Below are 115,343 nucleotides of genomic sequence, written 5' to 3' on the forward strand. Positions count from 1 at the left end.
TTAAACGGTGAGAAAGTAGTTTTATTTAGAGGTAACAAAAGGATAGCGGTTTTTTGTTCCAGATCACTGCCGTACAGGCAGCTTAGAAAGCTCACGCAGTTGCGCCACGACTTCCCGTCTGGATCACTGCCGTACAGGCAGCTTAGAAAATTATGCGCCGTCAGTCATTAGCAGCCCGTATGATCACTGCCGTACAGGCAGCTTAGAAACCGATGTGCATCGCCCGCGACGGGCTGGAGTAGATCACTGCCGTACAGGCAGCTTAGAAATGTCAGGACGTTCACCAGTGCCTGGCGTTCGTGATCACTGCCGTACAGGCAGCTTAGAAAAGCGCCAGCTGTATGCGATGCAGCGCGTTTTTGATCACTGCCGTACAGGCAGCTTAGAAAACAAAGTATTTGGCGCCAGCGGCGCTGTAAGGGATCACTGCCGTACAGGCAGCTTAGAAACGATCATCGCGGCCGCGTTCCCGTCGCCAGGGGATCACTGCCGTACAGGCAGCTTAGAAAGCGTACCCGGCGTATTTTCGTGCTGATGACATGATCACTGCCGTACAGGCAGCTTAGAAATTCGCCAGATAGTCCGCGCTCATGCCGATCATGATCACTGCCGTACAGGCAGCTTAGAAATGCGGCGTAGTCGCTACCCTCCATCACCTCTTGATCACTGCCGTACAGGCAGCTTAGAAACAGTAGCAATTACGACATCCTGCAGGTGCCCTTGATCACTGCCGTACAGGCAGCTTAGAAACGGCTAACGGCCCGCTCACGGAAGAGCGCCTGGATCACTGCCGTACAGGCAGCTTAGAAAATCAGCGTTACACCTGGTCTGTGCCGCTTACCGATCACTGCCGTACAGGCAGCTTAGAAATGGAGAGTCGGCGTGATGACGCGCGGCGCGAGGATCACTGCCGTACAGGCAGCTTAGAAAAAATAACAAAGGGCGGGTTAACAGACACTTCAGATCACTGCCGTACAGGCAGCTTAGAAACTTAAGCAAATCCTCAAGACCAGACACCCACACGATCACTGCCGTACAGGCAGCTTAGAAAGATAGCGCCCTCGGCGGCATCAGCAATGACAAGATCACTGCCGTACAGGCAGCTTAGAAATGTAACGATGGATATATCCACCACCGCCGGGAGATCACTGCCGTACAGGCAGCTTAGAAAAAGCGGGTAAAGTGCGGAACGTGGTTCTATGCGATCACTGCCGTACAGGCAGCTTAGAAATATGCGCGGCGGCGTCTTGGCCTGAATGAACCGATCACTGCCGTACAGGCAGCTTAGAAATGGAGCGGCATTACCGCAACGCGCAAAAAACAGATCACTGCCGTACAGGCAGCTTAGAAATTTTGCCACGGACTAAAGAGCTTACCGGCCTGGTTCACTGCCGTACAGGCAGCCTAGAAAAAATAAAAAAACCAGTGCCCGGACCAGACGAAGTTCACTGCCGTACAGGCAGCTTAGAAAACACGCTCTAGCACGGCACCGACGAATGCGGCGTTCACTGCCGTACAGGCAGCTTAGAAAATCAAACCATCAAGCCCAGCCTCCCAGCCAAAGTTCACTGCCGTACAGGCAGCTTAGAAATTGCACTTGCGGCGGGCTGGCCTACGCATGATGTTCACTGCCGTACAGGCAGCTTAGAAAAGCGAGCGCCAGCGGTGCCAGTCGCTTTTGGAGTTCACTGCCGTACAGGCAGCTTAGAAACCAAGGGAGAGACCCGGAGGCGGACGGCGACGGTTCACTGCCGTACAGGCAGCTTAGAAAGTTTGTAAGATTTCCTAGTGCGCACCGCTTCTATTCACTGCCGTACAGGCAGCTTAGAAATGAACTGGTAAGGGCATGGACGGATGGATGGTAGTTCACTGCCGTACAGGCAGCTTAGAAATGCGGCAGCGTCAACGGCATTTCCGGCGTTTCGTTCACTGCCGTACAGGCAGCTTAGAAACGTAAGCGCAAGCCGGAACTCAGCCATCTGAGTTCACTGCCGTACAGGCAGCTTAGAAATGCTATAGGTTTTCACATGCCACACACATCTAGTTCACTGCCGTACAGGCAGCTTAGAAATATATAATTCAGTATGTTACGCACATAAACCCGTTCACTGCCGTACAGGCAGCTTAGAAACGCAGCGTAATTGCGCCGGAAATCAGCATTAAGTTCACTGCCGTACAGGCAGCTTAGAAATGCTCTACCACTGAGAGGGGCAGCTGATTGTTGTTCACTGCCGTACAGGCAGCTTAGAAATACGTCGATGACCTGACAGCCAGAATGCTCTTGTTCACTGCCGTACAGGCAGCTTAGAAATGTGATGGCCGCGTGCTGGAACGTCAGCACATGTTCACTGCCGTACAGGCAGCTTAGAAATAAATTAGCTATTTGTGCGGGAGGATGTCAGGTGTTCACTGCCGTACAGGCAGCTTAGAAATTATGGGTGGGGCGCTGGTTATTGTGCTGTTAGTTCACTGCCGTACAGGCAGCTTAGAAATCTGGCGTCAGGTGGTCGGCGTCGTCCCACGTGTTCACTGCCGTACAGGCAGCTTAGAAAGAATGATGGGCCGCGCAGCATGGGCTGGTGCAGCTCACTGCCGTACAGGCAGCTTAGAAATGGGACCATAAGAGCTACGGCTCAAGCAATACGTTCACTGCCGTACAGGCAGCTCAGAAATCGGCTATCAAATAGCCTTGCATAACTGGCGTACACGAATATCAATCCCCGCTTAATCCGTGCCGGTCTGGTACAGGCACCCGTTTTTTTGCCCCGTCTGGTGATAAGCCGGACGGGGCATTTTTATTGGCGTACCAGCGCAACGGCCTGCTGCCAGGCCTGCCAACGAGACTGCAACCGGGCGTGGCGCGCCATATCCGGCGTAAAGGTGATATGCTCCGGCAGATACTGGCGCAGCTGGGCGGTGGTCAGGTTAAACAGCGCCTTACGCGCCAGCAGTGCCGCCCCCATCGCTGAGAGTTCCGCCACGTCGCTGCGCATCACCGGGCAGCCGAGCAGGTCCGCCTGGTACTGCATCAGCCAGTCGTTTTTTGTCGGCCCGCCGTCAACCATCAGCGCATTCAGGGCAAAGCCCGGATGGGCACGCATCGCCTGCACCACGTCGGCAATCTGATAGGCGATCGACTCCAGCGCCGCGCGGATCAGGTGCGCCCGCTTCACGCCGCGGCTCAGGCCGTGGATCATCCCGCGGGCATTCTCATTCCACCAGGGCGCGCCAAGGCCGGTCAGCGCCGGCACAAAGTAGACGCCGAGCGTGGAGTCTACCGAGCGGGGGAGAGTGTTAAGCTCATGGATAAGCTCCGCCTGCGACAGCTCGCTTAGCCCGGTGCTGTCCGCCATCCACGCCACCGCGTCGCCGGTATGGGGGATATTCCCCTCCAGCCCGTAGACCAGCGTCTCGCCGTCGTGCCAGGCCACGGTGGTGGCCAGTGCGCTCACCTCGCTGCGGGCGGAGGCCACCGGCGCCATCACCGACGAGCCGGTGCCGTAGGTCGCCTTCACGCAGCCTTCGGCACCCAGACCGTGGGCAAAGAGCGCGGCGTGAGAGTCACCGATCATCGCCATTACAGGCAGTCTGTCCGGAATGGAGGGGCCGCCGCGGGTGTAACCAAACAGACCGCTGGAGGGTTTAATCTCCGGCAGCGCCGCGCGGGGGATGCCAAACAGCGCCAGCATCTGCGGGTCCCAGTCGGCGCTGTGCAGGTTCATCAGCTGAGTACGGGCGGCGTTGGCGTAGTCGCAGCTAAACGCCTGCCCCTGGGTCAGGTTCCACAGCAGCCAGCTGTCAACGGTGCCGAGGCAGATCTCACCCCGGGCGGCACGCGCTGCGCCGTCGGGGGTATTCTCCAGCAGCCAGCGCATTTTGGAGGCAGAAAACAGCGGCGCGATGGGCAGGCCCGTGGCCGCTCTAATCTCCGGGCCATGGCCCTGCTCACGCAGCTGGTGGCAAAAGGCCGCGGTGCGGGAACATTGCCAGCTCAGCGCCGGGGCAATAGGTTTGCCCGTTGCCCGCTCCCAGCCCACCACGGTTTCACGTTGATTGCTGATCGCCAGCGCCGCCACTCTCTCTACCCCGACGGTGGCCAATGCGCGGGCCACCACCTCCAGAGAGGCCTCCACCAGCAGGTTGGCGGATTGTTCAACCCAGCCTTCGTGGGGCGTCTGGATCGCCAGCGCCCGGGAGAAGCTCGCCACCACATGCCCGCTGGCATCCAGCGCCACCGCTTTGGCATTGGTGGTGCCCTCGTCGAGGGCGATGATAATGTCCTTGTTCACCGACATAGCGGCCTCCAGCCTTAACGATGAAGGTAAGTTGAGACGCCGAGGTAGCGGGTAAAGGCTTCATGCAGGATCTCCGCGCTGGCGGAGTGGTTCATCGCCACGTGATGCTCAAAGCCGTTGCGGCAGATCCAGTTCAGCAGGTTCTCCAGATGTGGCACCTGGATCACCGCCCGGCAGCCCACCGTGTCGAGCGGATCGTCCACCGACTGGCCCTGGCCCACGTAGGCTTTAATTTCCCCGGTCAGATCGTCGGTGCTCAGGCGGAAGTAGGTCAGCGGGCCACTTTTCAGGCGACCATGCACCGCGCCGCAGGTGTTCTCTTTCCCGACCGTGGTGCCGATGATGTCGGCGGTGCCCATGTGTGGGGATTCCAGGCTTTCGGCAGCAAAGTTGCCGCAGTGGAACAGCACGCACTTGTCGCGCTCGTCGCCGAAGTTGTTGTTCCAGTCGGCAATGGAGGCCGGGTTCATATTGCTGCTGGCCAGGGCGTACATGGAGAGTGCCCCCATCACGTCCACCTCGCAGGCGCTCGGCATCAGCTGGCCGGACATGACGCTCATGATCGAGCAGACGTTAATGCCCAGGTTCTCCTGCAGCGAAGTCCAGCACTGGATGGCGGTGGTGTCGATATCGTTGGCGGCCACCCACTCGCTGATGACCACAAACAGCTTCGCCATGGTCACCAGCTTGTCGGCCGGAATGCGGCTGGCGTCGGCGTTGTCGATCAGGATCCGCCGTTTTTCATCCACGCGGATGTCATCGTCGCGTAGGGTTTTGATCCGGGTAAAGACTTCGGACAGATCGAGCGTCTCCACGGCGATGCCCAGTCTCTCCAGCAATTTTTCGCTGTAGCGTACGGTGTTAAAGCCCGCCGGACGCGCACCAATGGCCCCCACGCGCACGCCGCGCATGCTGCTTACCACGCGGCAGACCTGCTCGAAACGCTTTAGATCCTGCTCAAACACCTCCCCGTTGAGGGCGCAGACGTGCTGCGTGGTAAGGGTGAAAGGAATGCCGTACTGACGCAGGTTGTTGCACAGGGAGATTTTGCCGCAGAAGCTGTCGCGGCGGGTTGCCAGCCCCATTTTATCGAGGTTGTCCTCCTCGGCCTGCACCAGCACCGGCACGTTCAGGCCGGAGAGACGCAGGGTCTCGGCGATGGCTTTTTCATCGCCAAAGTTAGGCAGCAGCACCACCACGCCGTGAATGCTGTCGCGGTGGGCGCGAAACAGTTCGGCGCAGGCTTTCGCATCCTGACGGGTCTCCACGCCGCCGAGTTCGGTCTGGCTGGGATCGAGCATAATGGTGTTGATACCCAGACGGCCAAAGAGGGCGATCGCCTGCTCGCGCGCTTCCGCCACCAGATAGCTTGGGAAGAACCCCCGGTTGCCGATGACCACGCCCATTGTCAGTTGTTGAGGAATTCGGGACATTGCTTTTCTCTCCAGTAAGATGTTGTTGTTATTTTCAGCAAACCTGTCGCGTCAGCATTTCCCGGGCGTGCTTCACCACCCCAGCGACATCTATCTCGTGGCGTGCCCGCGTTGACGCTCTGTCGGCAGCAATCGCGTATTGTCCATCCGGGATCCCCAGCCGTTTCAGCGGCACGGCGCATCCCGCTTCGGCCAGCACTTCCGCCACCAGGCTACCGACGCCGCCGTTGACGTTATGCTCTTCGACGCTCACCACCGCCTTGCACGGGGCGAGGGCGGCCAGCAGCTGTTGGGTATCACACGGACGAATAGATGGAATGCTGATAACAGTGGCGTCAATACCTTCTTCCGCGAGTTGTGCAGCAGCTTCCACAATTTCATGTACCGTCGAGCCCATTGCCACCAGCGCCACGTCCTGGCCGCTACGCAGGACGTCAATCTTGCCCGGCGCAAAACGGTAGCTGTCGTCATGCAGTTCCGGCAGATTTTTCCCGTCGAGACGGATATAGACCGGGCCCACATGATCGAGGGCGTAGTCGATGATCTGGCGGCACTCGTTCGGGCTCGACGGGGCGTAAATTTCGATATTGCCGAAGCCGCGCATAATGGCGATATCGTCGATGCTGTGGTGGGTGCTGGCGAGCGGCCCGTAGCTGGCCCCCGCGTTCAGGCCGAACAGCTTGACGTTGGTGTTGTTGTAGCAAATGTCGACTTTGATCTGCTCGTTAGCCCGCGAGATCAAAAATGGCGCGGCGTTGCAGGTGACGGCGATCTTGCCGCCGATTGCCAGACCGGCAGCGGCACCCACCAGCGTCTGCTCAGCGATGCCGACGTTGACCAGGCGGCCCGGGAAGCGCTGCATAAAGGGGGCAATTTTCGCCGTGGAGGTGGAGTCCGCCACCACCGGCACCAGGTCCACGCCGCGTTCAACGGCGTCAATAAAGGCATTCACCATCACCGTGGCGAGGTGTTCGCTATTACTCATCTTTCAGTTCCTCCAGCGCCAGTTCAATCTCTTCCCCTTTCGGCACCCGGTGGTGCCATTCAGGCCGTCCCTGAATAAACGAAATTCCCGCGCCCTTGGTAGTGTGGGCGATCACCACATGGGGTTTACCGTTGGGCTTCAGCCCTTCCAGGGTGGCGACCACGTCCGCCATGTCGTTGCCGTTGCAGGCGGTCACCTCCAGGCCGAACGCTTTCCATTTCTCATCCAGCGGGTCGGTATTGAGGATCTCTTTGGTGGAGCCCGCCAGCTGGAGGTTGTTTTTGTCGTTGATAATGAACAGGTTATCCAGCTGATAGTGGGCAGCGACCAGCGCGGCCTCCCAGTTGCTGCCTTCCGCCAGCTCCCCGTCACCGGTCACTACAAACACCCGGCGCTTGCTGTTGTTGCGTTTAGCGGCCAGGGCGATCCCGACCGCTACCGGCAGACCATGCCCCAGCGCGCCGGTATTCAGTTCAATGCCCGGTGTTTTATGTTTCACCGGATGGCCCGGCAGGTGAGAGTCGGCATGCTGATAGGTGGCGAGCCACTCAACGGGGATAAACCCGGCTTCGGCCAGCACACAGTAGTAACCGCCCACCGCATGGCCCTTCGACTGGATATAGATATCGCGTTCATCGCTATCCTTCAGCTGCGGGGAGCAGTTCAGAATGCGGAAATAGAGGGCGGTGAGCAGTTCGACCTGCGAAAGATCGGCCCCGGTGTGGCCGCCCGCCGGGCTTTCGGCATTCAGCACGATGATCCGGCGACGAATCGAGCGCGCCCGGGTTTCGAGCTCCGCGATGGAGAGCGAAAACGGATTCATAACATACCTCCTGAATTTATAATCTGATGTGAATAATTATTCCAGCCGGGTAAGCTATTTCCCTGTTCTCTCTGTCAGAGCAGGGATTTATGATCGCTTTGAATATATATTCAATGCTGATTTATTATTCATGTAATGTAAGATATGCCCAGTCAGGAGGTTTGTCTACGGTTTGCGCAGGCAAATTTCGAAGAAAGGAGAAAAGGATCACATTTGCCCAGCGGATCGAGCGGGCGCTTGCTTGTTAAATATTCAGTGATGAATAAAAATAACGACAGCCGATTAAGGGGAACGTTATGTCGAAACAGGATGAACAGCGATTGCTGGTGAAGATCGCCACACTTTACTACAGCGAGAATAAAAAGCAGTCCGAGATTGCCTCCCTGTTGCACCTCTCGCAATCCTTCGTGTCGCGGGCGCTGACGCGCTGCCAGAAAGAGGGGCTGGTGAAAATTACCGTCGTTCAGCCTACCAATATTTTTGTCTCGCTGGAAAAGGCGCTGGAGGAGCAGTACGGCATTCGACAGGCCATCGTGGTGGACGTGGGCGAGAACCCGTCCAACGCCCAGATCAAGCACGCCATCGGCAGCGCGGCGGCGCACTATGTCGAAACCCGCCTGCGTCCGGAAGACCTGGTGGGGATCTCCTCCTGGAGCAGCACCATCCGCTGCATGGTGGATGAGATGCACCCGCAGAATATCCGCGCCGCGGGGGTGATCCAGCTCCTGGGCGGCGTGGGTCCCAACGGCAACGTACAGGCGACCATTCTTACCCAGCAGCTGGCGGCGCATCTTGGCTGCCCGGCGTGGCTGTTGCCGTCGCAAAGTATTGAGCACTCGGTAGAGGAGCGCGCCCGGCTGGTGAGCAGCCCGGACGTGGCGGCGGTAGTTAGCAAATTTGCCGAAGTGGATGTGGCGATCGTCGGCATTGGCGAGCTGGAGCCGTCGCAGCTGCTGAAAAACTCCGGCAACTACTACAACGAAGAGATGCTCAAACTGCTGGCCGAACGCGGGGCGGTAGGGGATATCTGCCTGCATTACTACGATGCGAAAGGCGAGCCGGTGCTGAGTGCGGAAGAAGATCCGGTAATTGGTATGGAGCTGGCGCAGATCCGCGCCTGCCCGCAGGTGATCGCCCTGGCGGGCGGGGAAGAGAAACGCAACGCCATTCGCGGGGCGCTGGAAGGGAAGTATATCGATGTGCTAATCACCGATTACCCCACGGCGCGGAGTTTATTGAAGGCATCGTAAGCAGTGCATTTTGCCCGGCGGCGGCTTCGCCTTGCACGGGCCTACATGTTGTGCCGTTGTAGGCCGGGTAAGCGTAGCGCCACCCGGCATAAACCCCGCACAATGTCGCTACTTCCCTTCCATCACCGCCTTCTGCGCCACCACCGCCGCTTTCTGCTGCATCCGGTTTTGCATCTGGTCGATAATCACCGCCACGATAATCACAATCCCTTTGATCACCATCTGCCAGAACTCGCTCACCCCCATCATCACCAGGCCGTCGGCCAAAAAGCCGATGACGAAGGCGCCGATCAGGGTGCCGAGAATGGTGCCGCGGCCGCCGGCAAGCGAGGTGCCGCCCAGCACCACCGCGGCGATGGCGTTCATCTCAAAGGCGGTGCCGTTGGCCGGATGGCTCGCCAGCAATTGCGCAGAGACCACAATCCCGGCGATGGCAGCGCAGAACCCCGACAGGGTATAGACCAGCACTTTCACCTGCTTGACCCGCACCCCGGAGAGTTCTGCCGCGCGCTCGTTATCGCCGATGGCGTAGACGTGGCGACCAAAGGGCAGGCGGCGGGCGATGTAGGCGATGACCAGCGCCAGCATGATCATCATCCAGATGGCCCACGGAATGCCGAGGAACGTGCCTGCGCCAATCTCATCAAAGCCGGTATTCCCCAGTTGCGGATTGCCGGAGAGCCCCGGGAAGGTCTGGCCGTCGGAGGTCAGCATCGACGCGCCACGCAGCACGTACATGGTGCCCAGCGTGCAGATAAAGGGCGCGACGTTATAGCGGGTGATGATCCAGCCGTTCACCGCCCCTATCAGCGCACCAATCAGCAGCACCACGGGCACAATCACCCACACGCTCGGGAAGATGGCGATGCCAAACATCGGCAGCACAATCCCTTTGGTGATCATCCACCCGGCAATCATCCCGCACAGCCCCAGAGTGGCGCCGATGGAGAGGTCGATCCCGGCGGTGATGATCACAAAGGTGATCCCCAGCGCCAGGAAGGCGTTGATGGCGATATGCTTAATCATAATCACCAGGCTGCCGGTGGAGAGAAAGCCGGGCACGGTCATGGTGAAGAAGCCGACAATCAAAAACAGCGCAATGAAGGTGCGCATTTTCAGCAACAGCAGCAGAACATTTTCCCGGGAAAGCGCGGCCCCTTTATGCGGCGCCAGCGCGACAGACTGTGTCGTTTTCATCTTAGAACCCCTGAGCACTTGCGGTTACCAGTGCCGACTCTTCGGCCCGATCGCGAACAATATCGTCTGTCAGTTTGCCGCCGGACATCACCAGAATGCGGTCAGATACCGCCATAATCTCTTTCAAATCCGAGGTGGAGAAGACCACCGCAATCCCCTGCTCAGAGAGCTGCACCATCATGCGGAACACGTCCGCTTTGGCTCCCACGTCGATGCCGCGGGTCGGCTCATCAAGGAAGAGCACCTTCGGGTTGGTCAGCAGCGAGCGGCCAATCACCACCTTTTGCTGGTTGCCGCCGCTGAGCGCCTGGATCTCTACTTCCGGGGTGGAGACCTTGATCGACAGATTGCCGATGGTGCTGGCGACGACCTGCTGCTCCGCCTTTTGCGCGATGGCAAAGCCGCGCTGCAACCGACGCCAGAGGCTGGCGATGGTCAGGTTGCTGGCCACCGACGAGCCGGGAAAAATGCCGGTGCGCTTGCGGTCTTCCGGCACCAGGCTCATCCCCATGCGGATACGCTCGGCGGTGGTTAAGCGCTGGGGCACCGGCTTACTGTCGAGCCACAGCTTGCCCAGATAGTTGCGCTCGGTGCCGAGCATGCACTCGAACAGCTCCGTGCGTCCGGCCCCCATCAGGCCGTAGATGCCGACGATCTCCCCGGCTTTGACCTGGAAGCTGACGTCGTTGACCACCGTATTGCCGGCAGCGTTGACGCAGGTGATGTGCTCCGCCTCCAGCACCGGCGCGCCGAAGGTGCGGCCCGGCTCAAGGAAGTTACTCACCGGGTCGCTGCCGAGCATCTCGCGCACGATCCACGGCACGTCGATATCCTGCACCTTCGCTTCGGCCTGGAACTTGCCGTCGCGCAAAATGGTGATCACATCGCCTATCGCCATCAGCTCTTCCAGCCGGTGGGAGATATAGATGATGGAGACCCCCTGACGGGTCAGCTCGCGGATCACCCGAAACAGGATCTCCACCTCGGTTTTACTCAGCGCCGAGGTGGGCTCGTCGAGGATCAGGATGTCGGCATCCTCGGCCAGCGCCTTGGCGATCTCGATCAACTGCTGCTGTCCCACCTTCAGATTGCCCACCAGCTCCCGCGGGGAGATTGGCTGATCGAGGCGCTTCAGCAGCTCCGCGGTGCGGGCCTCCTGTTCCGCCTCGTTGATCGGCGTTATCCCTTTTTGCAGCTCGCGGCCAAGGAAGACGTTCTCCGCCACGTTGAGGTTCTCAAACAGGTTCAGCTCCTGGTGCACCATGCCAATGCCGTGGGCGGCGGCATCCCGGGTACTGGCGAACGAGACCTGTTTGCCGTTGAGCCACATCTCGCCGAGGCTGGGCTGCTGGACGCCTGCGAGGATCTTCATCAGCGTCGATTTCCCGGCGCCGTTCTCGCCGATAATCACGTTCACTTTGCCGCGCCAGACGCGGTAATCGACCTTATCCAGCGCCACGGTGCCGGGAAAGAGCATCGAGATGCCGCGGGTGCTGAGGATAATGTCGTCTGCCGGGGTATCGCTCATCACGGCGTCTCCTGTTTCAGTTCCAGCGCTGCCGCCTCATTCGCCTTGCCGCCCGTCAGGGTGGTGGCGAACAGCACGGTGGCATTTTTGCCGCTCCAGCTGTCGTCGATTTTCGGCAGATGTTTCGCCGCCTCGCGGTTGAGAGCGCGGGAGAGCTGGGCATACTGAACCTGGTTGGTAAATTCATCGAAGCGGAACCCGGCGGCGTCGCGGATGGCGTTGCCGCGCATCACCGGCCCGCTCTGGATCTCCACCGGCTGGCCGTTCACCATCATCACCAGCTTCTGCTCACGCGCGTTGCTGGCATCCACGCGCTCCACCTTGCCGGTGAGGCGCACGAAGACGCTCTGCGGTGTGGCTGCGGGCGTGTTCAGCTGGGTGGAGAGGGCGCTGGCGTCCAGGGCATGATTTTTCGCGGCGTCGAGGATCCGCGGCTGCCAGGTTTGTTGCGCGATCTGCTGTGGGGTCTGGTTGTCAAAGCTCGCTTTGGCGTTGGGATCGGCAGGCATAATCGGCTTGCCGTTCTCATCCAGATCCACCACGGTGCAGGCCGTCAGCAACAGGGCGGCTGCGCCTGTCAGCGCGGCGCCCCATTGTGTTAATCGCATACTGCCTCCGCTTATTTGCTGAGGTTAAACAGGTTCAGCTTGCTGGCGTTGGATTCGTCGATGAGCACGCAGTCCATCAGCTGCTTCTCATCTTTTTGCGCTTTGCCGTTTTTCAGGTAGTAGTCGGCCTGCTCAACGGCCATCTGCGCCTGCTGCCAGCCTGGCTGCAGCACCGTGGCTTTAATGTTGCCGTTCTTCAGGATCGAGTCGCGGGTGTAGTCGCTGCCGTCAAAGCCGACCACAATCACGTTGTTCTTCCCGGCGGCCTTCAGGGCGGCTTCGGCGCCCAGCGCCATGGTGTCGTTACCGGAGATCACGCCCACGATATCGGGGTTGGTCTGCAGAATGGCCTCCATACGGGTAAAGGCTTCGGTCTGGCTCCAGTTGGCGGTCTGCTGCGCCACCATCTTCATGTCCGGGTAGTCGTCGATGACGTCGTGATAGCCCTGGGAGCGCACGTGGGCGTTGGTGTCCGACGGACGGCCCAGCAGCTCAACGTATTTCCCTTTGCCGTCCAGCAGCTTGACGAATTTCTCCGCACCGAGCTGCGCCCCCTGATAGTTGTTCGAGACAATCTGCGCTACCGCCACGCCGGTTTTGTTGATTTCACGATCAATCAGGAAAGCAGGGACGCCTGCCGCTTTGGCCTTCTCCAGCGGACCGACGGTGGCATCCGCCCCGGCGTTATCCAGGATGATCGCTTTCGCCTTACGGGCGATGGCGGTCTCAATCAGCTGGTTTTGTTTGTTCACGTCATCGTCGTGCGAGGCGACAAGGGTGGTATAGCCCAGCTCCTTTGCCTTCGCCGCCGCGCCGTCGGCTTCAGCCTTGAAGAACGGGTTGTCGTGTGAGGGGGTAATAATCGCAATGAGTCCGTTATCGGCGGCAAACAGGGAACCGGAAGCGGCGATCATTGAGGCCAGTAAAGCGGATTTTACAAAGGTCGTGTTCATTCTTTTTCTCCACACTGAATATTTATTCAATAATGATTTATTATTCAATGTAACGATAAGACTGCCTGATAAAACTGTCTACGGTTCAGGCAGCTAATTTGTTTAAAAGGAGAAAAGGATCACGATCCTGAGCAATTATTCATCACAGATCAGTGTCACGACCGTCGCATCTTTACGCAGCCAGTGCGCGGTAAATACCTGATTTTGTGTGAAGGGAGGAAGCGGGCGGGTCAGCGTTAAGGTCAGAGCATCGGCGGTCAGGGAGGTGACGCGCGCGCATTCAAACCCCATCCACGCCTGTACCTGAGGGAAGAGCGCTTTGAACAGGCTCTCTTTGGCGCTAAACACCAGGGTGAAGGCGAGCGCGAAGGGAAGACCGCAGTCGGCCAGCACCTGGGCTTCAGCAGGATCAATCACGCCATCCTGAATCTCACGCGCTTCGTTTTCCGCGATAATCGCTTCGCAATCGATCCCCACCAGGCCATTATCGCGGCAAATCGCTACCGCCTGCATGCCGCTGTGGGAGAGGCTGCCCCGCACTCCGGCAGGCCACAGCGGTTCGCCGCTGCTGCCGATGCCGGGAATGGCCTGCCGGTTCAGGGCGTGGAAGGCGGCGATGCGCCCGGCCAGGTGGTCGGCTTTGCGTTTGCGTCCGGCGTCAGAGAGCTGGTGATGGTGCGGAAGCCAGAGCAGATCGGCCTCGGTGAAGGTGGCGGGCTCGAAGGTGACGCGGTGCACGGTCTGTCCGGCGAGAAGAAATGTGGCGTGGGTGATCTGCATGTTCTTCTCGCGGTGGACAAAAGGAGCGCTATCTTAACCTGTTTGCGGCCCGGTTGCTCAAAGGAGGGCGTTTTTGTCGATCCCCAGGCGCTTCATGCGCGACAGCAGGGTGGTGCGTTTCAGCCCCAGACGCTGGGCTGCGCCTCGCGGTCCGGCGATCACCCCGTTGGTCTCTTTCAGCACCCGCACGATGTGCTGATACTCCTCCTCGCCTTCGCGGATATCGCTTACCACGGTCTCCGGCGCGGCACTGCTGGCGCGATGAAAATCGATATCCGGCATCGAAAGCTGCAGGACATTGCCGCGGGTGAGCAACACGGCACGCTCAATCACGTTTTCCAGCTCGCGCACGTTGCCCGGCCACTCCATCCTGCTGAGCTGGCGCAGGGTCTCTGCCGGAATGCTGTCGATGTTGCGCCCCAGCCGGTGGGCAATCTTAAAGGTGAAAGATTTCACCAGCAGGGGAATATCTTCCGGGCGTTCGCGCAGCGGCGGCAGGAAGATGGGGAAGACGTTAAGACGATAGTAGAGATCGCTGCGGAATTCGCGGTCAGCCACCATCTGCGTCAGGTCGCGGTTGGTGGCGGCAATCAGCCGCACGTCGGTGTGGATGATGCGGTTGCTGCCGAGGCGTTCAAACTCCTGCTCCTGGAGCACGCGCAGCAGCTTGGGCTGGAGCTCAATGGGCATATCGCCCACTTCATCCAGAAACAGGGTGCTTTTGTCCGCCAGCTCAAAGCGGCCAATGCGCTGGGCGCTGGCGCCGGTAAAGGCCCCGCGTTCGTGACCAAACAGATCGCTCTCCAGCAGCCCGGCAGGCATCGCCGCGCAGTTCATCTTCACCATCCGCCGATCGCGGCGCCCGCTCAGGTTGTGAATGGCGCGGGCAATCAGCTCCTTGCCGGTGCCGGTCTCGCCGAGGATCAGCACGGTGCTGTTACTCTGGGCGACCATCTCCACCTGCTTCATTACCGTCATCATGGCGCTGCTGCGGCCAATGATTTCGCCAAAATCGGTGGCAACGTTGTTGATCTGCTCGGTCAGGGCCAAGTTTTCGTCGATCAACCGCTCCTTGAGATGGCTGATTTCCCGGTAGGAGAGGGCGTTATCCACGGCGATGGCGACACGTTCAGCAATCTGGTTCAGCAGCTTCAGATTGGACGGGGTAAACACCTGGGCTTTGCACTGCGCCAGCTTCAGGGTGCCCAGCACCCGATCGCGGAACATCAGCGGGAACAGGCACAGGGTCTGATCCTGCTCCCCCCACATATCAAACAGCATGCGTTCGTAGGGGGCGTGCTGATCCCGGTGATGCAGGTTAAGCATCAGCATCTGCTTGTTGCGCATCACTTTTTCAGACAGCGTGCCTTTTTCGTCCACCTCGCTCTGGTCGTGCAGGGGCGCCTCTTTATCGAGGTAGTGGGTGGAATAGACAAGGAGCTTCCCTTTGCGATCGCTGCGCAGCACCATGCTGATGGAGTCAATGCCGAAGTTGCGCTGGATCTCCTGCGCTACCTCCGACACCAGCTCATCAAGGTCGAGCTTCGACAGTACGGCGTTGGTGATCGCCACCAGCAGGCGAAAATCGTTACGCTCCCGCCAGAGCAGGTCATAGTTGTCGCTGTTGTGCAGCCGCGCCTGGATCTGCTCCACGGCCAGTCCGGCCGCCTGGGTCAGGGTTTGCAGGCGGGAAAAATCGCTGTCGCTCCAGGGCTTCTCCTGGGTGCGCAAAAACTCGCAGCCGCCGAAGATACGGCCATCGGCAGCGATGGGCGTCAGGCAATAGTGAGCAAACGAGGGATAACGATCGAGGGCGGCAAGCTGCGGCCAGGTCTCGTTAAAGGTCGCCGCCGTGCAGTGCAGCACGTCCGGGCGGGAAAGCATGCGGCGAAAAGGGCCGCTCGCCAGCAGGGGCTCATCTTCGTAGCGGATATCACAGCCCTGTTCATCGGTGCTGTAGAGATAAACCCGGCGCGATTCAGACTGCCAGAGCAGAATATGGACGCTATCGGCGAGGTTTATCTGCCGGACATGCTGGGTCAGCGCCTGCGCCAGGGCGCAAAGATCGGTCTGTTGCAGCAAAGTACGGGTAATGTCGAACAATCCGTGATCGACAGGATCGTTGGTGGGTGTATACGACATGCGTTTTATCCAGAGTATCCAGAAAAATGAGAGACGAATGCGCCGCCCGGATCAGCAAATTCGCGGCAGTGGTTCGCTGTGGGGCAAATTCAGCGACCGTTTTACGCCGTAGAGTCCGGTAAGTCGTACCCCTTTGTGCTCAACCACCTCACCAATAATAGCGGCGTTCACGCCCAAAGGGTGTTCCCGCAGCCGGGCCAGCACCCGTTCGGCCGCCTGGCGTTCCACCACGATAGCCAGCTTGCCTTCGTTGGCGAAGTTGAGCGGATCAAGCCCCAGCAGCTCGCACGCGCCGCGCACGGCGGGTTTCACCGGCAGGCGGCCTTCTTCTATTTCAATCCCGCAGCCGCTGCTGGCGGCAAACTCATGGGCCACGGCATTCACGCCGCCGCGGGTGGCGTCGCGCAGGGCTTTGATGCCGGGCTCGCCACGCAGGGCCTGGATCAGCGGCGTCAGTACCGCGCAATCGCTCTGCAGATCGCCCTCCAGACCTAACCCTTCGCGCAGGTTAAGGATGGTGGCGCCGTGATCGCCGAGCGTGCCGCTCACCAGCAGCACATCCCCGGCCTCAATCTGGCGCATACCCCAGTTTACCCCCTCGGGCACCGAACCGATACCGGCGGTATTGATAAACACTTTGTCCGCCGCGCCGCGCGGTACCACCTTGGTATCGCCGGTGACGATGGTCATGCCCGCCGCCGCGGCGGTGGCGGCCATGCTGGTGACGATGCGCTCAAGGGTGGCCATCTCCAGCCCCTCTTCAAGGATAAAGCCGCAGGAGAGCCAGCGCGGGATCGCCCCGCTTACCGCGACATCGTTGGCGGTGCCGCAGATGGCCAGCTTGCCGATATCACCCCCCGGAAAGAAGAGCGGGTCAATCACGTAGCTGTCGGTGGAAAAGGCCAGCCGGTCGCCGTGGGCGGTCAGCTCGTGCAGCGGGATCCGGGCCTGGTCTTCCTGTTCGTCCAGCAGCGGGTTGGCGAAGGCGCGCATAAAAAGCTCGCCGATCAGCTGCTGCATCGCTTGTCCGCCGCTGCCGTGGGCGAGGGTTATCTGTTTCAACTTTCACACTCCTGAGAACGGTACTGATACCAGGCGCTGCACGCCCCTTCTGACGAGACCATCAGCGCGCCAAAGGCGCTTTGTGGCGTACATTTGCCGCCAAACAGCGGACACTGCGCCGGTTTACAACGCCCGGTGAGCACCTCGCCGCAGCGCGCCTCGGGAGCGTCGCAAATCTGTTGCGCCCGGGGGCGAAAGTGACGCTCAGCGTCAAACTGACGATACGCTTCGGTGAGATGCACGCCGGAGTGCGAAATCACCCCCAGCCCGCGCCACTCGCTGTCGCCTTCAATGCCGAACACCTCGGCGATGGCTGCCTGGGCCACGGCGTTGCCCGCTTCCGGGACGATACGGCGATACTGATTTTCGACCTGGCTTATGCCGGCGATCTTCTGCTCCACCAGCATCAGCACCCCCTGCAGCAGATCCACCGGTTCAAAACCGGCCACCGCCAGCGGGCGCTGATGTTCGGCGGCGATAAAGTCGTAAGCATGGGTGCCAATCACCATGCTGACGTGCCCCGGCGCCAGGAAGGCGTCGATGCCATTTTCCGGCTGCGCCAGCAGGCTTTTCAGCACCGGGATCAGCGTGATGTGCTGGCAGAAAAAGAAGAAGTTCTGCACGTTAAGCGCTTTTGCCTGGCGCAGGGTCAGGGCGGTGGCGGGCATAGTGGTTTCAAACCCCAGCCCGAAGAAGACCACCTTGCGATCCGGGTTCTGCCGGGCCAGCTTGAGCGCGTCGGCGGGGGAGTAGATGATCCGCACATCCGCGCCGCGCATGCGGGCGTCCAGCAGCGAGCCATTTTGCCCCGGCACCCGCATCGCATCGCCGAAGGTGCAGAAGATCACCTCCGGATGACTGGCGATTTCGATACAGGTATCGATCCGCCCCATCGGCAGGACGCAGACCGGACAGCCGGGGCCGTGAATAAACTCGATATTGTCGGGCAGGAGCTGATCCAGCCCGAACTTAAAGATGGCGTGGGTGTGACCGCCGCACACCTCCATAATGCGTAGCGGACGGGCAGCGGTGTAGGCCAGCAGCCCGGCCCGGGCCTTCAGGGCCTCGATCAGCTGCATTACCTTTTGCGGGTCGCGGTATTCATCAACAAAGCGCATCAGCGGGGCTCCTCGCCAAACAGCAGCGGGCCAACGTCCGGCTCCACCTCAAACATGTTTTGCAGGGCGGCGAGGGTATCCAGCGCCTCCTCTTCGTTAATCACGCTCATGGCAAAGCCGACATGCACCAGCACCCACTGGCCGAGACGGCTCTGGCCCTTTTCGTCGCAATCGCCAACAAGGGTTAGATCCACATCGCGCAGTACGCCGCACACCTCCACGCTGGCCTGCATGCCGTCATGAATGGCGCTGATTTTTCCAGGAATGCCTATGCACATCGCTGCGCCTCCAGCCAGTCGAGCCAGGCGTCCATCCCGTCGCCGCGGGTGGCGGAGACCAGCAGAATCGCAATCTCCGGGTTCACTTCCCGGGCGGCGGCGAGGCATTTCTCCACGTCAAAATTCAGATAGGGCAGCAGGTCGACCTTGTTCAGCAGCATCAGCGAGGCGGCGGCGAACATGTGCGGGTACTTCAGTGGCTTATCCTCGCCTTCGGTAACGGAGAGCACCGCCACCTTATGGCGCTCGCCAAGGTCGAAGCTGGCCGGGCAGACCAGATTGCCGACATTCTCAATAAACATAATGCCGCCATCCTCCAGCGGCAGGCGCGCCATCGCATCCGCGATCATCTGCGCGTCGAGATGGCAGCCCTTGCCGGTGTTGACCTGGATGGCGGGGGTGCCGGTGGCGCGGATCCGCTCGGCGTCGTTCACCGTCTGCTGATCGCCCTCGATCACCGCGCAGGGTACGCGCTGCTGCAAACGTTTTAAGGTCTCGGTCAGCAGGGTGGTTTTACCGGAGCCGGGGCTGGAGACCAGGTTCAGCGCCAGCTGGTTGCGGGCGCTGAACTGCGCGCGGTTGCGCCGGGCCAGGTCGTTGTTTTTGCCCAGCACGTCCATCTCGATCTCCACCATTTTGCGCTGGCTGAGGCCGGGGGCATGGGTGCCCGCCTCGCCGTGGCCATAATCCAGCTGGCCCGCCAGAGGTTCTTTCGGGGTAAAAGCCTGAGCGTCCACGCGGGTGATGCGCAGCGCCGGACGGTGTGCCGGCGCAAAGGGGGCGCTGCGAAAAGCGGAGTGAGGATTATGCTCATCGCCTTCAATATAGAGGTTGCCCTGATCGCAACCGCAGGTGGTACACATGGTTTACTCCTGTTCAATTTCCAGACGCGTGATATGCAGCCCGTCGTCGGCGACGATATTCAGGTTCGCCCCGCCGCACTGCGGGCAGCGTCGTACGCGGTGGGTCAACAGCTCGACATACGCTTTGCAATCCTGACACCAGCATTCCGCCTGCTGCTCTTCGAGATGCAGGGCGCAGCCTTCGGCGACCGTCTCGCGGCACACCAGCTCAAAGCAAAATTGCAGGGCGCTGCTCTCCACGCAGGAGAAGGCGCCGACGCGCAGCCAGACGCCCGTCACGCGTTTCGCCTGATGCTGGTGAGCCTGTTTTTCGATCAATTCCAGCGCCTGCTGGCAGAGGGTGATTTCGTGCATTGTGCTGTTCCCGGTAAAGTCTGGCCGGGTTAAGCAATATTGATGCCATCTTTTAGCAGTAGGGTGGCGAGAGCGGACAGGCCGCACGGTCAAAGATGACGAAATGACATGTCATTTTTTGTGATCCCAACGGCTTTAAAAATTATTTTCTTTAAAATTCAATAAATTAAAAAATGGCACGAAACGTGCTTAAGGGAGCGAACTCTTTACACATTACGCATCAGGTACGTCACATGACACTTTCCGAATTAAGTGAGAAGGCCACCATCATTGCCGGACAGCAGCGGGTGCTGCGATCCCACTGGAACCACTACGGCAATTCGTTGATTCAGGCTATCACCCTCTCTAAAGCCAGCCTGCACCTTACCGTGGGCTGCCACACCGACAGCGGGCTCGGCTTCTGGCTGTTCGACCACTTCCTTATCCGCGTCACGCCGGAGCAGGCGTTCAACGGGCATATCTTCAATTACACCGTTGAAGAGCGCGATAACCCCGAAAGCGTGCTGATTGGCCGCGCCCGCCTCGGTGACGACGGCATGCTGGACGGCGAGATCAACATCGACCAGCGTGAGGCGGTGCTGAACCATTTCCTGAACAAAATCAGCGGAGTTTACGCTGCGATCTGGCAGGCAACGCAGCGCGGCGAATCCCTGACCCTCGCCGTCCTCGCGCAGCACCACGCTGCGGTCTGAGCCGGGTGTCGACAGGTGTCGAAAATGACACTTCCGCCCGTTTTTCGTCAAAAATGACTATCACCAGAGGAAACCAGGTGAATCGTTTTGTAATTGCTGATCCCTCGCTCTGTATCGGCTGCCACACCTGTGAGGCGGCCTGTTCAGAAAACCATCGCCAGCATGGCCTGCAAAGCCAGCCGCGGCTGAAAGTGATGCGTAACAGTAAAGACTCTGCGCCGCAGCTCTGTCATCACTGCGAAGACGCCCCCTGCGCCCAGGTCTGCCCGGTCAACGCCATTACCCGCGTTGACGGCGCTATCCAGCTCAATGAAAGCCTGTGCGTCAGCTGCAAGCTGTGCGGCATCGCCTGTCCGTTTGGCGCTATTGAGTTTGCCGGCAGTCGCCCGCTGGCGATCCCCGCCAACAGCAACACCCCGAAAGCGCCGATGGCGCCCCCGGCTCCGGCCCGCGTCAGCCCGTTCCTCGACTGGGTGCCGGGCGTGCGTGCCATCGCGGTGAAATGCGACCTGTGCCACTTCGATCCGGACGGCCCGGCGTGTGTGCGCACCTGTCCGACCAAATCCCTGCGTCTGGTGAATAACCAGGACATCGCCCGCGCCAGCAAGCGTAAACGCGAGCTCACTATCAATACGGATCTGGGCGATCTGTCGTTGTTCCAGTCGCAACAAGGAGAGCGCTGATGACTGTTTTTTCGTTAATTAACCAGGCGCTGGGCTGGTACCTCGTCAGCGCCGTGCTGGCGTTGGTGTTCAGCGCCAACCGCACCCTCAGCGGCGCCATTACCGGCTTTGGCGGGGCGATTGCCAGCGCCCTGGCGGTGACGGCAGGGGGAGTTGCGCTGCTGGCCGCGCCGCACCTCCCACAGACGGGGGAGATCGCCTGGCTTCACGTCAACATCCAGATGAACGGCATCCGGGCGGTGTGGCTTATCGCCATCGGCCTGCCGGCGCTCCTCATCAGCCTGTTTACCGTCGCCTGGCATCGCCACCCGCAGGCCAAAAGTAACGGCCTGCTGACCAACCTGCTGATGGCCGCCGCCGTGGCCGCCATCATGGTCGATAACCTCGGCTGGCTGGTGGTGATGGCGGAGATCATGGCCCTGTGCGGCGCGTTTCTTACCGGCTGCGCCCAGTCCGGCAAGCTCTGGTTTGTGCTGGGGCGTCTGGGGACGCTGCTGCTGGCCTTCGCCTGCTGGCAGGCGTGGCGCTACTACGGCACCCTGGACTTCGCGGCGATGGGGGCGATGGCCTCAGACCAGGCGCCGGGAGCCAGCATCTGGCTGCCGGGTCTGGCGGGCTTTGGCCTGCTGGCGGGGGTGATCCCGCTGCACGGCTGGGCACCCCAGGCGCATGCGAACGCCAGCGCGCCTGCCGCGGCGCTCTTCTCCACGGTGGTGATGAAGGTGGGCCTCTACGGCATGCTGACCATCGCGCTTTGCGGGGCGCTGCCGCCGCTGTGGCTCGGGGTGCTGCTGCTGGTGATGGGCATGATCACCGCCTTTGTCGGCGGACTCTATGCCCTGATGGAGCACAACATCCAGCGCCTGCTGGCGTACCACACTCTGGAGAACATCGGCATTATCCTGCTCGGCCTGGGGGCAGGGGTGACCGGCATCGCGCTGCAAAGCCCGCTGCTGGTGGCGCTGGGCTTTACCGGCGGGCTCTATCACCTGGTGAACCACGGCCTGTTTAAAACCACGCTCTTCCTCGGCGCGGGGGCGGTGTGGTATCGCACCGGCCATCGCGACATCGAGAAGCTCGGCGGTATCGGCAAAAAAATGCCGCTCATCTCCCTTGCGATGCTGGTGGGGCTGATGGCGATGGCGGCGCTGCCGCCGCTGAACGGGTTTGCCGGGGAGTGGGTGATCTACCAGTCCTTCTTTAACCTCGGCACCCACGATGCCTTTGTTGCCCGCCTGCTGGGGCCACTGCTGGCGACCGGCCTGGCGATCACCGGCGCGCTGGCGGTGATGTGTATGGCGAAAGTCTACGGCGTCACCTTCCTCGGCGCACCGCGTACCCCGGAGGCGGAAAACGCCTGCTGCGCCCCGTGGCTGATGACCGCCAGCACCGTGCTGGCGGCGCTCTGCTGCGTGGCGGGCGGCGTGGCTGCGCCGTGGCTTCTGCCGATGATCGGCCATCTGTTCCCGGTGAACGGCGGGGCGGTGAACACCGTCTCCCAGCCGATGATCACCCTCCTGCTGCTGGCGGGGCTGCTGCTGCCGTTTATCGTGCTGGTGCTGTTCAAAGGCAACCGCCTGGCGAACCGCGCCCGCGGCTTTGCCTGGGTCTGCGGCTATGACCACGAGCAGTCGATGGTCATTACCGCCCACGGCTTTGCCATGCCGGTGAAAGAGTCCTTCGCGCCGGTGCTGAAGCTGCGCAAATGGCTTAACCCGGTTCGCTTTATCCCCGGCTGGCAGTGCGACTGCACCGCCGTGTTGTTCCACCGTATCGCCCTGATTGAGCTGGCGGTGCTGGTGGTTGTCGTTATTTCCCGAGGAGCCTGAACATGACTTTGATCTACGCACTGATTCAGGCGCTGGTGCTCTTTGCCGCAGCGCCGCTGCTGGCGGGCATCACCCGCGTGGCCCGCGCCCGTCTGCATACCCGTCGCGGGCCGGATATTTTCCAGGAGTATCGCGATCTCATCAAGCTGCTGGGCCGCCAGAGCGTGGCCCCGGCCGCCTCTGGCTGGGTCTTCCGCCTGATGCCGTTGGTGATGGTGGGGGTGATGTTCGCCATCGCCAGCGCACTGCCGGTGATTACGCTCGCCTCGCCGCTGCCCGCGCTGGGGGATCTCATCACCCTGATCTACCTCTTCGCCATCGCGCGTTTCTTCTTCGCCATCGCCGGGCTCGATACCGGCAGCCCGTTCACCGGGATTGGCGCCAGCCGCGAAGCGATGCTCGGCGTGCTGGTGGAGCCGATCCTGCTGCTCGGCCTGTGGGTCGCCGCCCAAGTGGCAGGCACCACCCACATCAGCGCGGTAACCGCCACCATCTACCACTGGCCGGCGGCGCACACCGTGACGCTATTCCTTGCTCTGTGCGCCTGTGCCTTCGCCACCTTCATCGAGATGGGCAAGCTGCCGTTTGACCTTGCCGAAGCGGAGCAGGAGCTGCAGGAAGGCCCGCTGTCGGAGTACAGCGGCGCGGGCTTTGCGCTGCTCAAGTGGGGCATCAGCCTAAAACAGCTGGTGGTGCTGCAGATGTTCGTCGGGGTGTTTATCCCCTGGGGGCAGATGAGCCACTTCTCCGCAGGCGGCCTGCTGCTGGCGGTGGTGGTGGCAGTGGTCAAGCTGGTCGTGGGCGTACTGGTGATCGCCCTGTTTGAGAACAGCATGGCGCGCCTGCGCTTTAACGCCACCTCACGGATTACCTGGACCGGTTTCGGTCTGGCATTTTTAGCTTTCGTCTCCTTGCTGGCGGCGTGACTGTAGAGAATACCCATGTCTGAAGAAAAAATTGGTCAACACTATCTCGCCGCACTGCATCAGGCCTTCCCGGGCGTAGTGCTGGATGAAGCCTGGCAGACGAAAGACCAGATCACCGTGACGGTGAAAATTAACTACCTGCCGGAAGTGGTCGAGTTCCTCTATTACAAACAGGGCGGCTGGCTGTCGGTGCTCTTTGGCAACGATGAACGCCAGCTCTGCGGCAGCTACGCCGTCTATTACGTGCTGTCGATGGAGCAGGGCACCCGCTGCTGGCTCACCGTGCGCGTGGAGGTGGATGCCGATAAGCCGGAGTTCCCCTCCGTCACCCCGCGCGTACCTGCCGCCGTCTGGGGCGAGCGCGAAGTGCGCGACATGTATGGCCTGATTCCGGTCGGGCTGCCGGACGAGCGTCGGCTGGTGCTGCCGGATGACTGGCCGGACGAACTCTATCCGCTGCGTAAAGACAGCATGGATTACCGGCAGCGTCCGGCGCCGACCACCGACAAAGAGACCTACGAGTTCATTAACGAACTCGGCGACAAGAAAAATAACGTGGTGCCGATTGGCCCGCTGCACGTCACCTCCGATGAGCCGGGCCACTTCCGCCTGTTCGTCGACGGCGAGAACATCATCGATGCCGACTACCGCCTGTTCTACGTCCATCGCGGCATGGAGAAGCTGGCCGAAACGCGGATGGGCTACAACGAAGTGACCTTCCTGTCGGATCGCGTCTGCGGTATCTGCGGTTTTGCCCACAGCACCGCCTACACCACCTCGGTGGAGAACGCGATGGGGATCGTGGTGCCGGAACGCGCCCAGATGATCCGCGCCATCCTGCTGGAGGTGGAGCGTCTGCACTCGCACCTGCTCAACCTCGGCCTGGCCTGCCACTTCGTCGGCTTTGACTCCGGCTTTATGCAGTTCTTCCGCGTGCGCGAGACCTCCATGAAGATGGCGGAGATCCTCACCGGGGCGCGTAAAACCTACGGCCTGAACCTGATCGGCGGCATCCGTCGCGATCTGCTGAAAGAGGACATGATCGCCACCCGCCAGCTGGCCCAGCAGATGCGCCGTGAGGTGCAGGATCTGGTGGATATTCTGCTGAGCACGCCGAACATCGAACAGCGCACCGTGGGCATTGGCCGCCTCGACCCGCAGATCGCCCGCGACTTCAGCAACGTCGGCCCAATGGTGCGCGCCAGCGGCCACGCCCGCGACACCCGCGCCGATCACCCGTTTGTCGGTTACGGCCTGCTGCCGATGGAAGTGCACAGCGAGCAGGGCTGCGACGTCATTTCCCGCCTGAAAGTGCGCATTAACGAGGTCTTTACCGCCCTGAATATGATCGATTACGGCCTGGACAACCTGCCGGGCGGCGCGCTGATGGTGGAGGGCTTCACCTACATCCCGAACCGCTTTGCGCTGGGCTTTAGCGAAGCGCCGCGCGGGGACGATATCCACTGGAGCATGACCGGCGACAACCAGAAGCTCTGGCGCTGGCGCTGCCGGGCGGCCACCTACGCCAACTGGCCGACCCTGCGCTACATGCTGCGCGGCAACACCGTCTCCGACGCGCCGCTGATTATCGGCAGCCTCGACCCGTGCTACTCCTGCACCGACCGCATGACGGTGGTGGATGTGCGCAAGAAGAAGAGCCAGGTGGTGCCGTACAAAGAGCTGGAGCGCTACAGCATTGAACGCAAAAATTCACCGCTGAAATAAGGACTTGCCATGTTTACCTTTATCAAAAAAGTGATCAAAACCGGCACGGTGACGGAGTCTTATCCCCTCCAGCCGATTGCGGTGGATAAAAATATGCGCGGCAAGCCGGAGCACGATCCTCAGCAGTGTATCGGCTGCGCGGCCTGCGTGAACGCCTGTCCGTCCAATGCCCTGACGGTGGAGACGGATCTGCAGTTCGGCCAGCTGGCCTGGCAGTTCAACCTGGGGCGCTGCATCTTCTGCGGACGTTGCGAAGAGGTCTGCCCGACCACCGCCATTAAGCTCTCCCAGGAGTATGAGCTGGCGGTGTGGAGCAAAGCGGATTTCCTGCAACAGTCGCGCTTTGACATCTGTCACTGCCGGGTCTGCAAGCGCCCGTATGCGGTGCAGAAAGAGATTGATTATGCGATCGCCCTGCTGCGCCACAACGGCGACCAGCGCGCCGAATCGCATCGCGAGAGTTTTGAAACCTGCCCGGACTGCAAGCGCCTGCAGGGGCTGACCCCGGCGGACAAAATCCAGCTGACCCGGGAAATGGAGGAAGCGACACGATGAGCGAACTGTTAGGGCCACGTAACGAGCAGGGGATCCCGGTCCCGGTCACGGTGGACGAGTCCATCGCCAGCATGAAGGCCTCGCTGCTGAAAAAAATCAAACGCTCCGCCTACGTCTACCGCGTGGACTGCGGCGGCTGCAACGGCTGCGAGATTGAGATCTTCGCCACCCTGTCGCCCATCTTCGACACCGAGCGCTTTGGCATCAAGGTGGTGCCATCTCCGCGTCACGCCGACATTCTGCTGTTCACCGGGGCGGTGACCCGCGCCATGCGTTCCCCGGCGCTGCGGGCGTGGGAGTCGGCCCCCGATCCGAAGATCTGCATCTCCTACGGCGCCTGCGGCAACTCCGGCGGCATCTTCCACGACCTGTACTGCGTCTGGGGCGGCACCGACAAAATCGTGCCGGTGGATGTCTACATTCCCGGCTGCCCGCCGTCGCCTGCCGCTACCCTGTACGGTTTTGCCATGGCGCTGGGGCTGCTGGAGCAAAAAATCCACGCCCGCGAGCCGGGCAGCCAGGACAACCAGCCCGCCGAACTGCTGCACCCGGAGATGGTCCAGCCCCTGCGGGTGCGCATCGACCGCGCCGCCCGCCGCCTGGCGGGCTACCGCTATGGCCGCCAGATCGCCGACGACTTTATGCGCCATCTGATCGAGGGCGATGAGAGCGTGGCCCGCTGGATGGCTCAGGAGAACGATCCGCGCCTGAACGAGATCGTGGGTAACCTCCTCGAGGTGGTCGGGCAGGAGCGTGTGTGATGAGTGAGACGGTGGTATTCAGCCAGCTCAGCCGCAAGTTCATTGACCAGAATGACAACACGCCTGCCGATGCCCAGCAGGTGATCTACTACGGGTTGGCTATTGGCCACCACCTGGGGGTGATCGACTGCCTGGAGGCGGCGCTCACCTGCCCGTGGGAGGCCTATCTGGAGTGGATCGCCACCCTCGAAGCGGGGAGCGAGGCGCGGCGCAAGATGGAGGGCGTGCCGCGCTACGGGGAGATTGTCATCGACAGTAACCATATTGCGATGCTGGCCAGCGCCTTCGACGCCGCGATAGCGCGCCAGACGGCGCAGCAGCAGGAATGGAGCGAAGCATTGCTTGGCATGTTCCACGCCATTCACCAGGAAAACGCCATCTACCTGATGGTGAGGAGGCAACGTGACTGATGTTTTACTCTGCGTCGGCAACAGCATGATGGGCGACGACGGCGCCGGTCCGCTGCTGGCCGAGATGTGCCGGGAAGCCCCGCGCGGCGACTGGGTGGTGTTTGATGGCGGCAGCGCCCCGGAAAACGACGTGGTCGCGATCCGCGAGCTGCGCCCGGCGCGCCTGCTGATTGTGGATGCGACGGATATGGGACTCAACCCGGGTGAGATCCGCCGTATCGACCCGGACGACATCGCCGAGATGTTTATGATGACGACGCACAATATGCCGCTCAACTATCTGGTGGATCAGCTGAAGGGGGATGTGGGGGAGGTGGTGTTTTTGGGGATTCAACCGGATATTGTGGGGTTTTATTATCCGATGACGGAGAAGGTGAAGGCGGCGGTGGAGACGGTTTACGAAAGTTTGGTGGACAGGGATGGGGTGCTGGGGTTTGGGGAGTTGTAGCGCGTAATCACGAAGGTACCTCTCTTGAAATGCCCGGTGGCGGCTGGCGCCTTACCGGGCCTGGGAAATATGCGTCATTTATTGATAGCGTGGGTTTTGTAGGCCGTGCAAGGCGTCAGCCGCCGCCCGGCATAAGCGAGCACAATGTTTAAACCAGACTGCTGACTGCGTAGCTCTCTCTGGAATTGCCCGGTGGCGACTTAAGTCTTACTGGACCTATACCTCTGTTTTTCATTAATTATGATTTTCGTGAAGTGGTAAACCGAAATTAATTTTAACGGGTATATGAGCACAGGAGTTTAAGGCGTGAGATCGCATGAAAGTTTAGGGAAGATGTTTATGCTTGCCGTTGTGGTTAGCCTGATAGCAGGTTGTGCACCGTTACAGCCGTCGGGATGCCACAAAACCTCGGCAACAGGGAGTTGCAGTTCTGGCCGCTGGGACGATCAGGATGAATGGGGTGCACAGGCGCGGGGTATTAAGGCGGCTATAGAAGATAAAATTGCTGAGCCACAACGCTGGAAGGGCAAAAAATGCCGGTTGCATTTGGAATTTGCGCAGGATGGTACGGCGTTGAAGGTATCAACCAGCAAGGGCAACAAAGCGTATTGTGAGGCGGTGAAGTTGGCAGCCCAAAAAGCGAAGTTCCCGGCGTTTAGTAATCCGGAGGTGTATAGGGATTTTCAAAAGGCTGGGTTTGATATGCAGGGGTAGGTGGCGGACTATTGTTGAAATGTCCGCTTTGTGCCAATAGCGGACGTTGTTAAGCTCATGCAGTATGGATTCACGAAGAACAGACGTTATATTTTGTCCTGATTGACACGGGATGAAAGCTCCTGATGGCTCTCTTTTCGCTCGCTGTAACGATCCGCAAGATAACCGGTTTGTCCCTTAAGCAGCAGTGTGATTTTAAACAGCTCCTCGGCTACATCGACGATGCGGTCATACCATGACGAAGGTTTCATTCGGCCGTTTTCGTCGAACTCTTGCCATGCCCTGGCTACGGAAGACTGGTTGGGGATCGTAAACATCCGCATCCAGCGGCCCAGAATACGCATCTGGTTCACTGCATTGAAGGACTGGGAACTACCGCAGACCTGCATTACCGCAAGTGTTTTGCCCTGTGAAGGACGAACCGCGCCTTCACTTAAGGGTATCCAGTCAATCTGCGCCTTCATAACTGCGCTCATAGCCCCGTGCCGTTCCGGAGAACTCCACACCATCCCGTCACACCATCTGACCAGACCGCGTAGCTCGGTGACTTTAGGGTGCGTGTCCGGCGCATCATCCGGCAGGGGTAAACCGGAGGGGTTAAAGAGTTTTACCTCCGCGCCCATTGCCGTCAGCAGGCGACCAGCTTCTTCCGCGGCAAAACGGCTGTAGGAGCGCTCTCTTACTGAGCCATACAGGATCAGAATCCGTGGCGGCTCCTGCAGGTGCAGGCGTTCCGTGATGTGTTGATCAAAGCATTCGGTGTTCAAGGCAGGAAATTGTTCCATTTTTCTCCTCCGGAGAGAACAGGTGATTTTAAAATTTATACATATGATTTAACATATATGTATTCTAAAGAGAACGGAGTGATAAATGCTACAACCTGTTCAGCTTTTCAAAATCCTGTCGGATGAAACACGGCTTGCCATCGTCATGCTTCTCCGGGAGTCCGGTGAACTGTGCGTCTGCGATATCTGCGCGGCCACCTCCGTATCGCAGCCAAAAATCTCGCGACATATGGCTATCCTTCGCGATGCTGGGCTGGTTCTTGACCGTCGTGAAGGCAAATGGATCCACTATCGTCTGTCACCCCACATACCGGCGTGGGCAGCTGAGACAATCACAACGTCCTGGCAGTGTATGCGGGAGGATGTGCGTGAATGGCTGGATAAATCAGCCTGCACCTCCTGCTGAGGCAGGAAAACATATTTACATAATCATATATGATGGAGTCTGAGATGCTTCTGGCAGGGAGTATATTTTTACTGACGCTGGTACTGGTTATCTGGCAACCCAGAGGCCTGAGTATTGGCTGGAGCGCGAGTATCGGGGCAGTGCTGGCGCTCGGAGCCGGTGTCATCCATGTCGCTGATATTCCCGTTGTCTGGAATATCGTCTGGAACGCGACAGCGGCATTTATTGCGGTCATCATCATCAGCCTGCTGCTCGATGAGTCCGGCTTCTTTGAATGGGCCGCACTGCACGTCTCCCGCTGGGGTAACGGACGTGGCCGCCTGCTGTTCACCTGGATAGTCTTGCTCGGTGCCGCTGTTGCTGCGTTGTTTGCCAATGACGGCGCCGCGCTGATCCTGACGCCGATTGTGATTGCGATGCTGCTCGCTCTGGGGTTCAGCCAGGGCACGACACTGGCCTTTGTCATGGCTGCAGGATTTATTGCAGATACGGCCAGCCTGCCGCTCATTGTTTCTAACCTGGTTAATATCGTCTCGGCGGACTTCTTCGGTCTGGGCTTTACGCAGTACGCTTCCGTTATGATCCCCGTGGATGCGGCAGCGATTGCGGCCACGCTGATCATGCTGCATTTCTTCTTCCGCAGGGATATTCCGGCAACGTATGACGTTTCGCTGCTGAAGAAGCCTGCCAGTGCAATCAAGGATCCGGCAACCTTCAGGGCGGGCTGGATTGTCCTGTTATTGCTGCTTGTCGGTTTCTTTGTTCTGGAGCCGCTGGGGATCCCGGTCAGTGCGATAGCGGCGGCTGGCGCAGCAGTGCTGTTTGTGGTGGCGAAACGAGGCCATGCCATCAATACCGGGAAAGTCCTGCGCGGTGCGCCATGGCAGATCGTTATTTTCTCGCTGGGCATGTACCTCGTGGTCTATGGCCTGCGCAATGCAGGGCTCACGGAGCACCTGTCTGGTGTGCTGAATCTGCTGGCAGACAAGGGGTTATGGGCAGCGACGTTCGGCACCGGCTTCCTGACGGCATTTCTCTCATCAGTGATGAACAATATGCCGACGGTGCTGATTGGCGCGCTGTCGATTGACGGTAGTACGGCGACTGGCGTCGTCAAAGAGGCAATGATTTATGCCAATGTGATTGGGTGTGATTTAGGCCCGAAAATCACCCCGATAGGCAGTCTGGCAACCTTGCTGTGGCTGCATGTGCTTGCCCGGAAAAATATGACGATCACCTGGGGATATTACTTCCGTACCGGCATTGTCATGACTGTGCCGGTGCTGTTTGTCACTCTGGCCGCTCTGGCGTGGCGGCTCTCTGTCACTTTGTAATGAGATACTGATATGAGCAACATTACCATCTATCACAACCCGGCCTGTGGCACCTCACGCAACACGCTGGAGATGATCCGTAACAGCGGCAACGAACCGATGATAATTCATTATCTCGATACGCCACCGACCCGTGATGAGCTGATTAAACTTATTTCAGATATGGGAATTACGGTGCGTGCATTACTGCGTAAGAATGTTGAGCCTTATGAACTCCTGGGTCTTGATGAAGAGAAATTTAGTGATGAGCAGTTGATTGATTTCATGCTTCAACATCCGATCCTGATTAATCGGCCGATTGTCGTTACGCCGCTTGGCACTCGTCTTTGCCGCCCTTCAGAAATAGTGCTGGATATTCTACCGGAAGGCCAGAAAGGAGCGTTTACCAAAGAGGATGGCGAGAAGGTCATTGACGAAACGGGGAAGCGGGTTAATTAATCTACCCACTTCAAAATATCGGACGCCTGTTTACGCTATGCGGGCGTCCGCTTTTCGCTCACAGCAGACCTTCAGTTCAGACAACTTGCCCGCTACATGCCAGGAATGGCCGTGGACGCATTTGGTAACCATAAAGATTCGATGTAAATCAATAACGTGAATTGCTGAAAGGATCATTAGCTAATTCCATATTTGCATAATCTTTTATCTCTTCCAGGCTTAATCAGTACCTTAGCTAAGGAGAAATCATGTTAGACGAATTCAAAAAATGCATCGAATCATGTTATCTGTGTGCAGCTGCCTGTGATCATTGTGCGGCTTCATGCCTCGAAGAAGGGAATCTGGATATGATGCGTGAGTGCATAAAACTGGACATGCAGTGTGCAAATATCTGCCGTCTTGCAGCTCAATTCATGACATTAAATAGCGATTCATCCCAGGCGCTCTGCCGTCTTTGCGCTGATGTTTGCCAGAAGTGCGGGGATGAATGTGGAAAGCATGAACATGACCATTGCCAGGAGTGCTCCAGAGCCTGTCATCACTGCGCCGAGCAGTGCAGAAAGATGGCCGCCTGAGAAAACTGACACTTTCTAAACCCGCCTCGGCGGGTTTTTATAGCTTGCGGTATACTGTTTTAGAATTAGACAGATAGCTTTAAGGGTACAGTTAAAATTAGAGCTATTCTTAAGTACTTATAGTTTCCCTGCCTAATAACGTTCCGGGCCACACCCGGCATTTATCAACTGCCTCAAAAAGCAGATAAGCCCCAACACAATTAGCAGCGCGGATAATGCTGTCAACATAGCAACCGTCATTAGAAAATCCATGCTCTCAGTAGTATTCAATCAGAATTGTAGAACGTATTTTTCTTTTGTCATTGCCCTTCGTTGACATTATTTCAGGTAACCCGATTAGTTGGATCGGATACAGCCAAACATATTAATAGTCGCTGCGGCATGCCCAGGGCAAAGATGCCCGCTTCCCGCTCAAAGCGGACATGTATAGCCGTTTTGCAAAGACTCAGTGCCAGCCAGTATTGCAGGCATCAGAAGCCGTACACTATTTCCCTTTCTGTCAGTAACAGCTTCTCAGGACCTGAGTTGCAGCGTATCGGCGAACTGAAGGTAATATTGCTCGATGAGTTTCTGTCCATTGTCCGGAGAGAACAGGTACAGACGCATCAGTCCCTCAAAAACGAGGGAAAGGCGCTCTGTAACGGCGTCCGGATTGAGCTCAGCAGATATCTGACCGCTGTTCTGGGCCGCGCGTATCTTGTTATGAACGCTGCTGATCAGGCCCGACTCAGAATCGCGAAGGAGTTCGGCGACATGTGTGTTACGCGCACCTTCACTGGCGATCTCAGCGCGTAAAACCGCCACCGCGTGTCCCTCGGATGTGAGGAATATCTCTGCCAGCAGCTCTTCAATCGCCTTGCGACTGAAATCCGTACTCCAGAAACGGCTTATCAGATTGTGATGCCGCTGCAGGTCGAGTTCGATAAGCGCAGTGATGAGGGCTTCCTTACTCGGGTAGTACTGGTAGATGTTCGCAACGCTGACACCTGCAGCTGCACCGATCTCGGAAATGGATGAGGCGTGAAACCCGCGTTGTATAAAGCAGTTTCGGGCCCCGTCGAGGATCTGGGTCATGCGTTCTTCACGCGCATGCTCATTCACGGGACGCCCGCGCAGGGGCTTGTCTGCATCAGTTTTCATTTTCACAATATATTCCATTCAGGTAACACAAGGACGGCACCGGGATGGTGTCGTCCTCAGTTTGCAGGTAAGGCTGACTGCAAAGCGATAAGCCTCAGAGTGAGGTCGGCGTTGCCTCAACGCTCGCATAGACCTTGATTTCCTGGAACTGCTCAATCGCACGTGGCCCGCAGAGGACGCCGATACCACTTTGCTTGAAGCCGCTCTGTTCAAAGTGCTCCGACATGACGCCCCAGCAGTTTAGCCAGATATGCCCGGCTTGAACAGCTTTGCCGACTCGCCGGCAGCGCGCCGTATCGCCCGAGAACACCGAAGCGGCGAGACCAAATTCCGTAGCGTTTGCGCGCATGATTGCATCGGCTTCTTCTTCAAAGATCTCGAAAGTCTGGACCGGCCCGAAGACCTCGGACTGGATGACACGGGTGTCCAGGTCCTGGACTTCGATCAGGGTGGGGCGATAGAACGCGCCTGCGGCCAGAGGGCCTTCCTCGACCGGGCCGCCGCGCACAAGAATGTTTGCATAGGATCCTGCTTCAGCGACCACGGCATCAACGCGCCGAACACTGGCTTTGTCGATCAGTGGACCAAGCTGCGCCTGCGGATCCTCGCTTTCGCCGAGCCGGACGTTCCGGTAAGCCTCGACCAGCGCTGCGCGCAACCGGTCGGCAATGCCACGCTGGACCAGTACACGCGAACCGGTGCAGCAGAACTGGCCGTTCATCGCGACCAGTGCCATGACGATCTGCGGTACCACCACATCAGGACTGGCATCATCGAATACAATCAGCGGCGCCTTGCCGCCCAGTTCGAGGTTCAGACGCTTGAGCGTTCTGGCTCCGTTGGCGGCAATGAGACGGCCAACCCTGGTGCTGCCGGTATAGCTGATCATGTTCACCAGAGGGGAGTCGACCAGCATGGAGGCACCCGTACTCCCGGTTTCGGTGATCACATTCAGTACACCCGGTGGCAGCGATTTGACGGCTGCTATTGCCCCGGAAAACAGGGCATTGGTAAGCGCGGTCTGATGTGGCAGCTTCAGTACCACCGTGCATCCGGCAGCCAGCGCGGGAGCGAGAGCGCGCACGGACAGGATGATGGGTGAGTTCCAGGGCGAGATAACTCCCACAACGCCAAGAGGTTCGGGATCGGAATGAAAGTGCATCCCCGGGGCGGCTTCAAGGGCGCGCCCACCGGTCTGTAACAGTGCGGTGGCGGCACCATAACGCAGCCACTCCACCGTTAATGCCAGTTCCCACTGAGTCTGCGCCAGCAGTTTGCCTCCTTCACGGGCGAGCTGAATTGCTATCTCGTCCACCCGTTTTGCGACCTCATCGGCCAGCTCAGACAGGGCACGCGAGCGCAGGGAGCGGTCTCTGGACCAGTTTGTTGTGTCGAAAGCAGTGCGGGCGGCTTCGATAGCATGGTGTGCTTCGTCAGCGCCGGCGTCCAGGTAACTTCCCAGCGGCTGGCCGGTCGAAGGACTGACCGCCTGTCTGATCGTGCCTCCGGTGTTCCAGCTACCGTTGATCCAGTTCTTTGCAGCTTCAGTCAGATTCGGGCGTTCCATGATATTTCCTTTCAGTGTGTCCCGCGGATGGGTTGACGCAGACAGGGTGCGGGGAGTCCCGGGTCTGAGCGGTTGACGCCGAAGCTAAAGGCTGCCCGTTTGCGTCGCGATAAATATAAAAGTAAGCGATCATTTATATAAATGCAATGCTATTTTACCGCGCTCAGAAATTATGGGGATCACGCCGCTGGCGTGGACGGGACTCGCCCTGATGAGGATACGATGGTCATGGAACGCACACGCATCACCCTGGGACGGTAACGCATGTCGTTTGCTGTCCGGTACAGGTGGGCTGTAGCTGTACCGGATGCGTGTCTTCAGTAAGCGAAATGTTTATTGTGTTCAGACGGAGTGATCGTACTCATACCCGGGCCGCGACACACCGGCACAACGCTTTACAGATCTTTCAGCAGATTAGCTGACAGCTGGCGAAGCAGATCTAACTCCTCATCTTTCATCTGCATGGTACATCTCATTTTACCAGGCAGTTCCAGCAGAGCCTCTTTCATCTCATGCGCCTTTTCAGTAAGGACGACATTTTTCATCCTTTCATCACCGACGACGGCCATCCTTTTCAGAAACCCCTTCCCCTCTAGTTTTTGCACAAGCGGCGTCAGCGTTCCCGAGTCAAATAATGTCTTCTGACCAAGCGCCCGTAACGGGATATCGTCCTGCTCATACAGTGCCATGAGCACGACAAACTGTGGGTAGGTCAGGTCAAATTCTTTCAGTAATGGCCGGTACTGGCGGATCAGCGCGTTTGTAACCGAGTACAAAGAGAAGCAGAGCTTTTCTTCCAGAATGCTGTTTTTTTTCATTTAATTAACCCCGGCAGGAAGATATAAAACAGTATAAATAATATTTGATATAAAGAATATTGCATGCAAGTTTAATTCGCAAAAGTTAGTTGCCGGTAACAGAACGATGAACATACTTTTAATAAGGCTCAGTCACAAAAGCCGGATCGGCTGTTCTGACTTCTGCCAGTTTTGCATTCGCGCCTGCTGTATTTTCTGAACAACCGGCCAGTCTTTCTGCTCCGCAGCGGGGCCCGGGCTTTTCTTAACGGCCCCTGCTCATTGAACCGCTTCTCATCCCTTACAGCGGGCCACCCACCTGACGTCTGTAAATTTCCTGTAAAATAACCGTTGTGTTTATATAAGTGATCATTTACTTTTATATTAATCATGACGCAAACGGGCAGCCTTTCGCTCCGGCGATAACCAGGCTGACAAGAGATGACCTGCCCCGGGTCCATCAAGCTGCGGGACACACTGAAAGGAAATATCGTGGAACGCCCGAATCTGACTGAAACGACCTGGAACTGGATCATCTGCGGCCAGCCGCCGGGCAAGGACCAGAACATGGGTCGTACCCGAGGCGGGTGACAGGGCGCAGGAGTAGCCGAATCTGAAGATCAGAATGGATCCTCTTCTAACGTAATGTTTTTAAATACTTAATTAACCAAATTTAAAAAATGAAGGAATAATATTTGACTCAAAGAATATTGCGTGCAAGCATTATGCATACAAGACAGATGCCGAAAACAACCGGCGCTCAACTGAATAATACAATCAACATACATCTAACGAGGCTTAATCATGAAAACCGTATCAGCTGTCCTGACTTCTGCTCTTTTCGCATCCGCCACCGCTGTAGCTTCCGAACAACCGGTCAACCTTCCTGCTCCTACGGCCGGAGTGCAGGCATTTCTCAACGTGCTGAACTCCGGTAACGGCAAGCCCATGGAACAACTGACTCCGCAGGAGGCCCGTCAGATACTGATCGGGGCACAGAAGGGCGTTACGCTGCCTTCTGCACAGGTTTCAGAAAAAATCATTACGGTGAACGGGCAATCCATAACACTGAAAATCGTGAAACCGGAAAATGCTACCGGTACACTTCCTGTGTTCATGTTCTTCCATGGTGGTGGCTGGGTGCTGGGAGATTTCCCGACTCATGAACGCCTTATCCGGGATCTGGTTCGCTCCTCCGGCGCTGCTGCAGTATATGTGGACTACACACCGTCACCGGAGGCCCACTTCCCTGTCGCGATTAACCAGGCGTATGAAGCAACTAAATGGGTAGCTGAACACGGTCAGGAAATTGGCGTGGATGGCAGCCGTCTGGGCCTTGTCGGTAACAGCGTCGGCGGGAATATGGTGGCCTCCGTTGCGCTGCAGGCCAGACAGTTTAACGGGCCGAAGATCCGTTATAACGTGATGCTGTGGCCGGTAACCGACGCGAATTTTAACAACGCATCCTATAACCAGTACGAAAATGGCTATTTCCTGACGAAAAACATGATGAAATGGTTCTGGGATAACTACACCACAAGCGCGTCCGACCGTAATAATATTCTGGCCTCGCCATTGCGTGCCACCACGGAACAGCTGAAAGGGTTCCCGCAGACCTTAATCCAGACGGCGGAACTTGATGTCCTGCGCGACGAAGGTGAAGCGTTCGGTCGCAAGCTGGATGCAGCTGGTGTACCAGTGACCGTGACACGCTATAACGGCATGATCCATGACTATGGGCTGCTGAACCCGTTAAGTCAGGAGCCCACCGTCAAAACTGCGCTGGAGCAGGCGGGTGCAGAACTGTATAAACATCTGAAATAATAACCTGATGGTATTCCAGCAGCGCGGCCAGAGGCCGCGCTGTTTTGTATGAGTCTGGTTCATACCTGTGCTAATGCCAGGCGAGAAAGCCTTTGTTGAGCAAATCAAATTATGCAGTGATGTTATTCTTTGCTGTAAGTCCTCGCATCAACCTTAATCTCTGAATGCTGCTTTTCGCTCATGGCAGACCTTCGCAGCTGCCTGTTAAGTGCCAGAAACGGTCGTACAGGGTTAACAGAAATATCCCGGAAAAGTATTACAGGCAGCCTCCTGTCATCAGGAGCCTAAACCACTTGTTCAGGCCAGCGCCTTTTGCGCGGCGCTGGAAGAGTGGAGCGCGTAGTAAGCCGGGTTCCGCATACGGAACATAACGCACCGTGTGGCAGGTTTAGCAAGGGACTGAAGGAAGTGAAAAAGAAGCGGTTGCTTTTACAGGCAGGACAGATGAATTTCATAACGGGTACAATGCCTCACGCCGTTGACTTAAATGACATCCTGCACCGTTTCGTTATAACTAAAGGAGCATTGGATAACATTTCCTGGTGTTCCTGTAGCCATCAGAAAATCTCGTCCTGTAACGACGACAACCTATCCCGCTTCATCTGCCACTGCTGTTGTATTCCCTGGGTTGCCTCCCGTTTGCGACTGCGCCATCGAGCCAGGCGACGACCTGAAAAGTTGCTCTCTTAAAGTAATTATTTATGCTGCCGATAGGTTATATACCTGCGTCCTGAGCGCGGGACTGATAACAAAACTAAGGGAGTTATGCCCGCTTCCGTGCGGGCTTTTTTTTCTCTCCGGCCCGTTCGGAAATGCGCCAGCGTGGAATTACTGCTGAATGTCAGGCTGTTCTTTCGACTTTGCTTCAGCCATAGCTGCCATGGTTCCCGGCTGGCGCCGAACCCGGAACTTGTCGTCGTTCACGCTGATGGATATCACCCGGAAAAAACCCGCTCAGGTTCCGGCCGGGGATTACGCCTGAACCCGGAAATTTGCGCTTGTTGTGCAGGGGCCCCGGGGAAGGGTTTCCTGTTCACAGCCTTCCTGCGGCTGTGAGCTCCACGCCAGTCCGGACATTAACGCAAAGTGAAAAGTATTTCCCGGCAGGCAAACCTTTTATCGCCCAGTCAGACTATAAACGCCATATTTTCCCTTAATAAGGTCGAATGCTCATTACCCTGACGGGTGCATGATTAGCGTAAACCCGTATCTGAACCATGACGTATCACTGCCGTATTTAATCATCACCCGCAGACAAGAGCAGTGTGATAACCATTGCAGAAAAGCCGTTGCATAATTTGTATGGCAGGTATCTGACTTCAGTATAGAACATGTTTCAGTGCCGCAGTATCGTACTGGGTGCAGAAAACACAATACAGTGACAATAATGAAAATATATTTTGCATACTATTACGGCGCTGCTTTCTTAATCTGAATCTTCAGGGCCTGATACCGCACAAAAAGCCTAAAGATAAGATGTATTTTATTTGCCATTTCCCCCCTGACTGTTAAGGTGTTCCCGTTATCAACCCGCGAAGCACACAAACATAAGAACAGTTTTGACTCAAAGTTGCCCCGCACCGGGGCTTTTTTTAAGCATTGGTTATCAGTACCGAAACTGACAGTTAATCCGGAACAGCATATTTACTGCTAAAGATGCCATCCTGCTGTGTCTGGCGCTGTTTATGTGTTCTGAAACATGCCCGTTACGCATGTTTCAGAACCAGCAAAACTATGTATATGTTTTTACTAAAGATATTAATCTTATGGAAAAGAAAAGAATCTGCAATCATCTCTCAATCAGCTGTCAGTACTCACCTTCCTCTCCTTTTTATCTGGTTTATCTTTTTGAATGGCGGAGCGGGAAATATATTTCTTCTGTTGCGTCTAACAGCAAGGAATCCTTGTTCAGACAAATTAAGGAATATGCTCATCTGAATGAGCAAGAACAAGCCGATCTCCGCAAATTTATCCTCTGAATATTGTCTGTTTCACCGCTCTCACGGAGTCATAAACCTGTCTGCGTTTCGCCTGCCACGATTGTTATGTGCCTGCCAGCCGGCAGTTATCCCGTGGCGATTTCAGACCTGCTTCTGTGAGCGGAATGGGCGCGCAGAAAATTTTTTGAGCCATACTTATAACAGCCGCATTTTTCTTTTTGTTCGTCTAACAGAGGAGGAATGTATGCAGTTAGTTAGTGAGAAGGGTGTCGTGTCTTCCCGGGATTTAGATTTTCTTGCCTGTAGCTTTGCCCGGATGCATTTGCATGGCCGGCATCTGTGCACGGATGCCATAACCGGCAACATGGATGAAGGCTGCCGGCTGTGGTTCCTTAACCGTTATGACTTTTATGTTGAACAGCTGAAAGATAAGGAACTGCAGGAGTAACCCCAGGCCGGGTGGCGATCGCTGCCCGGCATTCGCCTTAAAGTCATGCGTTATGCCAGCCCTGTCAGCAATACGCGTTGAGCCACAGCTGACGCAGGCACCCGGTACGCTCCGGAGACCGGACATATTTTTCCGCGTTGCGGGTAAGCGTCCGGTAAACCACTCTGGCTTCGGCAGTGTCTTTCGTTATAGCGCGTGAGCAGGGTTCAGGAATGATCAGCTCACCGGGGCAGCCACACAGGCCATCCCTGAACGGCTCTGCGGACGTGAGGCGGAAATAAAAAAGCCTGTCCGGACGGACAGGCTCAAAAAGCACTGACCAGGTTCTGAAACAGGTGCCGGGTGCCTCCCGGTGGCCCGTTACCGGTTATACGAGCCGCAAGCATTACATACATCAATCGGATTGCCCCGCCGCACAGGGGGATCCACCACCGTTAAATCTGGTCATGTTCACAGCGAAACGCCAGTTCCCGTGTCTGTCAAAGAGGCGGCGACAGCGGACCCTGTAATACCTCAGCCTCGCCGTCATCGCAGATATCGAAACCCCGCGTCAGGTACCATATCCCCCTGACGATCCGCCCCGTTTGCAGGTCTTCCGTTTCGCCATCGGTGTAGTAAGCTACCTGAACCCTGCCGTTGTGTCGTATCCAGTAGAAACCTTCCTGCATAAGCCCTGCCTTATCTGAATTCTGATAGCCACATAACACACCCTTAATATTAGCGGGTATGTGCTGATGAAAGCGGGGATCAGGATCACAGCGCGTGGTACCGGCCGGAAGATGCACCTGGGGTACGCGGAGCGGCAACAACAGGCCTCTGCCAGCCGGGCCATGAACCGGTGTTGCAGACACACTGTCATGGCGGTTCGCCCGGTCCGGTATTTATGCAGCGTAAGCTGAGGTCAGTGGGGTTTCCCGGCACGCACTGGATCCTTGTCAGAACACGCCATATCATCCCGGGCTTACCGGTGTAGTCCTGTCCGGAGAGCGAAGGAGACAGCCCGCAATACATGGCTGCTGTTATAACCCCTTTATCAGATCAGCCAGATAACCGTTACTGACGCAGGATAAAAGGTACCTGGCGTTGCTGTTGTGATTGAGGTGCCGGTAATAAAGCGACCGGATTTCATTATATTTGCCCTCTGACAAAAGGTTCTGCAGTTCCGCGTGCCGGGCCGCATGGTCAGCCACCCACCGGACATGCCCGGACAGGTTATGTTCACGATCGACACGGGATTCTATCTGGCTCATGACATCTGCCAGTTCGTTATCGGATGCAGCAGAGATAAGCGCTCCCGCAGCCTCATTATGCGCCAGCAGTTTCAGGCAGCTGTTCCGCAGAAGACTGACGTCCTTCCGCTGGCCCGGAACGCCATTATCATAAAGGCGTAAGCCCTCATGCCAGACACACCAGGCAACGTGCTTATAAAGCGACTGCATATCCACAGACATAGTGCCTCCGGTTGCGCTCATCAAAAGTAATATATAAGCCATGCGGGCGGGAAAATCCGTACTACGTAAGCCTGAAAAAGCCCGGGGGTGCCCGGTGATATCAGGCTGAATATTATCTTTCGCTTATTTCGGGTTAAAACATCTTCCTGTAGTTATGAACATTTTCGGAGGGAGGATTATATATCCTGTATTGACGCGGAGCATGAGGAACAATTTGTGACTCAGGCTGTCATTTCCTGTATGGCTATACGTTATGCTGTCAACGTAAGTTTGATATAATATATATTGTTTAGAGTGGTGACTATTAAAAATCACACGGAAATGTAGTCTTCCGTCCGGGTAAAACAGGAGAAAAATATGCCCTCCATACTTGTGTTTATCGGGGACAATGCGCCGCGACGTTTAGAGATAACCGAATTCAGATCATGTATAAGCTATTTGTACCCTGACAATGTGGCACGGGAAATTCCCGTAAAAGTGATTTTCGGCACATATTTAGACTGTAAAAGTCACGCCGTGATGGTGGCTGCCGACAGGCTGGTCACACGCGATGAAATAGCCAGGGCGCACAGGCATCTCATCGCCTGGCCGGATTTAGCGAAAGCAGGCTGATCCGGAACCAACAAGAACCGGGGCACCCTTCAGAATAAGGCATTTCACAGGGCAGTTCTGAAAGAGCCCTGCTCATGAAAGCCGACAATGAGGGCCACTTTTTTGCGGGTGGATACGGCCATATGGGTTTACCCTGACAAAAAATGAGCCTGCCTTTCAGCGGGACCTGAAGTACAACCGCCGGTCCGGCTGCAGAATATGCCAGTGTTCTGAAGAAAAAATTAAAGCCCTCCTGGTACGAATATCGCAGATACGTCATTCTGAAGGTTCTTCCTGTGAAACTCCGCTGATGAAGGTTCAGTCACAGTTCCGGAGAGGTTAACCCTGAATAAACTCCGGAAACATATATACTTATATCGGGCGAAGTATCTGTAAATTCTGACCCTCCATTCAGGATAAAAAATGGAAGATGAACTGAAATTATTAAACAGCACCCGCGGCTTGCGGGCCGCAGCCCGTGATTTACCCCTGGACTTTCTGGAAATGGTGCTGCAAAAATTCAGACGCGTTGTCAGCGAACGTCGGGAAAAGGAGCTGTCCCGGAAAAAAGTGCAGGATGAGCATAATGGGAGACTGGAAAAGCTACGTCTTCTGCTGCTCGAAAAAGGAATCGATCTTGCAGAACCGATGATCAGCTCAGCAGGCGATGAAAAGCCTGTAAAAGTGCGGCCTCCCCGTAAGGCCAGATATCAATATCAGAGTGAAAATGGCAAAACCAGAACCTGGACTGGTCAGGGACGTATGCCTAAGGCCATTGCGGAACAGCTGGCGGCAGGCAAGTCGCTGGATGATTTTTTGATTTGACCAGCAATTAATAAATCGAACTTCCCGGTGTCGCTGTAAAAGCGGCTGAGATATTCCCGCTTGTCCCGGGCCTGAATCAGTTAATCCCCTATTTCACTGAGGGACAAATCCTGCGGTCACCTCGCCTGTCCTGTCAGATATTCGCAATATATACCAGCGATATCAGGGGCCGGATAAGACAGGATTTTAAAATCCCTGTAAGAAGTACTTTAGCGCCATAGCAAACTTTTTACCTTACCCGGAGTGACAGGTGCAACGCCTTCAGGGCTCTTTGTTCCCTGCCTTAATAAATCTGACCAGCATCTTCAGTCTGGCTGACTTCACCGGTATGCTCAGCGGAAGCCGGAACGATAAGGATAATTAATTACGTAAGGAAAAGAACAGAAATAACTGGAGTACCAAAAAGTGCCAGTACCAGACATCTGGATGGTACTGGCCAAAATCTTACTTTTCTTGTTAGCAGAAAATAATAGCAATTTAAGTCAGGGGAAGGCCAGTCCCGTTTTTTACGCTGGCACTACATGACTGAAAATAAGCTACATTTCTCTGATTAAGAAATATCTTAAAATAATACCGGGACGTGCAGTGTCGATGAATCTCCTGGCAGGCAGATACGACGGAGGAATTCCGGATTACAGGGGGCCGGACCTGCGGCAGGCATTATGCCAGACATACTGTGTGCTGTATCCGTTAAGCGACAGTTTATTCACGGATATATAACCTCCCTTCCTGTCCAGCCCGGAATGCGCGACAACCAGGTCACCTGATCGGAATTCCGGGTGTTCTGGCATGTCATGTGGAGAAGCATCCGAAAAGAGCTCCCGGGCTGGCTGATGGAGCAGTACAGACACTTCTTATCCGCGTACATTTCCCCGTAACAGGAGCCATTCGATCCGCTATCGCTGTAGCACGCCTGCGTTCACCGCGCCCGGGCTGGCAGGAATACCGGGCGGCTGTATTGCCGGCCTTAGGCTGCTTAAGGTTGTTTTCCGGACTGTATGCGTATCTTTCCTGGTGACGGACTCCTCTGAAAATTAAACAGTTTTTCCACTGCACACTGGAGCATGTGTTTTTCATCCGTATATGAGGGGTAACATCCGTGCTGTGAATTGAAACCCTCATTAATCTCATTCTTCATTTTCACACGAACGCGGTCATCCAGCCGCGTGAGGAGGGCAGCTACAACAAGGCTCAGTGCTTCAGTCTGAATAATCACTTCCTTTTCAGCCTCATGTTGCTCCGCAATAATATTAACCAGCCCCGCCAGTAATGCCCTCATCTAAATTTCCCTGTTCATGACAACATGAAATCACTGTATACCATATTTTATTCATGCCGGTCGGACCACATAGCTTCACCATCAGTCCTGTAAAAATATATGCGTCCGGTTCCATTTCCTGGCAAAAAGAAAACAACGGCCGTACCGGGTTTATACGCCGGGTCACACTTCCCAGCATGGTTTATGCTTATCAGGACCATGACTGTTACTGAATTTAATCCCATGGAGAGACATATGTTAACTCAAGAGCAGAAACAACTGGTTAAAGATACCGTTCCGGTACTAAAGGAAAATGGCGTTGCGTTAACGGATTACTTCTATAAAAGGATGTTACGGAATAATCCTGATTTACAGGAAGTCTTTAATATGGGTCATCAGCGAAGCGGTGCGCAGGCAAAAGCGCTGGCAGGTGCAGTGCTGGCCTATGCAGAAAATATTGATGACCCCGGGGTGCTGGCGCCGGTCATTGAGCTGATTTGCCACAAACATGTCAGCCTGAATATTAAGGCCCCGGACTACAGTATTGTCGGTGAGAATTTACTCCATTCCATCAGCGAAGTACTTTCTGTCCCGATGGATAACCCGCTCATCGGGGCCTGGGGCGCCGCGTATCAGGATCTGGCCGATATATTCATCGGGGCCGAGAAACGGCTTTATGATGAGCGCCGTAACACGCCCGGCAGCTGGCTGGGCTGGCGCGACTTTACCGTCAGCAGGAAAGTAAAAGAAAGCGAGGAAATCACGTCTTTTTATCTGACGCCTGAAGACGGACAGGCCCTGCCTGATTACCGGCCGGGACAGTACGTAACGCTGCGCGTCTTTGTTCCTGAGCTGGGCCTGAAGCAGCCGCGACAGTACAGCTTATCCGCCAGGCCCGGGGCCGGTTACCTGCGTATTTCCGTGAAACGCGAAGATCCGCGTGCAGAAGGACAGGATCCGGGTTACGTCTCATCCACCCTCCACAATGCCGTCAGTGAAGGCGACACGGTGGAACTGAGCGCGCCGGCGGGCAACTTCTTTTTATTAAATCCCGAAGTGGACAATGTGCTTATCAGTGCCGGCGTCGGCCTGACGCCTATGATGTCCATGACCCACCATCTGCTGGCAGAAATAGCCGATCCGAATACCGTGCTTAAAGCGGATCACGCAGCACAGGCTCAGGACAGGAAGCAGATATTTTTCCTTCATGCGGCCCGCAGTTCCGATGTTCATGCCCTGCGTGAGGAACTCGCGGCGCTCTCTGAGCAGAACAGCAATCTGCAAATCTTTATCGCCTATGAGCAGGTGAAGGAAAATGAAGTGCACGGGGAAGATTATCATGTGCAGGGCCGGCTCGATCTCAGCGCTGTGCCGGCGGAATATCTGCCGGCAGACGCCGATTACTACCTGTGCGGTCCGGTACCGTTCATGCATGAGCAGTACCGTTCCCTGCTGGCGCTGGGTATTGGGAAAGAGCGCATCCACAGTGAAGCCTTTGGCACGGGTGGTGTGGGTATCTGAGCCCGTAAATGATAAACAGCGGGGCGCTTTCTGCGCCCTTCATGACCGGAAGAGATGCCTGCCAGAATGTTTGACAGGGCATGTTATCCGCGGCGGAACCGCCGCTTACAGCGATCTGTTAACTCCCCCTGTATCTGAACCCTTCTGTAACAAAGTATAAGCCCTTTCTGTCTTCTCCCGCTGCGGGCAAGGATCCGACTCTACCATTTTTCGGATCTCAGAAGTTGAGAAGAGGAATTATTGCAGCATGGACACAAAAAACGAGTAATTGTTGCGATGAGTGGACTATTGCACCATGAGCAAATATAAATGACTTTATGCGTCCTGCGGTTAAATATATTGTTCATGCCGTCCGGCTGAACCCCGGGTCAGGGGATCAGCCGGGAAGGAGAACGTCACGGTTCTGTTTTCCGGGAGAGGGTCTTTCGTTTTTTCTTCAGGTACATCACTTCGTCACATTTGCCGATCATCTCCGCCAGCGTCGTGTACTGGTCTGCGTTATTGATCAGTTCGCCAAAGGAATAATTGATGTTGTAGGGCTTGCCCGAGGTGTCATTGTAATGATCGAGACTGGCACTCAGCGCATGAAGATAAGAGCCGGTATTCCCGTTTCGCCGGATCAGGGCGGCAAACTCATCCCCGCCGAGGCGGCCTGCTATTTCGCCCGGTTCGAGGTGCTGATGTAAAAAGCCGGCAAAGATCTTCAGCACCTCGTCACCCTCAGCGTGTCCCCAGAGATCGTTAACCGGTTTGAACCTGTCCAGATCGAAATAGATGAGGCTGAACGACGCATCCTGCCGGTTCATTGCGCGGAAGAGTTTGTCGCCGGCGCGGTAAAACCCGCGCCGGTTGGGAATGCCCGTCAGGCTGTCCGTCATAGCCATGTTGATGGCCTCGAATTCGTCCTCCACGATACAGGCCAGGTCCCGGAGGGACGCAATGTCCTCATCCGTGAAGGCGCGGGGAACGGTGTGGATCAGGCACAGCGTGCCGGCCACCGTGCCGTCCGGCAGGCTCACCGGCTGGCCGGCGTAGAACCGGATGTGTGGCTCACCGGTAACCAGGGGATTATCGTGAAATCGCGCATCGGCAGCCGCATCGTGAATGATAAAAGGCCCTTCCTGCAGAATGGCGTGCCCGCAGAACGAAATATCACGTGGAGTTTCGCGCACGCCGACGCCCTGGCAGGCGAAGAGCCACTGGCGCTCGCGATCCAGCAGGCTTATCAGGGCCACCGGGACCTGAAAGGCTTTGCGGGCCAGCCGCGTCAGGCGTTCAAAACGCTCATCGTCACGGGTATCAAGAAGGCCGGTAATATACAGGGACTTCAGCCTCTGTTCTTCATTCTCCGGTATACCGGGTGCCTGCATGTAATCTCCTAGTATGTACAAAGTATATATGCAGATGAAAAGGTGTTTGGATCTGACTGAGTGTAATTATAGTTCACGACTTATCTGCCAGCGGCTGAACTTCAGGTACAGGAATTCACGTTTATCACTCGTACTAGACTCTCCGGAGGACCAGGGGAATGACCGGGTCTGTTACGGTGAGGGAATCTGTAAACCTCAGGATTTTTGCCGGGAAAGTACGTATAACTGCTATCTTGATTAGTAAATGTTAAAATTTGTAGGTATCCACCCGTTAAACAAAATGATTAATATTTAAAAATACTCGTTGAACACCCGTGCCGTAATAATGAAGTACATTAAAAACGTTATCCGGTCATGTGAAGCTGAGACCGTCTCTTCGTCATGTAAAATGCCGTACTTTCTTTGTCGTGAAGAATGACCGGGTTAAGTCCATAAGGTTGAGAGGAAGTCTGCTGATGTGATACGCTCAAGGCGATATTTATCTCAGTGAGAACTCACGGCAACAAAAAGTTTTTGGACAACAAAACACAAAGTTGTTTTGGACTGTAGGAGTCCAAGAGACAATGACATTACATACAACGCCGTGTAACGGATTTTACATTATTACAAAGCCTGTGTTACAAGAGAGTTATGGACATGATTGAAAAAATATGTGAAGTAATTGATGGTGAATACGTCTGTGATATAGATATTAGCGTTGAAGAATGGAAGATTTTATTAAGGGATAAAAAAGTTTTTGATGACAAAAGTATTGCAGCGTTAAAAAAATGGTTCATTGAGCCAGACCATTCCTGTACATGTTTCGATATCGGCAAGAAGTACGACCTGCACAGTATGAGTGCTAATGGTGTAATCAATGGGTTGGGTGGAAGAGTTCAGAAGCAGCTTGGCCGATTCGAGGTTAAAGGAGTCGGAAAGATTGCTTCCGGGACAAAATTCATTACAGTCATGAAAAGTAGAGAAATTAAAGGAAACCCAAAGCGAAATTTATGGACTATCCGTGAAGAACTTGTTCAGGCAATAAAAGAACTAGATTTTTTTAGTACGAACGAAAGCTCAAGCATTGATTTTTACTCAGATAATGATTTGATCACTGCTCTAGAAGAAAGTAATCACTTTGACGTTACTCAGACATTTGAGTATAGCGAAAAAGCGAAACCTAAGAAAGCTGCAATAGAAGTCAAAAATGGACTCTCATACCCAAGAAGTAAATCTGTATCAAAAAATGCGCTTAACAAAGCTGATTATAAATGTGAAATTAATTGCGACCATCCAACGTTCAGAAGGCGAAACTCTCCCCTAAATTACACAGAACCTCATCACATTGTCCCGATGTCAAAGCAAGACTATTTTGAGAATTCACTGGATGTGGAAGAGAATATCATATCACTATGTTGCAACTGCCATAAACAAATTCATCTTGGCAAGGGGTTTGAAGATATGTTGAGGAAAATATATGCCGAGCGGAAAGATGTATTAAAAAAAGCGGGAATCGAGATATTATTAGAGGATTTGATTCTTTTTTACAAGATGGAAGGTAATTAATCTTCGAGAAGATGCATGCTTATTTTTATTTTTAGCAATGATGTGAAATACTGCCTGACTATCAATCCTGTCATGTGGTTCAGATTTATGGGGGAGGATTTTAATATTTTACCAGCATGGCATGTCGATCAATCGGTTAAGTATAGCGCCAGGTAACCAGACGGATTTTCCCTCTCAGGCGGGAGTCGTTATCCATTGTCCAGTACCTGATTAAAAGTAGGAATAATTACAAAAAAATTAAATTGTATGACTATTATTTCCGTTCAGAAAAGAAAGTTACATTAAAAACCCGAAATTATTCGGGTTTTTAATTAGTTAAGTACTATATGTTTTCGTGTCCGGGGGTACCCTAAGAGGGTGCGCAAGACAACACTCCAGTGTTCATTATTTATGACTGTCAAGCCATTTATTCATCTGCTCAATTTCACCTTTTTGAGCTTTAATAATGTCCTGTGCGAGTTTTCTCATTTCGGGATCTTTTCCATACTTCAGCTCGGTTTCAGCCATTGCTATTGCCCCTTCATGGTGTGCAACCATGCCTTTTGCAAAGGCCTTGTCGGGATCTGGCTCATTAACGGCGGCCATCATTTTGTCATGCATATCTTTCATCCCCGCCATGTATTCCTGTGACGATGCTGATGAGGTCATATCTGACATGTTCATTTCAGAATGTTCAGCAGAAATTGCAGGCAGGGATAACATCAGTATTACAAAGAGGGAATTTTTGATTTTCATACAATAGTTCCTTGTAAGGTAGGTACCGGTTAATTGTAGCTGAGTCAGATAAAAAAGCCCCCTGATGGGGGCCAAAATGTAGCCACATATACGGTCAAGGAATAATCTATCAAGGAAAGGGTAAAAGCACGGATACTACAGTCGCATTCAGCCTGCATTGCTCATACGGCGGTGCGCTTCGGCCATGGCCTGATGTGGGCCGGACTGACCGTTATTCATGAATTCGTGGGCAACCGCTGCTCTTTCATGCTCATCCATCGCAGCGTAAGACGTTGACGAAACGGGCGTGGATACAGTGTTATTTCTCATCATCTTCTGATGACTTTCCACCATTTTCTGGTGCGCATCCGCCGATCCGTTCGTCATGGTTTCATGAACAATAATGGCCTGTTCATGCTGGTCCATACCGGCCATACGAGGAGCAGTCCCCTGGATCCCGACAGGAGCCGCAGCAGACAACATCTGGTGAGCAGGAGCCTGTGCATTGTTGACGCGTTCATGAATATTCACGGTTGCAGTGGCCCAGGCCGACGAAATTAAACCAAAGCCCAGCAAGGATGCTAATACGATATTTTTCATGATAAATCTCCATTTCTGAATTAGTGATGTCCGGGGAAGTACAACCGGTGTTTTCAGTTCCATAACTGAAACAGGTTCGGCAGTGTTTATTTCTCCGGGAGAGGACTGGATATTCATTTCCTGGCGTACTCTGACGCCGGGTATTGATGAAGCAATCCAGCCTTCCTGATAAGTTGCACTAATTATATCGAATGGCTTCTGTTTGCTGCATGACAGGCTAATGACATCTTTGTCATTTAAATCTTTATTCTTAGTATTGGGTTTCCGGAAGCATTTTCTCAAGTCTGGGCACGGATAAGATAAAACGAGTTGAGCGTACGTCCGATTCCACCTGCACTCTTCCGTGATGTGCTTCCACGATGGACTTCACAATCGCAAGGCCGATGCCGCTGCCTTCTCCTTTTCGTTGTCTGGACGGATCCACCCGATAAAAACGGTCAAACAGCCTTGATAAATGCTCTTCAGGGATTGGTTTCCCCGGATTTTCAATCACAAGGTCAAAAAAGCTCTCCTGCTCTATTATTGAGACGGTGATTGCCTGTCCCTCTGGGGTATAACGCAGGGCATTGGATAACAGATTATTGATCGCTCTTCTGAACATTTGTGGATCTCCCTCAACCAGGCAGGGCATCCCGTTAAATTTGAGCGTGATATTTCGTTCTTCGGCCCAGGCTTCGAAAAACTCGAAGACTTTCATGACTTCTGCTCTGAGGTCAAACCGAACCCTGTCAGGTATCAGCTGATTATTGTCCGCCTGCGCCAGGAACAGCATGTCGCTGACCATTTTTGTCATCCGGTTATACTCTTCAAGGCTGGAATAGAGGACATCCTCAAGTTCCTTCTGGGTTCGATCCTGACTCAGAGCGATTTCAGTCTGCGTCACCAGATTGGTGATGGGTGTTCTGATCTCGTGCGCGATATCGGCAGAGAAATTGGCCTGGCGGGTAAAAACATCCTCAATCTTTCCAATCATATGATTGAACGAGATAACCAGCTGCTCCAGCTCAATGGGAACGCGTGTCGGTTCCAGCCGCGCATCAAGATTCTCGGAGGTGATGTTTTTAATGGCATTGCTGACATTACGAAGTGGCAGGTGCCCCTGACGGACAGCAATGCGAATGATCAGAACAATTAGCAGACTTATCACGACAGCGATCGCAATCAGATTTTTTTTCAGCGCATCGAGGTAATGGAGATGGAAATTAATGGAGAGGCCAGTCAGCATGACATAGTTCTGCTGTTTGCCCTGAAATATCGCCTGACCAGAGGAGGCAATAATTCTGTATGTTTCCATCTTCATTCCGGACCCGGTATCCATCGGTCTCGCAGGATCCTCCACCGTCCAGAGAAAGACATCACGTGCACGGCTATGCTCGCTAAAATCGGCTGAACTCACAGCAGAGCGTAAAGCAGCCCCCTGCACAGAGCTGTACAGCACCTCTCCCCGGGGATTAAGTAGCAAAAGAGCAACGTTACGGTAGCTGGCGATCGATTCCTTTATTTTGCTTATTTTCTTTTCATCCGGATCAACCGGAGACTGCAGGATACGGTTTAGTGTGGTGCTGATTTGTTGCAGATCGCTGACATCCTGCTCGGCAAAATGCTTATCAACAGAATGCAGCATAAACCAGGTGAAGGCGATAAACGCCAGTATTGTGGACAGGCTGATAAAAAAGGTCAGCCGCAGAGCGAGTGAGAAAGGTCGTCTGGACGGTTTGCTATGCATCCGGGATCTCCAGCATGTAGCCCACGCCCCGCACTGTCTGGATCAGTTTTGTCTCGTAATCGTTGTCTATTTTAGCGCGGAGTCGCTTTACTGCGACATCAATCGCGTTAGTGTCGCTGTCAAAATTCATGTCCCAGACCTGAGAGGCAATCAGGGAGCGGGGAAGAACTTCTCCCTGATGGCGAATGAAGAATTCCAGCAGGCTGAACTCTTTACTGGTGAGCACAATGCGGTTCCCGGCGCGGCTGACTTTTCTGGATACGAGATCAATAGAGAGGTCAGCCACCTTAAACTGGCTTTCCGTGATCATCGTGTTTCCCCGCCTCAGAAGAGTTCTCACCCGGGCGAGCAGTTCGGCAAACGCAAAGGGTTTAACCAGATAATCGTCCGCACCCAGCTCCAGTCCTTTGACCCTGTGTTCGATCGTGCCCAGGGCCGTCAGCAGTAAGACCGGCGTACCCTTTCCGGCAGTGCGCAGCATACGGATGATATCCCAGCCGTTCACATCAGGTAGCATGATATCCAGAATGACTAAATCATACTCGGCGGTCATGGCGAGATGATATCCGGTAAGACCATTATCAGCGTGATCCACTACGAACCCTGCTTCTGTAAGCCCTTTGCTGAGATATTCACCTGTTTTAATTTCGTCTTCGACGATCAATATTTTCATCTTGCTCCCCGGCTGGCTGCTAATGTCATTCTATTGCGCCCACGATCGTTATCAACGGATTACAGCAAAAATGACAACATTGTCATTATCCTGTCACCCGGCAAACAGAGAGCGTTCGGTAAAGTATCCCTATCAATACTCTGGACTTCGATTGAACCATTTACCAGGTCTGCCTGTACGAGAAGCGTTATGTTCAAATTAAAATTACTTAGCATCAGTACCATATTCATCCTGGCAGGTTGTGTTTCTCTGGCACCTGAATATCAGCGTCCGCCAGCTCCGGTTCCCCAGCAGTTTTCATTGTCTAAAAACAGTCTGACGCCTGCGGTAAACAGCTATCAGGATACGGGCTGGCGAAACTTTTTTGTCGATCCCCAGGTCAGCAGGCTGATCGGTGAAGCCCTGAATAATAACCGTGATTTGAGAATGGCTGCCCTGAAGGTTGAAGAGGCCCGGGCCCAGTTCAACGTCACGGATGCAGATCGTTATCCCCAACTGAATGCCTCATCCGGGATTACATACAGCGGTGGTCTGAAAGGTGACAAGCCGACCACGCAGGAGTACGACGCGGGTCTGGAGCTCAGCTATGAGCTCGATTTTTTTGGCAAACTTAAGAACATGAGTGAGGCTGATCGCCAGAACTACTTTGCCAGCGAAGAAGCCCGTCGTGCCGTACACATCCTGCTGGTCTCCAACGTTTCACAGAGCTATTTCAGCCAGCAACTGGCGTACGAACAACTCCGTATTGCGCGGGAAACGCTGAAAAATTATGAACAGTCTTATGCATTCGTTGAGCAACAACTGGTGACCGGGAGTACGAACGTTCTGGCGCTTGAACAAGCCAGGGGGCAAATCGAAAGTACCCGCGCCGAAATAGCCAAACGAGAAGGCGATCTGGCTCAGGCAAACAATGCCCTGCAACTGGTGCTTGGAACGTACCGCGCAGTTCCGTCAGAAAAAGGGATGAAAGGTGGGGAGATCGCACCAGTAAAATTGCCACCAAATCTGTCGTCACAAATATTGCTGCAGCGTCCGGATATTATGGAAGCGGAATACCAGTTGAAAGCGGCTGATGCCAATATTGGCGCAGCGCGAGCGGCTTTTTTCCCGTCCATTACCCTGACCAGTGGTCTCTCCTCAAGCAGTACGGAGCTGTCCAGCCTCTTTACGTCAGGAAGTGGAATGTGGAATTTTATTCCTAAAATTGAAATTCCTATATTTAATGCTGGCAGGAACAAAGCCAATCTGAAGCTGGCTGAAATTCGCCAGCAACAGTCGGTGGTTAATTACGAACAAAAAATTCAGTCAGCCTTTAAAGATGTTTCCGACACGCTTGCGCTGCGCGACAGCCTTAGCCAGCAACTTGAGTCACAGCAGCGTTATCTTGATTCACTACAGATAACTCTACAGCGTGCCAGAGGATTGTATGCAAGTGGTGCTGTCAGTTACATCGAAGTGCTGGATGCAGAACGTTCCCTCTTCGCGACGCAGCAAACCATTCTCGATCTTACCTATTCCCGACAGGTTAACGAAATTAATCTGTTTACCGCGCTGGGTGGCGGTTGGGTAGAGTAAATTTATTCAATTAATCAGGAAATTAAAAATGCGTAATTCACTTAAAGCCGTTTTATTTGGTGCCTTCTCTGTCATGTTTTCTGCCGGTCTTAATGCTGAAACACATCAGCATGGCGATATGAATGCTGCCAGTGAAGCTTCGGTACAGCAGGTTATCAAGGGCACCGGTATCGTTAAAGAAATTGATATGAATAGTAAAAAGATCACCATTTCGCATGAAGCAATCCCGGCGGTGGGCTGGCCTGCAATGACCATGCGCTTCACTTTTGTTAATGCAGACGACGCTATCAATGCCCTGAAAACCGGCAACCATGTCGATTTCTCGTTTATTCAGCAGGGCAATATCTCCTTACTCAAAAGCATTAACGTTACGCAATCCTGATTGACACTCCGGAGCGAATACATCCAGTGCGCCTGAACATTCATTATGGGATTACTGTGAATTAATGATCGGGCGCATATGCCAGGTGTTTTGATTTTTCAGCGAGAAATTGTATGGCTTCTTTAAAGATAAAATATGCTGCAATAATTATCAGCAGCCTCATAGCAGGAGGGCTGATATCGGTTACTGCCTGGCAGTATTTAAACTCATCACAAAAAACAGTACAAACAGAACAAAAGGCACCGGAGAAAAAGGTACTTTTCTGGTATGACCCGATGAAACCGGATACTAAATTTGATAAACCCGGAAAATCTCCCTTTATGGATATGGACCTGGTGCCGAAATATGCTGATGAAAGTGGCGATAAAAGCAGTGGCGGGATCCGTATCGATCCAACTCAGGTTCAGAATCTGGGATTAAAAACGCAAAAAGTCACGCGAGGAATGCTGAATTATTCTCAGACAATCCCGGCTAATGTCAGTTACAACGAATATCAGTTTGTCATTGTGCAGGCGCGTTCTGATGGTTTCGTCGAAAAAGTGTATCCCCTGACGATTGGCGATCATGTGAAGAAAGGCACTCCGCTTATCGATATCACCATTCCTGAATGGGTTGAGGCACAAAGTGAGTTTCTGCTGTTATCCGGTACAGGCGGTACGCCAACCCAGATAAAAGGGGTTCTGGAGCGACTTCGTCTGGCTGGTATGCCGGAAGAAGATATTCAAAGGCTGCGTTCAACCCGCACAATTCAGACCCGTTTTACCATTAAAGCACCTATTGATGGTGTCATTACTGCATTTGACCTGCGCACCGGCATGAATATTTCCAAAGATAAGGTGGTGGCTCAGATTCAGGGGATGGACCCGGTCTGGATCAGCGCTGCAGTGCCAGAATCTATCGCCTATCTGCTGAAAGATACGTCGCAGTTTGAAATTTCGGTACCGGCTTATCCGGATAAAACATTCCATGTCGAAAAATGGAACATTCTTCCCAGCGTGGATCAGACAACCCGCACGCTTCAGGTCCGCCTCCAGGTTTCTAACAAGGATGAGTTTCTCAAGCCAGGCATGAATGCCTATCTCAAACTGAATACCCAAAGCCAGGAGATGCTGCTGATACCAAGCCAGGCCGTTATCGATACCGGCAAAGAACAGCGCGTGATTACTGTTGATGATGAAGGCAAGTTTGTGCCGAAACAGATCCACGTTCTGCATGAATCACAGCAACAGTCCGGCATTGGCTCCGGCCTGAATGAAGGCGATACCGTGGTGGTCAGTGGCCTGTTCCTCATTGACTCCGAAGCCAATATTACGGGCGCGCTGGAACGTATGCGCCACCCTGAAAAAACAGAAAACAGTATGCCAGCAATGTCTGAGCAGCCTGTAAATATGCATTCAGGGCACTGAGGAGACGACGATGATTGAATGGATTATCCGGCGCTCTGTCGCCAACCGTTTCCTGGTCATGATGGGCGCACTGTTTCTCAGCATCTGGGGCACATGGACGATAATTAACACGCCGGTCGATGCGCTGCCTGACCTGTCAGATGTGCAGGTCATTATTAAAACCAGCTATCCCGGACAGGCCCCGCAGATTGTAGAAAACCAGGTCACCTATCCGCTTACCACCACCATGCTGTCCGTACCTGGCGCAAAAACCGTGCGTGGCTTTTCACAGTTCGGTGATTCGTATGTGTATGTCATTTTTGAAGACGGCACCGATCTGTACTGGGCCCGTTCGCGCGTGCTGGAATACCTGAATCAGGTTCAGGGCAAACTGCCTGCGGGTGTGAGCTCTGAAATCGGCCCGGACGCCACGGGAGTGGGCTGGATATTTGAATATGCCCTGGTCGATCGCAGCGGAAAACACGACCTTTCAGAACTGCGTTCTTTGCAGGACTGGTTTCTGAAATTTGAACTGAAGACCATCCCGAACGTGGCTGAGGTAGCCTCGGTCGGTGGCGTGGTGAAGCAGTACCAGATTCAGGTCAATCCGGTAAAACTGTCCCAGTATGGGATCAGCCTGCCCGAAGTGAAACAGGCTCTTGAATCATCTAACCAGGAAGCCGGTGGTTCATCCGTTGAAATAGCCGAAGCGGAGTATATGGTCCGCGCCAGCGGCTATCTGCAGAGCATTGATGATTTTAATAACATCGTCCTGAAAACAGGCGAGAACGGCGTGCCGGTTTATTTGCGGGATGTTGCCCGCGTGCAGACCGGGCCTGAAATGCGGCGTGGTATTGCCGAACTGAACGGCCAGGGGGAAGTTGCTGGCGGCGTGGTGATCCTGCGGTCGGGTAAAAATGCGCGCGACGTTATCACAGCAGTCAAGGATAAACTGGACACGCTGAAGGCCAGTCTGCCGGAAGGCGTTGAAATCGTGACCACCTACGATCGCAGCCAGTTAATCGACCGGGCGATTGATAACCTCAGTTCCAAACTTCTGGAAGAGTTTTTCGTGGTGGCCATCGTCTGTGCCCTGTTCCTGTGGCACGTACGTTCTGCCCTGGTGGCGATTATCTCTCTGCCGCTTGGCCTATGTATCGCCTTTATCGTCATGCACTTCCAGGGACTAAACGCCAATATCATGTCGCTGGGAGGGATAGCTATTGCCGTCGGTGCGATGGTGGATGCCGCCATTGTGATGATTGAGAATGCGCATAAACGGCTTGAGGAGTGGGATCATCAGCATCCGGGTGAGCAGATTGACAATGCCACCCGCTGGAAGGTGATTACCGACGCCTCCGTGGAAGTGGGACCCGCACTGTTTATCAGCCTGCTGATCATCACCCTGTCCTTTATTCCTATCTTTACCCTGGAAGGTCAGGAAGGACGTCTGTTTGGCCCGCTGGCATTCACGAAAACGTACTCCATGGCGGGAGCGGCCGCGCTGGCCATCATTGTCATTCCGATCTTGATGGGATTCTGGATCCGGGGAAAAATTCCTGCCGAGACCAGTAACCCCCTGAACCGGGTGCTGATCAAAGCGTATCATCCATTGCTGCTGCGGGTCCTCCATTGGCCAAAAACAACCCTGCTGGTTGCGGCCTTGTCCATTTTCACCGTTATATGGCCATTGAGTCAGGTGGGGGGGGAGTTTCTGCCGAAGATCAATGAGGGCGACCTGCTGTATATGCCATCAACATTGCCTGGCGTCTCTCCGGCAGAAGCTGCAGCACTCCTGCAGACGACGGACAAGTTAATCAAAAGCGTTCCTGAAGTGGCCTCTGTATTTGGCAAGACCGGTAAAGCAGAGACCGCGACGGATTCCGCACCGCTTGAAATGGTGGAAACCACGATCCAGCTCAAACCTGAGGATCAGTGGCGTCCGGGTATGACGATTGACAAGATTATTGAAGAACTCGACAAGACCGTCCGTTTACCGGGTCTGGCAAACCTCTGGGTTCCGCCAATCCGTAACCGTATTGATATGCTCTCAACCGGGATCAAAAGCCCGATAGGTATCAAGGTCTCAGGGACTGTCCTGGCCGATATTGATGCGACTGCGCAGAGTATCGAGGCGGTAGCCAAAACCGTGCCGGGCGTGGTGTCTGCCCTGGCTGAGCGACTTGAAGGCGGGCGTTACATCGATATCGATATCAACCGGGAAAAAGCGTCCCGTTACGGTATGACTGTTGGTGATGTACAGCTGTTTGTCTCATCAGCCATCGGCGGCGCAACGGTAGGGGAAACGGTTGAAGGCGTGGCCCGCTACCCGATTAATATTCGCTATCCGCAGGATTATCGGAACAGTCCAAATGCATTGAAACAGATGCCGATCCTGACCCCGATGAAGCAGCAGATCACGCTGGGCGATGTCGCGGATATTAAGGTCGTTTCAGGGCCGACTATGCTGAAAACGGAAAATGCCCGTCCAGCCAGCTGGATTTACATTGACGCGCGCGGCAGGGATATGGTGTCGGTGGTTAATGATATTAAAACGGCTATCAGTCAGAAAGTGAAACTGAGACCGGGTACCAGCGTGTCATTCTCCGGACAATTTGAACTGCTTGAGCACGCCAACAAGAAACTTAAATTGATGGTGCCGATGACGGTGATGATCATTTTCATCCTGTTGTATCTGGCGTTCCGCCGGGTTGATGAAGCGTTGTTGATCCTGATGAGTCTGCCGTTCGCCCTGGTTGGCGGGATATGGTTCCTGTACTGGCAGGGCTTCCATATGTCAGTCGCAACCGGAACCGGGTTTATCGCCCTGGCCGGTGTGGCAGCAGAGTTTGGCGTGGTCATGCTGATGTATCTGCGTCATGCCATTGAAGCGCATCCGGAACTGTCAAACAAAGAAACGTTCACACCGGAAGGTCTTGATGAAGCCCTTTATCATGGTGCCGTGCTGCGTGTCCGGCCGAAAGCCATGACCGTGGCGGTGATCATCGCGGGTCTGCTGCCGATACTCTGGGGTACCGGCGCAGGTTCAGAAGTCATGAGCCGTATCGCGGCCCCCATGATTGGCGGGATGATCACAGCTCCGCTGCTGTCCCTGTTCATTATTCCTGCCGCCTATAAACTCATCTGGCTGCGCAGACATAAAAAGAGCGTGTCATAACCCTGAAAGGGCACCCCTGCGGGTGTCCTTTTGCATAAATTCACCCTGACGTCAGGGTTTATATCGATAACATACAGAGGTGAGTATGAAAAAAATAATTTTAATGACCCTGGCTTTTGGCCTTTCACTTCCTGCAATGGCAGGTGAAAAAGTAATAGATATGTACAAGTCTGAAAACTGTGGTTGCTGTTCCCTGTGGGGCAAGGCGATGGAAAAGGACGGGTTTGAGGTGCGGACCCACGTCATGAATGATCAGGCCCTGTCAGCCCTGAAAGAAAAATATGCTGTTCCTGCTGAGCTGAGAAGCTGTCATACCGCAGTTACTGGTAATTTGATCATTGAAGGCCATGTGCCTGCAGCCACGATACATAAGGCAATGCTGTCTGGTTCAGGGATTTATGGTCTTGCCACCCCGGGCATGCCTGCGGGGAGCCCGGGAATGGAGATGGGGGCCCGTAAAGAGGCTTACGATGTTATTTCATTCTCTCCGGAGGGCAGTAAAAAAGTCTTCCAGCGAATCGAATAGTCAGCGGAACGGCTGATAACGGGACGCCGGCAGCAGGCACTCCTGTGCCGGCGACATTCGTGGTAATCGCATCCATGACATACCCTGAAGACAGAAAATGCTTCAGGCATGCATAAGGAGAGTTACTGTGAAAAATGACAATGTAGTGCAACACAACAACCAGACTGCTTCTGAACAGACATTATCCCCGGACGAGAGCCACGTATTGCATAAGGTGAGAGATCCCGTGTGCGGGATGGCATTCCTGCCCGACAAGGCGCACAGCAGCATTCGATACCAGGACCATCAGCTTTATTTCTGCTCTGCCAGCTGTGAGAGTAAATTTACAGCCCATCCCGACCGTTATCTTACCGAAGATGCCAGTGAACATTCCCACCACCACCACGATCACCACGAAGTCAGCCCAGACCAGATAAAACAGCCTCACCATCAGGCGGAGAAAGATATTTCTGAAGGTGTGTGGACATGTCCGATGCACCCGGAGATACGCCGCAGTGGTCCCGGAAGCTGTCCTGTCTGTGGAATGGCACTGGAACCGCTCGTAGCCACGGCATCGACGGGGCCGAGTGATGAACTTCGCGACATGACAAGACGCTTCTGGCTGGGGTTGTTGCTGGCGTTTCCGGTTCTGATACTCGAAATGGGATCTCATCTGTTTCCCGCCTTGAGGAATACAGTACCGCCACAATACAACACATGGCTGCAGCTGCTTCTGGCCTCTCCAGTCGTGTTGTACTGTGGCTGGCCATTCTTCGCCCGGGCCGGAATGTCGTTGCGTAACCGCTCCCTGAATATGTTTACCCTTGTTGCAATGGGGACCGGCGCAGCCTGGGTTTACAGCGTCATTGCAACCGTCTTCCCCTCCTGGTTTCCTGCATCGTTCAGAAACATGGATGGCCTGGTGGCCGTTTATTTTGAAGCCGCAGCAGTAATTACGGTGCTTGTTCTGCTGGGACAGGTTCTTGAACTGCGGGCACGGGAACAAACCTCAGGTGCCATTACTGCGCTTCTGAACCTTGCCCCCAAAACAGCCAGGCGGCTGGATCATGACGGTCATGAAACGGATATTAATGCAGAAGATGTCCTGCCTGGCGATAAGCTCCGCATCAGACCTGGAGAGAGTATTCCGGTCGACGGTATCGTGGTCGAAGGCAAAACAACTGTTGATGAATCGATGGTGACCGGGGAGTCTATGCCGGTTACCAAAAAAGAGGGTGAACCTGTCATTGGGGGGACGATTAATCAGACAGGTAGTCTTATCATCCGAGCAGAGAAAGTCGGTGATGAAACGATGCTCTCACGAATTGTTCAGATGGTCGCTGATGCATAGCGTTCGCGTGCCCCCATCCAGAGAATGGCAGACAGCGTTTCAGGCTGGTTTGTTCCTCTGGTGATACTTATCGCGGTTGTTGCTTTCTTGATCTGGTCTGTCTGGGGGCCCGAGCCCAGGATGGCGCACGGTCTCATTGCGGCTGTGTCGGTCCTGATTATTGCCTGTCCCTGCGCGCTGGGACTGGCCACGCCGATGTCGATAATGGTGGGGGTGGGCAAAGGCGCCCAGGCCGGGGTGTTAATCAAGAATGCCGAAGCCCTTGAGCGTCTTGAAAAAGTGGACACGCTGGTTGTCGACAAAACAGGCACGCTCACGGAAGGTTCGCCTACGGTGACAGGGATTATCAGTCTCAGTCCGGGTGGGGAAATATCTCTTTTACGTGTAACAGCTGCAGTGGAAAAAGGTTCGCAGCATCCGTTGGGTATGGCTGTTGTCAGAGCCGCGCAGGAAAAGGGGATCGTGATACCTGCCGTCAGTAATTTCAATGCCCCGTCGGGGAAAGGTGTCTCAGGCGATGTCGAAGGTCAACGGGTTGTTATTGGTAATGAACTGGCTATGCAGGAAAACAGTATCGTTATTGATAATCAAAAGGCCGTTGCGGATACGTTGCGGATGGAAGGCGCTACCGTTATCTATGTGGCCACAGACGGGAACCTTGCAGGCCTGATAGCTATCTCGGATCCCGTGAAAGCAACCACGCCGGATGCGCTTAAAGCTTTGCGTCAGGCGGGGATCCGCATTGTTATGCTCACCGGGGATAACCAGCTTACTGCTGAAGCAGTCGCACGGAAACTGGGAATAGATGAGGTTGAAGCCGGGATTCTGCCGGATGGCAAAAAAGCAGTGATAACCCGACTGAAAGAGTCTGGCCATGTGGTTGCGATGGCCGGAGACGGTGTGAATGATGCCCCGGCGCTGGCAGCGGCTGACGTGGGTATAGCCATGGGAACGGGTACAGATGTGGCAATAGAAAGTGCTGGCGTTACCCTTCTCAAAGGCGATTTGATGATACTCAACAGGGCCCGTCATCTGTCAGAGATCACCATGAAAAATATCCGGCAGAATCTGTTTTTTGCGTTTATCTACAATGCTCTTGGGGTGCCTGTAGCTGCAGGTCTGCTTTATCCTGTGTATGGAATACTGCTGTCGCCAGTTATTGCGGCGGCGGCTATGGCCCTTTCCTCCGTTAGCGTCATTGCAAATGCGTTGCGTCTGAAAAGTGTCAGGCTCGGGAAATAACCCTGAATGAAGGGTCTGTTACTAACAGAAGGAGTCCGGTATGAAAAGTACAACCTATGCGCTTATTGCTGTCGCCGCGATTGCGGCATTTGCTCTCCTACGCGAACACTGGTCACATGTGGCAGGCTACTGGCCATATCTGTTACTGCTGCTTTGTCCGCTCATGCATCTTTTCCACGGTCACGGGGGGCATGGAGATCATCAACATCACGGAAGTGAAAACGATAAAAAAAATTAATCCGGCAGACGGGACCGCGTCGCGGTCCCGTTATCAGTCCAGGTATCGTTCGTAGTCTCTGGCATGCGCAAAGGCATGCTGTTCGAGTTTGTTATCAGCGGGTGCCGCCGTCCGGAACGCCAGTGAGTTAACAGGATTGTTATTGATGACCAGCTCGTAATGCAGATGAGGACCGGATGAACGTCCGCTGTTACCGGATAACGCAATAGCGTCTCCCCGGGTAACCCTGGCCCCTTTAGTAACGAGTATTTTATTGAGGTGGAGATAGCGAGTTATAACACCAGCTTTTCCCGTTACTTCAACAAAATACCCCATGGTACTGTTATATTCGGCCCGGGTGATTTTTCCGTCGATGACGCTGACTATTTTCGTGTTCATGGGCATGGAATAATCAATGCCATTATGGGGGCTCACTTTTCCCGATACCGGGTTAAGTCTTGCTGGATTGAAAGGCGAGCTGAGTCTTGCTGTGGCCGGTAACGGATAATCGAGACTGCCTTTCCCGGAAGTATCGGAAAGGTTATAGAACTTTTTGTCTGATATACGATACGCCGTGTAATTAAATGAACCGGACGTAAATTTATAGGCCACTACACGTGATTTTCCCGCTTTCTTTTGCAGTACGAGTTTTAATGATTCATTTTTTTTCAAATGCCGAAGATTAAACCGGGAAGGCAAAGATCGCTGAAGGATAGCGATCTCGTTCGATTCCAGCCCCGAGCGGGTGGCTGAAAGGTAGGCATTTTCTTTTACGACATCGGTAGAATACATTTACTGGAATTCGCCGTTAGCATGAACACTGCGGCGTATGCTAGGGGTTTTCAGGAGGCGTGTCATCTGTCAGTTAACCGGGAGCACCGTTGATGGTCGTCATTTTTGTAACATATCTTATTTCCCGTTTGCTCCTGAAGCTCTGGGAAGTGTATGACCAGCCCGACGGTGATGATTAACGGGTCTGAAACAGGTTACGGCAGAGCAATATGAGGCTCATGTCCTGCGACGTAACCCGTCAGTGAAGTCCTGCTGCGCACCTGACGCTAAGCACTAACCCACCTGTCTTTACCTGGACGAATACAGCCCGCGAAGCTTTCTTGCCTGCGTCTGATGAGCTTCCGCACCGGCATTATTGACCTGCTCATGCACGAGGGCGGCTTTCTCTCCGGCATTCAGTTCGTTAAAAGAAGAAGATGTCTCTGAATTTGCATCACTCCCGGATAGCATTTTTTTATGTTCCTCAATCATTTTTTGATGTGCATAGGACGCGCTGTTGTTCATAAATGAATGTGCAACAATGGCCCTTTCATGTTCATTCATTTCAGAGAATGATGGCGTGTTGTTTTTATTAATCCTGCCAGGCAAGTTTTCATGCGTCGAGGAATTAACATGGCTAACGGCTGAGGCATTATTCACGAATCGATGTGCTTCATGGGCAATATCACTGGACTTGGCAAAAACTGCCCCACAGAATAAAGTTGTAAACGCAGTGGTTGTGATTAATACATTCATGTGTAATTACCTTCTTAGGTAAATAAAAGATGTCATCACGATCATATATAAAAATAATCAACCTGTGGGGAAGATGACGTAAATGTAATACAGCTACGTACATTACACGATTGTAATGAATTTGTTTCTTAAGGTGTGCTAGCTTCATTTCATTGTAAGAGGATGAACCAGAAATTTGATTTAAATCGGTTCTCGAACTTTGTCAGTAACCATACTTTAAATAAGGGAATGCGCATGCTGTTGAAAACGTCTCGACGAACTTTCCTGAAGGGATTAACCCTCTCTGGCGTAGCCGGAAGTCTTGGCGTATGGAGTTTCAATGCGCGTTCCAGTCTGAGCCTGCCAGTTGCCGCATCCCTGCAGGGTACTCAGTTTGACCTGACCATTGGTGAAACGGCCGTCAATATCACGGGCAGTGAGCGTCAGGCCAAAACAATCAATGGAGGCCTGCCGGGGCCCGTTCTTCGCTGGAAAGAAGGTGACACCATTACCCTGAAGGTCAAGAACCGTCTTAATGAACAGACGTCCATTCACTGGCACGGCATTATTCTTCCAGCCAATATGGATGGTGTTCCGGGGCTGAGTTTTAAGGGCATAGAGCCTGATGATACCTACGTTTACACCTTTAAGGTTAAGCAGAACGGGACTTACTGGTACCACAGCCATTCCGGTCTGCAGGAACAGGAGGGGGTATACGGTGCCATTATCATCGATGCCAGGGAGCCGGAACCGTTTGCTTACGATCGTGAGCACGTGGTCATGTTGTCTGACTGGACCGATGAAAATCCTCACAGTCTTCTGAAAAAATTAAAAAAACAGTCGGATTACTACAATTTCAATAAACCAACCGTTGGCTCTTTTTTCCGCGACGTGAATACCAGGGGGCTGTCAGCCACTATTGCCGATCGGAAAATGTGGGCTGAAATGAAAATGAATCCGACTGACCTCGCGGATGTCAGTGGCTACACCTACACCTATCTCATGAACGGTCAGGCCCCGCTGAAAAACTGGACCGGGCTGTTCCGTCCCGGTGAAAAGATACGCTTACGGTTTATCAACGGTTCGGCAATGACCTATTTCGATATCCGCATCCCCGGGCTGAAAATGACGGTCGTGGCTGCAGATGGCCAGTATGTAAACCCGGTTACCGTTGACGAATTCAGGATTGCCGTTGCCGAAACCTATGATGTCATTGTGGAGCCTCAGGGTGAGGCCTATACCATCTTCGCACAATCCATGGACAGGTCCGGCTACGCTCGGGGGACACTGGCCACGAGAGAGGGGTTAAGTGCTGCCGTTCCCGCCCTCGATCCCCGTCCTCTGTTGACCATGGAAGATATGGGTATGGGAGGAATGGGACATGATATGGCAGGAATGGACCACAGCCAGATGGGAGGCATGGAAAACAGCGGAGAGATGATGTCTATGGACGGTGCTGACCTTGCGGATAGCGGGACATCCTCCGCGCCCATGGATCACAGCAGCATGACCGGTATGGATCATTCCCAGATGGCCGGAATGCCGGGTATGCAAAGTCATCCTGCGTCAGAAACGGGTAACCCACTGGTTGATATGCAGGCGATGAGCGTCTCTCCGAAATTAAACGATCCTGGTATTGGTCTTCGAAATAACGGAAGAAAGGTTCTCACGTACGCGGATTTGAAAAGCCGCTTTGGGGATCCTGACGGACGTGAACCTGGCCGCACCATAGAACTGCATTTAACCGGTCACATGGAAAAGTTTGCCTGGTCATTTAACGGAATCAAGTTTTCAGATGCCGCACCGGTGCTGCTGAAATACGGTGAGCGACTCAGGATCACGCTGGTCAACGATACCATGATGACTCACCCCATTCACCTGCATGGTATGTGGAGCGATCTGGAAGATGAAAACGGTAATTTCATGGTTCGTAAACACACAATAGATATTCCCCCTGGTACAAAACGCAGTTACAGAGTGACAGCAGATGCGCTTGGCCGCTGGGCGTATCACTGCCATTTGCTCTATCACATGGAAATGGGAATGTTTCGTGAAGTCCGGGTGGAGGAATGATGCGAATGAAGAGAAGTTTTAAGGCCATACCTGTTCTGGTCGCCGGTTTGTTTACCTCACAGCTTTCTATTGCGGCGAGCGCCGTCTCTGCAGATCACCACGCCGGGCACGACATGTCTTCCATGCAGATGCCGGTAGATGAGAATTTCACTGAGATGACGTCAATGGAGCCCATTTTAACTGAGAGCAGAACGCCAATTCCGCCTGTTACCGATGCCGACCGGAAGGCTGCATTCGGCAATTTACCGGGGCATGCGATTCACGACAATGCGATTAATTATCTGGTCTTGCTGGATCAACTGGAATGGCAACGGTCGGATAACTCCAACAATTTCAGCTGGAGTGTTAACAGCTGGATTGGAGGCGACACTGACCGGCTCTGGCTAAAGAGTGAAGGCGAACGAAGCGGGGGGGAAACGGAGACGGCAGAAGCCCAGCTACTCTGGGGGCACGCGGTTGGCCCCTGGTGGGATTTGGTTGCGGGTGTAAGACAGGATTTCAGACCTGCTTCAGCCCAGACCTGGGCTGCTGTCGGTTTTCAGGGGCTCGCGCTCTATAATTTTGAGTCTGAAATTACGGCTTTTGTCAGTAATGACGGAAAAGCAGCCCTCCGTCTGGGGGGAGAATACGATGTTTTACTGACTAACCGGCTCATACTCCAGCCATCCTATGAGGTAAATCTCTACAGTCAGGATGATGAATTGCGGGGGCGCGGCAGGGGATTAGCTGACACAGAGCTGGGCCTTCGGCTGCGCTACGAAATACGCCGTGAGTTTGCACCCTATATAGGCGTCTCCTGGAATCAGCTTTACGGGAAAACGTCCGATATGGCGAAAAGAGAGGGTGAGAAAGACCATCAGGTAGTATTCCTGGCGGGAGCCAGAATCTGGTTTTAATGCGTTGACTTAAAACACTAAACTAAACAGGTAAATAATATGTCGATTTTACATAAAGCCATTCTTACAGGTGGCCTGGTTATGGGCGTCGCTTTTTCTGCTATGGCCCATCCGGAATTAAAAAGCTCTGTGCCACAGGCTGATTCGGCCGTAGCGGCCCCGGATAAGATTCAGCTTAATTTCTCGGAAGATCTGACCGTGAAATTCTCAGGTGCAAAATTAACGATGACGGGTATGAAAGGTATGTCATCACATTCTCCGATGCCGGTCGCGGCAAAAGTGGCACCAGGCGCTGACCCTAAATCGATGATCATTATTCCGCGAGAACCTTTACCCGCTGGCACTTATCGTGTTGACTGGCGCGCAGTTTCTTCAGATACGCACCCTATTACCGGTAATTACACCTTTACAGTGAAGTAATATTATGAACGACCTGATTATGATTGTTATTCGTTTTCTTCTTTATCTTGATTTGATGGTAATATTTGGATTGCCATTTTTTCAGATATATGGATTAAGTGGTGTCAGACATGAAACGTATAACCTGACTAATTTCAGGTCGTTTATAACCTTTGCTGTTGTTGCAGGCATCATTCTTACTGGCATTAATATGCTCCTGGTATCTAATGCCATGAGCGGAGTAACTGATCTCAGGGAATTATCCATCCATATTATCGAGATGGTTATAGAAGAAACTGATGTAGGTATTAGCTGGATTGTCAGGCTCTGTGCCCTGTTTAGCACGCTCGGCGCCTTGTTCCTCTACACTAAAAAGAGAGTATTGTCCTGCCTGCTGATGACGATGAGTGGGGGCGTGGCGCTGGCCACACTTGCCTGGGGAGGACATGCCGTCATGCATGACGGTCTGCATTACTATCTCCATTTACTGAGCGATCTGACTCATCTCGGCGCTGCCGGAGCCTGGACAGGTGCTCTGGTTGCATTTGCTATCCTGCTTATGCGCAGAAACGCGCATAATGCACAGAGCGTCAGTGTGATATCGGACTCCCTGGCAAAATTTGCCACGGCAGGTACGGTGATTGTTGTCGCCCTTATCCTGAGTGCGCTGGTCAACTATCTGTATATTGCTGAAGGTAACTTAACCCCCTTATTCAACAGCTCCTGGGGAGGGATATTGCTTGCCAAGACGGCTCTGTTTGGTCTGATGCTTCTTCTGGCTGCAGCAAACCGGTTTCACCTTGGTCCCCGGCTTGAAGTTATGGTCAGGGAAGGGAATTATGATCGCAGCGTTGCCCTGATGCGAAACAGCATCCTGACTGAATTTATCGTTGCGATTATCATTCTGGGCGCCGTAGCGTGGCTCGGCATGCTTTCGCCGTCTTCGGTCAGCTAGGGGACAGCCAGCGCTCATGCGTGAGATTTTTAATTTTATATCAGCGAGTTGACCATGCAGCGTATTTTAATCGTTGAAGATGAACACAAAACAGGTCGTTACCTCCAGCAGGGGCTGGTTGAGGAAGGATACCAGGCCGATCTCTTCAATAATGGCCGTGATGGTCTCGGGGCCGCCTCGAAGGGACAGTATGATTTGATAATACTGGACGTAATGCTGCCTGTCCTCGACGGGTGGCAAATCATCAGCGCACTGAGGGAATCCGGGCACGAAGAACCGGTCCTGTTTTTAACCGCCAAGGACAATGTGCGGGACAAAGTGAAAGGACTGGAGCTTGGCGCAGATGACTACCTGATTAAGCCTTTCGATTTTACCGAGCTGGTTGCACGTGTAAAAACCTTGCTGCGTCGGGCTCGCTCGCAGGCCGCCACGGTGTGCACCATCGCCGATATGACTGTTGATATGGTGCGCCGGACCGTGACCCGGTCGGGGAAGAAGATCCATCTAACCGGTAAAGAATACGTACTGCTGGAGCTGCTGCTGCAACGCTCCGGAGAAGTGTTACCCAGAAGCCTTATTTCGTCCCTAGTCTGGAATATGAATTTTGACAGTGATACAAATGTGATTGATGTCGCCGTGAGACGTCTGAGAAGTAAAATTGATGATGACTTTGAGCCAAAACTGATCCATACCGTTCGCGGTGCCGGATATGTCCTGGAGATCAGAGAAGAGTGAGGTTAAAAATTTCCCTGACCACACGCCTGAGCCTGATTTTTTCGGCAGTGATGCTTACGGTATGGTGGTTATCAAGCTTTATCCTGATTAGCACCCTTAATGGCTACTTCGATAATCAGGACCGCGATTTTCTGACAGGGAAACTTCAGCTCACCGAAGAGTTTCTTAAAACAGAGACGTTCCGGAACAAAACGGATATTAAGTCATTATCAGAAAAAATAAACGATGCGATGGTGGGGCATAATGGTTTATTCATTTCTATAAAAAACATGGAAAATGAAAAAATCGTGGAACTGTATGCCAAAAATTCTGTTGTGCCAGCGAGCCTGCTTAATAAGTCGGGTGATATTCTCGACTATATGATCCAGACGGAAGAAAATAACACCGTGTACCGCAGTATCTCGCGGCGGGTTGCCGTGACGCCGGAACAGGGTAAAAGCAAACATTTCATTATTACGGTTGCCACGGATACAGGGTATCACACCTTGTTTATGGACAAACTCAGTACCTGGCTGTTCTGGTTCAATATCGGTCTGGTCTTTATTTCCATTTTTCTGGGCTGGCTAACCACACGTATTGGTCTGAAACCGTTACGGGAAATGACCAGTCTGGCTTCCTCCATGACCGTGCACAGCCTGGATCAGCGTCTTAATCCCGAACTGGCTCCGCCTGAAATCTCTGAGACCATGCAGGAGTTTAATAATATGTTCGATCGCCTGGAGGGGTCATTCCGGAAACTGTCAGATTTCTCGTCTGACATCGCACATGAGCTTCGCACCCCGGTCAGTAACCTGATGATGCAGACGCAGTTTGCCCTGGCCAAGGAAAGGGATGTTTCGCATTACCGCGAAATTTTGTTCGCGAACCTGGAAGAGCTGAAAAGGCTGTCACGAATGACCAGCGACATGCTTTTTCTGGCTCGTTCAGAACATGGTCTGCTGCAGCTGGATAAACATGATGTGGATCTGGCCGCCGAGCTGAATGAATTACGTGAGCTGTTCGAGCCCCTGGCAGACGAAACAGGAAAGACAATCACGGTGGAAGGAGAGGGGATTGTTGCCGGAGACAGCGATATGCTGCGCCGTGCTTTCAGTAATCTGCTTTCCAATGCCATCAAATATTCTCCCGATAACACCTGTACTGCGATACGTCTGGAGCGTGTCAGTGACGGGGTGAACGTGATGATTACGAATACGATGACTGGCCCGGTTCCCGCTAATCTGGATCGTTTGTTTGACCGTTTCTATCGCGCAGACTCATCACGGGTCCACAATACGGAAGGCGCGGGACTGGGATTATCAATCACGAGGTCGATCATTCATGCCCACGGCGGCGAACTGTCAGCAGCACAGCAGGGGCGGGAAATTGTATTCAGTGTGCATCTGTTAAGAGATTAATACCGTTATTCAGACGAAACAGGGAAGGTGACAAAAATGTCATCATTCAGTCACGCGATAAACAGAGGCGGTTTTTTATAATCATTCGTAAATCAGGAGCAGTGTGATAACGCAATCGCCTGGTTCCTGGAGTGATGATTAATCAGCCCTGAGATCAAATGCTTTCTCTGTTACAAGCCGTTGATTGCCTGGGTATGAAAACACCGGAGACCCAACCATGAAAAAGATCCTTGTATCATTTTTTGCCATTTTGGCTGTCACTTCATCCGCCATGGCTGCAGAGACAATGAACATGCATGACCAGGTAAATAATGCCCAGGCACCTGCCCATCAGATGCAGTCTTCTGCTGAAAAAAGCGCTGTTCAGGGAGACAGCATGACAATGATGGATATGAGCGGCCACGATCAGGCTGCAATGTCCCATGAAATGATGCAAAACGGTAATGCTTCTGCCCACCAGGACATGGCGGAAATGCATAAAAAAATGATGAATGGCAAATCAGGAGCCACCAACGAGACCGCAAAGTCATTTTCTGAAATGAACGAGCATGAAAAAGCCGCAGTTGTGCATGAGAAAGCGAATAATGGTCAGTCTTCCGTTATTCATCAGCAGCAGGCTGAAAAGCATCGCAGCCAGATCACCCCGAATTAACCCGCCGCTCCACTTGTCATACCCTCATTTGACGCCGAAGTCACTGGCTTACGCTCCCGTCCGGGAGCGTTTTTTTTCGTAATTCATGAGTGTCATTAAAAGCATCCATTACCATATTTGGCCCTGATCAAATAAAATTTAACATAAGATAGATTATGCGCACTTATAAATCAATGGGTTACGATTTTTTAGGTGCACTTTGCGCACTTGGTTATAGCTTACAAAGAGTACATATCGGCTACATACGGTTGCGAAAATCTGAAGATCTACTTTTGACCTTCAGAGGGTTTGTAGTCGGCGCAAATTAAGACAACTATTGATATTTCGTTGTTAAAATATTCCACGCTCGTGATATGCGTGAACGGAAAGACTGTGGAGATTTTCGTTTATCTAATACTAGTTGGTTATAATTATCCATCGGCCGGTACGCTGGTAATGGTTCCGATAATATTTTTCTTGCCTCATCCTGATTTTCGGGTTCTTGTATTGAAAATCCATTCAGCGCCGTTACAGCTTCAGCATTTACTTTAAGCAAACCATCCCAGCTACGGTTCAGCACAAGGAATTCTCCAGATTCGAGAGCACTATGTTGTATTTCGTTTTGTCTTGGAGCAATGGTTTCAGCTGATAATAAAATATCCTCAATAGCCACGTCCATATCAACACCAACCAGGTAGTCAGCATTGTAATTGCTGTTTTTACCCCATGAGGTAATCACATCATGAGGTATGTCAATAGTTCCTTTATCAACCATCTGTGCTGCGACAGCATGGTGATATACCGCTTTGGCATAATCGTCATTTTTTGTAATTACTTCATCAGAGCTTTTATACCCTCTGCCAAGCCTAATATGCGTTTTACCTGCATAGAATCTCTGCGTATGGGCGTAGATTTCAAGAAGCTCATTGCATGCTTCATCTACTACCTCTGGGTGCTCTTGTAAATATTTTAGAATAGGAATATATAATCTTTTTTCATACTTGAGAGTCGTAAATGAAAAGTCAGCCATCCACGGTAATCTTTCAATCTTTAAAGAGCGCATCGTTAACCAGGTAACGATACCTTTTACGATATAAAAACCATGGCCTGAACTCCAGCAAGCCTTGAGTTCTCCAACTCTTGCGCTGCCATCAGAGTATGTCAATAAATCGTGCAATAAAATATTATTTATTTCCCACCGACCGACTGAAGTTAGGCCCATTTAATTTGTTTCCTATATAATAACTTAACGTGATAGCCGTTTCTTAAAAACTAACAAATATGTTTAACGAAACATAATGATTCGCAACATGTCATGCAACATTAGCACTTGTGAACTATGTCTCGGCATAAAAGCCATTTCTGGTGAGACATGATTCTAATCTTGAGAAAGCTAAACTAAAGTGCCACATGTATCTAGCCCCAATTTTTGGGTAGTGCTTATGATTTCTTGCAGATGATTGTTGTTTTCAAGGATGTTTGGCGATAAAACGAAGTTATTAAACTTAATCAACATAGCAATAACCAACTTCAGAAGGATTTCCATTTGAGTGAATCGCCACGGATAATCTAGACACTTCCGAGCCGTTGATAATACTGGTTTTCATATTCTGTCGGTGACATCTGTTCGCTAGAACCATGCCGACGCTTACTGTTATAAAACATTTCGATGTAATCAAAAATATCACTGCGGGCTTCTTCCCGCGTTCCGTAGATCTTTTTCTTTATCCGTTCACGTTTCAACAACTGGAAAAAACTTTCTGCAACCGCATTATCATGGCAGTTACCGCGACGGCTCATGCTACCCTCCAGGCCGTGTGATTTCAGGAACGACTGCCACTCATGGCTTGTGTACTGACTGCCCTGATCCGAATGAACCAGCACCTGTTTTTCGGGATTACGCCGCCATACAGCCATCAGCAGTGCGTTCAGGACAATGTCCTTTGTCATCCGGGATTGCATGGACCAGCCGATAATTTTGCGTGAGAACAGATCAACAACAACGGCAAGATACAGCCAGCCTTCGTGGGTCCTGATGTAGGTTATGTCCGTTACCCAACGCTCATCAGGAGCATCCGGATTGAACTGTCGCTGGAGCCTGTTGGGTGACACGATACTGGCCTCGCCTTTACGTGCCCGCGGGCTTCGGTATCCGACCTGAGCCTTTATTCCGACACGTTTCATCAGTCTCCAGACTCTGTTTACTCCGCACTGTTGCCCGCTGTCACGCAGATCCAGATGGATTTTGCGATAACCATAGACGCATCCCGATTCCAGCCAGAACTGTTTAATCTGTCCTGTCAGTCTCAGGTCTGCCTGATGGCGTTGTGAATGCGGCTGCTGAAGCCAGGCGTAAAAACCACTGGGATGAACATCCAGCACCCGACAGAGCAGGCGAACAGGCCAGCAACAGGAGTTGTCACGGATAAAGACGTACCTCAGTCGGACAGCTTTGCGAAGTACGCCGCGGCTTTTTTTAATATGTCCCGTTCGTCGGTAACCCGTTTCAGCTCTTTCTGGAGACGGCGGATCTCGGCCTGAGCATCTGACTGTTCTTTATTAGTGGAAGAATCCGGACCGTACTTCTTTATCCAGGCATAAAGGCTGTGGGTGGTGATATCGAGACGTGTTGCAACGCTGGAAACAGAATAACCGCGATCAACAACCTGTTTGACTGCTTCAGTTTTAAACTCTTCGGGATAACGCTTACCGCTCATGGGCACCTCTCTTTAAGCCATCTTAAATGACTCTGAGGTGTCTGTTAAACCCGTGGCGATTCAAATGTCCGCTTTTCGCTCTTAGCAGACATTCATTGTTTCTCATATGCAACCGCCTATGTTGCTAGCTTATAAAATCGACCATCACAAACCCCAACACCAACCTCACCCTCAAACGCATTAAGGGGCCCACCACAGCCCCTTATCAAACCTGAAATCAGTCAGCCTTCACCACATTCCAGCCGCACTCAATGCACCGTAATATACGGCTCCTTCACAAACTCATTAACCAGCCAGACCAGATCATGCAGCAACCCCGCCAGTTCTTTCTCGACACATGCGGGCAACGTGCCACCCAGAATTACCTGCACCAAAGCCAGCGCATAATCCACCTGGGGAGCGGTTTCCTGCCAGCAGTCCGGCATACAGGAGGTAAGTGTTTCCCCCTGGATCAACTGCGCTATTAGGTGCGGTGGGAGTGCAGCATCACAGCGTTCACGCAGCTGGCGCAGGGCGTGCAGCAGACCTTCACAGAGCGCAGTGCGGGATGCACGGTCTTCAGTTTCGATCAATACGCTCACCAGCGCGGCGCAGCGATCGGCGACCTCAAAGAGATCCGCAGCAGCAGAAAGCGGCATAGTCAGGGAAGCGGGAATAACCTGTTCGTCAGATTGCGGGTAAGTCAGGGTTGGGATAGTAGTCATCATGACATCCTCTCTGTATTAATTGAATTAACCAGCCTAAGAGTTCCTACGCTCGAAGGAGGTAGCACTGACGGAGGTAGGAATGCCGCCTACAGAGAAAACGGCCAGTCTCGCGACTGCTCCGCCAGTGCCACCATGATTTTACGGGATATGCACTGTCGCGACATATAAATATCGCTCTGTAGAATACGGGTTCCTACGCCCGATTGCGGATGTGCCGCAACGCAGTCACTTTACGAGCCAAATTTCAGGATTAAAAGCCTTAACCCTGGATTACATAGGGTTACTTTAAGGTTTGCGAGGCTCCTTCCAGAAAGGCCATGCCGGGGGCGCTTCGCTTGCCCGGCCTACAAGGACTAAAGCAAATCCGCCAATACTGTCATCGTCACTTATGTCGATGACAGCCACTCCTGCAAAATAAATCCGTTAAATTTCAATAAATTAATATCTGGCCCAATTTATGCATACCTCCGGCGAGCTAACCATCATTCCCGGAGATTAAGGATGAACCGTTTCATCATTGCCGATGCCAGCAAATGCATCGGCTGTCGTACCTGTGAGGTAGCCTGCGTCGTTTCCCACCACGACACTCAGGACTGCGCCTCGCTGACCCCGCAGAACTTCCTGCCGCGTATTCACGTCATTAAAGGCGTCAACGTCTCCACCGCCACTATGTGCCGCCAGTGCGAAGATGCCCCCTGCGCCACCGTCTGCCCGAATGGGGCGATTACCCGCGATAACGATTTTGTTCACGTCCACCAGGAGCGCTGCATCGGCTGCAAAACCTGCGTGGTCGCCTGCCCATACGGCGCGATGGAAGTGGTCCTGCGTCCGGTTGTGCGCAGCATCGGTAGCGGGCTGAACGTGATGTCGGAGAAGGCTGAAGCCAACAAGTGCGACCTCTGCTACCACCAGCCGGACGGTCCGGCCTGCGTGCAGGCCTGCCCGACCAACGCCATTGTCTGCATCGACAGGCAAAAACTTGAGCAGCTGAGCCAGGAGAAACGCCGTCGGGCGGCGCTGGACACTGTCTCTTCCATGATGCTGTAAGCATTTTCTCTTTTCACTTTTAGCAGGTCTGTTACTGATGAAAAAAATCACCAGCGTTTGCCCTTACTGCGGTGCGGGCTGCAAATTAAAACTCGTCGTTGAGAACAATAAGATCGTCCGTGCCGAAGCGGCAGAAGGGGTGACCAACCAGAACCAGCTGTGCCTGAAGGGGTACTACGGCTGGGACTTTCTCAACGACACCCGAATCCTGACGCCGCGCCTCACGCAGCCGATGATCCGCTACCAGAAGGGCGGCAAGTTTGTGCCGGTCTCCTGGGAGGAGGCCATTCACTACACCGCGAAGCGGCTGGGAGAGATCAAGGCGAAGTATGGCCCACGGGCCATCATGACCACCGGCTCGTCCCGCGGAACGGGGAACGAAACCAACTACGTGATGCAGAAGTTTGCCCGCGGGGTGCTTAACACCAACAACGTCGACTGCTGCGCCCGGGTGTGTCACGGCCCGAGCGTGGCCGGGCTGCAGGAGACGCTCGGCAACGGGGCGATGAGTAACTCCATCAGCGATATCGAGCATTCAAAATGTCTGCTGATCTTCGGCTACAACTGCGCCGACTCGCACCCCATTGTCGCTCGGCGGGTGATCAAGGCGAAACAGCACGGCGCGAAGGTGATCGTCTGCGATCCGCGCAAAATCGAAACCGCGCGCATCGCCGACCGCCATCTGCAGATCAACAACGGCTGCAATATGGCGCTGGTGAATGCCTTCATCTACACCCTGTTGGAGGAGAACCTCTACAACAGCGACTACGTGGCGCGCTACACCGACGGGCTGGAGAGGCTGCGCGAGACGGTGCGCGAATACGCCCCGGAAAACGTCGAGGGCATTACCGGCGTCAGCGCCCGGCAGATCCGCGATGCGATGCGCATCTACGCCGCCGCGCCGTCCGCCACCGTGATGTGGGGGATGGGCGTCACCCAGTTCGGGCAGGCGGTGGACGTGGTGAAAGGGCTCTCAACCCTGGCGCTGCTCACCGGCAATCTCGGGCGCGAACACTGCGGCGTCGGCCCGGTGCGCGGGCAGAATAACGTCCAGGGGGCCTGCGACATGGGTGTCATCCCCAACCAGTTCCCCGGCTATCAGGACGTGACGGACCCGCAGGTGCGGGAGAAGTTCGCCCGGGCGTGGGGCGTTGATCCTGCACGGATGGATGACCAGGTGGGGGTGCGCATCACCGAGGTGCCGCACCTCGCCCTGGAGGGTAAGGTCAAAGCGTACTACATCATGGGCGAAGATCCGCTCCAGACCGAGGCGGACCTGGGCCTGGTGCGCAAAGGCTTTGCGGCCCTCGATTTTGTGGTGGTGCAGGACATCTTCATGACCAAAACCGCCGAGGCGGCGGACGTGCTGCTGCCCGCCACTTCCTGGGGCGAGCATGGCGGGGTCTTTACCTGTGCCGACCGCGGCTTCCAGCGCTTTGAAAAAGCCGTTGAGCCTAAAGGCAACGTCAAGCGCGACTGGGAGATCATCAGCCTCATCGCCACAGAGATGGGCTATCCGATGCACTATCGCGACAACCAGCAGATCTGGGACGAGATGCGCGAACTCTGCCCGCTCTTCTACGGCGTCACCTGGGAAAAAATGGGCGAGATGGGGCACGTCCAGTGGCCTTGCCCGACCCTCGACCATCCCGGCACGCCGTGGCTCTATGCGGATAACCGCTTCGACACCCCGAACGGCAAAGGCCAGCTTTTTGCCGCCCCGTGGCGCAAGCCGGCGGAAGTGCCAGACGATGAATACCCGCTGGTGCTCTGCACCGTGCGCGAGGTGGGGCACTACTCCTGCCGCTCCATGACCGGCAACTGCGCCGCGCTGCAGGCCCTGGCGGACGAGCCGGGCTTTGTGCAGATGAACCCGCAGGACGCCGCAAAACTTGGCGTTCAGGATCGCCAGCTGGTGTGGGTCAGCTCCCGCCGCGGGAAGGTGATCAGCCGGGCGGACGTCAACGAGCGCATCAATCAGGGGGCGGTGTATATGACCTATCAGTGGTGGATCGGGGCCTGTAACGAGCTGACCCAGGACAACCTCGACCCGGTCTCGAAAACGCCGGAAACCAAATACTGCGCCGTCAAAATCGACGCCATCGCCGATCAGCCCTGGGCGGAACGCTACGCCCAGACCACCTATCGCGACATGAAAACCCGCCTGCGTGAGGCGGTGGAGAGTTAAATGAGTACAAACGGCACGCGGGTGCGCATTCGCGGCAAAGTCCAGGGCGTCGGGTTCCGCCCCTGGGTCTGGCAGGTGGCCCAGCAACTGGGGCTTCAGGGCGACGTCTGCAACGACGGGGCAGGGGTGGAGGTGCGTCTCGTCGGTGGGGCGCAGGCCTTTATCCGCCAGCTTGCCGTCGGCTGTCCGCCGCTGGCGCGTATCGACGATATCCAGGAGCAGCCCTGGCGCTGGGCGCAGCCTCCGGTGGATTTTACCATTCGTGCCAGCACCCACAGCCAGATGACCACCCAGGTGGTGCCGGATGCCGCCACCTGCCCGGCCTGTCTGGCGGAGATGAACGACCCGCGCGAGCGCCGCTACCGCTACCCGTTTATCAACTGCACCCACTGCGGGCCGCGCTTCACCATTATCCGGGCGATGCCCTACGACCGCCCGGCCACCACCATGGCGGGGTTTGCGCTCTGTCCGGCCTGCGAGGCGGAGTACCGCAACCCGGCGGACCGGCGCTTTCACGCCCAGCCGGTGGCCTGCCCGGAATGTGGGCCGCAGGTCAGTTGGGTGTGCGGCGAGGCGCGAGAGGAGCGGGAAGCCGCCCTGGAGGCCGCCGTGTTGATGCTGAAACAGGGTGGGATCGTGGCGGTAAAAGGGCTGGGGGGCTTCCATCTGGCCTGCGATGCGCAAAACGTTGCGGCAGTAAACAGGCTGCGGGAACGTAAACGCCGCCCGACCAAGCCGCTGGCGGTGATGATCCCCGCGCGCCTGGCCGCGTGGCTGCCTGACGACGTGCAGGCGCTGCTGCGCTCCCCGGCCGCGCCGGTGGTGCTGGTGGCAAAACACACTCTGTTCTGCGAGGCCATCGCCCCCGGGCTTAATGAGGTGGGGGTGATGCTGGCCGCCAATCCGCTCCAACACCTGATGATGCAGGAGCTCGATCGCCCCCTGGTGATGACCTCCGGCAACCTGAATGGCTGCCCGCCTGCGCTCACCAACGCGCAGGCGCTGCGCGATCTCGCCGGGATCGCCGACGGCTGGCTGCTGCATAACCGCGATATCGTCCAGCGCATGGACGACTCGGTGATGCGCGCCAGCGGGGAAATGCTGCGCCGCGCCAGAGGCTTTGTGCCGGATGCGCTGCCTCTGCCGCCCGGTTTTGAACAGGCGCCGTCGCTGCTCTGCCTGGGGGCGGATCGCAAAAATACCTTCTGCCTGGTACGCGGCGGCCAGGCGGTGCTGAGCCAGCATCTGGGGGATCTGCATGATGACGATGCCGAACGTCAGTGGCAGCAGGCCCTGACCACCATTCAGGATATCTGGCAGTTTACCCCTGAGCGGGTGGTGACCGATGCCCACCCCGGCTACCGCGCCACGCAGCTCGGCCAGCAGATGCCCTATCCGCAGCATCAGGTGCTGCATCATCACGCCCACGCCGCGGCCTGCATGGCGGAACACGGCTGGCCGCGGGACGGCGGGGATCTCATCGCCCTTGTGCTGGACGGTATCGGTCAGGGGGAAAACGGCGCGCTGTGGGGTGGGGAGTGCCTGCGGGTGAACTACCGCACCTGCGAAAAGCTGGGTGGGCTACCGGCGGTGGCGCTGCCCGGCGGCGATCTGGCGGCGCGCCAGCCCTGGCGCAACCTGCTGGCCCAGTGGCAGGCATTTGTCCCCGAGTGGCGGACGCTGCCCCAGGCCGCCCACCTTCTGAACAAACCCTGGCAGCCGCTGGCCCGGGCGATTGAACGCGGGGTGAATGCGCCGCTGGCCTCCTCCGCCGGGCGGCTGTTTGACGCCGTGGCCGTGGCGCTCAACTGCGCCCCGGAACAGATCAGCTACGAAGGGGAGGCCGCCTGTCGGCTGGAAGCCCTGGCCCTGAGCGCCGCGCCGCAGCGCCACCCGGTCACGATGCCCGTGCGCGACGGCGAGCTGGATATGGCCACCTTCTGGCGCCAGTGGCTCGGCTGGCAGGCGCCGGACAACGCCCGGGCGTGGGCCTTTCACGACGCGCTGGCCCAAGGGCTGGCGACCCTTGCGGGCGAACATGCCCGGCGGCTGGCGCTCTCCACCGTTGTCTGCAGCGGCGGGGTGCTGCACAACCGCCTGCTGCGCGAGCGTCTGCAGTTCTGGCTGAGCGATTTTAACGTGCTGTTTCCCGGGCGGCTTCCCGCCGGTGACGGGGCGGTGGCTTTTGGGCAGGCAGTGATTGCCGCCACGACTTTTCTTTGAATCTGGATCTGACTATGTACATGAAATATTTCAATAACCATCCCAAAGCCCTGGCGCTGATGCTGGCGTTAATCGCAACCAATATTCTCGCCTGGGGACTGGCGTTCTACCTCTTTCACGCCACGCCGTCGCTGCTGGCGGCCAGCCTGCTGGCCTGGTGCTATGGCCTGCGCCACGCGGTGGATGCCGACCACATTGCCGCCATCGATAACGTCACCCGCAAGATGATGCAGCAGGGCAAGCGTCCCTGCGGCGTGGGGGCCTGGTTCTCGCTGGGGCATTCGACGATTGTGGTGCTGGCCTCCATTGCCATCGCCGCCACCGCTACGGCGTTCAGCCGCAATATGGAATGGTTCCACGAAACCGGCGGCACCATCGGCACGGCGGTCTCCGCCTTTTTCCTGCTGGCGATGGCGCTGGTGAACCTGGTTATTCTGCGCGACGTCTGGGGCAGCTTTAACAAAATGAAGCGCGGCGAAAGCGTGCCGGAAACGGTGTCGTTTGCCCACGGCGGGGTGATGAACTGGCTGTTCCGCTCGGCGTTTCGCCTGGTCACCCGCAGCTGGCACATGTATCTGGTGGGCTTCCTGTTTGGCCTTGGGTTTGATACTGCCACCGAGATCGGGGTGCTGGGGATCTCCGCGGCGGGTGCCTCCAGCGGCATGTCGGTGTGGGCGATCATGGTCTTCCCGCTGCTGTTTACCAGCGGCATGGCGCTGATCGACACCCTCGATAACCTGATTATGGTGGGCGCATACGGCTGGGCCTTCAACAAGCCCCAGCGCAAGCTCTATTACAATATGACCATCACCGGCACCTCGGTGGTGGTGGCGCTGTTTATCGGCGGGCTGGAAGCGCTGGGCCTGCTGGCAGATAAGCTGGGCCTTGAAGGTGGCCTGTGGAACGGCGTCGCGGCGCTGAACGATAATCTCGGCAATGCCGGGTTTATCGTGGTCGGGCTGTTTGTCGCCTGCTGGGTTATCTCGTTAATCAACTACCGCTTTAAAGGCTACGACGCCCTGGTCGTACGCTAACGTCATCGCTGTCCGTTCGTCATGACACTTTTGACGAACGGACCCCTTCCCGCCATTTATTCCTCTTATTTTCAATGACTTAATTTTATATTTCAGACTGGCATAGTTAATGCATACCGCTGGGGACATATTACCAACGGAGTAACACCGATGAAGAAAGTCGTCACGGTTTGCCCCTATTGCGCATCGGGTTGCAAAATCAACCTGGTGGTCAATAACGGCAAAGTCGTCAAGGCTGAAGCAGCACAGGGTAAAACCAACCAGGGCGATCTCTGCCTGAAGGGGTATTACGGCTGGGATTTTATCAACGACACCAAAATTCTCACCCCGCGCCTGAAGACGCCAATGATCCGTCGTGAGCGCGGCGGCAAGCTGGAAGCCGTCTCCTGGGACGAAGCGCTGGACTACGTTGCCAGCAAGCTCAGCGCCATTAAGGCTGAGCACGGCCCGGACGCGATCATGACCACCGGTTCATCCCGCGGTACCGGGAATGAAACCAACTACGTTATGCAAAAATTTGCCCGCGCGGCAGTCGGCACCAACAACGTCGACTGCTGCGCGCGCGTCTGACACGGCCCATCGGTTGCAGGTCTGCACCAGTCGGTCGGTAACGGCGCAATGAGCAACTCCATTGTCGGCATTGAAAAAGCGGACATGGTCTTTATTTTTGGCTACAACCCGGCGGATTCGCACCCTATCGTGGCGAACCGCGTCATCAAGGCTAAACGCAACGGGGCGAAGATTATCGTCTGCGATCCGCGCAAAATCGAAACCGCGCGCATCGCCGATATGCACCTGGCCCTGAAAAACGGCTCCAACATCGCGCTGCTCAACGCGATGGGGCATGTGATTATTGAAGAAGAACTCTACGACCGCGCCTTTGTGGCGGCGCGTACCGAGGGCTTCGAGGAGTATCGTAAGATCGTCGAAGGCTATACGCCGGAATCCGTTGAAGAGATCACCGGGGTCAGCGCGGCGGAGATCCGCCAGGCGGCGCGGATGTACGCGGCGGCTGAAAACGCGGCGATCCTCTGGGGCATGGGCGTGACCCAGTTCTACCAGGGCGTGGAAACCGTGCGGTCGCTCACCAGCCTGGCGCTGCTGACCGGCAACCTCGGCAAGCCGTACGCAGGGGTGAACCCGGTGCGCGGGCAGAACAACGTCCAGGGCGCGTGTGATATGGGTGCGCTGCCGGATACCTATCCGGGCTATCAGTACATCAATAACCCGGAAAACCGGGCCAAGTTTGCCAAAGCCTGGGGCGTGGATTCACTGCCGGCCCATACCGGGTATCGCATCAGCGAACTGCCTCACCGGGTGGCCCACGGGGAAGTACGCGCGGCGTACATCATGGGGGAAGATCCGCTCCAGACCGATGCCGAGCTCTCTGCGGTGCGTAAGGCGTTTGAGGGGCTGGAACTGGTTATTGTGCAGGATATCTTTATGACCAAGACCGCCGCCGCTGCGGATGTGATCCTGCCGTCCACCTCCTGGGGTGAGCACGAAGGGGTCTACACCGCCGCCGACCGCGGTTTCCAGCGCTTCTTTAAAGCGGTTGAGCCGAAGTGGGACCTGAAAACGGACTGGCAGATCATCAGCGAAATTGCCACGCGGATGGGCTACCCGATGCACTACAACAACACCCAGGAGATCTGGGATGAGCTGCGTCATCTGTGTCCGGATTTCTATGGTGCCACCTACGAGAAGATGGGCGAGCTGGGCTATATCCAGTGGCCGTGCCGCGACGAGTCCGAGGCCGATCAGGGGACCGATTACCTGTTCGAGAAGGAATTCTCCACCCCAAACGGGCTGGGGCAGCTCTATACCTGCGACTGGGTCGCGCCGATCGACAAGTTGACGGAGGAGTATCCGCTGGTGCTCTCAACCGTGCGTGAAGTGGGGCACTACTCGTGCCGCTCGATGACCGGGAACTGTGCGGCGCTGGCGGCGTTGGCCGATGAACCGGGCTATGCGCAGATCAACACGGCGGACGCCGCGCGTCTGGGCATCGAGGATGAAGCGCTGGTGTGGGTGACGTCGCGTAAAGGCAAAGTCATCACCCGTGCGCAGGTGAGCGATCGTCCGAACAAAGGGGCGGTCTATATGACCTACCAGTGGTGGATCGGGGCTTGTAATGAGCTGGTGACGGAGAACCTGAGCCCGATTACCAAAACGCCGGAGTATAAGTATTGCGCCGTGCGTGTGGAGGCGATTGCTGACCAGCAGGCTGCGGAACAGTATGTGATTGATGAGTATCATAAGCTGAAGAAGCATCTTAGGGAGATGGCAATGGGTTGAGGGGAACATGCGGATGCTGTGGTGGTTCCGTTCACCATACGTTCGCTGCTTCTCTGTTAACCGCGTCACCTGTGAACGTGCCAGGGGGGCTCGCCGCCTCCCCCCTGGCAACCCCGGCTCCCGGCCAGGAAAATCGCCGCTACGCGGTCCCTTCGGCTTATTCCCTTCGGCTTTCGGGTCGGGGGCGATCCTACATCCCTGTAGGTCGCCCCCTCTCGGCGCGTCCCTGCGCCTCGCCCCGGCCTGCGGTCAACGCCTCAGCGATTTTCAGCCGGACACGGGCATCGCTGTGAGTCATTTATTCTTTTTACGATTCTTCAGTGCTGTGATTTTGCTGATGCAGGTTTTGTGTTTTGTAGGCCCGTGCAAGCGTAGCGCCGCCGGGCGTGGGCGCAGCACGACATCAACGCCGGGTGGCGGCTTCGCCTTACCCGGCCTACAAAACCAAAAAACAGCGATGAAGAAATAACAAAAAACAAAGGCCTTACAGCGGCTTCCTGGTCCGGCTGAAAATCGCCGAAGCGTTTCCGGAAGGCCGGGACGAGGCGCATGGATGCGCCGAGAGGGCATAGCCTGCAGGGATGCAGGCTGGTGCCCGACCCGAAAGCCTGAAGGAATAAGCTGAGGGTCACCGCGTAGCGGCGATTTTCTTGCCGGGAGCCGGGATTGTTAAGGGGGCGGCGATAGCCCCCTTAACACGTTCACGGGTGACGTGGATTACAGAGAAGCAAGGAAAGTATGGTGAACGGAACCACCTCCACCGCCACATGTTCCCCCACCCGACAAACCATCAGAACCGCGTATTCACACTCATAAACCAGGTCCGCCCCGGTTCATTATAGGTATACGCCCCCGCACCATACATATACGCCCCCGTCGTCGCATTCCCCGTCGTCTGGGCATTCCCCGCACGCCACTGGCGTTTATCAAAGACGTTATCCACGCCGCCGGTCAGGCTCACGTATTTGGTCACATCCCAGGTCGCGCTCAGGCCGACGATGCTGTACGGGCTCACTTCGTCTTTCTCAGAGCCGCTCACCGGCTGGCCTTTGTAGTTGTACTTCTTCGGCTGCTGCTTGCCGTACCAGGTAAAGGTCGACTGCAACGACACATCCTGCTGCACCTGCCAGCTCAGGGTGGAGTTCAGCGTGTACTCCGGAATGATCGACAGACGGTCGCCGGTCTCCTTGTTCTTGCTTTGCAGCATATAGGTGATGTTGTTGGTCCAGTTGATGGCGTCGCTGACCGGCACGTTCAGGGTGCCTTCCAGCCCTTCAACTACCGCCTTCGGCACGTTTTCCCATTGATAAATATCGGTGCGGGTTCTCCCGGCAGAGGTCTGGCCGATCGGCGCATAGCCCGCTTCAATCTTGTCGCGGTAGTCGTTGCGGAACCAGGTCACGCCCGCCAGCCAGCCGTCGCGTTTCCACTCCAGGCCAATCTCTTTGTTGATGCTGGTTTCCGCTTTCAGATCTTCGTTACCCAGCATGTAGCAGCCCACGCCGTCGGCGCTGGCATAGCAGCCCTGGCCTTTGCTGTAGAGCAGGTAGTTCGGGTTGGTCTGGTAGAGACTCGGCGCTTTATAGGCACGGGCGATGCCCATCTTCAGGGTGAAATCATCTCCCAGCCCCTGGGAAAGGTTCAGGGACGGGCTCCAGTTGTTGCCGACGATGGAGTGATGATCGAAGCGCAGCGCCGGGGTCAGCATGGTGGTGTCGGTCAGCTCCATGTTGTTTTCAGCGAACAGGGAGAAAATTTCCGCATCGGAGTAAGGACTGCGATTATCGCTCATTCCCGCAATGGCGCCGCCCTGCAGGGCCTGGCCGTTGGAGGACATATCCTTCATCCGCTGCTGATCCCACTCGGCGCCCAGGGTCAGGTTCTGGTTGACGATAAAGTCGATCGGCAGGTTGATCTCACTGTGCAGCATCACGTCGGAGAGGTCGGTATCGGTGAACTTATCGCTGTTGAACAGCCCTTCCAGACCGCCCGCCAGCCCCTCGCCGAGACGGGAGTTGCGGGTGTGCTCATACTGCGCCCAGTTATTGGTGGTGATGCCATTATCCCAGCCGCCGGTCCAGGTCAGGGCGAAGTTCTGGCGATAGATCCGGTTGGTCTCTTTGCCGTAATTTTTCTTCACCAACCCGTTGCTGCTGTTGTCGTTGTTGGTGTTCTGGGTATCCCCGGCATAGAGGTTGTTCTGGCGGCTGTAGCCCGCTTCGAACTGCAGGGCCTGCATCGGGGCAAACTCCCAGCGCAGCACGCCGTTCACGTCTTTATTCTCCACGCCTTCACGTCCGGCGGGCAGCGTGTCGGCATAGGCGCCGGTACGTTCAGACTGATGACCCTGGTTGATATCCCAGGCGTCGGCCTGGGTTTTATCCAGGTTGCCATACAGACGGAAGCTGAAAGCGTCGCTCAGCGGGCCGCTCAGGCTAAAGTTGGTGCGTTTGGTGGAGCCTTCTTCGTTGTGCTCCGGGGCATTCAGATAGGTGTTCCAGGAGCCATGCCACTCGTTGCTGACCTTTTTGGTGATAATGTTCACCACGCCGCCTGCCGCGCCGTTACCGTAACGCGCCGCCGCCGGGCCTCGGATCACTTCGATACGCTCGATCATCTCTGGCGGCACCCAGCCGGTGTCGCCGCGGGTGTCACGCTCGCCGCGCCAGCCCAGACGGATGGAGTTGCGGCTGGTCACCGGCTTACCGTCAATCAGGATCAGGGTGTTTTCCGGGCCCATGCCGCGGATATCAATCTGACGGTTGTTGCCGCGCTGGCCGCTAGTGGAGTTACCGGTCAGGTTAACGCCCGGCATGGTGCGGATGATCTCCGACACATCGCGCGCCGACGGGTTTTTACGGATCTCATCCGCGGTAATGGTGGAGACGCCCGGTGCCTGCAGGTTCTGCTCGGCGGCGGTGATCACCATGGTATCTTCGTGCCCGGCGGTTTCGGCTGCCATCGCAGGCAGTGCCACACCGTAAATTCCCAGATTGACCAGTAAGGTCAGCGAGTGAAGCTTATTATTCATTGTATGTCCTGCTTTTCGATGCCGCATGCCTCATGGCTCCGTCCCGAATGGGTGAGGCGGCGGAAGGAGATCGCCCGCAGTCTGCGAAAACCCCTCGATCCTGAGTCAGTACGCAGCGCAGAGCATGGTTATTAACTGTTCGCGCTTCCCACAGCGCGTCCATACGCTATTGCAAATGCAAATAGTTATCAATAATATTATCGATATTGTTTATCTTTAATCAACAATTCAGAACAAATCATGGGGTTAAATCGGTGACGACGCTGGAAACGGGAAGTGATGCCTGGTGGCAGTCGAAACAGGGGCCCGACCGGGTGCGGGAGGGGGATCATTATCGGGTGACGTTCTGCTGGCGCGACCCGCAGGGCACGGAGCAGACCTCGCCGCTAAAAAGGGTGTGGCTCTATATCACCGGCGTGACCGATCACCACCATAACGCCCGCCCCCAGACGCTGGAGCGCATTAATGGCACCGACGTCTGGCAGTGGCAGGGTGAGTTCAGCCCCCACTGGCGCGGCAGCTACTGTTTTATCCCCTCTGAACGCGACGACGACTTTGCGGATGCGGTGTTTGCCAGCGATCCCCCGGACCGCATGGCCCTGCGCGAAGGCTGGCGCAGGCTGCTGCCAAAGGCCATCGCCGATCCGCGCAACCCGCAGCACTGGCGCGGCGGACGCGGCCATCCGGTCTCGGCTCTCGAAATGCCCGAGGCGCCATTACAGCCTGGCTGGGATCGCCCGGACACCCCGTATCAACCGGCGCAGTGCATCACCTGGCAGAGCGCAAGGCTCGGCAACACCCGCCGGGTATGGATCTTTACCACCGGCGAGGCATTCCCAGACGAACGTCCGCTGGCGGTGCTGCTGGACGGCCAGTTCTGGGCCGAGAGCATGCCGGTCTGGCCCGCGCTGACGGCGCTCACCCTCGATGGCCAGTTACCGCCTGCGGTCTACGTGCTGGTCGACGTCATCGACACCGACCATCGCAGCCGCGAGCTCCCCTGCAATCCCGATTTCTGGCTCGCCGTTCAGGAGGAGCTACTGCCGCAGGTGCAGGCGCGGGCGCCGTTCAGCGACCGCGCCGATCGCACCGTAGTCGCCGGGCAGAGCTTTGGCGGCCTCTCGGCGCTTTATGCCGGGCTGCACTGGCCCCAGCGCTTTGGCTGCGTGCTCAGCCAGTCGGGGTCGTTCTGGTGGCCACATCGCGGCGGCAAGCAGGAGGGCGTGATCATCGAACAAATTAAAAACCAACAACTTTCAGCCCAGGGGCTGCGCATTGTCCTGGAGGCGGGGCGACGTGAACCGCTGATTTTTCGCGCCTGTCAGGCGCTGTATGCCGAGCTACAGCAGACACAGCAGCCGGTTTTCTGGCGTCCGGTGGACGGCGGACATGATGCACTTTGCTGGCGGGGAGGGCTGACGCAGGGGCTGATGACTCTCTGGCAGCCGCTTATTTAATAATGGAGTCTGGTATGGAATTCAGTAACCCCTTCGACGATCCGCAGGGTCTGTTCACTATTGTGCAAAATGCCCAACAGCAGTACAGCCTCTGGCCCCAACAGTGCGCCTTGCCTGACGGCTGGCACGTGGTGTGTGAGGCGCAGTCGCAGGAAGCCTGTCAGCAGTGGCTGGCGGCCCACTGGCAAACCCTGATCCCGGCCCATTTTGCACAGGTGACTCCATGAGCGTAAAACACCCACTCGTGGCGGCCCAGCCGGGGATCTGGATGGCGGAACAGCTCTCCGACCTGCCCAATGTCTGGAGCGTGGCCCACTACGTCGAGCTGACCGGCCCGGTGGATGCGCCATTGCTGGCGAAAGCGGTGGTGGCGGGCATGATGCAGGCCGATACCCTGCGCATGCGGTTTACCGAAGATAACGGCGAGATCGGGCAGTGGGTGGACGAGAGTGCTACCCTGCCGGAACCGCAAATTATCGACCTGCGCCACCACGCCGACCCGCATGCCGCGGCGTTGGCAACCATGCAGGCCGACCTCAACCAGAATCTGCGCGTCGACAGCGGTCAGCCGCTGGCCTTCCACCTGCTGCTTCAGGTGGCGGATAAACGCTGGTACTGGTATCAGCGCTATCACCATTTAGTGGTGGATGGCTTCAGTTTCCCGGCCATTACCCGGCAGATCGCCGCCATTTACCGCGCCTGGTCTAAGGGGGAAGCCACGCCGGAATCGCCGTTTACCCCCTTTGCTGAGGTGGTGGAGGAGTATCAGCGCTACCAGCAGAGCGAGGCCTGGGCCCGCGACGGCGCCTTCTGGGCCGAGCAGCGCAGGCAGCTTCCGCCGCCGGTGTCGCTCTCCAGCGCGCCGCTGCCGGGGCGCGCCGCCACAACTGATATTCTGCGCCTGAAGCTGACCGCCGATCGCCACGTCTTCAGCCAGCTTGCGAATAACAGCCAGAGCCAGCGCACCGACCTGGCCCTGGCGCTGGTGGCCCTGTGGCTCGCCCGCCTGACCGGACGGATGAGCTACGCCGCCGGGTTTATCTTTATGCGCCGGATGGGCTCCGCGGCGCTGACCGCCACCGGCCCGGTGCTGAATGTGCTGCCCCTGGCGGTGAACATCAACCCGCAGGAGACGCTGCCGGAACTGGCCCAGCGCCTGGCGGGGCAGATGAAAAAGATGCGCCGCCATCAGCGTTACGACGCCGAGCAGATCGTCCGCGACAGCGGGCGTGCCGCCAGTGACGAGGCGCTGTTTGGCCCGGTGTTTAACGTCAAGGTCTTCGACTATCAGCTGGATATCGACGGCGTACAGGCGGTGACCCATACCCTCGCCACCGGCCCGGTCAACGATCTGGAGATGGCGCTCTTCCCGGACGAGCAGGGCGGCCTGAGCATTGAGATCCTCGCCAATAAACAGCGTTACGACGAGGCCACCCTGGCGCGCCACGTCGAGCGCCTTCATGGGCTGCTGGCGCAGTTTGCCGCTAACAGCGACCTGCGCTGCGGCGAGGCCGAAACGGTCTCTGATGTTGAATATCAGCAGCTGGAAAAGATTAACCAGACCGCGGTTCCGCTGCCGCGCACCACCCTGAGCGGGCTGGTGGCGGAGCAGGCGGCGAAAACCCCGGACGCCCCGGCGCTGGCCGATGCGCAATACGAGCTGACCTACCGCCAGATGCGCGAGCAGGTGGTGGCCCTGGCGCATCTCCTGCGCGAGCGCGGGGTGAAGCCCGGCGACAGCGTGGCGGTGGCGCTCCCGCGCTCGGTGTTCCTGACCCTGGCCCTGCATGCCATTGTCGAAGCGGGGGCCGCGTGGCTGCCGCTGGACACCGGCTATCCCGACGATCGCCTGCAGATGATGATCGAGGATGCGCAACCCTCGCTGCTGATCACTACCGACGACCAGCGCCCGCGCTTTGACCATCTGCCGGTGGCGATTTTTAGTTACAACATACTATTGCCTGCGGCGGATGCCACACCTCTGCACCTGAGCAGGCCGGAACAGACCGCTTATATCATCTTTACCTCTGGCTCAACAGGACGACCGAAAGGGGTGATGGTCGGGCAGACCGCCATCGTCAACCGCCTGCTGTGGATGCAAAACCACTACCCGCTCACAGCCGCAGACGTGGTGGCGCAAAAAACGCCGTGCAGCTTTGACGTCTCGGTATGGGAGTTCTGGTGGCCGTTTATCGCCGGGGCGAAGCTGGTGATGGCCGAGCCGGAGGCGCACCGCGATCCGCTGGCGATGCAGGAATTCTTCGGGAAATATGGCGTCACCACCACCCACTTTGTGCCGTCGATGTTAGCGGCCTTTGTCGCGTCGCTGACCCCGGAAAATGTTGCCTGCTGCGCCAGCCTGAAGCAGGTATTCTGCAGCGGCGAAGCCCTGCCCACCGCCCTGTGCAGGGAGTGGGAGCAGCTCACCCAGGTGCCGCTGCATAATCTCTATGGCCCCACCGAAGCGGCGGTGGATGTCAGCTGGTATCCGGCGTATGGCCCGGAGCTGGCGGCAGTAGAAGGTAACAGCGTGCCGATTGGTTTCCCGGTGTGGAATACCGGCCTGCGCATTCTGGATGGGATGATGCGCCCGGTGCCGTTCGGCGTGGCGGGGGATCTGTACCTCACCGGCATCCAGCTGGCGCAGGGCTACCTGGGCCGCCCGGAGCTGACCGCCAGCCGCTTTATCGCCGATCCCTTTGCCCCCGGCGAACGCATGTACCGCACCGGGGACGTGGCCCGCTGGCTGGATAACGGCGCGGTGGAGTATCTGGGCCGCAGCGACGATCAGCTGAAAATTCGCGGCCAGCGCATCGAGCTGGGTGAAATCGACCGGGCGATACTGACCCTGCCGGACGTGGCCCAGGCGGTGACCCACGCCTGCGTCATCAACCAGGCGGCAGATACCGGCGGCGATGCCCGGCAACTGGTGGGTTACGTGGTTTCGGAATCCGGCCTGCCGCTGGATCGCGATGCGCTTTTAACTGCGCTGAAAGCCCAACTGCCGCCGCACATGGTGCCGGTAGTGTTACTGCAACTCAGTGACCTGCCGCTCAGCGCCAACGGCAAGCTGGATCGTAAGGCGCTGCCGCTGCCGGAACTGACGGTTAAAGCCGAGGGGCGCCCGCCACAAACCGACGCCGAATGGACCATTGCCGCGGCGTTTTCCGCCCTGCTGGGCTGCGAGATCTACGACATCGAGGCGGATTTCTTTGCCCTTGGCGGCCACTCGCTGCTGGCGATGCGTCTTGCCGCCAGCCTCAGCCGCCACTTTGCCCGTCAGGTGACCCCCGGCCAGGTGATGGTGGCCCCGACGGTAGGCAAGCTGAGCGCCTTACTGGCATCCGACATCAGCGACGAGCAGGCTCAGCGTCTGGGCTACGAGACACTATTGCCTCTGCGCGAAAGCCACGGCCCGACGCTGTTCTGCTTCCATCCCGCCTCCGGGTTTGCCTGGCAGTTCAGCGTCCTGGCCCGCTACCTGAGTCCGCGCTGGTCGATCATTGGCATTCAGTCGCCGCGCCCGGGGCCGATGCAACACTGCGCTACCCTGGACGAGGTGATCGAGCACCACCTGGCGACGCTCCGGGCTCAACAGCCGCACGGGCCTTATTACCTGTTCGGCTATTCGCTGGGCGGCACCCTGGCCCAGGGGATCGCCGCCCGCCTGCGCGCGCAGGGAGAAGAGGTGGCGTTCCTGGGGCTGCTGGATACCTGGCCGCCGGAGACGCAAAACTGGTCCGAAAAAGAGGCCAACGGCCTGGATCCTGAGGTCTTAGCGGAGATCGAGCGTGAGCGACAGGCGTTCCTCGCCGCCCAGCAGGGGCAAACATCCGGGGAGCTGTTTAGCGCCATTGAGGGTAACTACGCCGATGCGGTGCGCCTGCTGACCACGGCGCACAGCTCAACCTTTGACGGCAAAGCGACGCTGTTTGTTGCCGAACGCACGCGAACGATGGATCCGCAGCAGGCCTGGGCGCCGTGGGTAGGGGAGTTAGAGGTCTACCATCAGGATTGCGCCCACGTGGATATCATCTCCCCGCAGGCGTTTGAGCAAATCGGTCCGGTGTTGAAGGAGATTCTGGGGTAGCAACAACGCCCGGCGGCGCTGCGCTTGCCGGGCCGACGGACCGTGCCATAAGGGTTTTGTAGGCCGGGTAAGGCGCAGCCGCCACCCGGCGTTTTTTTTACCGCCGTCCCAGCGGCACCACCAGCGGCGTGCCCGCCACCGGATCGTCAATAATCATGCAGCGCATGCCGTAGATCCGCTCGATCAGATCCGGGGTGACGATCGCTTTCGGTGCTCCCTCCGCCACAATCTTGCCGTCGCGCAGGGCTATCAAATGGGTGGCGTAGCGGCAGGCCTGGTTCAGGTCATGCAGCACCGCCGCCAGGGTAAAGCCCTGGGTGCGGTTGAGGTCGCTCAGCAGCTCCAGCAGATCGATCTGATGGCTGATATCCAGCCAGGTGGTCGGCTCATCCAGCAGCATGATCGACGTCTCCTGGGCCAGCACCATCGCAATCCACGCCCGCTGGCGCTGCCCGCCGGAGAGGGTATCCACGCTCTGCGCCGCCAGGTCGGTAATGCCGGTGGCCTGCATCGCTTTGGCTACCGCCACTTCATCCTCTTTACGCCAGCGGGTAAACAGCGGCTGGTGCGGATAGCGCCCGCGCGCCACCAGCTCCTGCACCGTGATATCCCCCGGCGTGGTGGCGTTTTGCGCCAGCAGCCCGACCCGGCGCGCCACCTCTTTGCTGGCAAAGCGCTGGATCTGCTCGCCATCGAGATAAACACTGCCGTGCAGCGGCGTCATCAGACGGCTCAGGGTACGTAAGAGCGTCGATTTCCCGCAGCCGTTGGGGCCGATAATGGCGGTAAAGTGGCCGTCGGGGATCGCCACCTGCAGATCCTCGGCCACGATTTTCTTACCGTAGCCAAGGGTCAGATTGTCGCCGCGCAAGCGGGTCAGATTGGCACTCATTTCTTGCGGGACTCCTGAACAAGCAAGACGATGAGGTAGATGCCGCCAAGACTGACGGTCACCACCCCCACCGGAAGTTGATAGGGCATAAACAGTCGCTGGGCGCAGAGATCCGCCGCCAGCAGCAAGAGCGATCCGCACAGCGCCGACTGGGTTAATCCCCAGCGGGCGGTGCCGCTCAGACGGCGGGCAATGTGCGGCGCCACCAGCGCAATAAAGGAGATCGGCCCGGCGATGGCGGTGGCCGCGGCGGTTAATACCACCGCCACCAGCATCAGCATCAGGCGCGAACGCTCGACGCTCACCCCCAGCGCACAGGCGCTGTCATCGCCCATCTCCAGCAGCCGCATGCGCTTCACCAGCAACATGGCGGAGATAAACATCAGCAGGATCAGCGGGGCGGCGGGCAGGGTTTTGGCCCACGTCAGACCATTGAGCGACCCGGCGAACCACAGCCCGGCAGAGAGCGAGGTCTCCAGCGACGCCTGCAGCAGCAGCCAGGTATTAAAGGCCATCAGCATGGCGCGCATGCCGATGCCGATGATGATCAGGCGGAAGGTCTCGATCCCATCGCGCCAGGCCAGCGCCCAGACCACCAGCGAAGTGAGAATGCCCCCCGCCATGGCCGCAAGCGTAATGGCCGTCAGGTGCTGACCAAACAGCACCATCGCCACCAGCACGCCGCTCCAGGCGCCAGTGTTAAAGCCCATCACGTCCGGGCTGCCCAGCGGGTTGCGCATCAGCGACTGGAATATCGCGCCGCTGATCCCCAGCGCCGCGCCCACCAGCAGCGCCATCGCCACCCTTGGCAGTCGCCATTCCGTCACCACCATGGTGATATTGCGCGGCGCGCTGCCGGTGAGGGCGTTAAAGACCTGAGAGAAATCGAGCGTCACCGCGCCGCTTTGCAGGCTGACGATCGCCACGGCGAGACTCACCAGCACCAGCAGCAGGCAGCTGAACACTAAACGACGAGAAGGGGCCATCACACTCCACCTCCGCGCTTGCGGCGCACCAGGAAGATCAGCACCGGCGCGCCGATAAAGGCGCTGACCACGGATACCCGCAGTTCACCCGGTACCAGCAGCCGTCCCAGGATATCGGCAAACAGCAGCAGGGCAGGGGTGGCAAGCAATGTCACCGGCAACGACCAGCGGTGATCGGCCCCCACCAGCCAGCGGGCCATGTGCGGCATCATCAGGCCGATAAAGGCGATGGGGCCCACCACCGCCGTGGCGCTCCCGCACAATACGGTGATGGTCAGTAATCCCAGAAGCTGAGTGCGTGCCACCCGGCTGCCGAGCGCGGTAGCGGTGTCGCTGCCAAGGCTCAGGCTGTTAAGCGCCCGGCTTAACAGCAGCGCCACGGCGGCGGCGATCAGTACCGGCACGCTCACCACCTGCAACGTTTGCAAGGTGCGGATATCCAGGGAGCCCGCCTGCCAGAAGCGCAGCTGGTCGTAAACGTCCGGGTTGAGCAGGGCGATGCCGTTGGAGAGCCCCTCCAGCACCGCGCCGAGCGCCACGCCCGCCAGCGTCAGGCGCACCGGGCTGAGCTGGCCGCCGCCCTGGCTGCCGGTAAAGGCTACCAGCAGGGAGGCGGCAAAGGCGCCGCACAGCGCCATCACCAGCTGTTCGCCGGGGGTGGAAAAGCCAAACAGCGCCGCGCCCAGCACGATGGCGAAGCTCGCTCCGGCGTTAACGCCAAGAATGCCGGGGTCGGCAAGTGGATTGCGGGTCAGGGTTTGCATCAACGCCCCGGCGAGACCGAGGGCGGCACCGGCCAGCAGGCCGGCCAGGGTGCGCGGCAGGCGGGCATCCCGCACGATGGTGCAGTCGGCGCTTTGACAGGTAGCGGAGAGGGCATCCACCACCACCGAAAAGGGCAGCGGTTTGGCGCCCACCAACAGGCTGAGGGCAATCGCCAGCGTGAGCAGTAACAGTAAGCCGGGCACGGCAACGGCGCGTGACGCGGAAAAGGAGTACGACATAGCTACGTCCATGATTTGATAATGATAGTAATTATCGTTATCTATCTTATTTAGCTATGTTAGCATGTGCGGCCATGGAATTGGTACAAAAGAAACCATTAAGGCTTTGTAATGACCCGACAATCCTGGCTGCTCAATCTGAGTTTGCTGAAGACCCATCCGGCGTTTCGTGCTGTTTTTATTGCCCGTTTTATCTCTATTTTATCCCTTGGCCTGCTCGGCGTGGCCGTCCCGGTACAAATCCAGATGATGACCCACTCCAGCTGGCTGGTGGGGCTCTCTGTTACCCTCACCGGCGGGGCGATGTTTATCGGCCTGATGGTGGGCGGAGTGCTGGCGGATCGCTACGAGCGTAAGAAGCTGATTCTGCTGGCGCGGGGCACCTGCGGGGTGGGCTTTGTCGGTCTCTGTCTGAACGCGCTGCTGCCGGAGCCGTCATTAATTGCCATCTATGCCCTCGGTCTGTGGGATGGCTTTTTTGCATCATTAGGGGTGACGGCGCTGCTGGCGGCGACGCCTGCGCTGGTGGGGCGCGAAAACCTGATGCAGGCGGGGGCCATCACCATGCTCACCGTGCGTCTGGGATCGGTGATCTCGCCGATGGTCGGCGGTCTGCTGCTCGGCACCGGAAATGTGGCCTGGAACTACGGCCTGGCGGCAGCGGGCACCTTTATCACCACCTTAACCCTGCTGCGGCTGCCGCTGCTGCCGCCTCCGCCCCAGCCGCGCGAGCATCCGCTTAAGTCGCTGCTGGCGGCGATCCGTTTTCTGTTCAGCAACCCGCTGATTGGTGGTATCGCTCTGCTGGGTGGGCTGCTGACGATGGCGAGCGCAGTGCGGGTGCTCTATCCGGCGCTGGCGATTGCGTGGCAGATGAGCGTGTCGCAGATTGGCCTGCTCTATGCCGCCATCCCGCTGGGTGCAGCCTTTGGCGCCCTCACCAGCGGCAATCTGGCGCAGAGTGCCCGTCCGGGATTAATTATGCTGCTGGCAACCCTGGCCTCGTTTATTGCGATTGGTTTCTTCAGCCTGATGCCGGTCTGGGCGCTGGGGGTGATCTGCCTGGCGCTGTTTGGCTGGCTGAGCGCGGTGAGTTCGCTGCTGCAATACACCCTGATCCAGACTCAGACCCCGGAGGCGATGCTCGGGCGGATCAACGGCTTGTGGACGGCGCAAAACGTTACCGGCGATGCGATTGGTGCCGCCATATTGGGTGGTCTGGGGGCAATCATGACCCCGGTGGCTTCGGCGAGCAGCAGCGGGTTTGTGCTGGCGATGGTGGGCGCGATATTGCTGGTGGTGCTGGCGGAGCTACGCCGGTTCCGGCAGGAAGTTGCCACGGCGTAACGCGGTGGAATGTGCCGGGTGGCGGCTACGCCTTACCCGGCCTACAAAACCTACACCGTCACGAACCGTAGGCCCGGTAAGCGAAGCGCCACCGGGCATCAACAGGCACGACTATTTAAACAAGGTCTCTAACCGCTCCAGCACGCGGGTGGCGCTGAAATAATCCAGACGGAAGGTTTCAGTCCCCAGCGCCCAGACGCGTTTGTTCTGCACTGCCGGCAGATGGGACAGCAGGGGGTTGGCGTAGATGGCATCCACATCCTTCTGATCCCCGGCAAACAGGAACAGCCCTTCGCCGTTCAGACCGGCGGCCAGGTTTTCCCCCCCTAACTGCACAATGTCGTGGCGCTTGCCCTGGCTCTGGGACGGATTCAGCCCGGCGGGCAGAGTGGCAAGAGAGAAGCCGAGCTGTTGCAACAGCTTGCCCTGCGCCGACTCGGCGGTCCAGAGGTTGGCGCTGTGAGCAGCAGCGGTGTAGACAATGGCATTCACCGGCTGCGGCGGCAGCGTCATCTGCGCTTTTACCCGGGCGAGCTGCTTATCAAACTCCGCAATCCGCGCCGCGGCCTGCTGCTCCTGGCCGGTAATCGTGCCCAACTGGGTCAGCAGCGCCTGCCAGCTTTTATCGTCGTAATTGATGATAAGGGTCGGGGCGATGGCGGAGAGCTGATCGTAGAGCGCGACGGCGGAATCGCCCCCGGTGGCGCTGATGAGGATCAGATCCGGCATCTGTGCGGCCACCGCTTCTGCGCTCGGCTCACCGATGTAGAGCCGGGCCAGCTTACGCTGTTTCGCGAGATCACCCCACTGACGCAAGAAACCCTGATCGTCCGCCACCCGGTTGTTCGGGGTGGTGGCGCCGCTGGCGACCACCGGGGCGTCAATGGCCAGCAGGGAGCCGGTGAGGGTCAAGCTGGTGGAGACAATCCGCGTCGGTTTGCTCTCAAGGGTATGCGTTCCGCGGCTGTCCGTCACCTGACGCGGCCAGTCGGCGGCGACGGCTGAGGTTAATCCTGAAAATAAAAGGCTGATAAAAAGCAGGGTGTTACGGCAAAAGGCGGGCAGTTTCACTAAGGGGCATCCTGTTTTTGTTGAAGTTAATGCTTCTCATTTTCATGAATGAGCCGCAGGGATGCAAGCGATAGTCGCATAAGTTACACGCTGGGCTGTTGACACCATTGCGCTCTGGGATTAGGTTAGCCAGCGAAAATATAAATGATAATAATTCTTACTGCTTTTATCATTTCAGGAGGATGATATGGATACGTCACTGGCTGAGGATGTTCAGCACACCGCGACCCGGCTGCAAAAAGAGAGCTTCTTCTTTATGTCGCCTTACCGCAGTTTCACCACGTCTGGCTGCTTTGCCCGTTTCACGACCCCTGCCGTCAATGGCGACGATCCGGCAAGCGCATTTCAGCAAAAGCTGACCCAGGCCTTTGCCGATGCCAAAGCCGCCGGGATTGCTAACCCGGTGATGGTGGGGGCCATCCCCTTTGATACCCGCCAGCCGTCGTCGCTGTTTATCCCGGAGCAGTGGCAATCTTTTGCCCGCCCGGCGCGCCAGCAGTCTGCCCGCTATGCCGCCCGGACCTCACCGCTGACGGTCAAATCCCGTACCGAGATCCCGGCCCAGTTAGCCTTTGAAGAGATGGTGGCTCGCGCCGCCGCGTTGACCGCCACTCCGCGCGTCAACAAGGTGGTGCTGTCGCGCCTGATCGATATCGCAACTGAAGAGAAACTCGACAGCGGCGCGCTGCTGGAAAAACTGATCGCCCAGAACCCGGCCAGCTTTAATTTCCACGTCCCACTGGAGGATGGCGGGGTGCTGCTCGGCGCCAGCCCGGAGCTGCTGCTGCGTAAAGAGGGGGCCCACTTCAGCTCCCTGCCGCTGGCAGGCTCGGCTCGTCGTCAGCCGGATGACATGCTCGATCGCGAGGCGGGAAACAAGCTGCTGGCCTCGGCAAAAGATCGTCACGAACATGAGCTGGTCACCCAGGCGATGAAGGCGGTGCTGGCCCCGCGCAGCCATCAGCTGACCATGCCTGCCTCGCCGCAGCTGGTCACTACCCCGACCCTGTGGCACCTCGCCACCCCGGTAGAAGGCGAAGCGCGTGAAGATGAGAATGCCCTGACCCTGGCCTGCCTGCTGCACCCGACCCCGGCATTGAGCGGCTTCCCGCACCAGGCGGCGAAGGAGCTGATTGCCGAGCTGGAGCCGTTCGACCGTGAGCTGTTCGGCGGCATCGTCGGCTGGTGCGACAGCGAAGGCAACGGTGAGTGGGTAGTGACCATCCGCTGCGCACGTATTCAGGCCAACAGCGTACGTCTGTTTGCCGGCGCTGGAATTGTTCCGGCCTCTTCCCCGGTGGCCGAATGGCGTGAAACCGGCGTGAAGCTGACCACCATGCTCAACGTTTTTGGTTTGCATTAAGGATTAATCATGACCCTTCCCTTTACCCGCTGGCCCGACGAATTTGCCCGCCGCTATCGTGAAAAAGGTTACTGGCAGGATCTGCCCCTGACGGACATTCTCACCCGCCACGGCGACAGCGACGCGATGGCGATTATCGACGGCGAACGCCGCTTTACCTACGGCCAGTTCCAGCAGTCCGTCAATAACCTGGCAGCTGCATTGCAGGCGCAGGGCGTTCAGCGGGGTGAAACCGCCCTGGTGCAGCTGGGCAACGTCGCCGAGTTTTACATTACCTTTTTCGCCCTGTTACAGGTGGGGGTGGCCCCGGTTAATGCGCTCTTCAGCCATCAGCGCAGCGAGCTGAACGCCTACGCCAGCCAGATTGAACCCGCGCTGCTGATTGCCGATCGCGCTCATGGTCTCTTTGCTGGCGACGACTTCCTCCACACCTTTATGGAGCAGCACCGTTCCGTGCGCGTGGTGCTGCTGCGCGGCGACGGGCTGGAGGCAACGATGGCCCGCCCGGCAGAAAATTTTATCGCCAGCCCAACCCCGGCGGACGAAGTGGCGTTTTTCCAGCTCTCCGGCGGCAGCACCGGCACGCCAAAGCTGATCCCGCGTACCCATAACGACTACTACTACAGCATTTGTCGCAGCAACGAGATCTGCGGCATTACCGCTGATACGCGTTACCTGAACGCGCTCCCGGCGGCGCATAACTTCGCGATGAGTTCCCCCGGCTCGCTGGGGGTCTTTATGGCCGGTGGCTGCGTGGTGCTGGCGAACGATCCAAGCGCCACGCTCTGCTTCCCGCTGATCGAACAACATCAGATCACCGTCACTTCGCTGGTGCCGCCTGCGGTCAGCCTGTGGTTGCAGGCCATTGCGGAAGGGGCGGGTAAGACTCAACTGGCGTCCCTGCAACTGTTGCAGGTGGGCGGGGCGCGACTCTCCGCCACCCTGGCCGCCCGTATTCCGGCTGAGATCGGCTGTCAGCTCCAGCAGGTATTTGGCATGGCCGAAGGGCTGGTGAACTACACCGCGCTGGACGATACGCCGGAGCGGATCACCAATACCCAGGGTCGCCCGATGTGTCCGGATGATGAAGTGTGGGTGGCCGATGAGCACGGTAATCCGCTGCCGCGCGGCGAGGTGGGACGCCTGATGACCCGCGGGCCGTACACCTTCCGCGGCTACTACAAGAGCTCGGAGCACAACGCCAGCGCCTTCGATAAGAACGGCTTTTACTGCTCCGGGGATCTGATCGCCATTGACGAGCAGGGCTACATCACTGTGCAGGGGCGTGAGAAAGATCAGATTAACCGCGGCGGTGAAAAAATTGCCGCCGAAGAGGTGGAAAACCTGCTCCTGCGCCACGAGGCGGTGATCCACGCCGCGCTGGTCAGCATGGAGGACAGCCTGCTGGGCGAGAAGAGCTGCGCGTATCTGGTGGTGAAACAGCCCCTGCGCGCGGTGGAGGTGCGCCGCTTCCTGCGCGAGCAGGGCGTGGCTGAATTCAAACTGCCGGATCGCGTCGAGTGCCTGGAGGCACTGCCGCTGACGCCGGTAGGGAAAGTCGATAAAAAACAATTACGCCTGTGGCTGGCCGAACGGGCCCGGGGCTGAGGAGCAAGACGATGGCAATTCCAAAATTAACCGGTTATGCGCTGCCAGGCGCGGCTGATCTGCCGACCAATAAGGTGAGCTGGACGCTGGAGCCCGCGCGCGCCGCGCTGCTGATCCACGATATGCAGGAGTATTTCCTCAACTTCTGGGGCGATAACTGCCCGATGATGGCGCAGGTGGTGGCGAACATTGCCCGGCTGCGCGACTACTGCAAACAGCAGGGGATCCCGGTTTACTACACCGCCCAGCCGAAAGAGCAGAGCGATGAGGACCGCGCCCTGCTGAATGATATGTGGGGGCCGGGCCTGACCCGCTCGCCGGAGCAGCAGCGCATCGTGGCTGAACTGACGCCGGACGAAGCCGACACCGTGCTGGTAAAGTGGCGCTACAGCGCGTTTCACCGCTCGCCGCTGGAGCAGATGCTTAAAGAGAGCGGCCGCGACCAGCTGATCATCACCGGCGTGTACGCCCATATCGGCTGCATGACCACCGCCACCGACGCCTTTATGCGCGACATTCAGCCATTCTTTGTCGCCGATGCGCTGGCAGACTTCACCCGGGACGAGCACCTGATGTCGCTCAAATATGTGGCCGGTCGTTCCGGGCGCGTGGTGACCACCGACGAGCTGCTGCCGTCGCTGCCGGCCAGCAAAGCGGCGCTGCGCGAGCTCATCCTGCCTCTGCTGGATGAGTCCGATGAGCCGATGGATGATGAAAACCTGATCGACTACGGGCTGGACTCCGTGCGGATGATGGCCCTGGCGGCGCGCTGGCGCAAAGTGCATGGCGATATCGACTTCGTGATGCTGGCGAAAAACCCGACCCTTGATGCCTGGTGGGCGCTGCTCTCCCGCGAGGTGAAATGATGCTGGATTTCACGGGTAAAACCGTCTGGGTGACCGGGGCCGGAAAGGGCATCGGTTACGCCACGGCCCGGGCGTTTGCGGCGGCGGGCGCGGAGGTGACGGGCTTTGATGTCGCCTTCCCGCAGGCGGAATATCCTTTTGTCACCGAAGTGCTGGATGTGGCGGATGCGCAGCAGGTCAACGCGGTTTGCGGGCGTCTGCTGGCGAACCTCGAGCGGCTTGATGTATTGGTGAACGCTGCCGGTATTTTACGGATGGGGGCGACTGACCAGCTGTCGCAGGACGACTGGCAGCAGACCTTTGCGGTCAACGTCGGTGGGGCGTTCAACCTGTTCCAGCAGACGATGGGCCAGTTCCGTCGTCAGCAGGGCGGGGCGATTGTCACCGTCGCCTCCGACGCGGCACATACGCCGCGTATCGGCATGAGCGCTTACGGCGCCTCGAAAGCGGCGCTGAAAAGCCTGGCGCTCACCGTCGGCCTGGAGCTGGCGGGGAGCGGCGTGCGCTCTAATCTGGTGTCGCCGGGCTCCACCGATACCGACATGCAGCGCACCCTGTGGAAAAGCGACGATGCCGAGCAGCAGCGCATTCGTGGGTTTGGCGAGCAGTTTAAGCTCGGCATTCCGCTGGGTAAAATTGCCCGTCCAGAGGAGATCGCCAGCACCGTGCTGTTCCTCGCCTCCGACCACGCCAGCCACATCACGTTGCAGGATATTGTGGTGGACGGCGGCTCCACGCTGGGGGCCTAGATGATCTGGAAACGTCATTTATCGCTGGAGGCGCTGAACGCCACCAGCCTGAACACGATGGTGGCGCATCTGGGGATCGTCTACACCCGGCTGGGAGACGACACCCTGGAAGCCGAAATGCCGGTAGATACGCGGACGCATCAGCCGTTTGGTTTACTGCACGGCGGCGCCTCGGCGGCGCTGGCGGAGACCCTGGGGTCGATGGCTGGCTTCCTGATGAGCCGTGACGGGCAGAGCGTGGTGGGCACGGAGCTGAATGCCACCCATCACCGGGCAGTGGCGCAGGGCAAGGTGCGCGGGGTGTGTCAGCCGCTACATCTCGGTCGCACCAGCCAGAGCTGGGAGATCGTGGTCTATGACGAACAGGGACGGCGCTGCTGTACCTGCCGGTTGAGTACGATGGTGCTAGGTTAATATCGGGGCGAGATTATTCTTGCCCTGAATCATTTGTATTTACCTTAACGACATTAACAGGACCTTTATCCTAAAAAACCTTTTTTTAATTGCGCCAGGATGGTCGCCGTTACGAATTTTCGCTATGCTGCGCGGCGGCATGAATATACAGGAAATGACAATGAAAAAAATGGGATATATTCCAGGGGCGCTCGCTGCATCATTATTATTATCAGGATGCGCTACCTACTGGGGAAAAGTACCTTATACGCCGCCGCCGGATTCCGAGCAAAATACGGCAAATGTTCGCATGATTGGTAATCCGCCAGGGTTTACCATCAGTCAGCACGGTAATAAAGATGGTGCGGTTGATTTTACCAGCATTGTTGTATTACGACCCACCCACGATCTGGGCTTCCCGAAAGCCAGCAACGATCCGGATCGCTATAAAGACACCTATTACGACACAAAGGTGTATGCCGGAACGCCGACCCGGGTTGGGTTCAGGTTTCTCTATGGCTGTAGCTTTGTAAGCTATACCTTTGTGCCGCAAAAAGGGGAAACCTATGAGTTCCGCCTTTCCGTTTCGGATAAGAGTGGCTACTGCGTCCTGTACGCGACCCATCTGAAGTATGACAGTGAAAATCAGATCTACCTGGACGAAAAGGTCGAACAATATGAAGGTTACACCAGTAAATAGGATCACCATAAAAACATCAGCCTTTATTCTGGCGGGGGTATTTTTTATGGGGATGCTCAGCGGTTGTATTGGCAATATCGATCGGACGCAACAGGGAAGCGTCAGTAAACTCCAGGAAAGCGAACTGGATAAAAAACTGGTGCCGGGTAAGACGACCAAAAAGGATGTATTACTTCTGCTGGGGCGACCAGATATTCCGCAGGATTACAACCACCAGAATACGTGGTTATATCACTCGAAAGTCAAGGGTCGCGCACTCTATGTTATCGTTCCGGTAAATTATGATGAATCCGTGACGCTGGTACTGACCTTTAATGAAAATAAAGTACTTACCCACCGTGAATATAAAAAGGTGTAATTAAGCGCCTTTGCTTTCTCTCGATCCCCGCCTCTGTGCGGGGATTTTTCGTTAGCCCCCAGGGGACCTGGTCGTGATCGGCTTAACACTGTGGTGTAAATCTCTGGTTTGACCACACATTATTGCGTTTTAAAGTTGTTAAATTTTAAGGGTTGTTCTAGAAACAAAATGTAACATCTCACTGTTTCACGACAACGGACAACGACTATGAACAACTCAGGGAAATACCTTTTATGGGCAGGGCTCTCCGTTGTGGGTGCCTTTGCCCTGGGCTATATCGCCCTTAACCGGGGGGAGCAGATCAATGCGCTGTGGATAGTCGTCGCGGCGGTCTGTATCTATCTGATTGCTTATCGCTTCTACGGCAAGTTTATTGCCCATAACGTCCTCTCGGTCGATTCGACGCGCATGACGCCTGCGGTGCGCCATAACGATGGGCTGGACTATGTGCCAACCGACAAAAAAGTGCTGTTCGGTCACCATTTTGCCGCTATCGCCGGGGCCGGGCCGCTGGTGGGGCCGGTACTGGCCGCGCAGATGGGCTACCTGCCGGGGATGATCTGGATCCTCGCCGGGGTGGTGCTGGCAGGCGCAGTGCAGGACTTTATGGTCCTGTTTGTCTCCACTCGCCGCGACGGGCGTTCCCTCGGTGAGCTGGTAAAAGAGGAGATGGGGCCGACCGCCGGGGTGATTGCGCTGGTGGCCTGCTTTATGATTATGGTGATCATCCTCGCGGTGCTGGCGATGATCGTGGTGAAAGCCCTGACCCACAGCCCGTGGGGGACATATACCGTCGCCTTTACCATTCCGCTGGCAATCTTTATGGGGATCTACATCCGCTATCTGCGGCCGGGGCGCATCGGCGAAGTGTCGGTGATTGGCCTGGTCTTCCTGGTCTTCGCCATTATCTCCGGTGGCTGGGTGGCAGAGAGCCCAACCTGGGCACCGTACTTTGACTATACCGGCGTGCAGCTGACCTGGATGCTGGTGGGCTATGGCTTTGTGGCGGCGGTGCTGCCGGTGTGGCTGCTGCTGGCCCCGCGCGATTACCTCTCCACCTTCCTGAAAATCGGCACCATTGTCGGCCTGGCGATTGGCATTCTGATCATGCGCCCGACCCTGACCATGCCTGCGGTAACAAAGTTTATTGATGGCACCGGTCCGGTCTGGTCCGGCAATATGTTCCCGTTCCTGTTTATCACCATCGCCTGTGGCGCGGTCTCTGGCTTCCATGCCCTGATCGCCTCCGGCACCACGCCGAAGATGCTGGCTAATGAAAATCAGGCCTGCTTTATCGGCTACGGCGGTATGCTGATGGAGTCCTTTGTTGCCATTATGGCGCTGGTCTCCGCCTGCATTATCGATCCGGGCGTCTACTTTGCAATGAACAGCCCGATTGCGGTGCTGGCGCCTGCCGGTACGGCGGACGTGGTGGCCTCTGCGGCGCAGGTGGTCAGCGGCTGGGGCTTTAGCATTACCCCGGATACCCTCTCCCAGATCGCCAACGAGGTGGGCGAGCAGTCGATTATCTCCCGCGCGGGCGGTGCGCCAACCCTGGCGGTGGGCATGGCCTACATTCTGCACGGCGCGCTGGGCGGTCTGATGGATGTGTCGTTCTGGTATCACTTCGCCATCCTCTTCGAAGCGCTCTTTATCCTGACGGCGGTGGATGCCGGGACACGTGCGGCGCGCTTTATGCTGCAGGATCTGCTGGGAGTCATTTCACCTAACCTGAAACGCACCGAATCGCTGCCTGCCAACCTGCTGGCGACGGCGCTCTGTGTCCTGGCCTGGGGGTACTTCCTGCATCAGGGGGTAGTCGATCCGCTGGGCGGCATCAACACCCTGTGGCCGCTGTTCGGTATCGCTAACCAGATGCTGGCCGGTATGGCGCTGATGCTCTGTGCGGTGGTGCTGTTCAAGATGAAACGCCAGCGTTACGCCTGGGTCGCTCTGGTGCCAACCGCCTGGCTGCTGATCTGTACCCTGACCGCAGGCTGGCAGAAAGCCTTCAGCAGCGATGCCAAAGTGGGCTTCCTGGCCATCGCCAACAAGTTCCAGGCGTTGATCGACAGCGGCAAGATCCCAGCGCAGTATACCGAGTCGCAGCTCTCCCAGCTGGTCTTTAACAACCGTCTGGATGCCGGACTGACCATCTTCTTTATGGTTGTGGTTGTGGTGCTGGCGCTCTATTCTCTGAAGACCGCGCTGGCCGCCCTGAATCAGGACAAACCTACGGCGAAAGAGACGCCGTATGAGCCGATGCCAGCCAACTATGAAGAGATTGTGACCCAGGCGAAAGGGGCGCATTAACCTGTGTGCCGGGTGGCGCTAGCGCTTACCCGGCCTACCTTTTTGTGAGAGAAACGTGATGTTCGATACCCTGTCAAAAGCCGGTAAATATTTAGGTCAGGCCGCAAAAATGATGATCGGCGTGCCGGATTACGACAACTACGTCGAGCATATGCGCGTCAATCATCCTGACCAGACGCCGATGACCTACGAAGCGTTTTTCCGCGATCGCCAGGATGCCCGCTACGGCGGTAAAGGCGGCGCGAAGTGCTGTTAACCCTCTTTCGGTAAGTAGAGGCTGATCTGCTCCTGCTTACAGCCATAGATGGCCGCCAGCTTTTCGCGGGTGCGTTTTTGCGGGCGGGAGTCCACGGCCTCAAGCTGTGATACGGCGGACTGGCTGATGCCCAGCTTGTCGGCCACCTCCTGCTGGGAAAGACCGCGGTAGATGCGCCAGGCCGCCTGCAGGCTGACGTTTTCGCTATGCATTACGTTGCAGACCTCTCCCGGCAAGCCAACATTATCGTAGATATCTGATTCGTATGGAATGTCTTCCCATTCGCTTTCATCGTCGTCATCCTGCTCCAGCATGGCTAAGCGCATGCGAAGATAGTCCCTGTACGGAATGACGGCATATTGCGTTTTTCCCTCTTCATCCTTAATCAACTGCACAGTCATATTCCATATGCTCCTCATGAAGATAGGTGGTTGTTGTTCGACGCTTAACGGATACCACATAACAGGTATCACTTTGCTGATTTTCAAGGGTGTAGATGACCCTGTAATCACCCACCCGCAATCGATGGTGGTTTTCGGGTGAGGACAATTTTTTAATATCTGCCACGGGAGCGGCATGGTCATCCAGACTCGCCAGCCTGCGTGCAATGCGCCAGCGATAGCGAGAATCGATTTTCGCTAACTGCTTCTCCGCGGTTTTTGACCAGACAATCTTCATCCGTACCTCCACTGTACGCCCACACAAAATATAAGGAAATAATAAGACTATTAGATAAATTCCGAATTACTTATGGGGGTACTGTAGGGCGAGGAGAAGAGCGGAAAAAGCGGCAAAAATGAGTTTGTCGAGGCGGGTCGAAAACGCCTCTGCCGGACGACAGAGGCATACATCAGTTCTGCGAGCAAGCGTCAGGCGTTCAGCCCGCCGTCCACATCCAGCCCGGTGCCGGAGATCTGCCCGGCAGCCGGGCTGGCAAGGAAGGTCACCGCGGCGGCGACATCCTCCGCCTGCCCGTAGTGCCCGAGGGCAATAAGCTGACGCTGGGCGGGCGCCTGCTCGCCATCTTCCGGGTTCATATCACTGTGTGTAGGGCCGGGGTGGACCAGGTTGACGGTGATCCCGCGTGGTCCGAGGTCGCGCGCCAGCCCGCGAGTCAGGGAGTTAAGTGCCGATTTGGTCATGGAGTAAACGGCGATGCCCGGCTGGGCGACGCGGTTCGCCAGACAGCTGCCGATGTTGATGATGCGCCCGCCGTCGGACATGTGAACCAGCGCCTCCTGAATGGCGATCACCACCCCGCGAATATTGACGTTGATAAGGGCATCAATGTCCGCCAGGGTCATCGTCTCCAGCGGACCACCGCGCGCAATCCCGGCGTTGTTCACCAGGATATCCAGCCCGCCGAGGCTTCGCGCCGCCTGGGTGACGGCATCCTGAATCGCCTGGGCGCTGGCGCTGTCGGCCTGGATCGCCTCGGCGTGCCGCCCCAGCGCGCGGATCTCATCCGCGACGGCCTGGGCTTTATCGGCGGATTTCTCATAGGTGATAACCACATCGGCGCCAGCACGTGCCAGGGAGAGCGCAATGGCACGGCCTATCCCACGACTGGCACCGGTAACCAGCGCCTTTTTACCTGTTAAATCGATCTGCATGATGACCTCGTTACGAGAGTGGTGATGATCATCATTAGGTATAGAGGGCCAGTTCCCGGCGTCAATGCGCCGGGCGGCTGAGGTTTTCTACTTTTTCAAACGCGGCGCGCAGAACCTCTGGCGTCAGGGCGATCGGCAGGGCGTGGATCGACTCTACCGGGCGCAGGGTATGGGCGATAACCCGGTCCAGCGCCTCGCGGTTATGGATGTCCACTTCCAGCTCACGCAAGGTGGTGGGCAGGTTAAAACGCTGGTACGCCGCGACCAGCTCGCGCAGCACATCATCCTGGCCGAGCAGGGCGCTCTGCACCAGAATCCCGTACGCCACTTTGGTGCCGTGGAGGAATGGCGCGGTCTGAGGCAGCACCGTTAAGCCGTTATGCACCGCATGCGCTGCCGCCACGCGGGTGTAGCGCTCCCCGAGCCCACCAACCATGCCGCCACCGGCGATGATGGCGTCCACCACGTCATGAAACTCGCGCGTCACCTCGCGCCGCGTCTGGTCGGCTAACGCCTGCTCGCTGTGCGCCAGCAGCACGTCGCGGATCGCCAGCGCCCCGTTAATGCCGAGCCTCACCGTCAGCGGCAGCTGTTCGGGCTCTGGCGCCAGCACCACCGCTTCATACCATTTCGCCAGCGTGTCGCCGATCCCCGCCAGCAGATACTCTGCCGGGGCATTGAGGACGATCTCGGGCTCGACGAGCACCAGATAGTTGGCATCGTCAAAGATCTCAAAATGGAGCGCCTGCCCGGCGTCGTTGTACCACACCGACAGCGGGGTCCAGGCGGCACAGGTGGCCGCGATGGTGGGAATAGCCACCAGCGGCAGACCCAGGCGGCGGGCCACCGCTTTGGCGGTATCCAGCAGCGCGCCGCCGCCGACGCCAATCACCACGCTGCGATCCGCGCCGGAGGCTTTTGCAAGCTGATTCACATCGCGCTCGCTACAGTGGCCTTTAAACAGCACCCGTTTTGCCCCAGCCGCGTCAAAACTTTCCGGCAGGAACGGTCGGGCCCCGGTCAGGGCGCGTTCACCGTAGATCCATACCGCCCGGGAGAGTTGCTCCGGGGTAAAAAAATCGTCCAGGCGAGCCAGAGCACCGCGGTGGGAGTAGTAGTTTGCCGGGCCGGGAACGACGCGGATGTCAGTGTTGCTCATGAGGGTTTCCTTTTTGCGAAGCGCTAACCTGATGTTATGTCTGGACATCCGGATGGCTAATACTATTTTGCTTTATCTTATGCTTTTTCCGTCGTTGCCAGCCAGCCAGTGCTGTGAAAAATTCTATAAATCAAAAGATTAATACAGGATTGCAGCGGATGATACTCAGTCGCCTCGAGATGCGCGGCATCAGCCTGGCTTTTTCTGGCTTTCAGGCGTTGTCGCAGGTGGATTTCACCCTGACGGGCGGATCGGTACACGCGCTCACGGGCGCGAACGGTGCCGGGAAGTCCACGCTGATGGCGGTGCTGTGCGGGACGCACGCCCACTATACGGGCGAAATCAGCATTAACAATCATCCCGTCGTCATTCGTGAGCCGGTGGATGCCAAACAGCTGGGTATCCACCTGGTGCAGCAGGAGGTGGACGTGGCGCTGATCCCCGGCCTCAGCATCGCAGAAAACATCATGCTCGACCATCTGGCGCAGCCGGGACACCGCTTTCGCTGGGGCGCGATGCGGGAGCAGGCCCGGCAGGCGCTGGCGCAGCTCGACGTCCCCCTCGACGTGCGACGTTCCATCGACAGTTGCACCCTGGCGGAGAAGCAGCAAATTTTGCTGGCGCGGGCGCTCTCCCATCACTGCCGCTTTCTTATTCTCGACGAACCTACCGCGCCGCTGGACGCCCACGAGAGCGAGCGGCTGTTCGCCGTGGTGCGTCGCCTGCAACAGCAGGGGATCGGGGTGGTGTTTATCTCCCACCGCATCCATGAGCTGAAGGCGATCTGTGACACCTTAACGGTGCTGCGCGACGGCAAGCTGATTGAGTCCGGCCCGATGGCGGATCTCAGCGGGGAGGCGATCGTCGAGAAGATGCTCGGCCATGAGCTGAGCGATATCTACCCGCCTGCGCGACCAAAGCACAGCAGCGAAACGCTGCTGCGGGTGGAAGGGCTGCACGACGAAGGGCTGCTGAAGGATATCTCCCTGCATCTGCGTAAAGGCGAGATCCTGGGCATCGCCGGGCTGGCGGGGGCCGGGAAAACCGAACTTTGCAAGGCGCTCTTTGGGGCGACCAAAAGCCAGGTGGCGAAGGGCGAGCTGAACCATCAGCCCTGGACGCCGCGCGACCCGGCAGACTCCGTGCTGCGCGGGCTGGCGCTGGTGCCGGAGGAGCGGCGTAAAGAGGGCATCTTTATCGATGAGCCGGTGAGCATGAACCTGGCTGTGTCAGCGGATAAGACCTTTTCACGCTGGAGTCTGTTTGGACATCGCCAGGCGTGGCGCTGGGCGGAAGAGGTGATCGCCCGGGTGGGGGTGCGCACCCGCGGGCCAGGGCAGATCCTGCGCCGCCTTTCCGGCGGCAATCAGCAAAAAGTGGCGATTGGCAAGTGGCTGCGCGGCAACGCCCAAGTGCTGATCTTCGACGAGCCCACTAAAGGGGTGGACGTGAAGGCCAAAACCGATCTGTTCCAGCTTATTGACGGCCTGGCGCGGGAAGGCAAAGGGGTGATTTACGCCTCGGGCGAGTTCGCTGAGCTGGTGGGGCTGTGCGACCGCATCTGCGTGCTGTGGGACGGGCGCATCGTGGCGGAAGTGGACGGGGCAAGCGCCCGTGAAGAGACATTACTTTATTATTCAACCGGAGGAACGGCGTCGTGAGCAAGGCCCTTTCAGTCAATGCGGCGGCGTCTGGCCGTCAGCACATTTTCGATTTTCTCTACAAATGGGGCATGTTGCTGACGGTGGTCGCGCTGGTGGCCATTTTCGGCCTGGCGTCGGAGAACTTCCTCGACCCCAATAACATCATCAACATTCTGCGCTCCATCGCCATTGTGACGGTGATTGCCGTCGGGGTCTCCATCTCGTTGACCATCGGCGGGTTTGATCTCTCGGTGGGGTCGACGGCGTCGCTGGCGAATGCGCTGGTGATCTCGCTCTTCGTCTGGCACGGCTTTGGCACCACCGAATCGATTCTGATCACCCTCGCGCTCTGTACTCTGGTGGGGCTGTTTAACGCCTTTTTGATTGTCATCCTGCGTATTCCCGACATGCTTGCCACTCTTGCCAGCCTGTTTGTGATTCAGGGGGTGGCGATGACCTACAGCTACGGCGGGTCGATCACCGAGAACATGGTCCTGCCGAGCGGCGACATGACGGAGGGGACCATCCCGGCGGCCTTTGGCGTGCTGGGGCAGGTGCCGACCATCGTCATCATCATGCTGGCGGTCACGCTGCTGGCGCAGCTGGGGCTGTCGCTCACCACCCACGGTCGTCGGATGTACGCCATTGGCGGTAACCCGGAAGCGGCGCGCTTATCCGGGATCCGCACCACACGCTACAAGGTGGCGGCCTATGTGATCGCTTCGCTGCTGGCGGGGCTGGGCGGGATTCTGCTCGCCTCGCGCATTGGCTCCTCGCAGGTGAATGCCGGCGGCGGCTATCTGATGGATGCGGTGGCGGCGGCGTGGATCGGCTTTTCGCTGGCGGGATCCGGTAAACCGAACGCGCTGGGCACCCTGGTGGGGGCGGTGATCCTCGGGGTACTCTCCAACGGGCTGGTGATGCTCTCGGTACCCTATTACGCCATGGACATTATAAAAGGGCTGGTGCTTGCAGTGGCACTGGCGATGACGTACGTACAAAAACGCTAACAACACAACGGGATAACAGAATGAAAAAAGTTGCACTCTCTTTGCTGACGCTGGGATTACTGAGTTCACTGCCGGGCTATGCGGCGACGCCTGCGCCGGTGCCAGCGGCCATTGCTAACCACGAGGGGCAGATCCGCATCGCGGTGATCCGTAACCTCGGCTCTGACGACAACACCACCCAGTTTGTGGCCGGGGCGATTCAGGAAGGGAAAAAGCTCGGCTTTAAGGTCAGCACCTTTTTAAGCAACGGCGACGATGCCAAATTCCAGGACTTCGTTAACCAGGCCATCAGCCAGAAGTATGACGGGATTATTCTCTCTCAGGGGCGTGACCCGTACTCCACCGCGCTGGTGAAAAAGGCGGTCGATGCCGGGATCAAGGTGGCGGTGTTTGATACTGCGGTAAACGGCGAGATCCCGGGCGTGACGGTGACCCAGCAGGATGACGCCTCCCTGACCAACCTCTCGTTCGGCCAGCTGGTGAAGGATTTTAACGGCAAGGCCAACATCATCAAGCTGTGGGTGGCGGGCTTCCCACCGATGGAGCGCCGTCAGACCGCTTACCAGGCGCTGCTGAAGGCGAACCCGGGCATTAAAGAGCTGGAGTCCATCGGGGCGGTATCGTCCGATGTGCAGGGCGACACCGCCAACAAGGTGGGCGCGGTGCTGGCGAAATACCCGAAAGGCAAGATCGACGCTATCTGGGGCACCTGGGATGCCTTCAGCCAGGGCGCTTATAAAGCGCTGAAAGAGAATGGCCGCACCGAGATCAAACTCTACAGCATCGATATCTCCAACCAGGATCTGCAGCTGATGCGTGAAGCGGGCAGCCCGTGGGTAGTGAGCGTGGCGGTCGATCCGAAGCTGATTGGCGCGACGAACGTGCGTCTGATCGCCAACAAAATTGCCGGGGAAGCGACGCCTGCAACCTATGACTTTAAAGCTGCGGCTATTCCGCAGGCGCTGCTGTCGGCGCAGCCGGGTGCGGTGAACGTGGCCTCTTTAGGCAAGATCATTCCAGGCTGGGGTCAGACCGACGACTTTATCGCCCCGTGGTTCGCGACGTTAGAAGCGAAGGCAAAATAAACTTTGCCGGGTGGCGGCTGCGCCTTACCCGGCCTACGGACTGTAGGCCCGGTAAGCGCAGCGCCACCGGGCAACAGGAGGTTGCGTGACCGCATTACCCACCCCCGAATACAGCCGTAATATGCGCTTAATCGGCCACAGCGACCAGGGCGGACGCCCGGACGGCGTACAGCTGATGGTGCATCGCGGCTTCGCCTATATTGGGCATATGGTGTCGCAGGGCTTTTCCATCGTCGACGTGCGCGATCCGAAGAACCCGAAGGCGGCGGGCTATGTGCCCGCACCGCCTGGCACCTGGAACGTGCATCTGCAGGCCCATGACGACCTGCTGCTGGTGATCAACGCCCGGGATCTGTTTGCCGATGCCCGCTTTGCTGACGAAAAGGTCTATTACACCCGCCAGGTGGGGGAGACGGTCAGTGACGTGCAGGACAAAGGCTGGAGCGCCGGGCTGCGCATCTTTGATATTTCGACCCCGGATAAGCCACGGGAAATCAGTTTCCTGTCGCTAAGTGGCATCGGCATTCACCGCATCTGGTACGTGGGCGGGCGCTGGGCCTACGTCTCGGCGCTGATCGACGGCTTTACCGATTACATTTTCCTGACCATCGATCTGGCGGACCCGCGCAAACCCGAAGTGGCGGGACGCTGGTGGCTACCGGGGATGAACCAGGCGGCAGGCGAAACCCCAAACTGGCCGGAAGGCAAACGCTACGCCCTGCATCATGCGATTATCGCCGGGGATACTGCCTACGGCAGCTGGCGCGACGGCGGCCTGACCTTGCTGGATGTAAAGGATCGCAGCCAGCCGAAATTGATCAGCCATCGCAACTGGAGCCCGCCGTTTGGCGGCGGCACCCACACCGCGCTGCCGCTGCCGGACCGGGATCTGCTGGTGGTGCTGGATGAAGCGGTGCTCGACAATCAGGAGGATGGAGAGAAGCTGATCTGGCTGTTTGATATTCGCGAGCCGTCGAATCCGGTCAGTATCTCCACCTTCCCGCAGCCAAACGAGCGGGATTATGTGGCGAAAGGGGCACACTTCGGGCCGCATAACCTGCACGAGAACCGCCCCGGGAGCTTTGTCAGCTCAACGCTGATTTTTGCCACCTACCAGAACGCCGGGGTGCGGGCGTACGATATCTCCGATCCCTATCGTCCGGTGGAAACCGGGGCGCTGGTGCCTGCCGCACCGGAGAGGATGATGGATACGCGACCCAACCGTCCGCAGGTGATCCAGTCCTGCGATCTGTTTGTCGATGCCCAGGGGATTATCTACAGCACCGATTACAACGGCGGGTTGTCGGTGATTGAGTATCTGGGGTGAGTTTTTGCCGGGTGGCGGCTTCGCCTTACCCGGCCTACATTCGAATCGTAGGCCCGGTAAGCGTTAGCGCCACCGGGCAAACAGACCGCACTTAACTGTACTGACGCACTCTTGCCACCAGCTCATCCACGCTGTCGATACGGTCGGCAATCACGATTAACGCTTTACCGAGGGTGATGGCGTGGCGCAGGCATTCGTGGCGCATCTCGTCATCACGGATGGTGTCGATATCCGCCACGTGCGACAGGCCCACGCTGCGGCGGATCAGCTCTGTACCGCAGAAGCCAATGGCGTCGTGCCAGACCTTTTTCAGAAACGCGCTGGCATAACCCGGCACGCTGAGCGCCGCATCGCGGGACTTCTCCGTTGCCAGCGCCTGGAAACGTTCCGCGAAGGTATTCCAGAGTTCCTGGATATCGATCAGGCGCTGTTCACGCCCGGCCGCTGCATCCCGGATGCCGAGGTGGCCCGGCAGGCCGCAGAAGTTCAGCAGCAGGTTGCCGATGGCGGTACCGATATCAAATCCAATCGGGCCGAAATAACCGAACTCGGCGTCAATGGCCTTCAGGCTGCCCTCGGCGACAAAAATTGAGCCGCTGTGAATGTCGCCATGCAGCAGCGCTTCGGCCTGGGAGAAGAAGCGGTGTTTCAGGGCGGCGACGGCAATTTTCAGCTGGGCGTCTTCGCGCAGGGCGGCGACATCACTTTCCAGAGCCGTCGGGTAGTTATTACGCGCGTGGATCTGGTACGGATCGTTGAAGAAGAGATCTTCGGTGATCTCGCACATTTCCGGGTTGAGGAACTTTGCCACCTGCGCTTTTTTGGTATGCGGATGCAGGTAAAAATCGCTGGTGTGGAACAGGGCATGAGCCAGGTATTCCCCCAGCTGACGTGCCGCCTGGGGGTAAAACACATTGTTAATCAGCTCCCCGCGCCAGATCTTATGGCTGGAGAGGTCTTCCATCACCATTACCGCCAGATCCGGGTCGAAGTGGTAGATTTTGACCGTGTGCTGCGGGCTGTGCTGATAGTGCTCCACCAGGGTTTGCGCTTCGAGACGGGCGCGATCCAGCGTTAGCGGCCAGGATTCCCCCACACAGCGTACGTAGGGCAGGGCCTGCTTAACGATGATGCGGCTGACGCCTGCGTTATCGAAAATTTTAAACACCAGATTGAGATTGCCGTCGCCTACCTCCTGCGCCTCCACCAGCGAGGTGGGATCGTCGAGGCCGCCAAACTGTTGGGCATACGCTACGGCGTCCTGAGCGGTAAAGGTATGGTATTGCGACATTGCCTGTTCCTCATCTGTTCCGGTAATAAAGACATTTAGACGTCTATACATCTGAATTTTATCCTGACACAATGTGCTACAACAACGCAACAGAGAATTAACGACATGCAGAGATTACAGACGACCAGCCTGCGGGTGACGGAAAATCAGCTATTTATTCTCGACCAACAGGCGCTTCCGCAGGAGAAACGCTGGCTGGATGCGACAACGGTAGAGGCACTGGTAGGGCATATTCACGCCCTGCGCGTGCGCGGTGCGCCGTTGATTGGCCTGTCTGCCAGCCTGCTGTTGGCGCTGCTGGCGGAAAACGGCCACAGCCGGGATGAACTGGCGGTGGCGCTGGAGACCCTGCGCGCCTCGCGTCCGACCGCGGTCAACCTGATGAACAATCTCGACCGCATGAAACAGGCGCTGTGGCAGGAGGATTTTGTCCCGGCGCTGGGGGCAGAGGCGCTGCGCCTGATTGAAGAAGACAGGCAGCTCTGTGACGCGATTGCCCATGGAGGCAGCGCGCTGGTGAAGCCCGGCAGCCGCCTGCTCACCCACTGCAATACCGGCGGGCTGGCGACGGCGGGCGTAGGCACGGCGCTGGGGGTGATTGCTCTGGCGCATCAGCAGGGCAAGGTCAGCAACGTCTGGGTGGATGAGACCCGTCCACTGTTGCAGGGCGGCAGGCTGACGGCCTGGGAGCTGGGTGAACTGGGCGTGCCGTATAGTCTTATCACCGATTCAATGGCCGCCAGCCTGATGGCTAAAGGCCAGGTGGACGCGGTGTGGGTGGGGGCGGATCGCATTGCCGCCAACGGCGACGTGGCGAATAAAATCGGCACTTACTCCCTGGCGGTGCTGGCGAAATTCCACGGTATTCCCTTCTATGTGGCCGCCCCGCAAACCACGCTCGATCCGAACTGCCCGAACGGTGAGGCGATCCCCATTGAACAGCGCGATGCCCGTGAAGTGACCGGCGTGGCGGGGAGCTTCGGTGCGGTGCAGTGGGCGCCTGAAGAGGCGCAGGTCTATAACCCGGCGTTCGACGTCACGCCTGCGGCGTTAATTAGCGGTTGGGTGCTGGATACGGGTGTGGTGCGGCCGGAAGATGTGGCGAAGGGATTTTTTGGCAAGGGTGCGGTCTGAATAATGCCGGGTGGCG

98 protein-coding genes, 1 pseudogene and 1 CRISPR repeat array are annotated in these 115,343 nt (G+C 56.6%); of the genes and pseudogenes, 57 read left to right on the forward strand and 42 right to left on the reverse strand.

Features of this window, described 5'->3' with window-relative positions:
- Positions 1–63 precede the first annotated feature (63 nt).
- Positions 64–2,672: direct repeats of the CRISPR family, unit length 26 nt; unit sequence TCACTGCCGTACAGGCAGCTTAGAAA.
- 123 nt (positions 2,673–2,795) lie between these two features.
- Genes GNG26_RS05330 through GNG26_RS05345 form a run of 4 tightly spaced genes read right to left on the reverse strand, consistent with a single transcriptional unit; the run spans position 2,796 to position 7,536 of the window.
- Positions 2,796–4,295 carry an FGGY family carbohydrate kinase gene (locus GNG26_RS05330; RefSeq protein ID WP_156237989.1) on the reverse strand — a complete coding sequence of 500 codons (1,500 nt, stop codon included), beginning with the start codon at positions 4,293–4,295 and terminating at the stop codon, positions 2,796–2,798.
- Positions 4,296–4,309: 14 nt separating this feature from the next.
- Positions 4,310–5,728, reverse strand: a complete 1,419-nt coding sequence (locus GNG26_RS05335; protein ID WP_156237990.1) for an L-fucose/L-arabinose isomerase family protein — start codon at positions 5,726–5,728, stop codon at positions 4,310–4,312.
- A gap of 34 nt (positions 5,729–5,762) precedes the next feature.
- Complete coding sequence (locus GNG26_RS05340; RefSeq protein ID WP_156237991.1) at positions 5,763–6,713, reverse strand: transketolase family protein; 951 nt, start codon at positions 6,711–6,713, stop codon at positions 5,763–5,765.
- Positions 6,706–7,536, reverse strand: a complete 831-nt coding sequence (locus GNG26_RS05345; RefSeq protein ID WP_103824128.1) for a transketolase — start codon at positions 7,534–7,536, stop codon at positions 6,706–6,708. Before GNG26_RS05345 ends, GNG26_RS05340 begins: the two co-directional genes overlap by 8 nt.
- A 296-nt stretch (positions 7,537–7,832) precedes the next feature.
- On the opposite strand from GNG26_RS05345, the gene GNG26_RS05350 reads away from it, so the two are divergent.
- Positions 7,833–8,786, forward strand: a complete 954-nt coding sequence (locus tag GNG26_RS05350; protein ID WP_114315698.1) for a sugar-binding transcriptional regulator — start codon at positions 7,833–7,835, stop codon at positions 8,784–8,786.
- Positions 8,787–8,894: 108 nt separating this feature from the next.
- Here the strand turns inward: GNG26_RS05350 and GNG26_RS05355 are convergent, their stop codons facing one another.
- From GNG26_RS05355 to hypA, 11 genes are all read right to left on the reverse strand, one after another.
- The gene (locus GNG26_RS05355; RefSeq protein ID WP_156237992.1) at positions 8,895–9,983 is read right to left on the reverse strand and encodes an ABC transporter permease; all 1,089 of its coding nucleotides are present in this window, start codon (positions 9,981–9,983) and stop codon (positions 8,895–8,897) included.
- Position 9,984: 1 nt separating this feature from the next.
- Positions 9,985–11,511 (reverse strand): sugar ABC transporter ATP-binding protein, encoded by a 1,527-nt coding sequence (locus GNG26_RS05360; RefSeq protein WP_197080128.1) that lies wholly within the window; start codon positions 11,509–11,511, stop codon positions 9,985–9,987.
- A complete protein-coding gene (locus GNG26_RS05365) occupies positions 11,511–12,119 on the reverse strand; it encodes a DUF2291 family protein (RefSeq protein ID WP_156237993.1) in 609 nt (202 codons plus the stop codon). The genes GNG26_RS05360 and GNG26_RS05365 overlap by 1 nt, the downstream gene beginning before the upstream one ends.
- Before the next feature lie 11 nt (positions 12,120–12,130).
- On the reverse strand, positions 12,131–13,072 hold the full coding sequence (locus GNG26_RS05370; RefSeq protein WP_103824134.1) for a D-ribose ABC transporter substrate-binding protein: 942 nt from the start codon (positions 13,070–13,072) through the stop codon (positions 12,131–12,133).
- Positions 13,073–13,207: 135 nt separating this feature from the next.
- Complete coding sequence (gene entD, locus GNG26_RS05375) at positions 13,208–13,852, reverse strand: enterobactin synthase subunit EntD (protein WP_156237994.1); 645 nt, start codon at positions 13,850–13,852, stop codon at positions 13,208–13,210.
- Positions 13,853–13,909: 57 nt separating this feature from the next.
- Positions 13,910–15,994: a formate hydrogenlyase transcriptional activator FlhA gene (gene flhA / locus GNG26_RS05380; protein WP_103824136.1), complete on the reverse strand. Its 2,085-nt coding sequence runs from the start codon at positions 15,992–15,994 to the stop codon at positions 13,910–13,912.
- 51 nt (positions 15,995–16,045) lie between these two features.
- Positions 16,046–17,056: a hydrogenase expression/formation protein HypE gene (gene hypE, locus GNG26_RS05385; RefSeq protein ID WP_156237995.1), complete on the reverse strand. Its 1,011-nt coding sequence runs from the start codon at positions 17,054–17,056 to the stop codon at positions 16,046–16,048.
- Positions 17,053–18,174, reverse strand: a complete 1,122-nt coding sequence (gene hypD, locus GNG26_RS05390; protein WP_156237996.1) for a hydrogenase formation protein HypD — start codon at positions 18,172–18,174, stop codon at positions 17,053–17,055. Before hypD ends, hypE begins: the two co-directional genes overlap by 4 nt.
- On the reverse strand, positions 18,174–18,452 hold the full coding sequence (locus GNG26_RS05395) for a HypC/HybG/HupF family hydrogenase formation chaperone (RefSeq protein ID WP_103178593.1): 279 nt from the start codon (positions 18,450–18,452) through the stop codon (positions 18,174–18,176). Before GNG26_RS05395 ends, hypD begins: the two co-directional genes overlap by 1 nt.
- Positions 18,443–19,315, reverse strand: a complete 873-nt coding sequence (hypB, locus tag GNG26_RS05400) for a hydrogenase nickel incorporation protein HypB (RefSeq protein WP_156237997.1) — start codon at positions 19,313–19,315, stop codon at positions 18,443–18,445. The genes GNG26_RS05395 and hypB overlap by 10 nt, the downstream gene beginning before the upstream one ends.
- 3 nt (positions 19,316–19,318) lie before the next feature.
- The gene (gene hypA / locus GNG26_RS05405; protein WP_114315689.1) at positions 19,319–19,669 is read right to left on the reverse strand and encodes a hydrogenase maturation nickel metallochaperone HypA; all 351 of its coding nucleotides are present in this window, start codon (positions 19,667–19,669) and stop codon (positions 19,319–19,321) included.
- 233 nt (positions 19,670–19,902) lie between these two features.
- Between hypA and GNG26_RS05410 the strand changes: the two genes are divergently transcribed.
- The 10 genes from GNG26_RS05410 (at position 19,903) to GNG26_RS05455 (ending at position 28,412) form a co-directional block, all read left to right on the forward strand.
- Entirely contained in the window at positions 19,903–20,361 is a 459-nt protein-coding gene (locus tag GNG26_RS05410) for a transcriptional regulator (RefSeq protein ID WP_168194495.1), read from the forward strand.
- Between the two features lie 77 nt (positions 20,362–20,438).
- Positions 20,439–21,044, forward strand: a complete 606-nt coding sequence (locus GNG26_RS05415) for a 4Fe-4S dicluster domain-containing protein (protein WP_103824141.1) — start codon at positions 20,439–20,441, stop codon at positions 21,042–21,044.
- Positions 21,044–22,873, forward strand: coding sequence for a formate hydrogenlyase subunit 3 (gene hycC, locus GNG26_RS05420; protein WP_156237998.1), 1,830 nt, complete (start codon positions 21,044–21,046; stop codon positions 22,871–22,873). Before GNG26_RS05415 ends, hycC begins: the two co-directional genes overlap by 1 nt.
- Positions 22,874–22,875: 2 nt before the next feature.
- Positions 22,876–23,799, forward strand: coding sequence for a respiratory chain complex I subunit 1 family protein (locus GNG26_RS05425; RefSeq protein ID WP_114315685.1), 924 nt, complete (start codon positions 22,876–22,878; stop codon positions 23,797–23,799).
- A gap of 15 nt (positions 23,800–23,814) precedes the next feature.
- Positions 23,815–25,524 (forward strand): formate hydrogenlyase subunit HycE, encoded by a 1,710-nt coding sequence (gene hycE, locus GNG26_RS05430; RefSeq protein WP_156237999.1) that lies wholly within the window; start codon positions 23,815–23,817, stop codon positions 25,522–25,524.
- Between the two features lie 9 nt (positions 25,525–25,533).
- Positions 25,534–26,079, forward strand: coding sequence for a formate hydrogenlyase complex iron-sulfur subunit (locus GNG26_RS05435; RefSeq protein ID WP_103178601.1), 546 nt, complete (start codon positions 25,534–25,536; stop codon positions 26,077–26,079).
- Positions 26,076–26,840, forward strand: a complete 765-nt coding sequence (gene nuoB / locus GNG26_RS05440; protein ID WP_156238000.1) for an NADH-quinone oxidoreductase subunit B family protein — start codon at positions 26,076–26,078, stop codon at positions 26,838–26,840. The genes GNG26_RS05435 and nuoB overlap by 4 nt, the downstream gene beginning before the upstream one ends.
- On the forward strand, positions 26,840–27,250 hold the full coding sequence (locus GNG26_RS05445) for a formate hydrogenlyase maturation HycH family protein (RefSeq protein WP_156238001.1): 411 nt from the start codon (positions 26,840–26,842) through the stop codon (positions 27,248–27,250). Before nuoB ends, GNG26_RS05445 begins: the two co-directional genes overlap by 1 nt.
- Positions 27,243–27,698, forward strand: coding sequence for a hydrogenase maturation peptidase HycI (hycI, locus tag GNG26_RS05450; RefSeq protein WP_156238002.1), 456 nt, complete (start codon positions 27,243–27,245; stop codon positions 27,696–27,698). Before GNG26_RS05445 ends, hycI begins: the two co-directional genes overlap by 8 nt.
- 333 nt (positions 27,699–28,031) lie before the next feature.
- Positions 28,032–28,412 (forward strand): cell envelope integrity TolA C-terminal domain-containing protein, encoded by a 381-nt coding sequence (locus GNG26_RS05455; protein ID WP_370463888.1) that lies wholly within the window; start codon positions 28,032–28,034, stop codon positions 28,410–28,412.
- A gap of 86 nt (positions 28,413–28,498) precedes the next feature.
- Here the strand turns inward: GNG26_RS05455 and arsH are convergent, their stop codons facing one another.
- A complete protein-coding gene (arsH, locus tag GNG26_RS05460) occupies positions 28,499–29,197 on the reverse strand; it encodes an arsenical resistance protein ArsH (protein ID WP_156238004.1) in 699 nt (232 codons plus the stop codon).
- Positions 29,198–29,282: 85 nt separating this feature from the next.
- Here arsH and GNG26_RS05465 point away from each other — a divergent pair, with 85 nt between their 5' ends.
- From GNG26_RS05465 to GNG26_RS05480, 4 genes are all read left to right on the forward strand, one after another.
- Positions 29,283–29,603, forward strand: a complete 321-nt coding sequence (locus GNG26_RS05465; RefSeq protein WP_156238005.1) for a transcriptional regulator — start codon at positions 29,283–29,285, stop codon at positions 29,601–29,603.
- Between the two features lie 44 nt (positions 29,604–29,647).
- Positions 29,648–30,937: an arsenic transporter gene (locus GNG26_RS05470; protein ID WP_156238006.1), complete on the forward strand. Its 1,290-nt coding sequence runs from the start codon at positions 29,648–29,650 to the stop codon at positions 30,935–30,937.
- 12 nt (positions 30,938–30,949) lie between these two features.
- Positions 30,950–31,375 carry a glutaredoxin-dependent arsenate reductase gene (gene arsC / locus GNG26_RS05475; protein ID WP_156238007.1) on the forward strand — a complete coding sequence of 142 codons (426 nt, stop codon included), beginning with the start codon at positions 30,950–30,952 and terminating at the stop codon, positions 31,373–31,375.
- A 248-nt stretch (positions 31,376–31,623) separates the two neighbouring features.
- The gene (locus GNG26_RS05480) at positions 31,624–31,950 is read left to right on the forward strand and encodes a four-helix bundle copper-binding protein (RefSeq protein ID WP_156238008.1); all 327 of its coding nucleotides are present in this window, start codon (positions 31,624–31,626) and stop codon (positions 31,948–31,950) included.
- Positions 31,951–32,463: 513 nt separating this feature from the next.
- Here the strand turns inward: GNG26_RS05480 and GNG26_RS05485 are convergent.
- From GNG26_RS05485 to GNG26_RS05495, 3 genes are all read right to left on the reverse strand, one after another.
- On the reverse strand, positions 32,464–33,090 hold the full coding sequence (locus tag GNG26_RS05485; RefSeq protein WP_231604297.1) for a TetR/AcrR family transcriptional regulator: 627 nt from the start codon (positions 33,088–33,090) through the stop codon (positions 32,464–32,466).
- Positions 33,091–33,184: 94 nt separating this feature from the next.
- Positions 33,185–34,657 carry an aldehyde dehydrogenase family protein gene (locus GNG26_RS05490; RefSeq protein ID WP_156238010.1) on the reverse strand — a complete coding sequence of 491 codons (1,473 nt, stop codon included), beginning with the start codon at positions 34,655–34,657 and terminating at the stop codon, positions 33,185–33,187.
- A gap of 395 nt (positions 34,658–35,052) precedes the next feature.
- On the reverse strand, positions 35,053–35,475 hold the full coding sequence (locus tag GNG26_RS05495) for a MarR family winged helix-turn-helix transcriptional regulator (protein ID WP_156238011.1): 423 nt from the start codon (positions 35,473–35,475) through the stop codon (positions 35,053–35,055).
- 783 nt (positions 35,476–36,258) lie between these two features.
- On the opposite strand from GNG26_RS05495, the gene GNG26_RS05500 reads away from it, so the two are divergent.
- Positions 36,259–37,278, forward strand: coding sequence for an alpha/beta hydrolase (locus GNG26_RS05500; RefSeq protein WP_156238012.1), 1,020 nt, complete (start codon positions 36,259–36,261; stop codon positions 37,276–37,278).
- Positions 37,279–39,462: 2,184 nt separating this feature from the next.
- On the forward strand, positions 39,463–39,666 hold the full coding sequence (locus GNG26_RS05505; RefSeq protein ID WP_156238013.1) for a glycogen synthesis protein GlgS: 204 nt from the start codon (positions 39,463–39,465) through the stop codon (positions 39,664–39,666).
- A gap of 479 nt (positions 39,667–40,145) precedes the next feature.
- Here the strand turns inward: GNG26_RS05505 and GNG26_RS22615 are convergent, their stop codons facing one another.
- Together GNG26_RS22615 and GNG26_RS05510 are read right to left on the reverse strand one after the other, a co-directional pair.
- Positions 40,146–40,334: a hypothetical protein gene (locus GNG26_RS22615; protein WP_103181190.1), complete on the reverse strand. Its 189-nt coding sequence runs from the start codon at positions 40,332–40,334 to the stop codon at positions 40,146–40,148.
- 351 nt (positions 40,335–40,685) lie between these two features.
- Positions 40,686–41,117, reverse strand: a complete 432-nt coding sequence (locus GNG26_RS05510) for a hypothetical protein (RefSeq protein ID WP_156238014.1) — start codon at positions 41,115–41,117, stop codon at positions 40,686–40,688.
- A gap of 1,014 nt (positions 41,118–42,131) precedes the next feature.
- Between GNG26_RS05510 and GNG26_RS05515 the strand changes: the two genes are divergently transcribed.
- Complete coding sequence (locus GNG26_RS05515) at positions 42,132–42,533, forward strand: H-NS family nucleoid-associated regulatory protein (protein WP_156238015.1); 402 nt, start codon at positions 42,132–42,134, stop codon at positions 42,531–42,533.
- Positions 42,534–43,509: 976 nt separating this feature from the next.
- Here GNG26_RS05515 and GNG26_RS05520 read toward each other — a convergent pair.
- A complete protein-coding gene (locus tag GNG26_RS05520; RefSeq protein ID WP_156238016.1) occupies positions 43,510–43,812 on the reverse strand; it encodes a sigma-S stabilization anti-adapter protein IraP in 303 nt (100 codons plus the stop codon).
- A gap of 234 nt (positions 43,813–44,046) precedes the next feature.
- Between GNG26_RS05520 and hmpA the strand changes: the two genes are divergently transcribed.
- A complete protein-coding gene (hmpA, locus tag GNG26_RS05525) occupies positions 44,047–45,312 on the forward strand; it encodes an NO-inducible flavohemoprotein (protein WP_156238017.1) in 1,266 nt (421 codons plus the stop codon).
- Positions 45,313–45,707: 395 nt separating this feature from the next.
- On the opposite strand, the gene GNG26_RS05530 is transcribed toward hmpA, so the two are convergent.
- Positions 45,708–46,682, reverse strand: a complete 975-nt coding sequence (locus GNG26_RS05530; RefSeq protein ID WP_001148755.1) for a diguanylate cyclase — start codon at positions 46,680–46,682, stop codon at positions 45,708–45,710.
- 636 nt (positions 46,683–47,318) lie between these two features.
- On the opposite strand from GNG26_RS05530, the gene GNG26_RS05535 reads away from it, so the two are divergent.
- Complete coding sequence (locus tag GNG26_RS05535; protein ID WP_001372261.1) at positions 47,319–48,227, forward strand: HNH endonuclease; 909 nt, start codon at positions 47,319–47,321, stop codon at positions 48,225–48,227.
- A gap of 384 nt (positions 48,228–48,611) precedes the next feature.
- Here GNG26_RS05535 and GNG26_RS05540 read toward each other — a convergent pair whose 3' ends face one another.
- The 4 genes from GNG26_RS05540 to silR all read right to left on the reverse strand — a co-directional run bounded on the left by GNG26_RS05540 (position 48,612) and on the right by silR (position 51,940).
- Complete coding sequence (locus GNG26_RS05540) at positions 48,612–48,962, reverse strand: DUF305 domain-containing protein (RefSeq protein WP_015387186.1); 351 nt, start codon at positions 48,960–48,962, stop codon at positions 48,612–48,614.
- 147 nt (positions 48,963–49,109) lie between these two features.
- Positions 49,110–49,541 carry a silver-binding protein SilE gene (silE, locus tag GNG26_RS05545; RefSeq protein WP_045295175.1) on the reverse strand — a complete coding sequence of 144 codons (432 nt, stop codon included), beginning with the start codon at positions 49,539–49,541 and terminating at the stop codon, positions 49,110–49,112.
- A 250-nt stretch (positions 49,542–49,791) separates the two neighbouring features.
- Positions 49,792–51,267, reverse strand: coding sequence for a copper/silver sensor histidine kinase SilS (gene silS, locus GNG26_RS05550; protein ID WP_069730032.1), 1,476 nt, complete (start codon positions 51,265–51,267; stop codon positions 49,792–49,794).
- Positions 51,260–51,940 carry a copper/silver response regulator transcription factor SilR gene (silR, locus tag GNG26_RS05555; RefSeq protein ID WP_000697970.1) on the reverse strand — a complete coding sequence of 227 codons (681 nt, stop codon included), beginning with the start codon at positions 51,938–51,940 and terminating at the stop codon, positions 51,260–51,262. Before silR ends, silS begins: the two co-directional genes overlap by 8 nt.
- A gap of 189 nt (positions 51,941–52,129) precedes the next feature.
- Here silR and silC point away from each other — a divergent pair, with 189 nt between their 5' ends.
- The 7 genes and pseudogenes from silC (at position 52,130) to GNG26_RS05590 (ending at position 61,796) form a co-directional block, all read left to right on the forward strand.
- Positions 52,130–53,515, forward strand: a complete 1,386-nt coding sequence (gene silC / locus GNG26_RS05560; RefSeq protein ID WP_000475515.1) for a Cu(+)/Ag(+) efflux RND transporter outer membrane channel SilC — start codon at positions 52,130–52,132, stop codon at positions 53,513–53,515.
- 28 nt (positions 53,516–53,543) lie between these two features.
- The gene (gene cusF / locus GNG26_RS05565; RefSeq protein ID WP_156238018.1) at positions 53,544–53,897 is read left to right on the forward strand and encodes a cation efflux system protein CusF; all 354 of its coding nucleotides are present in this window, start codon (positions 53,544–53,546) and stop codon (positions 53,895–53,897) included.
- Between the two features lie 113 nt (positions 53,898–54,010).
- The gene (gene silB / locus GNG26_RS05570) at positions 54,011–55,303 is read left to right on the forward strand and encodes a Cu(+)/Ag(+) efflux RND transporter periplasmic adaptor subunit SilB (protein WP_001548143.1); all 1,293 of its coding nucleotides are present in this window, start codon (positions 54,011–54,013) and stop codon (positions 55,301–55,303) included.
- A gap of 10 nt (positions 55,304–55,313) precedes the next feature.
- Positions 55,314–58,460: a Cu(+)/Ag(+) efflux RND transporter permease subunit SilA gene (gene silA / locus GNG26_RS05575; protein ID WP_015387183.1), complete on the forward strand. Its 3,147-nt coding sequence runs from the start codon at positions 55,314–55,316 to the stop codon at positions 58,458–58,460.
- Positions 58,461–58,545: 85 nt separating this feature from the next.
- Entirely contained in the window at positions 58,546–58,986 is a 441-nt protein-coding gene (locus tag GNG26_RS05580) for a DUF411 domain-containing protein (protein ID WP_001549797.1), read from the forward strand.
- Positions 58,987–59,083: 97 nt separating this feature from the next.
- Positions 59,084–61,558 (forward strand): annotated as a pseudogene (silP, locus tag GNG26_RS05585) (Ag(+)-translocating P-type ATPase SilP).
- Between the two features lie 40 nt (positions 61,559–61,598).
- Positions 61,599–61,796, forward strand: a complete 198-nt coding sequence (locus GNG26_RS05590) for a DUF2933 domain-containing protein (RefSeq protein ID WP_004388331.1) — start codon at positions 61,599–61,601, stop codon at positions 61,794–61,796.
- 33 nt (positions 61,797–61,829) lie between these two features.
- Here GNG26_RS05590 and GNG26_RS05595 read toward each other — a convergent pair whose 3' ends face one another.
- Together GNG26_RS05595 and GNG26_RS05600 are read right to left on the reverse strand one after the other, a co-directional pair.
- Positions 61,830–62,567, reverse strand: coding sequence for a peptidoglycan DD-metalloendopeptidase family protein (locus GNG26_RS05595; protein ID WP_148740082.1), 738 nt, complete (start codon positions 62,565–62,567; stop codon positions 61,830–61,832).
- A gap of 288 nt (positions 62,568–62,855) precedes the next feature.
- Positions 62,856–63,302, reverse strand: a complete 447-nt coding sequence (locus GNG26_RS05600) for a copper resistance protein (RefSeq protein WP_148740080.1) — start codon at positions 63,300–63,302, stop codon at positions 62,856–62,858.
- A gap of 234 nt (positions 63,303–63,536) precedes the next feature.
- Here GNG26_RS05600 and pcoA point away from each other — a divergent pair, with 234 nt between their 5' ends.
- From pcoA to GNG26_RS05635, 7 genes are all read left to right on the forward strand, one after another.
- Complete coding sequence (gene pcoA, locus GNG26_RS05605; RefSeq protein WP_156240134.1) at positions 63,537–65,354, forward strand: multicopper oxidase PcoA; 1,818 nt, start codon at positions 63,537–63,539, stop codon at positions 65,352–65,354.
- Between the two features lie 5 nt (positions 65,355–65,359).
- Positions 65,360–66,250 (forward strand): copper resistance protein B, encoded by an 891-nt coding sequence (locus tag GNG26_RS05610; protein WP_197080130.1) that lies wholly within the window; start codon positions 65,360–65,362, stop codon positions 66,248–66,250.
- Between the two features lie 39 nt (positions 66,251–66,289).
- Positions 66,290–66,670: a copper resistance system metallochaperone PcoC gene (gene pcoC, locus GNG26_RS05615; protein WP_156238019.1), complete on the forward strand. Its 381-nt coding sequence runs from the start codon at positions 66,290–66,292 to the stop codon at positions 66,668–66,670.
- A gap of 55 nt (positions 66,671–66,725) precedes the next feature.
- Positions 66,726–67,604, forward strand: a complete 879-nt coding sequence (pcoD, locus tag GNG26_RS05620) for a copper resistance inner membrane protein PcoD (RefSeq protein WP_370463889.1) — start codon at positions 66,726–66,728, stop codon at positions 67,602–67,604.
- 54 nt (positions 67,605–67,658) lie between these two features.
- Positions 67,659–68,339 (forward strand): copper response regulator transcription factor PcoR, encoded by a 681-nt coding sequence (gene pcoR, locus GNG26_RS05625; protein WP_156238021.1) that lies wholly within the window; start codon positions 67,659–67,661, stop codon positions 68,337–68,339.
- The gene (gene pcoS, locus GNG26_RS05630) at positions 68,336–69,736 is read left to right on the forward strand and encodes a copper resistance membrane spanning protein PcoS (protein WP_156238022.1); all 1,401 of its coding nucleotides are present in this window, start codon (positions 68,336–68,338) and stop codon (positions 69,734–69,736) included. The genes pcoR and pcoS overlap by 4 nt, the downstream gene beginning before the upstream one ends.
- A gap of 217 nt (positions 69,737–69,953) precedes the next feature.
- Complete coding sequence (locus GNG26_RS05635; protein WP_156238023.1) at positions 69,954–70,388, forward strand: copper-binding protein; 435 nt, start codon at positions 69,954–69,956, stop codon at positions 70,386–70,388.
- Positions 70,389–70,701: 313 nt separating this feature from the next.
- Here the strand turns inward: GNG26_RS05635 and GNG26_RS05640 are convergent, their stop codons facing one another.
- The 3 genes from GNG26_RS05640 to GNG26_RS05650 form a co-directional block, all read right to left on the reverse strand.
- Entirely contained in the window at positions 70,702–71,589 is an 888-nt protein-coding gene (locus tag GNG26_RS05640; protein ID WP_156238024.1) for a hypothetical protein, read from the reverse strand.
- A gap of 347 nt (positions 71,590–71,936) precedes the next feature.
- A protein-coding gene (locus GNG26_RS05645; protein WP_120773485.1) for an IS3 family transposase occupies positions 71,937–73,084 on the reverse strand; the annotation gives its coding sequence in 2 pieces (ribosomal slippage) (positions 71,937–72,847 and positions 72,847–73,084; 1,149 coding nt in all).
- Between the two features lie 248 nt (positions 73,085–73,332).
- Entirely contained in the window at positions 73,333–73,791 is a 459-nt protein-coding gene (locus GNG26_RS05650) for a hypothetical protein (protein ID WP_370463884.1), read from the reverse strand.
- Positions 73,792–74,292: 501 nt separating this feature from the next.
- Between GNG26_RS05650 and hydN the strand changes: the two genes are divergently transcribed.
- The 5 genes from hydN (at position 74,293) to fdhF (GNG26_RS05675) (ending at position 82,581) form a co-directional block, all read left to right on the forward strand.
- Positions 74,293–74,838, forward strand: a complete 546-nt coding sequence (hydN, locus tag GNG26_RS05655) for an electron transport protein HydN (protein WP_114315672.1) — start codon at positions 74,293–74,295, stop codon at positions 74,836–74,838.
- 37 nt (positions 74,839–74,875) lie between these two features.
- On the forward strand, positions 74,876–77,026 hold the full coding sequence (gene fdhF, locus GNG26_RS05660) for a formate dehydrogenase subunit alpha (RefSeq protein ID WP_156238025.1): 2,151 nt from the start codon (positions 74,876–74,878) through the stop codon (positions 77,024–77,026).
- Complete coding sequence (gene hypF, locus GNG26_RS05665) at positions 77,027–79,249, forward strand: carbamoyltransferase HypF (RefSeq protein WP_156238026.1); 2,223 nt, start codon at positions 77,027–77,029, stop codon at positions 79,247–79,249.
- A 20-nt stretch (positions 79,250–79,269) separates the two neighbouring features.
- Positions 79,270–80,283, forward strand: a complete 1,014-nt coding sequence (locus tag GNG26_RS05670; protein WP_370463890.1) for a HoxN/HupN/NixA family nickel/cobalt transporter — start codon at positions 79,270–79,272, stop codon at positions 80,281–80,283.
- Positions 80,284–80,433: 150 nt separating this feature from the next.
- A complete protein-coding gene (gene fdhF, locus GNG26_RS05675) occupies positions 80,434–82,581 on the forward strand; it encodes a formate dehydrogenase subunit alpha (RefSeq protein ID WP_156238028.1) in 2,148 nt (715 codons plus the stop codon).
- A gap of 790 nt (positions 82,582–83,371) precedes the next feature.
- Here fdhF (GNG26_RS05675) and GNG26_RS05680 read toward each other — a convergent pair.
- Positions 83,372–85,612, reverse strand: coding sequence for a TonB-dependent siderophore receptor (locus GNG26_RS05680; protein WP_114315666.1), 2,241 nt, complete (start codon positions 85,610–85,612; stop codon positions 83,372–83,374).
- A 254-nt stretch (positions 85,613–85,866) separates the two neighbouring features.
- Here GNG26_RS05680 and fes point away from each other — a divergent pair, with 254 nt between their 5' ends.
- The 3 genes from fes to entF are packed head-to-tail and all read left to right on the forward strand — an operon-like array spanning position 85,867 to position 91,159.
- The gene (fes, locus tag GNG26_RS05685; RefSeq protein ID WP_156238029.1) at positions 85,867–87,069 is read left to right on the forward strand and encodes an enterochelin esterase; all 1,203 of its coding nucleotides are present in this window, start codon (positions 85,867–85,869) and stop codon (positions 87,067–87,069) included.
- 14 nt (positions 87,070–87,083) lie between these two features.
- Entirely contained in the window at positions 87,084–87,296 is a 213-nt protein-coding gene (locus GNG26_RS05690; RefSeq protein ID WP_156238030.1) for an MbtH family NRPS accessory protein, read from the forward strand.
- Positions 87,293–91,159 carry an enterobactin non-ribosomal peptide synthetase EntF gene (entF, locus tag GNG26_RS05695; RefSeq protein ID WP_156238031.1) on the forward strand — a complete coding sequence of 1,289 codons (3,867 nt, stop codon included), beginning with the start codon at positions 87,293–87,295 and terminating at the stop codon, positions 91,157–91,159. Before GNG26_RS05690 ends, entF begins: the two co-directional genes overlap by 4 nt.
- Positions 91,160–91,256: 97 nt before the next feature.
- Here the strand turns inward: entF and fepC are convergent, their stop codons facing one another.
- From fepC to fepD, 3 genes are read right to left on the reverse strand one after another with little or no spacing between them, the layout of a single operon-like run.
- The gene (gene fepC / locus GNG26_RS05700) at positions 91,257–92,051 is read right to left on the reverse strand and encodes an iron-enterobactin ABC transporter ATP-binding protein (protein ID WP_156238032.1); all 795 of its coding nucleotides are present in this window, start codon (positions 92,049–92,051) and stop codon (positions 91,257–91,259) included.
- The gene (gene fepG, locus GNG26_RS05705; RefSeq protein WP_156240137.1) at positions 92,048–93,037 is read right to left on the reverse strand and encodes an iron-enterobactin ABC transporter permease; all 990 of its coding nucleotides are present in this window, start codon (positions 93,035–93,037) and stop codon (positions 92,048–92,050) included. The genes fepC and fepG overlap by 4 nt, the downstream gene beginning before the upstream one ends.
- On the reverse strand, positions 93,037–94,041 hold the full coding sequence (fepD, locus tag GNG26_RS05710) for a Fe(3+)-siderophore ABC transporter permease (RefSeq protein ID WP_156238033.1): 1,005 nt from the start codon (positions 94,039–94,041) through the stop codon (positions 93,037–93,039). Before fepD ends, fepG begins: the two co-directional genes overlap by 1 nt.
- Before the next feature lie 111 nt (positions 94,042–94,152).
- Here fepD and entS point away from each other — a divergent pair, with 111 nt between their 5' ends.
- Complete coding sequence (gene entS / locus GNG26_RS05715) at positions 94,153–95,388, forward strand: enterobactin transporter EntS (protein WP_156238034.1); 1,236 nt, start codon at positions 94,153–94,155, stop codon at positions 95,386–95,388.
- Positions 95,389–95,499: 111 nt separating this feature from the next.
- On the opposite strand, the gene fepB is transcribed toward entS, so the two are convergent.
- Entirely contained in the window at positions 95,500–96,459 is a 960-nt protein-coding gene (gene fepB, locus GNG26_RS05720; protein WP_156238035.1) for a Fe2+-enterobactin ABC transporter substrate-binding protein, read from the reverse strand.
- Positions 96,460–96,646: 187 nt separating this feature from the next.
- On the opposite strand from fepB, the gene entC reads away from it, so the two are divergent.
- The 9 genes from entC to GNG26_RS05765 all read left to right on the forward strand — a co-directional run bounded on the left by entC (position 96,647) and on the right by GNG26_RS05765 (position 105,065).
- Entirely contained in the window at positions 96,647–97,822 is a 1,176-nt protein-coding gene (gene entC / locus GNG26_RS05725; protein WP_156238036.1) for an isochorismate synthase EntC, read from the forward strand.
- Positions 97,823–97,831: 9 nt separating this feature from the next.
- Entirely contained in the window at positions 97,832–99,430 is a 1,599-nt protein-coding gene (gene entE, locus GNG26_RS05730) for a (2,3-dihydroxybenzoyl)adenylate synthase EntE (RefSeq protein WP_156238037.1), read from the forward strand.
- An 11-nt stretch (positions 99,431–99,441) separates the two neighbouring features.
- Positions 99,442–100,296 (forward strand): isochorismatase, encoded by an 855-nt coding sequence (locus GNG26_RS05735; RefSeq protein ID WP_156238038.1) that lies wholly within the window; start codon positions 99,442–99,444, stop codon positions 100,294–100,296.
- Positions 100,293–101,045 (forward strand): 2,3-dihydro-2,3-dihydroxybenzoate dehydrogenase EntA, encoded by a 753-nt coding sequence (gene entA / locus GNG26_RS05740; protein WP_197080131.1) that lies wholly within the window; start codon positions 100,293–100,295, stop codon positions 101,043–101,045. The genes GNG26_RS05735 and entA overlap by 4 nt, the downstream gene beginning before the upstream one ends.
- Positions 101,046–101,459: a proofreading thioesterase EntH gene (gene entH / locus GNG26_RS05745; RefSeq protein WP_156238039.1), complete on the forward strand. Its 414-nt coding sequence runs from the start codon at positions 101,046–101,048 to the stop codon at positions 101,457–101,459. It abuts the gene before it with no gap.
- Between the two features lie 160 nt (positions 101,460–101,619).
- A complete protein-coding gene (locus tag GNG26_RS05750) occupies positions 101,620–102,138 on the forward strand; it encodes a hypothetical protein (protein ID WP_231604224.1) in 519 nt (172 codons plus the stop codon).
- Positions 102,116–102,496 carry an outer membrane protein assembly factor BamE gene (bamE, locus tag GNG26_RS05755; RefSeq protein ID WP_231604225.1) on the forward strand — a complete coding sequence of 127 codons (381 nt, stop codon included), beginning with the start codon at positions 102,116–102,118 and terminating at the stop codon, positions 102,494–102,496. The genes GNG26_RS05750 and bamE overlap by 23 nt, the downstream gene beginning before the upstream one ends.
- A gap of 207 nt (positions 102,497–102,703) precedes the next feature.
- Positions 102,704–104,809 carry a pyruvate/proton symporter CstA gene (gene cstA, locus GNG26_RS05760; RefSeq protein ID WP_156238040.1) on the forward strand — a complete coding sequence of 702 codons (2,106 nt, stop codon included), beginning with the start codon at positions 102,704–102,706 and terminating at the stop codon, positions 104,807–104,809.
- 58 nt (positions 104,810–104,867) lie between these two features.
- Positions 104,868–105,065 (forward strand): YbdD/YjiX family protein, encoded by a 198-nt coding sequence (locus GNG26_RS05765; protein WP_014169079.1) that lies wholly within the window; start codon positions 104,868–104,870, stop codon positions 105,063–105,065.
- Here the strand turns inward: GNG26_RS05765 and GNG26_RS05770 are convergent.
- From GNG26_RS05770 to GNG26_RS05785, 4 genes are all read right to left on the reverse strand, one after another.
- Positions 105,062–105,466 carry a helix-turn-helix domain-containing protein gene (locus GNG26_RS05770; RefSeq protein WP_114315653.1) on the reverse strand — a complete coding sequence of 135 codons (405 nt, stop codon included), beginning with the start codon at positions 105,464–105,466 and terminating at the stop codon, positions 105,062–105,064. The genes GNG26_RS05765 and GNG26_RS05770 overlap by 4 nt on opposite strands.
- A complete protein-coding gene (locus GNG26_RS05775; RefSeq protein WP_114387690.1) occupies positions 105,447–105,743 on the reverse strand; it encodes a type II toxin-antitoxin system RelE/ParE family toxin in 297 nt (98 codons plus the stop codon). The genes GNG26_RS05770 and GNG26_RS05775 overlap by 20 nt, the downstream gene beginning before the upstream one ends.
- Before the next feature lie 191 nt (positions 105,744–105,934).
- Positions 105,935–106,678 (reverse strand): SDR family NAD(P)-dependent oxidoreductase, encoded by a 744-nt coding sequence (locus GNG26_RS05780; RefSeq protein WP_114315651.1) that lies wholly within the window; start codon positions 106,676–106,678, stop codon positions 105,935–105,937.
- A gap of 61 nt (positions 106,679–106,739) precedes the next feature.
- Positions 106,740–107,837, reverse strand: a complete 1,098-nt coding sequence (locus GNG26_RS05785; RefSeq protein WP_156238041.1) for an oxidoreductase — start codon at positions 107,835–107,837, stop codon at positions 106,740–106,742.
- A gap of 158 nt (positions 107,838–107,995) precedes the next feature.
- On the opposite strand from GNG26_RS05785, the gene GNG26_RS05790 reads away from it, so the two are divergent.
- The 4 genes from GNG26_RS05790 to GNG26_RS05805 all read left to right on the forward strand — a co-directional run bounded on the left by GNG26_RS05790 (position 107,996) and on the right by GNG26_RS05805 (position 112,902).
- On the forward strand, positions 107,996–109,498 hold the full coding sequence (locus GNG26_RS05790; RefSeq protein WP_156238042.1) for a sugar ABC transporter ATP-binding protein: 1,503 nt from the start codon (positions 107,996–107,998) through the stop codon (positions 109,496–109,498).
- A complete protein-coding gene (locus GNG26_RS05795; RefSeq protein WP_156238043.1) occupies positions 109,495–110,490 on the forward strand; it encodes an ABC transporter permease in 996 nt (331 codons plus the stop codon). The genes GNG26_RS05790 and GNG26_RS05795 overlap by 4 nt, the downstream gene beginning before the upstream one ends.
- Before the next feature lie 20 nt (positions 110,491–110,510).
- The gene (locus GNG26_RS05800; RefSeq protein WP_156238044.1) at positions 110,511–111,575 is read left to right on the forward strand and encodes a sugar ABC transporter substrate-binding protein; all 1,065 of its coding nucleotides are present in this window, start codon (positions 110,511–110,513) and stop codon (positions 111,573–111,575) included.
- A gap of 85 nt (positions 111,576–111,660) precedes the next feature.
- The gene (locus GNG26_RS05805) at positions 111,661–112,902 is read left to right on the forward strand and encodes an LVIVD repeat-containing protein (protein ID WP_197080132.1); all 1,242 of its coding nucleotides are present in this window, start codon (positions 111,661–111,663) and stop codon (positions 112,900–112,902) included.
- A gap of 91 nt (positions 112,903–112,993) precedes the next feature.
- On the opposite strand, the gene mtnK is transcribed toward GNG26_RS05805, so the two are convergent.
- Entirely contained in the window at positions 112,994–114,193 is a 1,200-nt protein-coding gene (gene mtnK / locus GNG26_RS05810; RefSeq protein ID WP_156238045.1) for an S-methyl-5-thioribose kinase, read from the reverse strand.
- Positions 114,194–114,298: 105 nt separating this feature from the next.
- Here mtnK and mtnA point away from each other — a divergent pair, with 105 nt between their 5' ends.
- Positions 114,299–115,327 carry an S-methyl-5-thioribose-1-phosphate isomerase gene (gene mtnA, locus GNG26_RS05815; RefSeq protein WP_156238046.1) on the forward strand — a complete coding sequence of 343 codons (1,029 nt, stop codon included), beginning with the start codon at positions 114,299–114,301 and terminating at the stop codon, positions 115,325–115,327.
- Positions 115,328–115,343 lie beyond the last annotated feature (16 nt).

Source organism: Leclercia sp. J807 (assembly GCF_009734465.1).
Lineage (GTDB): Bacteria > Pseudomonadota > Gammaproteobacteria > Enterobacterales > Enterobacteriaceae > Enterobacter.

Excerpts from the sequence above, each read along its gene's own strand:
- GNG26_RS05505 (WP_156238013.1), top strand. The coding sequence starts at position 39,463 with ATGCAGTTAGTTAGTGAGAAGGGTGTCGTGTCTTCCCGGGATTTAGAT.
- GNG26_RS05340 (WP_156237991.1), bottom strand. The coding sequence starts at position 6,713 with ATGAGTAATAGCGAACACCTCGCCACGGTGATGGTGAATGCCTTTATT.
- GNG26_RS05470 (WP_156238006.1), top strand. The coding sequence starts at position 29,648 with ATGCTTCTGGCAGGGAGTATATTTTTACTGACGCTGGTACTGGTTATC.
- GNG26_RS05480 (WP_156238008.1), top strand. The coding sequence starts at position 31,624 with ATGTTAGACGAATTCAAAAAATGCATCGAATCATGTTATCTGTGTGCA.
- GNG26_RS05500 (WP_156238012.1), top strand. The coding sequence starts at position 36,259 with ATGAAAACCGTATCAGCTGTCCTGACTTCTGCTCTTTTCGCATCCGCC.
- GNG26_RS05735 (WP_156238038.1), top strand. The coding sequence starts at position 99,442 with ATGGCAATTCCAAAATTAACCGGTTATGCGCTGCCAGGCGCGGCTGAT.
- pcoA (WP_156240134.1), top strand. The coding sequence starts at position 63,537 with ATGCTGTTGAAAACGTCTCGACGAACTTTCCTGAAGGGATTAACCCTC.
- GNG26_RS05750 (WP_231604224.1), top strand. The coding sequence starts at position 101,620 with ATGAAAAAAATGGGATATATTCCAGGGGCGCTCGCTGCATCATTATTA.
- GNG26_RS05335 (WP_156237990.1), bottom strand. The coding sequence starts at position 5,728 with ATGTCCCGAATTCCTCAACAACTGACAATGGGCGTGGTCATCGGCAAC.
- nuoB (WP_156238000.1), top strand. The coding sequence starts at position 26,076 with ATGAGCGAACTGTTAGGGCCACGTAACGAGCAGGGGATCCCGGTCCCG.
- hydN (WP_114315672.1), top strand. The coding sequence starts at position 74,293 with ATGAACCGTTTCATCATTGCCGATGCCAGCAAATGCATCGGCTGTCGT.
- hypF (WP_156238026.1), top strand. The coding sequence starts at position 77,027 with ATGAGTACAAACGGCACGCGGGTGCGCATTCGCGGCAAAGTCCAGGGC.
- GNG26_RS05765 (WP_014169079.1), top strand. The coding sequence starts at position 104,868 with ATGTTCGATACCCTGTCAAAAGCCGGTAAATATTTAGGTCAGGCCGCA.
- GNG26_RS05330 (WP_156237989.1), bottom strand. The coding sequence starts at position 4,295 with ATGTCGGTGAACAAGGACATTATCATCGCCCTCGACGAGGGCACCACC.
- silS (WP_069730032.1), bottom strand. The coding sequence starts at position 51,267 with ATGCATAGCAAACCGTCCAGACGACCTTTCTCACTCGCTCTGCGGCTG.
- GNG26_RS05600 (WP_148740080.1), bottom strand. The coding sequence starts at position 63,302 with ATGAATGTATTAATCACAACCACTGCGTTTACAACTTTATTCTGTGGG.
- entA (WP_197080131.1), top strand. The coding sequence starts at position 100,293 with ATGATGCTGGATTTCACGGGTAAAACCGTCTGGGTGACCGGGGCCGGA.
- entF (WP_156238031.1), top strand. The coding sequence starts at position 87,293 with ATGAGCGTAAAACACCCACTCGTGGCGGCCCAGCCGGGGATCTGGATG.
- silB (WP_001548143.1), top strand. The coding sequence starts at position 54,011 with ATGGCTTCTTTAAAGATAAAATATGCTGCAATAATTATCAGCAGCCTC.
- GNG26_RS05355 (WP_156237992.1), bottom strand. The coding sequence starts at position 9,983 with ATGAAAACGACACAGTCTGTCGCGCTGGCGCCGCATAAAGGGGCCGCG.
- GNG26_RS05640 (WP_156238024.1), bottom strand. The coding sequence starts at position 71,589 with ATGGGCCTAACTTCAGTCGGTCGGTGGGAAATAAATAATATTTTATTG.
- entD (WP_156237994.1), bottom strand. The coding sequence starts at position 13,852 with ATGCAGATCACCCACGCCACATTTCTTCTCGCCGGACAGACCGTGCAC.
- GNG26_RS05635 (WP_156238023.1), top strand. The coding sequence starts at position 69,954 with ATGAAAAAGATCCTTGTATCATTTTTTGCCATTTTGGCTGTCACTTCA.
- GNG26_RS05690 (WP_156238030.1), top strand. The coding sequence starts at position 87,084 with ATGGAATTCAGTAACCCCTTCGACGATCCGCAGGGTCTGTTCACTATT.
- cusF (WP_156238018.1), top strand. The coding sequence starts at position 53,544 with ATGCGTAATTCACTTAAAGCCGTTTTATTTGGTGCCTTCTCTGTCATG.
- entH (WP_156238039.1), top strand. The coding sequence starts at position 101,046 with ATGATCTGGAAACGTCATTTATCGCTGGAGGCGCTGAACGCCACCAGC.
- GNG26_RS05540 (WP_015387186.1), bottom strand. The coding sequence starts at position 48,962 with ATGAAAATCAAAAATTCCCTCTTTGTAATACTGATGTTATCCCTGCCT.
- GNG26_RS05680 (WP_114315666.1), bottom strand. The coding sequence starts at position 85,612 with ATGAATAATAAGCTTCACTCGCTGACCTTACTGGTCAATCTGGGAATT.
- flhA (WP_103824136.1), bottom strand. The coding sequence starts at position 15,994 with ATGTCGTATACACCCACCAACGATCCTGTCGATCACGGATTGTTCGAC.
- GNG26_RS05535 (WP_001372261.1), top strand. The coding sequence starts at position 47,319 with ATGATTGAAAAAATATGTGAAGTAATTGATGGTGAATACGTCTGTGAT.
- GNG26_RS05345 (WP_103824128.1), bottom strand. The coding sequence starts at position 7,536 with ATGAATCCGTTTTCGCTCTCCATCGCGGAGCTCGAAACCCGGGCGCGC.
- entS (WP_156238034.1), top strand. The coding sequence starts at position 94,153 with ATGACCCGACAATCCTGGCTGCTCAATCTGAGTTTGCTGAAGACCCAT.
- mtnK (WP_156238045.1), bottom strand. The coding sequence starts at position 114,193 with ATGTCGCAATACCATACCTTTACCGCTCAGGACGCCGTAGCGTATGCC.
- GNG26_RS05770 (WP_114315653.1), bottom strand. The coding sequence starts at position 105,466 with ATGACTGTGCAGTTGATTAAGGATGAAGAGGGAAAAACGCAATATGCC.
- GNG26_RS05360 (WP_197080128.1), bottom strand. The coding sequence starts at position 11,511 with ATGAGCGATACCCCGGCAGACGACATTATCCTCAGCACCCGCGGCATC.
- GNG26_RS05610 (WP_197080130.1), top strand. The coding sequence starts at position 65,360 with ATGAAGAGAAGTTTTAAGGCCATACCTGTTCTGGTCGCCGGTTTGTTT.
- GNG26_RS22615 (WP_103181190.1), bottom strand. The coding sequence starts at position 40,334 with ATGCAGGAAGGTTTCTACTGGATACGACACAACGGCAGGGTTCAGGTA.
- fepG (WP_156240137.1), bottom strand. The coding sequence starts at position 93,037 with ATGGCCCCTTCTCGTCGTTTAGTGTTCAGCTGCCTGCTGCTGGTGCTG.
- silR (WP_000697970.1), bottom strand. The coding sequence starts at position 51,940 with ATGAAAATATTGATCGTCGAAGACGAAATTAAAACAGGTGAATATCTC.
- pcoC (WP_156238019.1), top strand. The coding sequence starts at position 66,290 with ATGTCGATTTTACATAAAGCCATTCTTACAGGTGGCCTGGTTATGGGC.
- GNG26_RS05490 (WP_156238010.1), bottom strand. The coding sequence starts at position 34,657 with ATGGAACGCCCGAATCTGACTGAAGCTGCAAAGAACTGGATCAACGGT.
- mtnA (WP_156238046.1), top strand. The coding sequence starts at position 114,299 with ATGCAGAGATTACAGACGACCAGCCTGCGGGTGACGGAAAATCAGCTA.
- arsH (WP_156238004.1), bottom strand. The coding sequence starts at position 29,197 with ATGGAACAATTTCCTGCCTTGAACACCGAATGCTTTGATCAACACATC.
- entC (WP_156238036.1), top strand. The coding sequence starts at position 96,647 with ATGGATACGTCACTGGCTGAGGATGTTCAGCACACCGCGACCCGGCTG.
- GNG26_RS05445 (WP_156238001.1), top strand. The coding sequence starts at position 26,840 with ATGAGTGAGACGGTGGTATTCAGCCAGCTCAGCCGCAAGTTCATTGAC.
- GNG26_RS05350 (WP_114315698.1), top strand. The coding sequence starts at position 7,833 with ATGTCGAAACAGGATGAACAGCGATTGCTGGTGAAGATCGCCACACTT.
- GNG26_RS05780 (WP_114315651.1), bottom strand. The coding sequence starts at position 106,678 with ATGCAGATCGATTTAACAGGTAAAAAGGCGCTGGTTACCGGTGCCAGT.
- GNG26_RS05395 (WP_103178593.1), bottom strand. The coding sequence starts at position 18,452 with ATGTGCATAGGCATTCCTGGAAAAATCAGCGCCATTCATGACGGCATG.
- GNG26_RS05365 (WP_156237993.1), bottom strand. The coding sequence starts at position 12,119 with ATGCGATTAACACAATGGGGCGCCGCGCTGACAGGCGCAGCCGCCCTG.
- GNG26_RS05520 (WP_156238016.1), bottom strand. The coding sequence starts at position 43,812 with ATGAGGGCATTACTGGCGGGGCTGGTTAATATTATTGCGGAGCAACAT.
- GNG26_RS05595 (WP_148740082.1), bottom strand. The coding sequence starts at position 62,567 with ATGTATTCTACCGATGTCGTAAAAGAAAATGCCTACCTTTCAGCCACC.
- hycE (WP_156237999.1), top strand. The coding sequence starts at position 23,815 with ATGTCTGAAGAAAAAATTGGTCAACACTATCTCGCCGCACTGCATCAG.
- GNG26_RS05790 (WP_156238042.1), top strand. The coding sequence starts at position 107,996 with ATGATACTCAGTCGCCTCGAGATGCGCGGCATCAGCCTGGCTTTTTCT.
- GNG26_RS05410 (WP_168194495.1), top strand. The coding sequence starts at position 19,903 with ATGACACTTTCCGAATTAAGTGAGAAGGCCACCATCATTGCCGGACAG.
- GNG26_RS05775 (WP_114387690.1), bottom strand. The coding sequence starts at position 105,743 with ATGAAGATTGTCTGGTCAAAAACCGCGGAGAAGCAGTTAGCGAAAATC.
- GNG26_RS05495 (WP_156238011.1), bottom strand. The coding sequence starts at position 35,475 with ATGAAAAAAAACAGCATTCTGGAAGAAAAGCTCTGCTTCTCTTTGTAC.
- hycC (WP_156237998.1), top strand. The coding sequence starts at position 21,044 with ATGACTGTTTTTTCGTTAATTAACCAGGCGCTGGGCTGGTACCTCGTC.
- GNG26_RS05530 (WP_001148755.1), bottom strand. The coding sequence starts at position 46,682 with ATGCAGGCACCCGGTATACCGGAGAATGAAGAACAGAGGCTGAAGTCC.
- hypB (WP_156237997.1), bottom strand. The coding sequence starts at position 19,315 with ATGTGTACCACCTGCGGTTGCGATCAGGGCAACCTCTATATTGAAGGC.
- hypD (WP_156237996.1), bottom strand. The coding sequence starts at position 18,174 with ATGCGCTTTGTTGATGAATACCGCGACCCGCAAAAGGTAATGCAGCTG.
- GNG26_RS05670 (WP_370463890.1), top strand. The coding sequence starts at position 79,270 with ATGAAATATTTCAATAACCATCCCAAAGCCCTGGCGCTGATGCTGGCG.
- pcoR (WP_156238021.1), top strand. The coding sequence starts at position 67,659 with ATGCAGCGTATTTTAATCGTTGAAGATGAACACAAAACAGGTCGTTAC.
- pcoD (WP_370463889.1), top strand. The coding sequence starts at position 66,726 with ATGGTAATATTTGGATTGCCATTTTTTCAGATATATGGATTAAGTGGT.
- fdhF (WP_156238025.1), top strand. The coding sequence starts at position 74,876 with ATGAAAAAAATCACCAGCGTTTGCCCTTACTGCGGTGCGGGCTGCAAA.
- GNG26_RS05370 (WP_103824134.1), bottom strand. The coding sequence starts at position 13,072 with ATGAACACGACCTTTGTAAAATCCGCTTTACTGGCCTCAATGATCGCC.
- GNG26_RS05590 (WP_004388331.1), top strand. The coding sequence starts at position 61,599 with ATGAAAAGTACAACCTATGCGCTTATTGCTGTCGCCGCGATTGCGGCA.
- GNG26_RS05510 (WP_156238014.1), bottom strand. The coding sequence starts at position 41,117 with ATGTCTGTGGATATGCAGTCGCTTTATAAGCACGTTGCCTGGTGTGTC.
- GNG26_RS05785 (WP_156238041.1), bottom strand. The coding sequence starts at position 107,837 with ATGAGCAACACTGACATCCGCGTCGTTCCCGGCCCGGCAAACTACTAC.
- GNG26_RS05580 (WP_001549797.1), top strand. The coding sequence starts at position 58,546 with ATGAAAAAAATAATTTTAATGACCCTGGCTTTTGGCCTTTCACTTCCT.
- bamE (WP_231604225.1), top strand. The coding sequence starts at position 102,116 with ATGAAGGTTACACCAGTAAATAGGATCACCATAAAAACATCAGCCTTT.
- GNG26_RS05650 (WP_370463884.1), bottom strand. The coding sequence starts at position 73,791 with ATGATGACTACTATCCCAACCCTGACTTACCCGCAATCTGACGAACAG.
- GNG26_RS05485 (WP_231604297.1), bottom strand. The coding sequence starts at position 33,090 with ATGAAAACTGATGCAGACAAGCCCCTGCGCGGGCGTCCCGTGAATGAG.
- GNG26_RS05435 (WP_103178601.1), top strand. The coding sequence starts at position 25,534 with ATGTTTACCTTTATCAAAAAAGTGATCAAAACCGGCACGGTGACGGAG.
- cstA (WP_156238040.1), top strand. The coding sequence starts at position 102,704 with ATGAACAACTCAGGGAAATACCTTTTATGGGCAGGGCTCTCCGTTGTG.
- silA (WP_015387183.1), top strand. The coding sequence starts at position 55,314 with ATGATTGAATGGATTATCCGGCGCTCTGTCGCCAACCGTTTCCTGGTC.
- arsC (WP_156238007.1), top strand. The coding sequence starts at position 30,950 with ATGAGCAACATTACCATCTATCACAACCCGGCCTGTGGCACCTCACGC.
- entE (WP_156238037.1), top strand. The coding sequence starts at position 97,832 with ATGACCCTTCCCTTTACCCGCTGGCCCGACGAATTTGCCCGCCGCTAT.
- GNG26_RS05800 (WP_156238044.1), top strand. The coding sequence starts at position 110,511 with ATGAAAAAAGTTGCACTCTCTTTGCTGACGCTGGGATTACTGAGTTCA.
- GNG26_RS05425 (WP_114315685.1), top strand. The coding sequence starts at position 22,876 with ATGACTTTGATCTACGCACTGATTCAGGCGCTGGTGCTCTTTGCCGCA.
- hypA (WP_114315689.1), bottom strand. The coding sequence starts at position 19,669 with ATGCACGAAATCACCCTCTGCCAGCAGGCGCTGGAATTGATCGAAAAA.
- hmpA (WP_156238017.1), top strand. The coding sequence starts at position 44,047 with ATGTTAACTCAAGAGCAGAAACAACTGGTTAAAGATACCGTTCCGGTA.
- fepC (WP_156238032.1), bottom strand. The coding sequence starts at position 92,051 with ATGAGTGCCAATCTGACCCGCTTGCGCGGCGACAATCTGACCCTTGGC.
- GNG26_RS05465 (WP_156238005.1), top strand. The coding sequence starts at position 29,283 with ATGCTACAACCTGTTCAGCTTTTCAAAATCCTGTCGGATGAAACACGG.
- GNG26_RS05515 (WP_156238015.1), top strand. The coding sequence starts at position 42,132 with ATGGAAGATGAACTGAAATTATTAAACAGCACCCGCGGCTTGCGGGCC.
- silE (WP_045295175.1), bottom strand. The coding sequence starts at position 49,541 with ATGAAAAATATCGTATTAGCATCCTTGCTGGGCTTTGGTTTAATTTCG.
- GNG26_RS05455 (WP_370463888.1), top strand. The coding sequence starts at position 28,032 with ATGTTTATGCTTGCCGTTGTGGTTAGCCTGATAGCAGGTTGTGCACCG.
- fepD (WP_156238033.1), bottom strand. The coding sequence starts at position 94,041 with ATGTCGTACTCCTTTTCCGCGTCACGCGCCGTTGCCGTGCCCGGCTTA.
- silC (WP_000475515.1), top strand. The coding sequence starts at position 52,130 with ATGTTCAAATTAAAATTACTTAGCATCAGTACCATATTCATCCTGGCA.